Below are 115,343 nucleotides of genomic sequence, written 5' to 3'. Positions count from 1 at the left end.
AGGAGCCGGGCGACCCACCTGAGCCTCTTCGGCCTGGCGGATGAGCTTGTCGGCTTCCTCCTGGGTCATCTGGCCGCGACGGACCATGTACTGGACGAGGTCGCGCGCGCTCTCCAGAACGAAACCGGTGAGCCCCGCGGCCGCGTTTACAACATCTTTCATCGCGGCGGCCATCTTGCTGCCCGCCTCGAGACTAATTTCATGAGCCTTGGCGGTCATCTCCGCTACCGTATCCTTCACGTCTGCGCCGCGGTGACCCGGGCTACGCTTGGGAGGGGGAGGAACCGTTGGAGCCGCCGGGGTCGCCAGTTCTTCCGGCGTGACCTCAGGCGTCACTGACTTATCTGCCATGGGCGGCTAATTGAATGAAGATGGGTGTAAACCGCGCTAAGTATATGATTTTTCAACACTTTCGCAACCCATTGACGCTTCGGGGTGGCGTAGTATCGCCTATTAGTGGATATTATGGCCGGAATAGGCGTATTTCATGCCAATCAGGTAACCGCAGGTAACATCCGTGACCTCTGCGACCGGACAGGTCGACCAGGCTGACCTCGACCAGGAGGTCATCAAGCGCGTACTGAATGGGTCACGCGACTCGTTCGAGCTTCTGATTGTCCGATACAGCGATCCACTGTACCGGCACGCGCTCGGCATGACGGGTAGTCCGGATGTCGCAGAGGACATTCTGCAGCAGTCGTTCATCAAAGCATACGCACATCTTGGCGAAGTGCGTGGCAGGTTCGATGCGTGGGTGTTCCGCATCGTAGCCAATGCTTGCAAGGATTGGCTCAAGAACATTCGCCGCTCCCACGTCAGTTACGAAGAGGACGATCAACCGTCCTCATATTCGACGCCCGAAGAGGAGCTGGATCGCAACGAATTGCGGACGGATCTCGAAGTGGCGCTCGCTGCTCTTGCGCCTGCCCTTCGTGAAGCTTTTGTGATGAAGCACGTGGAAGGACGGTCGTACGAGGAAATGGCGGAACTGCTGCGCACAACGGTTGGAGCCCTCAAGATGCGTGTTCACAGGGCGCGCGAGGCACTCCAGCACCTGCTTGAGGGGAAATACGCGTGATGTACGATGACCTGCACACTCCAGACGAGCAGTCTGACCCGGAACTGGGCTATCAGCCGCCCAGGTCGAGGCCGAGCGACAACAATGGTGCGCTTACGCACCACACGCCGGATCGCGAAGTTCCGATCCCGAACAGCGGCGGGACTGCGTTGTTGCATCAATGGCTCGACGGCGATGTCAGCATCTCAATGGTCCGTGCAACGCCGGGCGGCAACGATGCTGTGGACCTCTGGACGAAGATCCACGACGAGGCGGAAACGCTGCGTAGCCGCACCACGCCGCTGTACGTCCATAAACGGATCATGGACTCGCTTCCGGACGATACCTACCGCAGTCATCGTCCCTGGTACAAGCGTTCGATAAGTATGAATCCGGCAGTGATGTTTGTCGCGGCTGCTGTACTTCTCACTCTCGGGGCGATCATCGCCCATGCGGTGCTCAAATAGCTTTTGGGCCCGTCGTTTGCCGGCTGGAGGAAATAGCGCGGTTTAGGCGCATGACACACTCCTCTGGAGGCTTACATGAAGTACAGTTTGCTTGGCGCCTGCGCGGTCGCCGTATGTTGCACCGCTCCGGCGTTTGCACAGGGGCTCCCACGCGTGGAGACGATCGCATTGCAGCAACAGCTGCGGGACGACGGCTGCGGTGTGACGCACGTTACCGGAAGGATGGACGCCACCACGCGCGCGGCGGTCCAAAAATGCGCGAGCAAGTACTCGGGTGCGACCGACGCCAAGTCGATGCTCGCCGCGATGAACATCGGGTTCGGGAATGGAATCCCGGATCCCACCCTCAGGATGGCTCGTTCGGGCGCCAGTGGCGGCAGCATGAGTGCCGGCGGAATCAGTGGATCGAGCACGACCACGGATACGACTGCCGGCAAGGTGGATCTGAACAAGGCCACGCCGATGACGCCGTCACATGCCGTGACGAACCCCATGGCGGTTCCGAAACACGACAGCACGACAGCGCCTGTCGATACGTCTAGCGGAGTCATGCCTGCGAAGCCACCGCTTGACACGACCGCGAAGCGCGATACGATATCAACAATGCCGATGATGCCGATGACGCCGCGTCGCGATACGATGCCGAAGAAGGACACCATGCCCAAGCGAGACACGATGCCGAATTCCAATTCCCCACGCATCTGAAATCACTGACTGTACTTGGGGCCGCGGTGATTGCCGCGGCCCTCGTTTTTCTCTCGACCAGCTCGCCGGGTCCCGGCCTGGACCCGGACTCGATGGCGTACATGGGTGCGGCGACGTCTCTGGTGCGTAGTGGCCGCATGCGCGTCCCGACAGCGGAGTGGGAACGGACCGATTCCACGTCCTCGCTTTCCCTGTGGCCACCCGGCTTTCCAGCGGCGATAGCGGTGCCGGTATTCCTCGGTGCGTCGCCGGTGCAGTCGGCACGCTGGATCAATGTCGCCGCCGCCGCTGTAACTGCAGCAACGATAGTTCTGCTCATCTCAGGTCCGCTCGGTATTTTCGCCGGCGTGGCAGGTGCTGTCGTGATCTTCGTGACGCAGGCTGTGTTCGATACGTACCTCTCGGTGTTGAGCGAGCCGCTGTTCATCGCGTTGATGCTGTTGCTGCTGTTCGTGATGGTCTACGCGCGCGACCGTCTCATCCTTCTGAGCGTGATCGCGACCGCAACCGTAATGGTGCGATACGCCGGTGCATCCGCGCCCGCGGCCGCAGTGATCTGGACACTCTTTGACTCGCAGCGCGATTTTCGCGCACGCGTGCGCCGCGCAACCACCGTCGCGTTCCTGCCGTTCATCGCACTCACGCTGTGGTTCGCGCGTACCGCCATGGTCCCGGATCGCCACGCGACGCCCAAGTTGCACGTGTATGGCGGCTGGAGTGACACCGTCGTTCAAGCCCGCGACACACTTGCGGAATGGCTTGCCCCGCTACTCTCGGACGGAACGCTCCAACGGGCGCTCGCGCTGGTTCTGACGGTCGCCCTGTCCGCGTTCGTCATCATGGCGGCGAGCGACACTTCTGGTAACCGTCTCAAGCAGCTTCGTGTCGGCGGAGTGTCCGCCCTGCTCGGCGCCACCTCATTGCTCGGCGCGTGCTACGTCGCTGTCATCGTCGCGTCTCGCGCGTTCGTCGGCGGCACGATCCCGTTCGACTGGCGCATTCTGGCACCGTTGATCGTGCTTATCGAGATAGAGGCCGTCGCCGCGATCGGATACTGGTGGCGCGCATATCATTTGCCAGTACGCGTCGCAATTGCAGCAGTCGCGCTCGTCTGGCTTGGTGCGACGGCAACAGCGACGGTGAATGACGCGGTGTACGCGACGACGGAAGGAAGCGACTTCGCCAACACGAGCTGGCGCAATTCGCCGCTCACCGCCTGGGTTCGCGCCAACGCAGCCGGCCGGCCGCTCTACTCCAACTGGCCGCCGGCGTTGTATTTCCACGCGAACCGGATTGCGCGTGAGCTTCCCGATAGCGCGGATCCGGGCGACATGTCAGGCTTCGCAGAGCGGATACGCGCCGATCACGGGTACGTCGTCGCATTCGATGAGCGCAGCCCTGACTTTGTCGCGCCCGAGACGCTCGCGCGCGACATCGGACTTCATCAGGTAGTACGGACGGCGGATGGCGCAGTGTGGGCTGCCGATACGACCGCGCGGCCCGATTCCACTGTTGCGCCCGCTGCTACTTCTCCTGCAACCGGTCGTCCGGGAGCAGCGCGACTCCAACATTGATTGCGCCGTTCGATGAAGGACGCAGGAAGAAGTTTGCGTAGTGTCCGTCGTGCGCGATGCGGATCGTCTGAATGGTCGCAAGGCCGGCGTATATGAGCGATGCAGTCGTCCGGCTCAGCGATGACGTGCTCGCCATGTAGGTGATGTCGCTGTTCGGCGCGTTGCGTCCGAATGTCGCGTAGAAGTAGGCCGTGGCAATTCCGCCGGCGAGAATACCGCGCTCGAACGCGCCACCGCGCTGGTGCGGGATGTCCAGGATCGCCTCATCCATTATCGCCTGCACGTCGAGGCCGGCGCTGGAGAAGAGGAATTGCTTGTGCGGGTCCCGGGTGGCGTCGATTCCGGAATAGACGGTCGGTTTGCCATCCAGGAAGCCGAAGGTGGGGTGCGCGCCGAGGGCGTAGGACATTCCGACGTGGCCCGCCTCGTGCGCGAGGATGCTGGCTGCAAAGCCGGCGGCGAGATTGCGCCAATAGTGTCTGGATGTAGTATGATTCGTCGAATCTGGCGCTAGCGGCGGTGACTGGCAGGCGAAGGTGCAGTGCGGCGTGAGCGTGAAGATCGATTCGCGCATCGTCTGCGCTGAAACCGGAGCGGCGGATGCGAGTACCAGCACGACTGAAACGAAGATCCCACTCAAACGTTTGGGGGCAAGGATCATGAAAAATATGGAGCGTCCTGAGCGGTTGTCGGACATCGCGGTTCAGCGGGGGCTTGGGTCGCTCCCAGGCTGGGCCCGGAAGGGTGATGTGCTTTCCAAAACGTTTCAGTTCGAGACCTTTCCGGATGCCATCGCCTTCGTGGCGCGCGTCGCGGAAGCGGCAGAAGCGGCGCAGCACCATCCCGACATCGACATTCGTTACACCAGGATCACCTGCCTGCTGACGACCCACGACGCAGGTGGCATCACGCAGAAGGATCTCAATATGGCGAACGAGATAGAGTTCGCGGCAACTCGGTAAAGGCTGGGCAGACACAAGGGTCTGCCCATACACAAAAGGCGCGTCCAGCTGGACGCGCCTTTTGTGTACGGAGCCGCCGGTCTAGCTGCGCCGGCCGCCGCCAAGCAGGCGGAGAACCGCCAGGAACATGTTGAGCAGATCGAGATAGATCTGCAGGGCTGCCATGACGTAATCCTCGGGTCCGTACACGTTGCGCAGGCGCCACGTATCGAACACGAGCAAGCCGCTGAAGACCAGCACGGTTCCGCCGGCGAGCCAGAGCTCACTCGTGGCGTTGCCGAAGAACATGCTCAGCAGCGACGTCGCGATCAGCACCCACAGGCCGACGACGAAGAAGCTGCCCCATGCGGAGAAGTCACGCCGGCTGACGAACGCGTAAAGCGTGAGTATCCCGAAGGCCCCCAGCGTGATCGTCGCGGCCTGCGTTACGAGCTCGGTGCCGCCGCGTGTGCTGAGGACTATCACCGGCCCGATCAGCGCGCCCATCGCGAACGAGAACAGCAGCACCATCGCGATGTTCAGGGGAAAGCGATTCCGGGCTCCCTGGGCAACGAGAAGCGGCACGAACACGGCCGCCATCGACAGCCACCGATGCTGGGTGATCTGATCCAGGATGTACTGGTTCGACATCGCGTAGGTTGCGCCGACAACCGTGACCAGCACGCTGACGAAAACCAGCGAGTACGTACGGCGGACGAGCTGCGCGCGCTCCTCGCCGGTCCGGACAAGGCCGGAAGTGACGGGAAGTGAGAAACCCATCAAAGGCTCCGATTGAAAGGAAGAGACTGCAACAATATTACACCGCGGAACGGTTCTGGATTCGTTCCACGAGCGCTGGGAGGTGGGCTATGTCCGTCAGGAAATGAGTCGGACTCGCGTTCTCGAGCTGGTCGCGGCGAAAAGGACCCCAGAGCGCGGCTATCGAAATCACACCTGCTGCATTGCCGGCGTTGACGTCGTGCGGTGAGTCACCGACGAAAACCGCCTCGCTCGCCTCGTAGCCCAGCTCGCCCAGGGCCATACGGACCGGGAATGGATCGGGCTTGTGGGTGGAGCAGGAGTCGCAGCCGATTTTCGACAGCATGTAGGGTGCGATGCCTGTGAGATCGAGAGCGCGGTCCATCATCTCATTGGACTTGCTCGTAACGATGCCCATTGGATGGCCTGCCGCGGCGAGGCTTCCGAGGGTTTCCAGCGTTCCGGGGAAGACCGTCGTCAGGCGATCGTGCGCGGCGCGCTGAAAGACCCGGTAACGCGTCGTTATGGCCTCCAGCTGGTCGTCCGTCTCGCAGTAGGCTTTGAGCTGGGTGGCGAGCGGGGTGCCGATTCCGGCGACCCATTCTTCCTGCGTCGGGGATCGTCCGGTAAAGCCCTCGAACGCGTGCTTGACGCTGGCAAGCAGGAGGCCGATGGAATCGATGAGGGTGCCGTCCAGGTCGAAAAGGACGGCGATCGGACGGGTACGATGCTGCACTCCGGGCGCAGCTGTGTTCGGTTGTGCCATATGGCGAATGTAATGGATCGCGACCTTCGATTGGGCGTATCTCGAACGATCGTTCGAAAGCATTATGACGACCGCTCTGGCGACATGAAGATGAGCGCGACCAGACGGATGCCCTTTTCACGGACCTGGTCGGGGAAACGCCGAGCGCTGTCGACGAGCTCGAGGATGGTGTCGACGGCGGCCTCGTCGGGGGAATCCGCGAGGCTTTCCAGCGACCACTCCACCGCTAGCGGCAGCGGCTTTCTGGCCGCACTCCGAAGGCGTGTGGCGATAGCGGCGAAATGGGCTCGTCGCGCAAAGTTCGCGTTGGCGCTGGCGGCATCTGCGACGCGCGCGAGGGCTCGTCTTGCGTCGTGGACCCCTGGAATGGTTGCGCTTCCGTCTGGTGCGCCGAGTGCGTGCCAGGCGCAGCGCTGTTGATACCAGGAATCGGCAGACTGAAGCACCGACGCCAGACGCGTCGCCAGCTCATGCCGGAACGCCGCGCCTTCAGTGTCTTCGGTGCCTTCCGCGGCTTCAGCACGGTCTGCGAGATCGGTCGCGGCTTCGACGGCGTGAGCGTCGTCGGTAATTCCGGAAACTTCGTCCCATGAGAGCAGCGTGGCGGTGCCATCGACGATCCACACTCCGAGTGTGGCAGCGCGGGCCGCGCGCGCCATGGCAACGACGCGCGAGCTGTTTGCCGGATCGATCACGTCGGCACCGCTGCGTCGCCATTTCTCGATCGTTGCGCGCACATGCTCGCCACGCTGGATCGTCGCTCGGTCGTTCGGCCGCGCGGACAGGTTGGTGATTGTCGAGTGGCCGAACATGCGCGCGGCGAAATCCGACTTGCGTGCGATTATCTCCAGCTCATGGAGAAACATCTCCGCTCGTGCTGAGGGACTCACAGTGTATGACATCACGCGATGGTGTCGCGAACCCATGCGCGCCAGACGGCCGATGCGTTGCTCCACGCGAGCAGCGGTCCACGGAAGGTCAAGGTGAATCACGACGGACGCTTCCTGAAGATTCACGCCCTCGCTCAACAGATCGGTCGCAACGAGCAAGTTGATGGTTGCGTGCTCGTCGAGATGATCGTGTCGACCCTCTGGCGCGAACTGGCCGAGCACCTCGGTGCGGCTGACTGGTCCGCTTGCGATCATCGCTCCGCGGGCGGTCAACAAGGCAGCGTGCCCATCCCGTTTGACAAGCCGATAAATCGCTTCAGCGGTCTCTGCATAGCACGAGAACGCGACGACCTTCTCGGCGGGATGCGTTCGCACGACGTCCCGGACGAATCGGGCGAGTAGCGCGTCGTCGAGAGTCCTGGCATGCGCCAGCAGCGCGTCGAGTGCCGACACGTGCTCGCGTAGTGCCGAGCCGAGCGCCGCGAGCGGAGCGGTCGCTGGAACCAGCAACTCTGCAAACGCGAGCTGCACCGCGTCGTCGCTGTACACCCACGCAGACAGCTCGGCCGCGGTGGGATAACGGCCCGTATCGAGAGACGCGAGCAATCCATGCGAGCGCGCTATCCTGCGTTTGAGCGCGCCAACGAGCGCCGCGTTGCTGGATACCCACTGTCGCACCAGTCCGTGCATGACGAGCCGTGTCGCGACGCCGCCGTCGCTCGGAGGCACCGGCGGCGGAACGGCGAGGATCATGTCGAGGATGGTTGTATCCGTCGCGATCACCACCGGAGCAGCGTGCTCGACAACGGGTATGGGGCCCTCTCCGGCGTGCGCTGCTGAATCGCGCCGCACCATGAGGGGCAGGAATTCCGCTCCGGTCATCGTGTATGCGCGCGACCCGATGAACAGAGCGGCAAGTGCCGCGACGTCGTCGTGCGAATTGTGCAGCGGAGTCGCAGTGAGCAGGAGAACACGGCTGAGAATGCAGAGACGCGCGAGCGCCGAGTAGCGACGCGTGCTGATATTCCGGAAGTTGTGAGCCTCGTCGACGATTATCAGGTCGCGTCTTCTCACTGGCGGGCCTGTGCGCCCAAGTGATTCGATCGTGACGAATTCAGCGCTGACGTGGGTCGCGGCGAGGGCATGCAGCCACATATCCGTGAGCGAGGCTGGGGCGATTACGGTCACTGCTTCGTAACGAGCCGCGACAGCTAGTGCGACGTACGTCTTGCCGAGCCCGACATCGTCACAGAGAAGCGCACCGCCGTGGTCCGATATCGTGCGCCTTATGCGTGCGACCGCGGACCGCTGATGTGCGTGGAGTGTGATGTCCCCAATGCGAAGTTGTTGCGGTTCGTCGCCAAGCATGCATGCAGCGATCGCCGTGCGTGCATCAGCGACAGAGACGACGCGGGGCTCGGCGTCCTGCTGCGTCGTGTCAATCGTTGTTGCGAGCATGGGTCCACTCGAGAAGCGGCAGGAGGGCAGATTCGTTCAAGCCATACGCGGACAGCACGAGAGCATCGAGGTCATCGTCGGCTGGCTCATTCCCGCCACGCGCGGCTTCCGCGACGGGCGCGAGCAGTCTCCCGGCGCGTGACCAGTCCGACGGGACGGGCAATCGTGCGATCGTCCAGCCGAGATACCGGTGATATCCGCCACGTGCCGGCTCCGCAATTGCGCCGAGCCATGCTGCGGCTATCCGTGAGTTGAGGATGGTCGCGAGTGCGAGAGCGTCGGTCATGCAATTGCACGTCACGGAGTAACAGGTGTTGAGAGGGACTGTCGGATCAGCTGCTTCGAGAACAGCTGCTCTGGGGGCGCGCCCGAAGTCCGCCCAGATTACGCGCGGCGATCTGGCGCACGCACTCTCGACCCGGAAGAGGGACCACCAGCGATCCGAGCGCGAGTCGCTCCGTCGCTCGAGCGCGCGCCGGGAGCGCGCAAGCCAGCGGTGCGCGTTCGGTGGCAGCGCGCGGAACGGCGTGCCGGCGTCATCGTGGGTCCATATGATTCGCTCATCGTCCGGAGCGAGCTGCCATCGCGTCAGCGTTTCTCCCCGGACGAGCGGCCGAAGCAAATGTGTCTCGATCTCGCCACGTTTTCCAGCCGCTGCGATGTCCGTCACCTCACCATGATTGTCGCCGGCCCGAACGACAAATGCGTCGTTGCAGCCTGTCTTGACGCCGAGGTGTGGTCGTCCCAGGGCTGTGGTAAACAACGGAACGCCGGCGGCTGTCAGCCGATCGAATGACTCGCGAGCCCGAGGGGCGAGCAACAGCCACGGACTCCCCGGGGAAGGATCGAGCGAAAGGTTCTCCGCAGCAACGTTCCAGTGCGAAATGTCGCTGCGATGCTGTACGCTGACCTGTACGGGACAGTTGTGTTCCGCTCCGTCTTCAGAAATGCGCGTTGCAACAAGCATCGAAGGGTACACGGCCGCCTCGAATGCGTCGGGCGCATTGGAGTAATCGCCGATGGCGATGATTCGGGTCCGTTCGAGCACGAGCTGGCGCGCGCCACCGCCCGCCAACGAGCTCCACAGCTTGGATGGCAGAAGCAGTCCCATGACGCCACCGGGCGCGAGCAGGTCCACCGATCGCTCCACGAACAGAGCCGCGAGATCAGTCTGTCCGGCGAAGCCCTGGCCGGCGCTTGCACTGCGCGCTCCCTCCAACCACGCGCCGCGACGGAACACGCTGAATTTCTCCCGATAGCGTGCGCGATCGTCGACGTGCATGTTGTGCACTCGAACCCAGGGCGGATTGCCGACGATTACATCGAATCCGCCCAACTCGGCGACATCCGCGAAGTGTATCGGATAGGCGAACGCCGGCGTCGCGCCGCGCTTGATTGCCGCGCGCTTTCGTCGCAACGCTCGCATGGTGGCGCGCAGCTGGAGCAGTCTGTCGCGCTGTTTCGGATCGGGCGGCGTTCGTACATCGAAGAGGTCACGTGACCGGACGGCACGTACAATCTCCTTTCGCTCGAATCGGGCCGCGGTGATGCGGACGTCGATCGCGTCAACTGCACGCATACGCTCCACGACGTCGAGCTGCCTCCCGAGGGAGAGCTTTCTCCGACCGCTGGATCGTGCGTATCGATCCCGTAGCGCCGATGCGCGTCGCGGTGTGGCAGCGCGCGAAGCCTGATCTGCGAATCCGTCGTCCGCGAGCGAGTTCCCTACGCGAATCTGGCGATCCAGGTTCGGCAGAGGAATGACACGCATCGGGTCCTGCTCGTCGCTGTCGATCACGGCAGACAACCACAGCCGCAACTCGCACAGCCATACTGCTGTAGGACTGGAATCCACGCCGAAAATCGATTGTCGCAGCACAGAGCGTCGCACATTGCTCGGGGAGTCCGCATCACCGAGCGCGATCCGAAGGCGTGCCACGCGTTCGAGTGCATAGACGAGGAATGCGCCGGAGCCGCAGGCGGGGTCGAGAATTCGCAGTCGCTTCACGTCTTCCAGAAGGCGGGGATTCGGGCCCGTTCTCGGTGTCTGGTCATCGAGCAGCAGCTCGGCCTGCCTGCGTGTCATGCCACCGCGTTCGAGCGCGGCTCCGAACGCGAGAGTGGTGAGCCTTTCCACGAAGCGCTGTGGAGTGTAGAACACTCCTCCGCGTTTGCGGTCGCCGGGTTCCATCAGCGATTCGAAGACCTTGCCGAGCATTTCGGGATCGATGGCGGCCTGGGACCATGTAGTTGCGTCCTCGCGCGCGGTGAAGCGAAATCGAATGAGGACGTCACCGAAGAGAGCGCCGAGTGCGTCGTCGGAGAAACGCGAGTGGCGGTGGATGCGCTCGACAGTCGTGCGCGAGAAGAGTCCGCCGTTGAGGAACGGGATGCGTCCGAACGCCCGGGATCGCGGTGCGCGTTCGGAGACCCGCGTGTTCAGCGTTCCAAAGAAAAGCGGCTCGAGTACGCGGCGCTGATACGCGCCTCCGTTCGCGATACACTCGGTGAATCCGTTGGCGAGAAAGCCGAAGTCGCTGTTGAGCCAACCCTTGGTTTCGAGAAACGAAAGGAAGAGAAGGCGGCTCGTCGTGAGGATCGCGATCTCTCGCGCATCTGCGGCGGGTAGCTGTGATGGGAGAGAATCGGCGAGCGAGTCGATGGTATGTGCAAGAGCATGAAAGAACCGGCGCGTAACCGCATCACGGCCGAGTATGTCGAGCCAGCGCATGTGACGCATCTCATCACCGTAAGCGGCGGCTGCCGCCGACAACGCGCACAACGTCTCGGCGTCACTGTCCACGACGTTACCGCGCTCGGAGATCAACGCGGCGATCTGTGGGGTGGAGCGAACGCGGCGCCACGTTGCAATGCCGAATGTCGATCCGTCGCGATGACCGACGACGACGAGCCACAGGAGATGCGGCGCCTGCATCGTGAGCTGGCGCGCGATGACCGTTATTACGTCCCGCACGCTCGCAGTCTGTTCGATCTCTGCGCTCAGGGCGCGCAACGATCCCTCGCCAGAGCTTATGCGGGCTGAGAGTATTGCGGTGGGAAGTCCGAGTCGATCTCGCGACGCAGCATCGAGCGGATGTGGGCGGTCGGTGAAGCCCAGAGTCGCGAGGAGCGCGTCCATGCCACCCTCGTGAGCGGTGGCGTCAATGATCCGTGCGGCGTGAGTGAGAGAGTCCACTCAGCCACAGTACGTGCCGCCGGTATGGCGGGGCCGAGCAGCTCCAGACGGGCGCGATCAAATATCTACCTGGTGCGCAGGCTGGCGCTGCTCTGATTGATCGCGTGACGCCAGGCGGCAACTTGCGGGGCGGCCGGGCTGCGAGAGCGGCCGCAACTCACGCCGGGAACTGGCGGCGGGAGTCATTGCATCCGACATTTAAATACGAGGTCCGCAAGCTCACGCATGCAAACGGAGAATTCGGCCCATGTCTGATGCAATCACGCTGAGCCAGTGTTTTTAGCACTCCTCGTGGTTACGTTCGCCGTAGCGCTCGTGGTGTCGGCCATCGTCGCCTTCATATTCAGCCGATCGATCCGGCGGATACTCGATCGCGTCGTGGCGCCGGACCTCGCGGGCGCATGGCACCGGTACATGATATTCGCGCTGTACGTTGTGGGAATATCTGGTGGAGTGAGGATCTTCTCGCTCGAGCAATATGTGAATCCGGCAGATCCGAAGGCAGCACCCCTGGTACTCACACCCGAGCGCTGGACGCTGGAAGTGTACCGCACCGTGATCGAAACGCTGCAGAGCACTGCATGGATGTTGCTCGTCGCGTTCGTGTTCCTACTGATTGCATACGTCATCGCGCGCGGAATGGAGCTGCGAGCGGCGAAACATGCCGGAAGCAACACGTAATCCACCAGTTCCGTATCATCATCACTCAATTGTGCGTCGTGAGCGCCATGAGCTACCCACGTGCGCGACGCCCGGAGAACCTCTTGCTCTTCCGTTTGCTCTTCCGCACGCTGACTGCCGCGATTTCACTCGCTCTCGTATCATCGCTTGCACTGGCGCAGGCTCCCCACATCACGTCAGCTGGCGACCCGTCGGTCAACGCCGACACGATCTACCGGCTTGCTGTCAAGCCGGAACAATTTCCTGAAGAATCAGGAGTTCTGCTTCTGGACGACGGAGTGCTGCGCGTCGAGCCCGACGGGCGCGAGGAATCGACATACCGGCAGATCATCCAGATATTGCGTCCGGAAGCCGTCGATCGGTATAGAGAGCAGCAGTTTTCGTATGCCCCCAAACATCAGCGATTCACGCTGAACTGGATTCGCGTGGTCAAGCCGGACGGCACGGTCGTGAGCGCGGCGCCGTCGCAGGTGCAGGAGTCGGACGTGCCAGCGCAGTTCGGTGATCCAACCTATTCGGATCAGAAAGTCGTACGGGTATCGCTTACGGGCGTAGCACCCGGCACGATCGTCGATCTGAGCTACACGACGACGGAGCTGAAGCCGTTTCTACCCGGCGACTTCTTCGACTCGTGGAACGTGAGCAGCGGAGCGCAGGTGATACGTTCGCGTTATGTGGTCGATGTTCCCGCCGGCTTCACACCACGCATCCGCGAGGACAATCTCAACTTCGCGCGTACGGAGAAGTCGGCGAACGGACGCCACGTCTATACGTGGGCGACCAGCAACATCAAGAGCATCAAGTCCGAAGCGTTCGAGTCGGATTCGAACGGCGTGTACATGTCCGTCATGGTATCATCGCCGATCACATGGGCGGCGATTGGTAAGTGGTACGCTGGAAATGCGCGCGACCGATACGTGACTTCGCCAGCGGTCGATTCCGCCATCACGCAGGCTGTCAAAGGCGCCCGGACGCTGGATGATTCCATCCGTGCGGTGCATCGCTGGGTGGCGCAGGACATTCGGTACGTCAGCATCGCGCTTGGATTGGGCGGCTATCAGCCGAGGTCGCCCGACGAGGTGGTACGCACCGGATTCGGGGATTGCAAGGACAAGGCTACGCTCTTCATTGTCGCTCTCAAGCGATTGGGGATCACAGCGTATCCTGTAATTCTGAATTCGAGTGGAGGCGTGCAGCGAAGCATGCCATCCATCGCGCAGCTCGACCACGTAATCGCGGCTTTCAAACTGCCTGGCGCGACGACGTACGAATTTGCCGATCTCACCGCATCGCTCACGCCGCTCGGTGAGCTGCCGTTCGATTATCAGGGAGCATTCGGGATGGTCGTTCATCCGGATGGGAACATCGAGGAGATAACGTTCCCGAAGGCGTCCATTGCAAATAATTCCGGTTCGCGTCGCATCGTCGGTACGCTTTCGGTCGACGGGCAGTTCACAGGGCGGTACGAAGAGAGCGGACTCGGCGCGCGTCAGTATTCGTTGCGGAACGCTTTCGAGAACCCGCTGGATTCCGTTCAACGGGCCAAGGCGGCCAACGCCATTGCGGGCAACATTTTCGATGGCGCACAGGGCGACAGTCTTACCGGATTCGTCGGGAAGGATCTTGCGGCGAAACCGAGGATGTCGGTGATCGTTCGAAATGGACGAGCTGCATCGATGGCAGGGACGAACGTGATTCTCACCAATCCGTTCGGCACGATGAGCGGATTTTCCTCCGCAGCGCAGGAAATAGAAACAGCCGGACCGAGGCTGTTTCCGATAGCGGCGGACAAGATCTTCGGGTACGGTGTGACGACGATGGAATTCCGCCTCACGATGCCGGAAGGATGGCGCGCTCAACTACCGGCCGATGTAGATGCGTCGAGCGAGTTCGGCAAGTACCACAGCGAGTACACACAGTCAGGCCGCGACCTGGTGCTGAAGCGAACGATCACCGGTGCAGGGGGTGACTATGCTCCGGATCAACTCAAGACCATGCTCGAGTGGATGCGCAAGATCGCGACGGACGATGCGAAGCTGATCGTGATCGACAAGGGAGCGCGCTGAGCGGCCCGCCGAGCGGTCCGCGGAGCGGCCATCGCTGCTTATCTTACATTCATGCAGAAAAAGCGGGCAGCGGCGATCAAACAGGAATGGGGCGACAGACCCTGTAAGCATCCTGCGCTGGCGAAGGAGTACGATCTGGGGAAGCGCACGGGAAGCTACGTCTGCACCCAGTGTGGCAAGACGTTTACGTTTCGGGAGAAGGCGGAGATGTTCGGCGTCCGGTCTCCGGAAGCCGAGCCATCACACTCTGGGGGCTATATGAAAAAGAAATCGACACGCGAGATTCCTGATTTCTCACGGAAGCCATCGCGCCCAAAGGCGGGAGGGGTTCCCAACGCAGCTCCGCAGGCCAAATCGCGGACGGTCAACGTTTCTGCTCCGCGTCCCAAGCCGCAGGCCACCTCGGCCAAGTCGGGTCAGCGCGGCAAGTAGACGGTACGCATCACGGGTTCGCTGGATGTACGCTCTGGTACTCGCGTCCCTTCCACTCTACGCGACTGCCGCGTAATACTGCAGAAAGCGTGATGTAAAGAGTCACTCCTGCGCCGAGGGGAAAGAGCAGCGCGTACAGCATCGGTACGCGGGCGACGCGATAGTAGGCGAGCCATGTGAGCAGCGTGACCGCTGTCGTAATGGCGCCCCATAGCTCGAGCGCAGGAATTCGGAACACGACGGCGACGACAAGCAGCAGCGGTGGCGCCAGCTGCATGAGGAATGGGAGCGGTAGCAACAGTGGCGCGAGCCAGGCAGCGCGGCCCCCGAACGGCATGGAATGACGGCCGCCGGCAAAGAGATTCTTGCGCCAACCGCCCATCAGCTCCGCGAGCGATGTGTACATGCGCGTCGATAGCTGATCGATACCCTCGACCAGCACCGTCTTTTTCCCCAGCTCGAAGTAGCGCTGGGCGAGCATCAGGTCCTCTGCGACGTATCCGCGCACGAGTCCATGTCCGCCAAATTCGTCGTAGGTTGCGCGGTGCACCATGAGATACTGGCCGTTCGCGATCTTCGCGGATGCGCTCCTGGAACGGTTGACGATCTCGGTCCCGCCGAACCGGGTTACCAGTACGGTGAAGACCTGCATCTGAAGCAGACGCTCCCAGAAGGTGATCATTTCCTGGCGCCCGAGCACGGAATAGAAATCGGCGTGGGTTCGGAGCATGCCGTTCACGGATCGTACGATCAGGTCAGGCGCGGCACGCGCGTCCGCGTCCATGAACACGAGTATCTCGCCTGACGCCGCGTCGGCGCCGGTCTGGCAGGCCCATTGCTTGCCGAACCAGTCCGCCGGCAGATCGGGGTTGTCCAGCACCGTAAGGCGTGGATCCGTCGACACGATGGCGCGAGCGATCACCGCAGTGTCGTCGGTCGAGTGATCGTTGACTGCAATCACTTTCAGCTTTGGGTATGACGAGGCGAGGATCGACTGGAGGCACGCCGCGATGTTTCGAGACTCGTTGCGTGCGGGAACTATCACGGAAACACGCGGCGGATCGGCTGGTGGTTGCACCGATTCGGCGTCGAGGGATGTGGAGCGCGCCATGCGCAGAGAAGCGATTATCGGCGTGAGGATCCACGGGGTCGTCGCGGCGATGGTGGCCGCGAAGGAAGGGTTCATTGCCGGCATGGGCGAAAGGTATTCGCATCCCGTCCCTGAACGCACGAGAGGCGCGCCGATGTCGGCGCGCCTCTCGTGGATTTCGACAGCCGGATAATCAGGTCCGGCCGCTGCCGGAGCCGCCAGTACCGCGACGTGACGCATCATTTCCGGAATCGCGCGTGCCTGAAGAGCTGCTGTCACTCGGCGACCGCGTGCCGGATGCATCATGTGAAGCACTGCTGGAAGGATTACTCGCCCGACGGGCGTTCTCGTCGTTCGGCCCCTGCCTGCCGGAGCTTCGTGATGATGCGTCGCTATATCCTGAATCGGCGCCGTATCCGCCCTCGTCACGGGAGCTACTGGAGGATGCGTTTCTCCCCGCCTGGTCACGAGCCTGGTCCCGCTCGCGAGCTTCGTCCATGGTTCCCTGCGAACCGCCCATGCTTGACTGCCTGTCCTGCGTCGAACCAGTCGAGGCGTTCATTCCGCCGTTCGAGCTGACCTTTGGTTTGGATTTGCGAGAACTGTTGTTCGACTCGCTCGGATTATTATCATGTTTATCTCTGCCGGCCATAAAAGATTCCTCCGTGATACCGAGAAGTTGTTTTTCCTTCGCTGTGAAAACCGGCAACGCATGTGCCAGATTAGTCTTGTAACGTCGGGTGTTCGCCAACTCGCACTCAAATATTCACATGCCAATTCGCGGCTTTTCACACGTTCAAACGACAGGCGCGGGCGCCAGGGTAGCGTTCGTTGCACCATCCGGCCCATTGAAGGATCGCGGCGATGTAGAGACAGCTCTCGCGACTGCTCGCTCGTTCGGCTGGGAAACGACAGTTGGTGAGCATGTTCTTGCGCGCTACAGCTATTTTGCTGCGAAGGACGCAGATCGCATTGCGGACATGAACGCTGCGTTGCGCGATGATTCCGTCGACGCAATCTGGTGTCTGCGCGGCGGTTACGGTGTGATGCGCATCCTGGAGCATCTCGACTATGACGCGGCGCGCAGACATCCCAAGCCAATCATGGGATACTCCGACATCTCCGGATTGCATGCGGCGATGGGCCGTGCGTGCGAGATCATTACTTATCATTCACCCAACGCGCGCACGCCGCTCACGCCGTTTGCGCGCACTTCATTCGAGCGTGCACTGGTTCAGGGTGAAGATCCGTGTGGCGCCGCGCCTGGCGCCCGGGCGATTCGCGCCGGCCGCGCACGCGGAAGACTTGCGGGGGGAAATCTTTCCCTGATCTCTTCTCTCGCAGGTACGCCATATTTCCCGGATCTCGACGGTGCGATTCTGGTAATCGAAGACACCAACGAAGGGCTGTACCGCATCGACCGCATGCTCACGCAGCTTTCGCTCGCGGGCGAGCTGTCCGGGCTTGCTGGAATCGCATTTGGATATTGCACATCCTGTGATGCGGACGAATCACCCGGTGACACGCGTCAGTCACGTACACTCGATGACGTGCTCGCGGAATTTGCAAGCACTTTGGACATTCCGTGCATCGCTGGAATACCGATGGGACATGTCGACGATCAGTGGACGATTCCGCTCGGCGCAATCGCGACGCTCGACACAGATGCACTAACCCTCAACGTGGAGCAGTCATGACGAAAAGCGGAAATGATCTCGTTGCAGAAGCAAAGGCGCGAATAAAGGAAATCGATGCGGCGAACGCGATCATGGAGAGGCAGAAGCCCGGCACTTTCTTCCTGGACGTACGCGAGCCGAACGAGTGGAATCTCGGGCACGTACCAGGCGCGATTCATGTTCCGCGCGGTCAGCTCGAAGGGAAGATCGAAGACGTTCTAGATCGCGACAAGAACATCGTCGTGTACTGCGCCGGCGGATCACGCTCGGCGCTCGCCGCCGATACGCTGCAGCAAATGGGATATCAGCATGTCACGTCGCTCAAGGGCGGATTCCGCGGATGGGCCGAGGGCGGCGGCGAGATAGAGGACTGACAGCGATTGTCATTCCCGCTTTCGCGGGAATGACGAATGTGCCTGGCCTTCGTATACTCCGCTCTAGAAGATGTTCATGTCGCCTGACTCTTCCAGGCGCCTGTCGGCTTCGTTCGCTGCGTTGTTTGCTTCGTCGCGAAGACGCTGCTGTTCGCTCGCGCTCGCGCTGCGATCGTACGCGTCCCTGACATAGCCGCGTACGGTATTCCATTCGCCGTACGTCTGTCTCGCACCACCGTCCCAGCCGCGGCGCAGCTCGTCCTCGATGTCGTCGAACGGACGGCCACGATAGTCCGGATTGCGCGCCGCGAGATGGCCCAACCGATAGGCGGGACTTACGGATTCGTAATCCCGATCTGCGAGCCGGTCTGGCGAGTTGTCGTAGTGGTTGCGATAAACTGCATCGTCGCCGACTGTGTATTCCTGGGCAGCTTCGGCCACTGCATGCCCCGCCCACCATCCGCCGACCGCGCCCGCAATACCGCCGATGAGCGTGCCAACCGGGCCACCGACCGACCCGATTGCCGCGCCCACCACGACGCCGGAGATGCCGCCAGCAGCTTCGCCAATTTCGTCACCTGCGATTCGGGACGGGCTCTTCGGAACGGAGCTGTGCTTATCCGGGTTGTCCTTTCTGGTATCCATACTGCCTCCAATGGGAATGGCGTCCGATCGTCTGCCACGCGGGACACCGATATGCAGACATGAGGGGCAAGGTGGATGCCACACGACGTGTGTTCATCTTGACAGCGATTCGATTACTCTACCGATTCAATGTATGGCGACAACGCTCCACATCGGAACACAGGGATGGAACTACTCTGCGTGGGCCGGTGTGTTCTATCCGGACGGAACGCGGCCGGCGGATTTTCTTCCGACCTACGCTCGTGCGTTCGCGACCGTCGAAGTCGATTCGACATTCTACGCAGTACCGCCGTCGACAACAGTGCGCGGCTGGTACGACCGCACGCCAGCGGATTTCATCTTCGCGCTCAAATTCCCGCAAACTGTAACGCATGAGGCGCGGCTGCGCGACGTCGATGGTACCATCGACATCTTCTTCGATCGAGCGCGCGAATTGCGCGAGAAACTCGGCCCTGTACTGGTGCAGCTCGGCCCTGACTTCGGACCGGAAGAGCTTCCCGCGCTGGTCGATTTCGTTCCGCGTGTGCCGCGCGACATTCGCGTTGCGATCGAATTCCGCGCGCGTGGCTGGATGACGCCCGGCGTGCTCGCATTTCTGCGCGACTACGGGATTGCGGTCGCGCTCGTGGATGGGTCGTGGATCCCACGCCGCTGGATGATCGAGCTGCTGGCACGGCCGACGGCCGCGTTCCACTATATCAGATGGATGGGGCCCAACAGATTTCTCGTCGATCACTCACGCATTCAGGTGGATCGCACGCCCGAATTGCGAAAGTGGGTCGACGCGATCGAATTCGTTCCCGACAGCGTTACCGACATTTACGGATACATGAGCAATTATTTCGCCGGTCACGCCCCTCGCTCTGCGCGCGATCTTCAGGAGATGCTGGGTCAGCAATCCATAGACCCGGACATGCTGGGCGAGCAGATGCGCCTCCTGTGAACGTAGTTCACGCCGGTCCGATTCAACCCACCGTGCGGGCGTCGTGCCGCGCTACTACCTTCGAAAGATGATGCATCGCCCAGTTCGCGATTATGTCCTGTCAGTGCTTGCCGTCGCGTTTGTGATACTCACCACATCGCTCGGCTTCTGGCAGCTTCGGCGACTGGCGCAACGGCGCGCCCAGAACGCCGAGGTAGTTGCGCGCCTGGCCAAGCCGCCGATTCCCGTTCGGCAGCTGACGCATGATTCGGCAGCGCTGCACTACCGTCGCGTAACACTGCATGGTGCGTACGACTACGCCCACGAGATCAAGATCGCGGATCGAACGCGGCTCGGCTCTCCCGGTATCAACATCGTCACGCCGCTCCACATTGCCGGAACCGACACGGCTGTACTCGTGAACAGAGGTTGGGTCTATGCGCCCGACGGTCTGACTGTAGATCTGTCGCGCTGGCGGGAGGGCGATTCGGTGAATTTCACGGGCTACGCGCGTCCGCTCTTCAGGGCGCTTCCAGGATCTCCGGTTTTGCCTGGACGACCCGATTCGTTCCGCTGGCTGGACCTGGGCGCGCTCAAGTCGCGTGTGCCGTATCCCCTTTACCCCTTTGTTATCGTGCTGGAGGGAAGCACCGCTGCGAACGGGAACATACCACCGCGCGTTCCGCCGCCACCGCTGGATGAGGGTCCGCACAGGAGCTACGCGATTCAGTGGTTCTCGTTCGCGATAATCGCGGTGGTGGGGATGTACTTCTTCCTGCGCGTTCCGCCGTCGCAGCGGTTTCCGAACGAACGCTAGATTCCGTGCGCTTCCAGTGACGGATCCATTACCGGCAGCACGCGACGCTCTTCGACAACGTCGGCGATGACATAGCCGGTGACTGAGATGGCGTCGCGCAATTCCTGCTCGGTCACCGTCCCGTCATGTTCGACGGTGATGCGGCCCAGCGCAACGTCGGCAGATCGAATTCCCGCGATCGGTGTCAGTGCGGTGAAGAGCGCGCGCTTGCAGTGATCTCCGCGCATCCCAGCGATGGTTACAACCGTTCTCATGCTGAACGCAACTTAGTCAAGCGGCGTCTTCGGTGGGAGTGGCAGCGGCGGCGACTTTTTGCGGGACTCGAACTTCTTCGCGAGCGCGGGAAGGAATTCGTCGTACTTGGAGCCCGGATTCCACAGCACCCATCCGTCGTAGCCCGCATCGTACACAGCCTGCTTCTCCGCCTCGAGCTCCGCCGGTCCGTAAGGTGGCGCACCAAGCGTGAAGGCCTGTAGCCACGGGCGTACATGTTCCGGAGTGGTGATGCCGAGCTTGGCGTCGCGCGTTCGCGCACTCGTGATAGCTATGAAGATTGTCCTGTGCGGCTCGGCATTCGGGATGCGGATTCCGAACGACCCGCGCGGGTAGAGTGACGGATACACCATCGGTAGTACGATGTCCACAACAGGAGATATTTTCTCCCAGTCCTGGCCCACTTCGAGCGGACCCTGCACCGTGGTGACGAGCCCGAATATGTCTGCCGTCATACGCACGCCCATCTTCCTGTACCGTGCTTGCGCGGTCTTGAGAAGATCGTTCAGCGCGTCGGCCTTGCTGCGGCCCGCAGCCTCGGGAAAGACCTGCGGTGGTAGCGACTTGTACGGCTCCGGGAAGCGTACGTAATCGAACTGTATCTCGCCGAAACCCATCTTCACGGCTTCATCGGCCACGCGAAAATTGTAATCCCATATCGCGCGCGAGTACGGATTCACCCATGTGACTCCCTTCTTGTCGCGCCATGGAGTGCCGTCGGCCTTCCGAATCACATGGTCCGGATTGTTGCGAGCAGCAACCGAATCCTTGAAGACCACCATCCGCGCGATCGGAAGAATCCCGTGCGCGCGGAGCGTATCTACCAGCGCCGGGAGATTCGCGACCTTGTTCATACTCCCTTCATTGCGTTGCAGCAACGGGTCGGATGAGTGCCAGTTGAGCCCGAACTCGTCCTTGATGTCGATGACGAATGCATTGATCTCCGTCGAATCCGCTATGGCGATCAGGTGCCGCATCTTCGCACTGCTCTGCGCCGCGAACCGGTTGATGTACAACGCGCGAATCGGACGCGGTTCTTTTTGCAGCGACATCGCTTCCGCGTATCCCGTGAGAGCGGGCGGCGCCGTGTCGGCCTCCACCCTTGCGACCGTCGCAGTCGTCGTCGCGGTGGTCGCGGCGTGACGCGAAGGAGCCGGCGTTCCCGATGCAGCCTGCTCGCAGGCAAGCGTCGGAATAAGGAGAAGAGCGAGAAGGCGCATGCGGTACAGTGTGGCGCGAGACAGGGGGGATCGGCTCGGGAAATCTACGGCGTGGACGGCGCTCAGAGTATATTCAGCGCGATGTTACGGCACGCACGCATTCGCTTCCTCCGGCCCGGATCGGCCCCGTTTCCCATGCTCGCGCTGGTGCTGGCCGCGGGATTCATGGGCTGCAAAGCGCACGCGCCAGATCCGCCAGATGCCGAATTTCTGGTTGCAACAGCCGATTCGGCCTTCTGGGTACACAGCGGTGCGACGGGAATCCATGTCAAGGCCGTGCCCATGACCCTCGCGCACTTCGGCGGGCGCTTCCACGAGGTGTTCATAACCGATGTCGACCGATCGTTCGACGACGCTGTGTTCACCGGTGAGCGCGTCTACGTGCGCGACCTCCAGTCGAACGACTCGACACTGGTGTACGACGATACGGCCATCGTGACGATGGCGGCCCATCACGCTCGCGCATATCCCGATGCTACTCCACTCGGGCCTCAGGATGAGACACCGCAGGACCCCTCCATCTCCGCTTCAGGCGAGACGGACGTGCTGGAAGTGCGCGGCCCGTACGCGCTCCTGGAGCACCGCACGTTCTACGAGATGCCCGCAGGTGATATGCATGACACCGTACATACCGCAGTCGATCTCCGGACCGGTGCCGCAGCAACCCCCAGCGACATGCAGCGCGATTCAGCGGCGGATGATTCCAACGTCGTTCGTTCGGTGCCGCACAGCTGGATTCGCAAGAACTACGCGCTTTACGCTCGTGGCGTCGCCGATGGATCGGTATCGATCTCCCTGCGCGACAAGTCACAGCGCTCCTGGCCGCTATTTACAGTCAGTGCGCATCCGCGCATCTACTGGCTGGACAATCCCCCGATCGACTCCGCCACCCGTCGCGCTCTCGTTCGCGCGTTCAACTCGGCGGCGGCTTACGACGAGACAGTGAAATACGTGCGGTATGTGCACCCCGCGCGTCCTGCGTCGCGAGCAAGGACTGCCCGTCATGTCTGATGGCTCGGGCGTGGCGATCCAGGCCGCACCACCAACAAACGGAAGACAGATGAAGGGGAAGACCCCGCGCGAATCCGAAGCGATCATCGCGGACCTGATGATGCCGAGCCAGGCGAACGGTCTGCGCACGCCGTCGATCTTTGGAGGAGTGGTGATGAGCATGGTCGACAAGTGCGCTGCGCTGTCGGCGATGAAACACTCCGGCGGCCAGGCGACGACGCTGTCGGTCGAGCGGATTCTGTTCAAGGAGCCGATTCTGGTCGGCGAGCTGGTCGAGATCCGGTCCCACGTCGCTCACGTCGGCCGAACGTCGATGTCAGTCGTGGCAGATGTGTACGCCGAGGATTTGAGAACCGGCGGCCGCCGCCACACCAACGAGTGCTGGCTGACCTTCGTCCATCTGGGCGATGACGGCAAGCCGGCGCCGGTTCCGCCGCTGATTCTGGAGACCGAGACCGATCATCACCTGCACGGCATCGCGGCAAGGCGCCGGGAGCAGATGCTGGCGGAACGGAACTAAGGCCGTCATCCTCGCCGAAGCCGGGGATCCAGGGCCGATGACCTTGGCCTCATAACCACATTTGTGACTTTGCCGGAGACATCACCGGCTTTATAATACCGAGAGAATTGTTCGGGTAAGTTTTCTCTCAGTCGAGGTCGATGATCCAGAGTTGGTCGCCGGAGTCCAGCCCAGCATTTGCCGCAGCAGGCGCCGAACTGGCGGCCGTGCTATTGCAGATTTCGGTCACACTCGGGCTCATGGTGGTCTGCGCATGGCAGTACCGCGAGTACCGCAAGCCGGTGTTCGCGTGGTGGTCCCTTGCGTGGGGACTGTATGTCGTGCGACTCGCGGCGATCGGCGCGTTCATTTTCACGCGCGAATCGGTACTGCTCTACTGGCATCAGGTCTTCACCGGGTGGACGGCGCTCGCCGTGCTCGCGACCGCGCTGGTATTCTCGGGCAGATTCCGGCGACGACGCTGGCACATAATCGCGGTTCTGTTCCCACCAGTCTGGTCCTACTTCGCAGTCTACCATCTCGGAGCGTATACACTCGCTTCGGTCCCGATGGTGCTGTTCCTGTCGTGCGCGACACTGTGGACCGGAGTCGTGTTCTATCGCTACGCACGCAGCACCCGCTCGACCGGCGCGACTGTACTCGCCGCGGCGTTCTTCGTGTGGGGCGTACATCATCTCGACTATCCCTTGCTGCGCGCGTACGGCGCGTGGCTACCGTGGGGATACTACGTCGATGTGCTCCTCACGATCACCGTCGGTGCGGGGATTCTTCTGCTCGTCACCGACGACCTGCGTCGCGGTGTCGGTACGCTCGGCACTCTCTCGTCCGATCTGATGTCGGCCGCATCGTCATCGCGTGAGCGCGTTGTCGCGACGGTTCTTCAGCGGATCGTTTCAGTGCCGGCGGTGAGCGGTGCAGCGGTATTCCGGCTCGACCCGGTACGTGCCGGGTATTTCGAGCTCGGCGTCGGTGCGTGCGAGGGTTGGAGTGGAACGACGCCAACGGGGTCGCAGGCCGAGCTGCTGTCGCGTGTCGCGGCTGGTTCTCAACGCGCGTTCATCGCGCCGGAGTGGAGCGCTGTCGCGGATGCAATCGGCGACGGGCTCGCCTTTCCGTTTGCAGCAGTGCTGCCCGTGGAGGAGCGCGGCTCGGAAGGCGGTGGCAGCGCGCTCGTGATTGTCGCGGAAGATCACGTTCCATTCGCAGCGCTCGACGCGAATTTTCTCACCGCGCTCGGCCGCCAGATGAGCGGCACTCTCGAAAATTCGCGCCTGTACGGCGCGCTGCAGCAACGCACAGCCGACCTCGAGCGCCTCTCGACACGCATGGTGTTGCAGCAGGAAGATGAACGGCGCAGGCTGTCGCGCGAGCTGCACGATGAAACTGCGCAGCTCCTGTCCGCCGTGAAGATGGAGCTCGCGATTCTCCGCGACGTCGTTCCCGCGTCCGACGCAGGCCGCGTGGACGAAGCACTCGCGCTGACCGATGCCGGCATACGCAGTATCCGCGCAGTGATTCACGATCTGCGGCCCTCTCTGCTCGACGATCTGGGACTGGTACCCGCGCTGCGATCCGTCGCGACGGCATTCGCGCAACGATCCGGCACGGAAGTGCGTCTCGATCTTCCACCAGCGCAGGAGTTTCCTGCACTCGAAGACGGTGCGGATCTCGCGTTCTATCGCGCCCTTCAGGAGGCGTTGTCGAACATCGGCCGTCATGCCGGCGCATCGGTCGTCCACATAGCGCTCCGTTGCAACGACGGCAGCGTCAGCTTGACCGTCATCGACGATGGACGCGGACTTCCATCCGAGCGCGGCGGTGCGGTACACTCCGGCATGGGACTCATCGGAATGCGGGAGCGATTCGCCTCACTGGGCGGCACCGTCGAGCTCTGCGACAATCCAGGCGGAGGCGCTCGGCTCGCCGCGAGTCTGCCGCTGGACGTGGGTGTCATCGCGTGACAGCAGTGACGCAGGAGATAACGGTTCTCGTAGCCGACGATCACGCGGTGGTGCGGGCGGGGATCAGGCACATTCTCGAATCGATGCCTGGTGTTGCGGTGGTCGCCGAGGCCACTGATGGACCGTCCGCGTTGCGGCTTGCACGAGAGCAACGTCCGGATGTGATAATACTCGACGTTTCCATGCCCGGTGGATCGGGGCTTGGCGTGCTCGCCGAACTACGGCGTGATCTGGAGAACACGCGCATTCTGATGTTGAGCATGCACGACGATGCGGAATACATTGCGGAGAGCGTGCGCGCCGGTACTCACGGCTACCTGTTGAAGGACAGCGCAGCGACGGATCTGCGCGCTGCAGTTCGCGCCGTGATGGCTGGTGAGACGTTCTTCAGTCCCGAGCTGGCGCGGCCGCGTGTTACAGCCATTAAACAAACCGAGTCGCCAATTACCAGGCGCGAGCGGCAGGTGCTCGTGCGTGTCGCCGCTGGCGGAACCAACAAGGAGATCGCGGCGGATCTCGGAATCAGTCACCGAACGGTCGAGACCCACCGTGAGAGCATCGCGCGCAAACTGGGCATCTCGTCGGTCGCTGGCCAGACACGTTACGTGATAGAGCACCATCTTACAGATGATTGAACGTTCAGAGGAATCCACCCTTCCGGCACGGCGCATCGGACCCCGCATTGCCTGGATCGCCGGCGCTCTTGCCGTCATTGCGTTGCTGATCTGGCAGGGCGTGAGTCGGGGAGGGAATCCCAACCCTGCGCTCGACCACAGCTCGACCGCGGCGTCGATCGACATTGCGGTGCTCGTCTTCCGCGAGGGTCTCGAATGCATTCTCGTGCTGTCCGCGATAACTGCGAGCATGGTGGGCGACAGCAAGTTGTATCGAAGGCCCATAACGCTCGGCGCCGCGGTCGCGTTCGTCGCGACGTTGGTGACGTGGCGAATCGTCGTCGGCATTCTCGACAGCATCGAGGATAGCGTGCCAGCGCTCGACCTGCAGGCGGCGACAGGACTGATCGCGATAATCGTGCTTCTCATCGTGATGAACTGGTTCTTTCACAAGTTCTACTGGTCCGGCTGGATCTCGCTGCATACCAAGAAGAAGCGCGCGTTGCTCAAGAGCGCCGATCGCGGCGAATCGCGCGCGCGTGTTGCGTGGGGCCTTGCGGCGCTTGGATTCACGTCGCTGTATCGCGAGGGCTTCGAGGTGGTTCTTTTCCTGCAGAACTACCGGCTCAAGCTGGGCGGTCACGCGGTGCTGAACGGTGTGATCGTCGGTCTCATCTTCGCCAGCATCGTGGCGGTGCTGACGTTCGTCGCGCATCGCAAGCTGCCGTACAAGCGCATGCTTGTACTCACTGGCGCGCTGCTTGGAGTCGTGCTGCTCGTCATGGTTGGCGAGCAGGCGCAGGAGATGCAAATGGCGCACTGGATCGGAACGACTCCGATTCCAGCTCTCGAGGGAATCATTCGCCCGTGGATGGGCCTGTGGTTCGCCATCTTCCCGACGGTCGAGACGCTTGTCGCGCAGGCGATTGCCGCGGTTCTGGTATTGGGGTCGTACGCGGTCGTCGAGGTCCAGCTCTCGCGGCAGCGCACCGCAGCGGTGCAACACGACGTCGGCCTCGGCTTGCTACAACCCCACAACACCGCCGATTAGATTCGGCAAATGGATTGGGGGCCACTGCTCGATGCGCGACATCCGTCGTTTCCCATGATTCGAGAGATCGTGGCTGACCTTCGCCGCGATTTATCGATCTGGCGGGACAAGGTGCGCGAGTTCGAGCTCGCATCGGTGAACAGCACGGCGGCAGATCCCGGTGAGGCGGCGGCGGAACTCGAAGCCGAGGTGCGCGCGCTGGCCGTGGACATCGAGAGCTACGTCGCCGAGATCAATTATCTTGGCGTCGAGCTGGACGTGCAGCAACTTTTCGAGGAGGGACCGTGAGCATCAAGAATATGAAGCCCTTTCAGACCGCGGACGGCACGCTTTGGGGTGTAGAGGTCCAGCTTCCGGGCCATAGCAGCGCGAACATCATTTTCCATCATCCGGACCCCAGCACATCGCGCAAGGACCGGTACGCCCGATTCGACTGGCGCGGGGTGGACGCCTCGGTGGTTACCGAGCGGGTCCCGGTCTCGAAGATCCAGGCTGCGCTGACCGATTCGGCGATCGCCGATCTGTTCAAGCGGTCGATGCCTGTAGGCTTTGGGGCGCCGGCCTTCGCGCCGGCATAGAGGCAAGCGCGCGGCACTGAGGGCAGGCACGGGCGCCTCTGCCCGTACAAGGTCTGCTCCCATTCGTAAGGGCAGACCCCTGTGCCTGCCCGAAGTAAAAAACCCCAGGAGTTATCCCGGGGTTAGGCTGCCACGCACGCCGTCATTGGAACTCTACGTCCTACCGATCGGCGGCGGGCAATACAATATCTATTTACAAGACGCAGGGCGAAGCCTGTCGTAACATTAAAGTGGAGCTGAGGGGAATCGAACCCCTGACCTCTGCAGTGCGATTGCAGCGCTCTACCAACTGAGCTACAGCCCCGCGACCGTGAATTCTGGTTGCGACAAAGGCGTAGCTACCCGTCGCACACGGGTGGTACTCCACCAATTATAGGCCGGAACGACCCAAAAGTCAACTTCGATATATTGGGCCATGGATCTGAGCGTTCGGTTTTTAGGAACATCTGCTTCTCGGCCCACCGTCGAGCGCAACGTCACCTCGCTGGCGATCCGCCGGGGGGGCGAGACGTTTCTTTTCGACTGCGGTGAAGGGACCCAGCGTCAAATGATGCGCTACGGCGTCTCATTCAACGTGGGTGACGTCTTTTTCACCCACATGCACGCTGACCACATTCTCGGGGTGACGGGACTCATACGCACCATGGCGCTGCAAGGGCGGGTCGAACCAATGAGGCTCTTCGGGCCGCCGAAATCAGAGCGGCTGCTGCGCCAGGCGGTGACGCTCGGAAGCGACAAACAGCACTTTCCCATCAGCTATACCGAGATGACCCCCGGTGAGTCGCTCCAGCGTGACGGCTACTCCATACTGCCGTTCGGCGTCGAGCACGGTGGTGCGCTGGCGCTGGGCCTGGCGATCGTCGAGAGCCCACGGCTGGGCCGATTCAACCCCGATGTTGCGCGGTCAATGGGAATTCCAGAGGGCCCGCTCTGGGGTCAGATCCATAAGGGGCACGAGATAACGCTGGCAGACGGGACGGTCGTGCATCCATCGGAGCTCGTGGGACCGACGCGTGCCGGTCGAAAAGTCGTCTTCACGGGCGACGCGCGTCCCTCGGACACGACGATCGAGATCGCCACTGGCGCCGATCTCCTGATTCACGAGGCGACGTTCGCCGACGAGGAAGCGGCGCTCGCGATCGAGACCGGTCACAGTACCGCTCGCGAGGCTGCAACGGTGGCGGAAAAGGCTGCGGTGAAGCGATTGGTGCTCACGCACATATCATCGCGATACTCCCGTGACGTGCAGCAGCTGGCCGCGGAAGCGAGGTCGGTGTTTCCATCAGCTGTCGTCGCGCGGGACGGGATGGAGGTAGTGATCCCGTTCGACGACGAGGAAGTTGCGATCTAGCGAAGCGCTGAATCCACGTCGGCTTTCAGTGCGCTGTACAAGACGACATTGAAGCGATTCTCCTCGGGTTCCGCCGTGTCCACGAAATCGCCCATCGCAGTACCGCCCAGCTTGCCCATGAAGCGAAGGATTGCACTCTCGCGGACGGTGGTGGAGCCGCGGCGGCTCATGAGCGTGGGTCCGCCGGGCTGGTCGTGGATGGTGAAGCGGAATTGCGTGCCGTTTCCCTCGAACGGACGGCGCAGCGGGGACTTGATGAGAAGCCCGACGATCGGCGGAAGCACCCAGCCTGGCTCCTTTGTGAAGCGGAGAGCCCAGCCGCGGTCGTGCTCGGTGTGGATGTTGACCCACTCCCCGCTCATGTGCTCCACGCCGATCGTGAAGAGCTTGATCTTCGCGGTCAGATCCACCCGCATCGCGAGCGTGTCGGGCATGGGGCGGATGGGGCCGTCGAGTGGAGCGAAATGTCCGTCACGCGACCGCAGATGGAGTGTGATGTAACCATCACGCGACGTCACGTCGAGCCACTTCGATCCGCGCGCGTCCTGCAGCGTGAAGTGAAGCTTCACCTTGTCTGCATACTTTGCCATGTAGGCCGCATACGCCGGATAAAGCTTGCGAATTCCCTCGGGCGTGATGTGTACTACTGCATAAAGACTGTTGGCGCCATCTGCATCGCGCGTTGAAGTCAGCGTGTCGAGCGAATAAAGTCTGCCCAGCGCGTCAGTGGTTCGGGGGAACTGCGTGCGATATGCGGCGCGCAGTTCTGCTCCGCTGTGCCCTTCGCTCGCCGCCAGCCACCGGGTAATGACGTTCCCGAAGTCGTTCGCAGTGATGGTTCCCGCGACGAAATCGACGCCGGTGAACCAGTCGTAATCGTCGTTGTTGAGCTTGTGAAGGCGCATGATGTGGCGCCCTTCGCCAAGCTCCTGTACCGGGTCATCCGTGACGGTATTGCTGAAGATGTAGCGACCATCCCGGAACGTGGCGTTGCCGAACAGCGTGCGATATCCGTCGGGCCCGGACGACGTCCAGAGGGACGTGTCGTCATACACCTGGGACGGTGTGAGCGCATAGTGCACCAGCATTTCCCTCGCGCGAGCGTAGCGCGGTGTACGCTCGACGTTCGTGAAACGCTTGACGAACGCTCCGAACAGTCCATCGGCATTTGCCTTCGCCTGGACGGGCGTCGGCCCGAACGCAGCTGGGACGTCGGCGCATGCCGCGATCGTCGTCGCGATCGTGACGAAGGTCGCCACGCGCGCGATGGCTTTGAGGGTCTGCGCTATTCTGGAACGCTTGATCAAGGTGTGTTATGAGGGTCAGTGCAGAAGCATACAAAGATATTCTCCGGAGAGCGCAACCCCAACATGTGTGTCTGATGAGTACAGAGGGTTTGAGCGCTACTCGGCATGCCGCTTGCCTCGTCTAGCAGTATCATCGTGCAAACACGGAGGTTGAGCACATGGCAGACATGAACAAGAAGGGTGCCGCAAACGAGGCAAAGGGAGCGATCAAGGAAACAGCCGGCAAGATCAAGGGCGACGTCGGCGACGCGCTCGACGATTCGAGCATGCACGCCGAGGGTCGTGGCGAGCAGCTGAAGGGCAAGATTCAGAAGAACTTCGGCAAGGCTGAGCGTGCGCTGGACCCGGATACGCATCGGGATTCGACGGATTCAGACAGGAATCGTCGGGACTGATCTTCTTGGATCACAGCGAATAAACTGAAACAGCGCGGGGCCGGCGTAAAGCCGGCCCCGCGCTGTTCATCTCAGTCAAGCGAGAATGACGGAGCGGCGCGGATCACACATCCGCGCTTCTCGTCAGAACGTGTAGCGCAGCGTCAGGTTTCCGTAGACCGTCGCCTTGTACGGTCCGGGGATGATGTATCCGTCACCGTGGCCGCCGTCTGGCGCCTGCGCCAGACCGGCGTAGTTCGGGCCGACGAACAGGAAGCTGTAGTACGTGCTGCCGAGCAGGTTGTCGCCGCCCAGGGACGCATCGAGCGACCAGTGCCTGTCCACCTTCGTTTTATAGCCGATCTTTGCGCCAAGCAGATCATATGACTTGACGTAGGTCGAGTTGTCGAACGTGACAGGGACCTTGTCGACGTACTGATACGTGCTGTTGAGGTAGACGCCAGTGTTGCTGGTCAGGTCGAGTCCGCCGCTGAACATGTTGCGCGGAACGCGAGGTACTGCCTTGTCCGAGAAATCGACCGTAGTCGCCGTGTTGTTGTTGTCGCTCTTGAAGTCGATGAATTTGGAATCAGTGTACGTGTACGACGCCCACGGACGAACCAGCGACACGATCTGCGTCGGATTGTCGATCACGAGGTAGCTGAGTGACGCTTCCGCACCGCGATCGCGCTGCTTGCCGGCGTTGGTGGTATACGTAATCGAATTCGCCGTCTGCGATACCAGCTTGTCAGTGTTCTCGATGTCGAACAGCGAGACCTGGCCGTTGAGACGATTCGCGAACAGGCTGCCCTGCGCTCCGACTTCATACTGCACGGCGCGCTCGGGCTTGAGAGAGAGATCCGCGGCACCGGTGTTGTCGATGGTATTGCTCAACAGCGGCGGTGTGTAACCGGAACTGACGCTCGCGTATACCGACGCGTTGCTCCCGAAACCCTTCGTGAGCGCGACGCGCGGCGTGATCACAGCGTCGAACGAGCGCACCGCCGTGGTCGTCGTGTCGTATATCACGTTATTCCTGAGCATGTTGCGGATGCCGAACTCGTTCTTGCTCAGTGCCGCGCCAACCGTGAGTGTCACCTGACTCGGCAACGCGAAATTCCACTCGGTGAACAGCGATGCGATGGTCGCGTAGTTCTCCTGGAGCGTCGGCCGCTGTGGGCCATTCGGCACCGGCACGATGAACAGGCCATTGGTCGAGATGTTGGTGCGCTCGAGCATTCCACCAAGCGTGCCGGTCACATCCACTCCGCCCCACTGACCTGAATAGCCGAACGCCGAGCGTGCGCCGAAGGTGAACTGATTGGCGTCCGTGAAGCCGTGTGCGAACGGCTGGCCGTAACTGCGACCCGTGCCGAAGACGGTCGTCTGGTTGGTGATGTCGTCCGTCAACCGATAGTTGTCGGTCAGACCGGTGATGAAGCTCGTGATCTGGATGTGCGAGTCATTGGCGAGGTAGGCCGCGTTGCTCACCGGCCGGCGCGCGTAGAAGTCGGCGCTGTCGATCTCGCCGGCCAGCTCCTCGTAGGAGCGGTTGTAGGCGAAGTACGCTGAGAGCGTCTGGTTGTCGCTGACGGTGTAGTCGCCGGTCGCGCTCAGGTAGTCCTTGAGCGATCCGCTGTGCGGACGGAACGAGTCATATGTCTGGTGGCCGTAATTCAGAACAAGGTCTGACGTGTTGTTGGCCGTCTCGAACATCGTGTTGGTGCGCAGCAGTCCATAGCTGCCGCTCGTAACCTGCTGGGCGAGACTGGTGGCGTTCGGTGCTGGCCGTTCGGTGGTGAACCGCACCGTACCGCCAATCTGGCTGCCATACTGGCTCGATGCTGGCCCCTTGATGACTTCGACGTTGCCAAGAGTCGAATAGTCGATGTCGTCGAGGATGGTCGCGCCCGTCGCGTCCGTGACCGGGATGTTGTTCAGAAAGACGTTGTATCCCAGGCCGTTGGAGTTGGGACTGTTGCCGCTGGTGCTTGGATAGTATCCGCGGATCGTGATGCGGGCACCGCCCCAGGGTGTGCGCGACTGCATGAAGACGCCGGGAACGGTATTGATCGAGTTCTCGAGGCTGAGCCCGCTCGCGCGATCGAGATCCTGCTGCGTGAGGATCGCGGTGGATGGCGTCGGCTTGTTGGCGACGATCTGTACACCGGGAAGCTTGGTCTGTGATGGCGTGAGTCTGATGCGTAGCGGCGCAGTCGCATCGGTCACGGGGATTTCCGCAGCCGCATAGCCTGCGCTCGTCACCGTAAGACTCGTGACGCTGCGGTCGGTGATGATGTTGAAGCCGCCAGCGTCGTTGGTGATGGCGCCGACAGTCGTACCTGTGATCACGACCGACGCACCGACGATGGGCGTCCCGGTCTGTTGATCGACAACTGTTCCGTGCACGGATGCCTGTGCGTGAACCATCGCAGGCATGACCAGTAGCAGAAGGATGGAGAACAACCTGTTCATCAAAATGTTTCCAAACGGTGGAGTGCGGGAAGGAATCAGGTGGCTGCTGGCCCCCTCAACCTTACAGGAAGATGACAAAACGACAACTATACTGGTACGCTCACATGTGCGGCCACGTTGCGGCAGGCTGCAGGGCGAAGCGCACCATCTCAATAAAAGAAGGCGCGAACGAGAGTTCCGTTCGCGCCTTCTTTTATCAGAAAGCCTGCAGGGAGGCTACTGCTTGCAGCTTCCGTGCGGGTCCATGTGCGGGCCGTCGACGACTGGACGGTGGTCCATGTTCGCGACGTGCATGGCAAGGTCTTCGATGAAGTTATCGATGCGCGCCATGTGGTTGTAGTCGATGTACTGCGGCTCATCCGTCACCTGGTGGTAATCGGAGTGCAGGCCGGTCGTGAAGAAGATGATCGGAATGTTGTACCGTGCGTACTCGTAGTGATCGCTGCGGCAGTAGATGTTGTCCGGGTGACCGTTGGCATCCATCGAGTAGTCGAACACCAGGCCGTGCTTGCCATCCTTGTTTACCGACTCGGCCATGTTACCGAGCTCGGTCGACAGGCGATGAGAGCCGACGAGCTGCAGGTAGTTCGGGCTGCCGCGCAGGATGGCGCCGTCCTTCGACTTGCCAGTGATGTCGTACGCGTCGCCGCGGCCGACCATGTCCATGTTGAGCTGTGCGACAATGGAGTCGCGAGGGACGGTCGGGTGATCGGTGAAGTACGTCGAGCCGAGCAGACCCTTCTCCTCGCCGACGTGCCAGACGAAGATGATGGAGCGCTTGGGTCTGGCCGACACCATCTTCTGAGCGATCTCGAGAACGCTCACGGAGCCTGAGCCGTCGTCGTCGGCGCCGTTTGAGATCGAATCGGGGCGAGCCGAGTTCGGATGTCCCGCGCGATATGCGGCGAGCACCTTGTTCACCTCAGCCTGCTGCTCCGGAGTCGCCTGGTTCGCGCCATCCTCGGCGCCACCCGGACGGACGATGTGGTTGAAGAAGCGCAGCGAATCGTGATCCACCGGGCGGTTGTTGAAGCCGATGTGGTCGTTATGCGCACCCATCGCGACGTACTCTCCCGCGAGCTTGGGATCGCTGCCGCGGATGATTCCGACGACGTTACGCGCGGGATAGGGTACCGGCTCGACGGAAAGCTTGAGGTCGAGCTTGGCCGGAGCGCCTCCCAGAGTTGCGCCGGGAGCGGGGCTGCCCTGGATCAGTTTGCCGGCAGCAGCGTGCGAGATGAGCAGGGTGGGCGGCGGCGTCTCGGCCGGCTCGTTGCTCGGATCATCGACAAAGGTCTGCGGACGAGTGAAGAACGGCATGAACTGGTCGAGCCCGACGATGCCGACCGCGACGGCGCCTTCGACTGCCCGAGCAGCGCTGCGCATCGCGCGTGGCGATGTGCCTGGAGGCATGGTGAAGACGACGATCTTTCCGGCGCCCTCGCCGGCCTTGATCATCTGCGTTGTGTCGCCGAGGATGCCGCCGTAGATGATCTGTACGTTGCTGCCGTCGACCGACTTGGAGCCTGTCGCAACCCAGTCGCTTCCGTAAGCGAGGTTGGCGTCGCCGACGGTGAAGGTCGAGCCATTGTCGATCGAGCGAACCTTGAGCGGAATCGTCTGGAAGTAGCCGCCGTTATCGCCGGCGGGAATGAGGCCCATCTTCTTCGCCTCTGCGGCGATGTAATCGGTGCCCTTGAAGTTGCCGATCGTTCCGGCTTCGCGGCCCTGCATGGAGTCGTCGGCGAAGATGTAGAGCCGCGTCATCAGGTCCTGCGCTGTGATCGCCGAGGTCGTCGGCTGCGCAGCGTGCTTGAGCGGGAGCGTCGTCGGCGGGTACGGGACGATGGTCGGCGGTGCTTCCGTTGCTGCCTGTTGGGCTCCAAGGAGCGCAGGCGCGAGCATGGAAGCCGCGATAATGGAGAAGCGTTTCATGGCTGGTAGCGATGGGTAATCGGCCGGGAAACGCAGGCGCGGGATGGACCCATGCCCAGTCGGTCGTTTCCGGTTGCACAGTATATAGATACGCGCGACGGGGCGCGAGGGTTGTTTGTGCCCGAGGGGGCGGGCTGATTGGGGTTGATGGGGGTGTGGCGTGGGTTTAGCTTTGGTGGATCTGCCGGGGAAGGAATCCGGCCGATGCCCCTTGGTGTAACTGGCAACACGTCCGCCTCTGGAGCGGAAGAGTCCTGGTTCGACCCCAGGAGGGGCAATTGAAGGGTCCTCGCCTGACCAGGCGGGGATTTTTTCGTTTCTGGTGGTGCGATGATGCCTATCCGACCCTGAACTTGGGGCTCGGTGCTCGGACGGCTTTGGGAGAAAATCACCTGCCGATACTCCTACCCACAGGCTTCAGCCGGAGGGTACGCGCAATGGTCAAACCCAATGTTCGCGCTTCACTCACGAGGGATGATGCTCAGCTCGCGCTTCACGTAATTGCTTCGGGTCGCATCGCCGATCTGGAGGAAGGCGAGCGGCGGCTCGCGCACGATGGTGTCGATGTCCTGCTCGACGACCCGCGCTTGCTCATTGGCTTACTGAGGACGGATCGCGGTGTCATCGCATCCTATGCGCTTCTGACGTATGTGGTGATGCGCCATGCGCTCACTCGCATCGGCGAGCGCGACCGCGTTCTGGCGGACTTCCTCGCATCGCTCTTCATGGAGTTCGGCGTACGGGATCGCGCACAACGCATCAGCCGATTCGATGACGATACCTACGACACGCTCGGCGCAATCCTCGCCGCAGCTGACAGTTCGGATCCCAAGCGGAGCTTTCTGGCGCGCGAACATCTTGGCAATTACGCGCTCTGGCTCAGTGGTGTGTTCCCCGATCACATCGAGGAGCGACGCTGGCGGAAGGGCGGGCCCGATCTCGAATATTATGAATCGATGGGCAGGCGAGGCTACGAGCTCGCCGCGAATCACAGGCTCGCGCAGGAAGCCGGGATAAGCGAGTTCTACTCGCTCGCTGCCGACCGCTTTCGCGTGATGCGCATCGCGCTGACTTCGGTGAGCGATGCGCTGCTGTTTCCAAACTCCAACTCGCCGACGAGCATCATCAGGCGTGTCGAGGACGATTTTCGCCTGATGTCGTAGCGAGTCTCAGGACATACGATGCAGTCGGGGATAAACGGGGCTCGATTGCATCTGGAATGACAGGCACGGACACGTCCGTGCCCCACATTCGCGGAACATCGTTGCGGCGGAACGTGTCAGCCGCCGAGCGTCGTTGTGGTGGCCGGTGTCATTGGGGATAGGGTGGTTTGGGTCCTATCCGACGGGTTTTACGCGTATCATGACGACGGCGTGGGCGGCGACGGTTGTTGCGTATTCGTTCTTGAATGTGCCGAGATCCGAGTGGGCCCACAGATCGCGCACGCTTGCTGATCCAACGTGAAGTCCTGCTCGCCAGAAGTTTGCGGAGATCTTCGCGGGGGCCGTCGAGCGGTTGAGCAGCGCAACGGCGATCGAGCCGTCGTGCAGACGTTTGGACCACACCTGAAGCTCGGGCGTCGGCTCCCACACTATCACGCCCTGTGCGCCGAGGGAGTCCTGGTCGACGGCGATGACTTCGGGGTTGAGAAGAATTAACTTTGTCGCGGCTGACATCGTGCGTACGTCGTTCCCAGCCAGCAACGGTGCAGCCATGATTGCCCACATGCTGAAGTGCGCGCGATACTCGCCGTCGGTCATTCCGCCGTTGCCGACTTCGAGCATGTCGGGGTCGTTCCACGCACCGGGGCCGGCGATCTTGGAGTGCTGCGCAGAGATGTCGAGATTCGTGAGCATCGACGGCCACTTGTCCTCGATGTCCTCGGTCGTGCGCCAGAGATTGCCGGTTTTCGGTGCCCAGTCCCACGGCTGGTTGTGTCCCCACTCGCAGATGCTGAAAACGATCTTGCGGCCGGAATGCGCCAGTGCGTCACGGAACTTTGCATACTGTGTCGGTGCATCGAGTCCGGTTGCGTTGCACCAGTCTTCCTTGACGTAATCGACGTGCCACGCGGCATACGTGCGTGCATCCTGCACTTCATGTCCGTAAGTGCCCGGTCGTCCCTGACAGGTTTTTGTTCCTGCGTCCGTGTAGATGCCGAATTTGAGTCCCTTGCTGTGGACGTAGTCGGCGAGCGCGGCGATGCCATGCGGGAAGCGCGTGGAGTCCGCAATGATGGTTCCGTCCGCGGCGCGTGCCACCTGCCAGCAGTCGTCGATCACAACGTACTTGTATCCGGCATCACGCATCCCGTTCGCTGCCATCGAATCAGCGGTCTCCCGGATCAACGACTCGCTCACGTTGCAACCGAAATGGTTCCAGCTGTTCCATCCCATCGGTGGCGTCAGCGCGAGTCCATTGTCGACATACACACTGCGAGACTGGGGGGCGCTCGCACCGACCAGTGCGAGCGACAGTGCGGCAATACCGATGCGTATTTTCATGTGGACCTGAGCCAGTGCGAGAACCACTGGCGGATGCGGCCGAGTCTGTCTACCAGGAGCCAGGGCTCGCCTGAACGCGACAGCTCGTGCGTCGACCGTGGATATCGCACGAACTCAGCCGGAACTCCCTGCTTCTTGAGAGCAAGATACCACAACTCGGCGTCGCCCATCGGTGCGCGGAAGTCGTTCTCGCTCTGCACCAGCAGCGTCGGTGTTCGGACCCTGGTCACGTGGCGGATGGGCGAGAGTGAATCGTACATCGCGAAATTATCCCACGGCTTTCCGTAGAATTCGAATTCGGTGAGACCCTGGGCGTCGCTCGCTCCGTACCAGTAGGTCCAGTCGCTGATCATGCGATCCGTCTGCGCGGCCTTGAAGCGATCGGTTTTCGTTTCGATCCATGCAGTCATGTATCCGCCGTAGGAGCCGCCGGTGACGCCCATCCGCGTGGAGTCGACGTCGGGTCGCGCGGCTGCAATGTCGACTGCCTTCATCAGATCGGTGTAATCTTCCGCGCCCCAGCGGCCGCGCGTGGAATACGTGAAGTCCGCGCCGTAGCCGGACGATCCGCGCGGGTTGGTGAACAACACCATCATTCCGGCGCCGGCGAGATTCTGAAATTCGTCGAACCATCCTTCGTCGTACTGCGAGTGCGGACCACCGTGGATGTAGAGAACGAGTGGATACTTCTTTCCGGCCTGGTATCCGTACGGCTTCATCAGCCAACCTTCGATCTCGAGTCCGCCGACGGAATTGTAGGTAAATCGCTCGCCGTCGGCGAATGCGATCTCGGAGTTCATCCGGTCATTGAAGCCGGTGAGCTTCCGCTCGTGCGCGCCGGTGGCGTCCGCGATGAACAGCTCGGTGGGATGCGTCATGTCGGTTGCGATGAACGCAATCTGGCCGTGCTGCACGTTGATATCCCAGCCGCGCAGTGCACGACGTCCACCGAGTATCTCCTTCACCGCTTTGGCCTTCGGATTCACGGTGAAGAGCGCCGCCCGCCCGCCGACTGACGCACTCATCACTATCTCGCCCTTGGGAGTCCACTGGTACTGCTGTGGCTCGTACTTGAAGTCGCCCAGCACGTTCTGCGGGTTGCCATCGGTGATGCCCGCAACATAGATGCGCTGTGACTTCACGCGCGACGGTGCACTCGTAAACGATATCGACCTGGAATCGGGCGACCACTGGAGCGACCGCTTGGTTCCGGCGAAGCGCGTTACGCGACGCGGTGCACCGCTGCCGTCACTGGGGATGACGAACACGTCGACGTCGTCACGCGTGCGCTCGTCACGCACGGAGTCGTACGGCAGCTTCGCGAGCGAATCGCGCTCCGCTTCGACAACCGAGTCGGGACGCAGCTCAGCATCAGCGATGAACGCGATCGATCTGCCATCCGGCGATATGACGACGTCGCGATGCGAGTACGCCGTGTTCGTCAACATCTTCTTCGGTGTGCCGTCGTAGGACTGGATCCAGATCTGCGACGCGGAATAACGACGCGGCTCGCTGCGACTGGCGACGAAGCCAGCATCGTTGCTCTTGAATCGCATGTCGGTGAACTGCATTCCATCGAAGCGTTTTGCGTCGATTGGCTTTGTGATCGCATCGAATGGCGGACGGGACAACTTGCCCATCGCTGCGTACGGACCCGCTGCGTGCTTGCTCGTGTCGCGCGCCGGTGCGTCGACCGTGTCGGCCCAGACGCCGATGCGATGATCTGCCGAGACGGAGGTCGAGTTGGGGTAGTCATCCATCTGGAATGCCTCGCCGCCGGGGACATCCATTCGAAGAGCCCAGCGTGCACCCTTTCCTTCGGGGCGGCGAGAGGTGAAAAAGAGATACTTGCCATCGGGCGAGAAGTGCGGGTTGCTGCTCTCGAAGCCGGACGACGTATAGCGCGTTGGCGCGCCGCTCGTGGTTGGCACCACCCAGACTTCGGAATGACGCTTGTTGTCCTTCTCCTTGACCGTGGTCACGGTGAACGCGACCAGCTTGCCGTCCGGCGAGATTTCCGGCGCCGCGAGGTTGGTGATCTTATAGTAGTCTGTCGGTGTAAACGCCCGTTTACTACTCGGGGCCTGCTGGGCAGCGGAGGATCCGGCGAGGGCGGCGAGGAGGAAGGCAGTCGCGAGTGGGGCGGAACGATGCATGGTCGTCTCGTTGGGGGCGGAAAGCGGGCGAACTCTGCTCCGGAGCTATACGTCCGAAATCGCACGGACGCTAGACCCCGAGTAATTGGCGGCGTGCGTGCCGAGCGACGTCGTCAGCCTTTCCGGCTCGCCGGCGCGGCGTTATGCTGTTCAGTTGTCCATGTTCTCCCCTGCCCAAGCTGGCGCCGCCGCGCCGGCCCAACCCACAGACGCACCCGTCCCCGGGGACGTGGTCCTTACTGGGGACCGTCCAACCGGCCCGCTCCACCTGGGCCACTACGCCGGGTCGCTCTCCACGCGCATCGCACTCCAGGGCCGCTGTGTCCAGACGTTGCTCATCGCCGATCTTCAGGCCCTGACGGACGCGAGCAACAAGCCGGCAGGCGGCGGACCGGCGTACGTCGCCACGCAGGTGGAGGAAGTCGCGCTCGACTATCTCGCCGTGGGCATCGACCCGGCGCTCACTACCATCGCCGTGCAGTCGCGGCTGCCGGCGCTGGCCGAGCTCACGGTGTTGTACCTCAACCTGGTCACGGTCGCGCGCCTGGAGCGGAACCCGACCGTGAAGGCCGAAATCGAGCTGCGCGGTTTCGCTCGCGACATTCCGGCCGGTTTTCTGTGCTATCCGGTGAGCCAGGCTGCGGACATCACCGGGTTCCGGGCCACGCTCGTTCCCGTGGGCGACGATCAGCTACCGATGATCGAACAGACGAACGAGATCGTGCGCCGGGTGAATCGGCTGGCCGAAGCGCCAATTGTTCCGGAGTGCCGCGCACTCCTCTCTGCGACGCCACGATTGCCGGGCGTAGATGGCCGCAAGGCGAGCAAGTCGCTCGGCAACGCGGTCCCGATCAGCGCCACGGCGGACGAGATTCGCCAGCTCGTGCGGGCGATGTACACGGACCCGGGGCACCTCCGGGCGAGCGATCCGGGCTGCGTCGAGGGCAACGTCGTCTTTGCGTACCTCGACGCCTTCGACCCGGACGCGGCGGCGGTCGCGGAGCTGAAGGTCCGCTATCGCCACGGCGGACTGGGCGACGCAGCGCTCAAGCGACGTCTCGTGGACCTGCTGGAGCAGGTGGTCGCGCCGATACGCGCTCGGCGAGCGGCGCTCGCGGGCGACCGTTCCTTCCTGCGCGACGTTGTGCGCGATGGCACGGAGCGCGCCGATGAGGTCACGCGGGGGGTGCTCCGCGCCGTTCGGCAGGCGTTTGCCCTCAGCGTGTGAGCGGCTAGGGCAAATCCGGGGGTAGCGGATAGCGGTCAGCTGCCGATACTCGGGGCATGTCGCCCATTCCCCGCCTTCACGCGATGGGGGCCGCTGCGTTGTGCCTGTTGCTTGGTGCCGTTGCGATCCCCGCATTCGCGCGTGGATCCGGCCCGAAGGCCACCGCGGCGAAGAGTAAGAGCACTGCAGTTGCGGCGCGACTTCCACGCGACGACTCGCGAGCCGAGACGCCGGCCGTGCCAGACGGGTTGTCCGTTGTGCCGCTCGCGGAGCGCGGCGACACCAGCACCGGCGCGAGTGGGCGCCTCCGCATTCATCTCCTTGCAGCGGGGAGTGCACCGAGCGGAGTGTACGCGATCCCGAAGGGGGTTGGCGGACATCCGTTTGCGTTCATCGGCGTCATCCCTTTCGCGGCGAAGCGCGGTGAGTTCATCGACGACTATCGTGTGGGTTTCTGGCCCGCGGAAATACACGCGGTGCAATCGGATGCGTATGAGAATCCCGCCGGCTTCGTCGAAGTAACGGCGGAGAATGCCAGCACCCCGGTCTCGGATCACTTCACACTCGGCGATTTCGTGACGCACGATGCTGCGCCCTTTCCGAAGTACATCGTGCTGCGTGAGGCGTTGCTCGACAAGGTGGAGCTGGTGCTCGCAGATCTAGAGATGCACGGCGTTTCCACCGAGCACGTGCGAGTGCTGTCCGGATTCCGCACACCGTCATACAATTTTGCGCTCGGCGATGCGAGCGGCCGCGCACGCGAGAGCCGGCATCAGTATGGCGATGCTGTCGACATGATAATCGATTCCGACGGGGACGGCCGTATGGACGACCTCAATCATGACGGCCGTGTGGATGCGGGCGACGTACGCGTGATCGAAGCAGCGGTCGATCGCGTGGAGCTTGCTCACCCCGAGCTCGCAGGCGGCCTCGGGCTGTATCGAGAGATGGGACCCAGTGGGCCATTTGCGCACATCGACGTGCGCGGAACGCGTGCCAGATGGGGGACCGCGGACCAGCACGTGTACGCGAGCGGAGCGTCATTGTACTCTGGCTCGTACGGAAGGCGTGAGACATCCGCACCCAGCAGTCACTGTCAGGCCGAAGGTGCGTCGGCGGTGTTGTGCCAGGGGTTTCGACACACGCGCTGACGCGAAGTTGTCAGCTACACCCGAAGTCGCGGCCGATTTCGGAACCTGAGACCAAACGTCGCGCGGAATTCCCTGATGCGACATGGAACGCTCCCGGCAATTATTCGTCCAGTTCGGGAAGCGAATAGTCGAAGCCGTAGGAGTGATTCCCGGCATCGATGTCGATCGTCATTGTGCCGGTGAGGCCGGTCAGCTGACCGGCGCCTGAGTCGGGTACTACCCTGATCGATAGTTGCGGTTTACCGCGGTCCATCGTGCCGATGTGGTAGAGCGCAAAGGCGCCCTGGCGGCCCGCGAGAGTGCCCGTCACGCGTTCGATGGCAACGTATGCGCCGGAGCCAACAACACGGTCCATGGAACTGAGCATCTCTCCCTTGCTGGTCGCCTCGAGATCTCCGTGAAATTGCTTGTCGATGGACATTCGCCCCATGGACGTGTCATCGGCGTTGTAACTCGTGAGTGGGGCAAGTTTTACGTCGAACTTCCCGGTTGCTCGATCGGCTCGCATGACAGCTCCTGTTGAATTCGCGGATACTGAATTTCATCACTCGGCCCCTCCACCGCGTATTTTCGGCAGGGCGCCTCGCGCGCTCTCGTCACCTTCCCATCCCGCCTACCTGATGATGAAGATATCCAGGCAGTCCCTGCGCCGAGCATTGCTGGGCGCCGCAATCGTACTGGCGCCGGCCGGTACAGTCGTGATTCCGTCGCTCGCGCGAGCGCAACAATCCGCGGACACGTCGATAAATGCATCGATCACGACGCCAAAACAGCAGTTTGGCCATAACATCGGTGACGATTACTGGCTCGCGAATTACGATCAGTTCTCGGCGTACTGGCACAAGCTGGCTGGCGAATCCGATCGGATGAAGCTGGTTGATATCGGGAAGACGGAAGAGGGACGCACTCAGCTCATGGCGATCATATCGTCGCCGGAGAACATGAAGCATCTGGATCGCTACAAGGAAATCTCCGCGCGGCTCGCGCACGCAGAGGGGCTGACGGACGCGCAGGCACGCGCGCTGGCGGAGGAAGGGAAGGCTGTAGTCTGGATCGACGGCGGATTGCACGCGAGCGAGGTGCTCGGTGCGCACCAGCTGATGCAGACGGTGTACGACCTGTTGAGTCGCAACGATCCGGAGACGAAGCGCATCCTCAACGACTGCATAATTCTCGCGGTGCACGCCAATCCCGACGGCATGCAGCTGGTGTCGAACTGGTACATGAAGGATGCCGACACGCTGAAGCGCAACGAGGATGTACCGCGTCTATGGCAGAAGTACACGGGACACGACAACAATCGTGACTTCTACATGTCGAATCAGGCCGAGACGAAGAACATCAATCACGTGCTGTACTGGGAGTGGTTTCCGCAGATCGTTTACAACCATCACCAGACCGGCCCTGCTGGCGCCGTGATGTTCTCGCCACCGTTCAGAGATCCGTTCAACTACAACTACGATCCGATGATCGCGACCGACCTGGACCTCATCGGCGCGGCGATGCACGACAGGTTCAATCGAGAGCACAAGCCAGGAGTCGTAACGCGCTCCGCGGCGAACTATTCGACGTGGTGGAACGGCGGGCTGCGTACGACGCCGTACTTCCACAACATGATCGGTTTGCTCACCGAAGCGATCGGCAATCCGACGCCGGAGAAGATTCCGTTCGTACCGGAGATGCAACTTCCGCGTGGCGACGTGCCGTATCCGATTGCGCCACAGGAATGGCACTTCAAGCAGTCGATCGACTACGAAGTCACTGCGAACTATGCGGTGCTGGACCTCGCGTCGCGGCAGAAGGATGAGTTTCTGTACGACCTGTACGCGATGGGACGCAACTCGATCGACAAGGGGAATCGCGACACCTGGACCATTTCTGGTGACCGGATCGCCGCAGTGGATTCCGCCGTTGCGGCAGATCAGAGCGGAGCACACGGCGCGCGGGCGGCGGCCGGGCGTTCGCGCGGCGTGGATGACAAGTATTACGCCAGTGTGCTGCACGATCCGGCAAAGCGTGATCCACGCGGCTACATAATCAGTACTGATCAGCCCGACTTTCTCACGGCTGTGAAGTTCGTCAACACGCTGCGGCACAATGGCATTACGGTTCAGCGGGCGACGGCGGCGTTCACCGTGAATGGCAAGCAGTATCCCGCTGGATCGTTCGTCGTGAAGACGGCGCAGGCATTCCGTCCGTACGTGATGGACATGTTCGAGCCGCAGGATTATCCGAACGACTTTCCGTATCCTGGCGGTCCGCCGACGCGGCCATACGACAACACCGGCTACACGCTCGCGTACATGATGGGCGTGCACTTCGATCGTATCCTGGATGCGTTCAATGGACCGTTCGAGACGGTGAACGGACTTGCAAGTCCACCGACTGGCACTGTGGCGGATGCAGGTGGAGCAGCGGGATTCCTGTTCTCGCACGCAGAGAATGACGCATTCACCGTAGTGAATCGTCTGCTCAGGAATCACGCTGACGTGTACTGGCTCAAGGAGCCAGTGAGTGCTCACGGGAAGACGTATCCGGCCGGAACGTTCTACGTCTCTGCGGGATCGGCGGCGATGCCTGTGATCACGAAAGCCGCGAAGGAACTCGGAGTGAGCTTCCAGGGAACGAGCACGCGCGCGACGCCAAACGACACCAAGCTCAAGCAGGAGCGGCTTGCGCTGTGGGATACGTACGGTGGATCGATGCCGTCGGGTCAGATTCGCTGGATGCTGGAGCAGTTCGAGTTCCCGTACACGCTGGTGTATCCGCAGGACATCGACGGTGGCAAGCTCGATGGGAAGTTCGACGCGGTCATTCTTCCATCCGGCGCACTCAGTGATGCAGCTGCCCGCGGATTCGGTGGCGCGTCGCGCGAAAGCGACGTTCCGCAGGAGTATCAACACATGACTGGGCGACTCTCTGCCGAGAAGAGCGCGCCGATGCTCAAGAAGTTCATGGAGCAGGGCGGTAACGTGCTCACGATCGGCGGATCGACGTCTCTGGCGTCGATGATTGGCCTCCCGGTGGGCAACGCGCTCGTCGAGCAATCGCCGAACGGGAAGACGCGTCCGCTGCCGGGCGACAAGTTCTACGTGCCGGGCTCGGTTCTGAGCGTGGCGGTGAACAACAACCTTGGCATTGCCGCGGGTGCTCCATCGCGCATGGATGTCTTTTTCGACAACAGTCCCGCGTTCCGTCTGGCCCCCGATGCCGCTCTCAAGGGCGTTCATCCGGTGGCGTGGTTCGATTCGGATCACCCGCTTCGCAGCGGTTGGGCATGGGGCCAGAATTATCTCGATGGAGCAGTCGCGATTGCGGAAGCGAAGGTTGGACAGGGACAGCTCTTCATGTTCGGTCCGGAGATCACCTTCCGTGCGCAGCCGCACGGGACGTTCCGCTTTCTCTTCAACGGGATCTACGGAGGCGGGGCGAAGTAGGTCTCACAAACTGAAACTGGGTTTTTAGGGCGACATCCGGCGGCGAGACCGAAACATCGATCTCGCCGCCGTTTGCATCTTGCAGAGTGCACGAAGCGACGTCTATGTTTTGCGCGTCATTCTTCGGGGTGTGAAATGCACAAAATTCGGTGTGGCGCCGGGTGGCTGGCGACGATCCTTCTCCTTGGCGGTTGTACCCGGGCTGGTACGGGCAGCACTTCTACACCGACCGATCTCTCGGGCCCGTTCGACGTCATAATAGCAAACGGCCGAGTAGTGGATGGGACCGGTAATCCGTGGTATTACGCCGATGTAGCAATTCGCGGTGACCGGATCGCCGCCGTGGCGCCGCCACACGCGCTCGACTCCGCGAAGGCGACGCGTCGCATCGACGCGAAGGGTCTCGTGGTCACGCCCGGCTTCATCGACATGCAGGGCCAGTCTGCCGACGCATTCGTGAACGGGGACGGACGTGCGATCAGCAAGATCACGCAGGGCGTCACATCCGAAATACTCGGGGAAGGCAGCACGCCGGCGCCGGCGAACGAAAAGATACTGGCGTTGGATTCCGCAGCGGCGTCGCCATCGGATACCGCGATGATACGCGCGATGCACGGATTCACCGGCGAGCACGGGTTCAGCGCGTGGCTGGATGCGATGGAGCATCACGGCGTTGCGGTGAACGTAGGTTCTTATCTCGGTGCGGCGACCGTGCGCACGTACGCGATGGGAGCGGCGCCTGGAGCGCCGTCCGCGGCTCAACTCGATACGATGCGCAGAGTCGTTCGCGACGCGATGCGCGACGGCGCGTTCGGGGTTGCGAGCGCGCTGATCTATCCGCCGGGCTCATACGCGGGCACGCCTGAGCTGATAGAGATCGCGCGCGCAATGTCGCCGTTTCATGGGACCTACATCACGCACATGCGCTCGGAGGATGACTCGCTTCTTGAAGCGACCGATGAAGCGATGCGGATCGGGCGTGAGGGTGGAGTACCAGTGATTCTCTATCATCTGAAGGCGGCAGGGCCCCGGAACTGGTTCAAGGAGCCGGCGCTGCTCGCGAAGATCGATTCGGCGCGCGCGGCGGGACAGGACGTGACAGCGACGATGTATCCGTATCCTGCATCGTCCAACGGATTGGCTTCCTGCATTCCGCCGTATGTATCAGCAAATGGAAAGCTGCTGGAGAATCTGCGTGATTCGACGAAGAGTGCGCGCATCGAGCGCGAGATGGCCGACGCGTCGCTCGGCGTCACCGCCGATTGCCAAGGGATCGCGCCGGCTCAGATAATGGTGGTCGGCTTCACGAAGCCGCAATTCAAGAAGTACGAGGGCAAGCGACTGTCGGAGATCGCGAAGTCGATGGGCACGACCTGGCAGCACGCAGTGGTCGAGATAACGCTCGCGGGAGATACGCCAGGTCGCGTGACCTTCTCGATGAACGAATCCAACGTTGCGATGGAGATGCAGAAGCCGTGGATGATGTTCGGTACCGATGCCGAAGCATGGAATCCTGCGGACTCGCTCAAGGGGCTCACGCATCCGCGTGCGTACGGAAGCTTTCCGCGCATACTCGGGCGATACGTTCGCGAGCAGAAGCTGCTCACGCTGGAGGATGCGGTTCGGAAGATGACGTCGTTGCCGGCTGACAGGCTTGGACTGCGCGAGCGCGGACAGCTTCGCGCTGGCTTCTTCGCGGATGTCGTGGTGCTCGATCCGAAGACGGTAATCGACCGTGCGACGTACGACAGGCCGCACCAGTTGTCTGCGGGGATACAGGATGTATTCGTGAACGGGACCGCCGTCGTGAGCAATGGCGCAGTGACGAACGCGAAGCCGGGAAGGGCGGTGAGAGGGGCGGGATGGAAGCAATGAGAATCGAGTGTGAGTAGCGCCGGTGGGGCGCGCATTCACGCGCGGCCGGATTCAGCGCGTCGTGGTCGTCACGACTTCCCACGCGGCTATCCCTCCGTCGATCACATCGAACATGGGATGCGGGCGCGGGTTCTGCACGTTGCCGAGCTCCTGGCGCCAGGCGGGAGCGCGTGTCGCGAGCTTGCGGCACAGGTGCAACCACTCGTAGTCCAGCTGACCGCGCGTCACCAGCAACTGTTTGGCTCCCTCGGGCGCGCCGAGCTTGCATGAGTCGAAGTTGTAGTTCCTGTGTGTGGCTTCGGCGTGCACGGCGCGCAGATATGCAGCGATCTGCGCGCCCGGATTCTCCGATTCGAGGAAACGGCTCAGCTGGGGATGCCTGGTGTAGCCTCGCGTTCTTCCATTGATCACAGCCTGCGCAAGCAGTCCCTCGCGCCACAGCGCAACAAGTCCCTTCTGATCGAGATATTTCGGATGAAGAGACCAGATTCGCATGACTAGCGGATGGCCGGTACGCCGGGTGCGCCGAGGAGTTTCGCGATGGCATGTGCGCGGAACGCGAAGATTTGATTCAGTTGCATCGCGACGAGCGGGTGCGCGAGTTCACCGAACGGGTAGAGCGGTAGGCGATAGCGGACAACGTCCGTCATCTCCGTGCCTCCGTCCACCTCACGAAACGAGTGGGTGTGGATCCACTCGGCGTACGGGCCCGCGAGCTGTTCATCGATGAAACTGCTGTCAGGGGTCCACTCCACGATTCGCGTTTTCCAGTAGATGGGAACTGCGAACAGCCGCAGGTGATACTCGATGATCGCGCCGGCGCGCATCCGTATCGGCGTGGGAGTGATCATCGCGAACCGGAGTTGCGGTGGGGTGATCTGTTCGAGGTTTTCGGCGTTGGAGAAGAACGCGAATACCTCGCTGCGCGGTCTGGAGACGAATGTCCGGGTCGATAGAACGTGCTGTCCGTGCGCCATAACGGAAGCTAGCACGGGGTTGGCGGATTCATCAGACCGGTCGAGACGTAACCGGAGCGACAGTTTCGCAGTACATTGGCGGCATGGACGAATCTCCGGTAAGCACGAACGCGATGAAGCCACGACGAGGAGAGTTGCAGGAATCGACGTTGCTGCGATCGCTGCGACTGGAGACCGAAGCATATCCGTACGAACCCAAGCGGCTGATCGGGCCGGACGTGTATTACGGGCGGGAGCTGCTCGCCGCACTCGCACAACGGACCGGTGGCTGGATCGGATGGACGGCGACGAGCCTGCGACGGCTCGCCGACGAGGTTGCGTTCGTGCCTCTTCACGCGGCTGGGATCCGCATCGGCAGCGACATCAGCATTCGTGTCCTCGTGAATCGGGCGCTGGATGGTGTGATCGAGCGTGATCTGGTCAGCCGGGAATTCGCGCGGCTCGGCCGGAGCGTCGGATTCCGGCAGGCGCTGCTGGACTCGGTGCTGGAATTGCGCGTCGGCGGCATCACACCGGATGCGTTGCACGCTGTGACGGCGACGGGATCACCCGCCCGAGGGGTCGCGGCGGTTCTCGCGGAGTACGAGGCGCTGCTTCAGAAACATCGCACCGCCGATCCTGCCGGCGTATTCGAAGCAGCGCTCGCGAATTTCGACGACCAGGCGCCGTACTGCCTGGGCGGACGGCTGCTGCTCGCGCCGTCGATCGTGGAGCGCGGGCTGCCAGGCGCGTTTCTCGAGCGCCTGGTGTCGTTCGGAGCGCAGCGCCTGGATTGCGATAGGGAAGGCGTGAATGCCACACATGCAGACATGTTCGTGGCCACGTCGCCAGCCGATGAATTACGCGAGGTGTTCCGCAGGGTGGTCGCGGAAGGGCTGCGCTGGGACGACGTCGAGATCGTATCAACAAATGTTGATACGTACGGAGTGTCGCTGGATGTGCTGTGCCAGCAGACCGGCGTTGGCGGAACGATGACGCGCGGTATCCCGCTGGCGCGTACTCGTTTCGGGCGCATACTGGAACGTTGTTTCACGTGGCTTGGCGACGGTCTGCCAGCGGACGTGCTGCGCGAGGCGCTGGAAGCCGGTGAGATCGGAGCGAACGTCGAGGTGCAGCCGGTGCTGCTTGCGCGCAAGCTTCGCAAACTCCACATCGGATGGGGACGCGGGCGCTACACGGACGCCGTGGATCACCTGAACGAGCCCGATGCGGAGTCGCATCTCCGCCGTTACGACGACGAGTCGGAGGATGAATTCCGCGTGCGCGCGGCATTCGAAGCCACGTGTGCCGATGCACTGCGAACCGTGCTGCAGGAACTGCTCGCATCGACACCTCCCGTTCCGGAGCGCGGCGATGACACGGTAATCAGGTCATCGGTATCGAAGCTCGCGACGGCCACTCTCGGATGGATCTCTCTCGCGTACGTACACGGGCCAGCCGAGTCTCAGACGCGTGAGCGTGTCTGCAATCGCTTGCGCGATCTCGTCGAGGTCGATGACGCGGAGACGACGTTCGGCGCTGCACTAGCGACACTGCGCGACGCGTTGAGCGACATGCGCGCGTGGCCGCTCGTGACGAGCGAAGCGAAGCCGTGGACCGCAAGCGGTGGCATGGTGCACCTGACCGACGTGGCACACGCTGGAACGACGGGTCGCGCTCGGACATTTCTGGTAGGATTGGATGCCGATGCGACCGCCGGTCCGTCGCGCCAGGATCCGTTGATCGCCGACTCGGTACGCGCGGCGCTCCAGCACGACGCGCTGTCGACGAGCGCTCAGCGGCGCCAGGATCGTGCCGAGCAGATCGCGAGCGCACTGGCGTCTGCACGTGGACGCATCACGCTGTCGTACGCCGCCGCGCGATCAGCCGATGCCGGCGAGGCGAGGCCTGCACCCCAGCTGCTGCAACTCAGGCGTGCGCTCGACTGTGAAAGCAATCTGTCGTACGCAGAGTTGCGGGCGCGACTGGGAGCGCCAGCCTGCGCGATACGTTCAGATACAAGCGGCGGCTCCGAGTCGCTCGATGCGAGAGATGTATGGTTCGGAGCTCTGAGTGACGGAACGATGCTGCTGGATGGCGAGTCGCTGGTGCGAGCGTACTTCAAGGGTCTCGACAGCGGAATGCGCGCGGCGGTCGAGATGAGACGCGCGGAGCTGACGCAGTTCAACGGATTGGTGAGGCGTGCCGCGGGAGAACTGGATCCGCGAGATCGTCTCGACAGGCCGATCTCGCCTTCGTCGCTCGAGCTGCTCGCAAAGTGTCCGCTGGCGTGGTTCTATCGTTACGGACTGTGGCTGCGTGCTCCGGAAGATCCGGAGTACGATCCGGAAGCGTGGCTCGATTCGAGGCAGCGAGGTGCGCTGCTGCACCAGATCTTCGAGCAATTCGGCGTCCGCTTCGCCGATCGCATGGAGGCCATCGCAACGCCTGCGGCATCCAGAGAGCTGGACGCGATCGTTGATGAGATCATCGCACAATGGCAAATCGACGTACCGCCGCCCGGCGAGCTGGTTCTGGCGCAGGAGATCGATGAGCTGAGGCGCGCCGCGGCTTCGTTCCATCGGATGGAGAACGACGCGCGTGCGGATGGAGATAGCGCCACGTGGCGGCATCTGGAATTTGCATTCGGAGACAACGGGCAGAGTGTGCACTACACGCTCACCGACGGAAGCTCACTTCCCATGCGCGGCCGCGTCGATCGAATCGACGCGCTGACGGAAGGCTCGTTCCGCGTGATCGATTACAAGGCCGGAAAGCCGGATCGCTTCAGGAGTGTGTCGAAGATGGGTCCGTTCAACGGCGGCAGGCAGTTGCAGCCGGCGATCTACGCGGGTGCATTGGAGGCTCTGCTCGGCGGCGACGTGTCACGGTTCGAGTACCGGTTTCCCACCGCGAGAGGGCACAACGAGATCATAGCATATGACGCCGCGGAGCTCGCCGACGCGCGGCCGGTCGTGACGCAGTTGCTGGAGCATGTTCGCGACGGAGAGTTCGTTCCGACTACGGACATGCACGATTGCAGATACTGCGACGCGCGAACGATCTGCAGAACGCACGAGGACGACCACGGTATGGTAAAGAAGTCACCACGTGCAGAATGGGCGAAAGCCAATTCGGGGCTTGACGCGTTCCGCGGAATGCGGGAACGGCGTGGTATCGAGGATACGGAATGAGCACCCCAGCGGATGCTGGAAGTGACAATGCGGCGTGGGAGAGCGATGCAGCCGCGCGCGATCGGATTCGCTCCGATCTCGACTGCAACATGCTCGTGGAGGCTGGTGCCGGCTCAGGGAAGACGACGTCGCTGGTAGGCCGGATGTGCTCGCTGATCATGCAGGGCGAACCCGTCGAGAGAATCGCGGCGGTGACATTCACGAGGAAGGCAGCCAACGAGCTGAGGGAGCGATTTCAGAACGAGCTGGAGAAGCGGCTCGCGGAATCGGAAGCCGACAGTGAAGCGCGGCTGCGTTGCGAGCGCGCGCTGCGTGATATCGATCGTGCATTTCTGGGCACGATCCATTCGTTCTGCGCGCGAATTCTCCGGGAGCATCCGCTCGAGATTTCTCTCGATCCCAACTTTGCCGAGGTGAGCGAGAACGGTTGGGAGGAGCTGTGCAGAAGGTTCTGGAACCGGTGGCTGGAGCGCTGCAAGGCCAGGGGCGACGCGATGCTGGTCGGTCTTGCCAGCGTGGGCGTCGATCCACAGGCGCTGTACAGGAGTTTCGCGCGCGTGCTGCAGTACATGGACGTGGACTTTCCACTCGTGGAAACGGTATTGCCCGAGACGACGGCATGCCGAGGCAAGCTCGAGGCGCTGCTCGCGCGCGCGCGTGAGATGATGCCGAAGATGGAGCCGGAAGGCGGGCGCGACGAGCTGATGAAGCTGGTCAATCGCCTCGAATACGCCCGTCGAAGCGATGACTGGAGCGACGCCGCAACATTTTGCGCAACACTGGAGCAGATCACAGCGACTTCCTGCGCCGTCACGCAGAACCGCTGGGGCAGCGACAAGGCGGTGAAAAACGCGGCGAGGGATCTGGGGGCCGAGTTCGTCGCGCTGCTCGAAGGTGAGATAGCGGAAGTTCTCGGTTGCTGGTACGAGTTCCGCTATCCACTTGTGATGCGCTTCCTCAAGCGTGCGTCGGAGGACTTCGCGCGTGAGCGGCACGAGACGGGCCAGCTTGGCTTCGAGGACCTGCTGATGCTCTCGGCAACGCTGCTGCGCGAGCATCCTCGCGTACGTGATGCGCTTGGCATGCGCTACAGGCGGTTGCTCGTTGATGAATTTCAGGATACTGATCGTGTGCAGGCCGAAGTGTGCTTTCTCCTCGCATCGGAGTCGTCGGAGGGGAACGACTGGCACAACGTGAAGCCGCGTGCAGGTGCGATATTTCTTGTCGGCGACCCCAAGCAGAGCATCTATCGGTTCCGCCGCGCGGATATCCAGGTGTACGAATTCGCGAAGGAGCGCATGGCGGTGCACGGGGTCGTGCTCGCGCTGACGCGCAATTTCCGTTCGGTGACACCGATCGCCGAGTTCGTCGATCGCTACTTTCAGGAGGTGTTCGGCGCGACCGCATCGGACGTGCAGGCCGCGTTCACGCCGATGCACGCGACGCATGGCGCCAGCGCGACGGACGGGGTGAAGGCGTACACCGTCACGCCGGAGAAGCGCAACATCGGCTCGATCGTCGACGCGGACTGTGCTCTGGTGGCATCGTGGATCGCGCAGCGGGTGGCGAGTGGTGAGTGTGAGCCCGGAGACTTTCTCATACTGACCGCGAAACGCGATCCTGTCGCCAGCTATGCGCGTGCGCTCGCCGAACGCAATATCCCGGTCACGACTGCCGGAGCGAAGATCCCGCGCGAGCTGGAGTTATCCGAGCTGCTGCTGGTGTTGCACGCGATCGCCGATCCCGACAATGCCATTGCCGTGGTCGCCGCGCTGGAGGGATTGTTCTTCGGCTGCGGACCGGCGGATCTCTACGACGCCCACGCCGATGGAATTCGCTTCCGGGTAACGAGCTCCCCGGGCACAGGCGAAGGTATCGTGATGCGAGCGCTGCGCCAGTTGCACGAGTGGTGGATGGTATCCCAGCAGCAATCGGCGGACGTGCTGCTCGAAAGGCTACTGGACGACACGGGTCTTCTGTACTTCGCCGCGAGCCAGACGCTGGGTGATGTTCGCGCCGGTGCGCTGATGCGTGTCGTCGAAACACTTCGCGAAGCATCTTTGACCGGTGCGTCGGGAACTGTGGACGCCATCGATCGCATTGAGCTGCTGCTGAGCCAGGATTCCGACGACGCGACGCTGATAGGGGGCGGATCCGATGCGGTTCGCGTGATGAACCTGCACAAGGCGAAAGGTCTGGAAGCAAAAGTGGTGATACTTGCAGCTCCGACTCCGGACGGGGAGCATCCGCCGAAGGTGCACGTCACACGTGGTACGTCCGGTCCCGTTACCAGCGGGATCGTTCTGGACAACGAGAGGAAGATCATTGCGCGGCCCACGGGTTGGGCAGCGATGGCGGCTGAGGAGTGTGGTTTCGCCGAGGCAGAGAAGGAGCGGCTTCGCTACGTTGCCGCCACGCGCGCGGCCAGGGAGCTGGTGATTGCGTGCTGCAAGTACCCGCCAACGAAAGGCTCTACCGGCGACAGGCAGGATACGTCGGCTTGGGCGCCATTCGCAACGGTGCTTAGTGACGTCGGTGGACAGGTGGAGATGCAGGTAACACCGGCGCCAGGGCGGCGCACGTCGGAACAGCCGCTGTCCGAGCTGCTGGATGCGGTCGCTGCTGCGAACGGGCGCGTAATGACGGCAGCCACGCCGTCACTCACACGTCGTACGGTTACGGAATCAGCTCGCGATGAACGCGAGACGGCGCGTGCGTACGATCTGCTGCGCGCCTCCGGACGCGGAGTGGCGTGGGGCCGCGCGGTTCACCGTTGCATCGAGGCGGCGGGGCGCGGGAGAACTGGTGCGGTGCTGAGTGCATTCGCCGCCGCAGTAGTCGCGGACGAAGAGCTGAACGATGAGTGCGCCGCCGAGCTGTGCACGCTTGTTGGGGAATTGCAACAGTCGGACGTCTGGAAGCAATTGATGCGCGGCGAGAATGCACGGTTCGAACTCCCGCTCATGCACGTCAGCGACCATGATGGTCGTGCGCTGCTGACCGAAGGCGTCATCGATGCCGCCGCATTGACGGATGGTGAGTGGCTGGTCGTGGACTGGAAGACCGATTCAGCGAGCGGCGATGAATGGGCAGCGCGCAAGTCCAGGTATGACAAGCAGGTTGGTGCGTACGAAGCGATACTTACAGCGCTATCGCAGCATGGCGCGACTGGCGAAATTCATCGCATCCGCTCGAACGGGGCGGAGTAACAGAGCGTCGTCGGTGCGGCGAACGCAACAAGCGCCGAGGTTATAGCGCCGTAGCTGCGGGGCCGGCGCGTGTGCTGAAGAAATCCGATCGGTCTGCGCGTTCCGGGAACGCCATGTGATAGCGCTGCATCCATTCGCGCCGAAAATCCTCGGCGGACGATGAATCGACCAGTGCCCACACACTGCCGCCGAAACCTGCCCCAAACGCCGACGCGGCGACGGCGCCTATCGTGCGAGCACGACGCACCAGCGCGACCGTCTCCGGAATCTGATTCTCCAGCGCGCGCTCCGCACCGCGCTGAGATTCAGCCACCTGACTGCCAAACGCGGCGACGTCTCCACGAGCGAGCGAGTCCGCCGCTGCGGGAATGATCTCGTTCGCTTCGGTATCGAACTGGTCGAATCTTCGTAATAGCGACTCCGGCGGATAAGCCGCGTCGACAGTGGCGCGAAGTACTTCCCGGATCTGCATCCTGGCATCCGGCGACGACGCGATGGCCGCGCCCATCGACACGTCAGTCCGGCCAGTGGCTCGGTTCCACGATTCGAGTCCTACGCTCAGGCGGCGTGATACGCGATTGTAAAGCTCCAGCGCGGAACCGGTTTTCTCTGCGAGAACGCCGCTCGCCGCGATCACGAATGTAAGATCGTTCGGAACAGCGATCGCTCGCTCGAATCTCACCGGACAGAACGAGTACTGTACCAGAGCGTTCGGTCGTGCGCAGAGAATCGCCGTCTGGTCCTCGCTTCCACCGAACGTTCCGACCCCTGCACGACCGTGCAGTGACTTGAAATCGAGTCCATTCTCGACGCACCCAAGGTAGCCGGCCAGGTCTTCGGGCGTCTGAATGCTGTCGCGATACTCCTGCCGCGCAGGCAGATCATTGATTGCGGAGAGAGCCAGGAAGAACGCGACAACGAGAGCGCTCGAGCTGCTCACGCCGGCAGCGGGCGGAAGATCGCTCGTGAATGCGATGTCCGCGCCACGCATCTCGCCGGGAAAGTTCATCGCGATACGGCGCGCAACGGTGATCGCGTAGTTGGACCAGTGCCGCGGCGTCGACTCGACATCGGGCGAAAGTTCCAACTCCGCGACGTCGCCAGAACGTGCATCGAGTATGCGCACAGTACTCGCAGTGCTCGTTGACGCTGCATGTCCCGGCCGTGCGCTGGCTACGATACAGATTCCGCGTTCCACGGCACACAACAAACTGCGGCCGCCGCCGTAATCGGTGTGCTTGCCCAGAACCTCGATTCGTCCCGGCACCCAGAAGGACACCGGATTGTCGGCAGCGGCTGGCACGTCACCGCGGAGCCGTGCGAGGTCACGCGCGAGCTGCGCGATGCGTCGGGCCTTGACCTCTGATTCCGCGATACTCATTCCCGCCGCGTTGAGACGGGCCGCTACATCGGTCAGAGTGATACCTCAGTCCCTGAAAGCAGCGCCGCGACGCGCGGAATATCCGCTCGTCTGGAGAGGTCGAGCACAGCTTCGTTCACAGGAATGACCTTGAAGCGCATCCCGAGAATATCGATTGCATACTGCACCGCGAGCGGAAGCTCCAGCTCGCCGCGCGGAGACGGTTGCACGTCTCTGCATGCACGGAAGAACTGGGACGTGAGGCGCCAGCAATTCATGCTCACGTCGACGTCGTCGCCCAGCGCAGCGAGCGATGCTGCGTCGGGCTTCTCGGATATCCGGCGTAGCGTGCCATCCGGCGCGACGTCGAGCAAGGCAAATGCTGCGACGCGCTCAGCGGGAATGTTGCCGCGCAACAGCCCCGCGCGGGAGAACCCGAGCGTTGCGGGTCCGTCAGCAAGGCGGAGACGCGTGAGCGGAGCAGACGGGTAGTAGTTATCCGAATTGAGTACGACAAATGGCTCGCCCGCGGTGAACTCCTCAGCGGCCAGCACAGCGTCAGCGGTGCCGATCGCCGCGGACTGAACGGCGAACGAGATGCGCAGTCGTTTCGGGACGGCGCGGCTGGTGTAGTAGCTCTCCATCTCCGCATGATCCGGCGCGACGACAATGCAAACGTCGGTGAACCCGGCGTCGGCGAGCGAGCTCAGCACGTAATCAAGGAAGGGCCGGCCGATGGGAATCATCCCCTTGACGCCAGACTCGGCGGCTGCCGCCTGGGCCGGATCGAGGGTGGCGCTGGCGTCGGCTTCGCGCATGCGCTTGCCAAGGCCGCGGGCCAGGATCACAGCCTTGGTGCACGGCCGGTTGGCCGCAATCGCAGATGTGTCGTCGCTGCGCACTGGCTCGTCTGCCGACCAGATGCGTCGCACGACCTGCATGAGAACAACACCGCTTACGATGAACGCCACGAACCATATCGATGCCTGGAACGTACGCCCGTAGATGACGCTGCCGGTTCCGAACAGGCCTGCGTAAACGAACATGACACCGGAAGTCCAGCCGAGCAGCATCTGGGGCAGACTGTCAGGTGAGGCGGCTATTTTAGACTCCGCGCGAATCGCCTTCCATCCCGGGCCGGCGGGGCGCGTGAGCTCGTAGAAGCGAAGCAGCGTCGCGTGATCGGCAGGGCTCGTGAACATGGTGACGGAAACCCAGACCACGGTAGTTACCGCAACAGTGACGAGAAGCGGCATCGGCTCGGGTGCCGCGTGACCCATCTTCTCAGCCACGAAGAATCCAATCGCAACGATGAACGACGATGCCATCGCCGATATCTCGCTCCACGCATTTATGCGCCACCAGAACCAGCGGAGCAGATAGATGAGTCCCGTTCCGGCGCCGACGGACAGCAGCAACTGAAATGCGTCACTGGCGGTCGATAGAAACAGGGTGAACGCACCCGCGGCTATCATCAGGACAGCAGTGAGTGAACGCGAGATCCATAGGTAGTGACGCTCGCTCTTTCCAGGCGCGAGAAAGCGCTGGTAGAAATCGATCACCAGATACGATGATCCCCAGTTGAGATGCGTTTCCATGGTCGATCTGTACGCTGCGAAGAGCGCAGCGATGATCAGTCCCTTCATTCCAACCGGCAGCAACGTGAGCATCGCGGGATAGGCGAGATCGTTGCCGATCAGCTTCGGATCGACGTTTGGCAATGCACGGTGAATGTCGCCAAGCGTCGGGAAAACCAGCATGGAACAGAGCGCGACGATTATCCACGGCCACGGACGCAAAGCGTAGTTCGCAACGTTGAACCAGAGTGTCGCGCCGAGAGCGTGACGCTCGTTCTTGGATGCGAGGATGCGCTGCGCGACGTAGCTACCGCCGCCGGGTTCCGAACCCGGGTACCAGACCGACCACCATTGAATTGTGAGCGGGATGACGAGAACGGTGAGAGTGAGCGAAGTGTCGTTGAAATCGGGAAGGAGCGACAGCGTCTTGGGGTCGATCTTGGAGAGCATTCCGGCGAGGCCGCCGACGGCCGGCTGATCCAGCGAGACATACGCGGCAGCGATCACGCCGATCATCGCGAGCGCGAACTGAACCATGTCAGTCGCGAGTACACCCCACAGGCCCGATATCGAGGCGAACAGAACGCACGCCGTTCCGGCGATCACGATCGTTTCGAGACGGCCCCAGCCGAGCATCACGTTCGCGATCTTGACGGCGGCGAGCGTTACCGTCGACATGATCATGATGTTGAAGAAAAAGCCGAGGTACACAGCCCGGAATCCGCGCACGAGCGCAGCGGGGCGACCGGAGTAGCGCAGCTCGTAGAACTCGAGATCGGTGAGAACGCCCGACCGGCGCCACAGCTGAGCGTAAAAGAAGACCGTGGCCATTCCCGTGAGCAGGAAGGCCCACCAAACCCAGTTGTAGGAGACACCGTGGGAGCGCACGAAGTCCGTGACCAGATTCGGCGTGTCCGTGCTGAATGTTGTCGCCACCATCGATGTGCCGACCAGCCACCATGGCGCCGACTGACCGGATGTAAAGAACTCCGCCACGCTCGACTGAGAGCGCCGGATGTAGAACAGTGCCGGCAGATAGCAGAGAAAGAGGCTTACCGCGACGATCACCCAATCAAGCGACGTCAGCTGCATTCGGTTGTACCCTGTTGGCTGTGTAGATGTAGGTGCGGTAACGTCACGGGCGCGTGGGCGTAGGCAATGCGTGGTGCGGGTGGATGCGCGGATGCATCCTCGGTAGCGATATAAATAACTGCGTGGTGCCGGAGAAGGCGCGGATGCATCCGCGCCCTACGCCGGTATCATTTCAAGCGTCAGTACCTCGAACGGCTCCAGTCGTACCTTGTGCTCCTCGCCGGCGCGGAATCCGATCGGCGGGACTCCACGGACTGGGGCCCACGGACTCCGCGCGAAATACTTCCGCGGTGCCGAGTCCGGAAGCTCGAACGCACGCTCGACGTCGATCGCGATGTTCTGCGCAACGTTGCTGGGGTTTCGAAGCGTGAGAATTCCCTTGCGGGGCGACCACGACGCCCATCCGTACGGCTCCAGTCGTTGCGGATCGCCTCCCACCCAGTGCGTGTCGACCAGGGTCTGAGCGTTGTTGCGGGACCACTTTGCGCATTCAGCGATCGTATCCCAGTTCGCCTGTGAGAGCAGCGAAGGGGTGATGTACATCTCCTGCAGCTGAGTCCCCGTGCCAAAGTAGTCGCGAACTTCGGATGTGAAGTCGTTGCCGGGATCGGTCATCAGATTGTGCGCCTGCCTGGCATAGATCATTCCATGCAGCATCAACGAATTGATCGGGAAGAGTGCCCCTGCACGGACGACGTGCTCGTACGTATCGGCGTCGCGATACGTGATCCAGCGCTGTCTGCTCGTGCCGATTCCCGCGAAGTCGTGGTCGTCCCCGCCGCGCCAGATCGAATCGGCGTAACGCAGCCAGAACGGCGACGGATACGTGCCGGTCGTGAGGTTCACATACAGATCCGGCTTCTCCGTGCGCAGTTCGCCGATGAGATGGATCGCTGCGTCAAAGTCGCTGTCGAATGGACTTCCGGGATAGGTGCTCGCATAGTTTCCCGTTCCGTCGAACTTGAACTGATTCACGCCGTACTTGCGGATCATGTCGATGCATGTATCGCGGAAGTGCTTGTAGTAGATCGGCCCGGAAAGCGCGAACCCGTCCTTGTTGGTCTCGTAGCCCTGCGCCTTGCCGTACTCGATGCGTTCCTTGTGCGGTTCACCGTATCCGCCCCACGGCGACATCCACACTCCGGGCGCGGCGCCGTACTTGTGAGTTGCAGCTTCTACGTTGGTGAATCCGTTGGGGAATCCCGAATTGAAGTGCCACAATGTCTTCGAGTCGTCCCATCCGTCGTCGAAGAGAAACGAATCGAGCGTCACGCCACGCTTCTCGTGAAGCTCCGTTCCGAATGCCGCTATGGCGCCGAGTGCATCGGCCTCGGTGTACTTGTTGAAGTACCCGATGTCGTACCATGAGTTGTAGTGCAGAAAGGTGCGATACGGATGGGCACGCTCGCGCTCGACGTACTTGAGAAAGTCGCGTCGCAGCTGACCCGGGTGCGTGACGCCGACGACAGAGCTGAAGTCGATGGCCGTGCCGGGTCGGAGCGGCAACGTGCGCGACATCCGGCAACGCACGCGGTCGCCATCCACTGCGTTGTTGGCGAGAGGATGCTCGAATGCGAAGTACGCGTCTCCAACGACGATCGGCGTGCCTCGTACGGTTCCGGGCGTCATCGCGTTGCGCGCGTTGAAATCGAGCAGGGCGATCTCGTGCACCGGTACCTCGCCACCCAGCGCGCGCAGCGTGATTTCCTGACGAACGTAGCTCGATCCATCGCGCAGTATTCCACGCCACACCGCTTCGATACGCCCTGCCTGATCCTGCAGTGTCATCGTCACTTGATGTCCCGCAAGTCGCTCGGCCATTCGCGATGCATTGGCACTGGCGGACAACACTTCAGTGCGCGGCGCTGAGGTAATGCGCATCTCGCTCGCCTGGATCGTGGACTTGTCCGCGAGCGTCAGGGTGAATGCCTGTGCGGATACGGGGAGCGCCGCGTTATTGAGCACGTCGGTCAGCCGAACCGGACGAAACGAGCCACCTGCGGTGGTCCAGATCGCAGTAATGGCATCATTACCGAGCGTGAAATCATCTGCCGACACAGCGGCGCGACTCGCGAGCGGCGTGACGGATCCGCCGAGCAGGCTGAGTCCTTCTGCGAAGCCACTGCGGCCCAAGCCGAGCTGCAGCGCGCCGAGTCCGACGGCGATCCGGCCCGTCCGGTCGAGGAAGTCGCGCCGACTGAGCCCGGAACGGGACGTGGGGGGCGATGAATTGGAACGATCCCGGCTATCCGCCACAGGTCCGTGCTCCTTATATATGCGTGTTGCGAGCGGATCGGAATCGATCGCCGTGGTGGCGAGATTATCGCCTGGGTGGGCGGCGGTCAAGGAGAGGCAGCACCTTATTCGCGCCTCTGGCCAGTCGCAGACGGCAGCGCAAATTCTTCAGGATGAATCACATGCGACTATCTGACGCCTTTGGACGTTTCTGGGTCGTGATGGCGTGCCTCGTCGGCATGGCCCAGCCGTCCGCAGCTCAGAAACCAGCCACGCATTCCTTCCAGATCGCGAAGGGCGCGTTTCTGCTCGACGGAAAGCCGCTCCAGATCATATCGGGCGAGCTGCACTATGCACGCATCCCTCGCGAGTACTGGCGCCATCGCCTCAGGATGGCCAGGGCGATGGGTCTCAACACCATCGCCACCTACGTGTTCTGGAATTATCACGAAGTGCGGCCCGGCGTATTCGACTTCCACACCGGGAATCGTGATCTCGGCGCGTTCATCAGGATCGCGCAGGAGGAAGGCCTGTGGGTGATTCTGCGTCCGGGACCGTACGTCTGCGCCGAATGGGACTTCGGAGGATTGCCATCGTATCTGCTCAAGACGCCGGCGGTGGCTGTACGCAGCAACGATCCGCGCTACATGAAAGCCGCGCAACGGTACATCGACGCGATGGCGAAGGAGATACGGCCATTACTCGTTACGCACGGCGGCCCGATTCTCATGGTGCAGGTGGAGAACGAGTACGGCTCGTTCGGCTCAGACGCCAGCTACAAGGAAGCGACTCGCAGAATGCTGGTCGACGCCGGCATCGATGTGCCACTGTTCACAGCCGATGGCGATTGGCTGTTGCAGAAGGGCGGAATTCCCGGCGTGTTCGCGGCTGCGAACGGCGAGATGAATTACGACAGTCTCACCAAGCGAGTCGACGCGTTCAACGGTGGCGCCGGTCCGTACATGGTCGCGGAGCTTTACCCGGGCTGGCTCACTCACTGGGGGGAGCCGTTTCCCGTCACACCTGTCGACAGTTTTCTTCCCGCGTACGACAGTCTGCTGAAGCGGGGGGTGAGCATCAATCTGTACATGTTTCACGGCGGCACCAACTTCGGTTTTACGTCCGGCGCCAACTACACAAAGGCGATGCCGATCGAGCCGAGTATGACGAGTTATGATTACGACGCACCGCTGTCCGAGGCTGGATGGGCGACTCCCAAGTATTACGCGTTGCGGGACGTGATACGGCGGAACGTGTCGTACGCCATTCCGGATGTGCCGGATTCATTGCCAGTGATAGCAGTGCCGCCAGTTCATCTCACGGCTGTGAGTGATCTCTTCGGCATCGTCGATCATGTCACACCGGTGAATTCGAGTCAGCCGATGTCGTTCGAGGATCTCGATCAGTCCAGTGGATACGTGCTGTATCGCCACCGATCCGCGAGTGCAATGCATGGCGTTCTGAACGTGCCGGGTCTGCGCGATTACGCAGCAGTATTCGTGGATGGGCGTCGCGTTGCGACACTCGATCGCCGCACGAAGAACTTCTCCTGTGCAGTGGATGTTCCTGCGGGTGGCCGGCTGGACATTCTGGTCGAGAACATGGGGCGAATCAACTATGGGTCGGCACTCGTGAGTGACCGGAAGGGAATAGTTCAGCCCGTGACGATTGAGAGTGCGGCGATCACCGGCTGGTCGATGTATCGACTACCGTTCGCCAGCGTACCAAGTCGGCGAAATGCCAAACGAGCGGTGGGTGCAACAGCGGGAATGCCGACTCTGTATCGGGGCAGCTTCACCCTCGATCGCACTGGCGACACGTTTCTCGACATGCGGGAATGGAACAAGGGAATCGTTTTTGTGAACGGCATCAACGTCGGCAGATACTGGAATTCCGGTCCGCAGCAGACTTTGTACCTTCCGGGTGCATGGCTACGGCGCGGGCGAAATGACGTGGTTGTGTTCGAGCTGAGCGGTCACGGTGGCGCGTCTGAAATCTCCGGGCTGACACGGCCGATTCTGACACAACTAAACACGGAATCACATCCTCAATAGTCTGCGACGCCGGAAAAGGCGTGCTTGCGCAATCCAAAATGGGATACTATATCCTGCCTGTCCTCGGCGGAGGGCGCCGGAGTCCCGGGTGGGCGGCGTCCGTCTGCTTTCACATTTCTGCCGCACTTTGCTGCGTGCGGTCGGAGAGGAGTCATGAGAGCTACGGTATGGTTGGTGTTGCCGCTCTGTATTGGCGCGGAGATCGCGCCCCAGCGCGCAGCCGCGCAGCAAACTGGAACCACGATCGTCGGCGTGGTCACAACAGACAAGGGCGTGCCGCTTCAGGCTGCGGAAGTCGTGGTGCAGACGATGGGACTCGGCGCGGCGACGCGCGCTGACGGTCACTACACCATAACCGTGTCTGCCGCTCGATCGCTCGGGCAGAAGGTCACGCTCACCGCGCGACTCATCGGTTTCGCACCGAAATCAGTCCAGATCACACTCAGCCCCGGGACTGTAACGCAGAACTTCAGTCTTGCGAGCAATCCACTGCGTCTTGGCGAGGTGGTCGTCACCGGCGCCGGCACGAGCAGCACGCGCGAGAAGCTGGGTAACGTGATCAACTCCGTCGACTCGACAGCCATTGCCAAGAGCAACGAGTCGAATGTGGTCAACGCACTTGCAGCCAAGGCGCCCGGTGTGTCGGTCGTATCCGAATCGGGCGTGCCCGGATCGTCGGCGTACATCCGCATTCGCGGCATCAAGTCGCTATCGGGTGACGGACAGCCACTGTTCGTGGTCGATGGAGTGCCGATCGACAACACGACCAACGTCAATGGCAGCAACCTCACTGGCTCGAACACGCCGAACCGTGCGTCGGATATCAACCCCGACGACATCGCATCGGTCGACATACTCAAAGGCGCCGCAGCGGCCGCCATCTACGGCGCGCGCGCATCCAACGGTGTCGTGCTCATCACAACGAAATCGGGACAGGCGGGCCCGACGCGTTACTCGTTGAATTCGAGCTATTCCGTGGACGACGTCAACCACAGCATCCCGTTGCAGACCAAGTATGGCCAGGGCAGCCTTGGCAAACCTGGCGCATGCTCGACACCAGACTGCTCCGCGGCGAGCGGCTCGTGGGGACCGGCGCTCTCGGGAGTTCCGACGTACGATCACTTCAGCGAGCTGTTCCACACCGGTCATACGACGAACAACCACATCACGATATCGGGTGGAAACGAGCGCACCACGTTCTTCGCATCCGGCGGGCGCGATGCGCAGAACGGCGTGATCATCGGCCCGAACAATTACTACGACAGAACCGACGTGCGTCTCAAGGCGACGCACCAGGTCTTCGACAATTTCAAGCTTGGCGGCAACATCTCGTTCGCGGATGACCGCGGTGCATCGATCCTTCGTGGCGGGTCGGTGTCCGGTCTGATGCTGGGCGCACTGCGGACGCCGCCGGACTTCAATCAGTTCCCGTATCTCTCGACGACGACGGGGCTGCAACGTTCATATCGTTTTCCCGACCCATCGCCGGCATCGCTCACGCGGTCGCGTGGTTATGACAACCCGCTGTTCGCCGTATACGAGAATCCGAGCACGGAAGAGACGAACCGCACGATCGCCAATCTCACCGCCGACTGGCAGCCAAAGAGCTGGCTGCGCCTGGCGGAGAATCTGGGCGGCGACTACTTCGGCGACACGCAGCTCACGGGCGAGTCGTTCACCGCGAGCGAATCGCCACTCGGTCTCGTCAGACGCGCAGATCTGATGCACCTCCAGATCGACCAGAATCTCATCGCAACCGCAACGCACACCTTCAATTCCAACGTGAGCGGCACGTTGACGGTTGGGAACAACGTCAACAGCCGGCGGGGTCGCGAAGTGGATGCGACCGGCAACGGACTCATCGCACCGTCGCCGTTCTCTCTGAACAACACGGTGACGCAGCTCGCGACGGAATACGACTACGTGATCCATGCACTGTCGTATTTCGGCGAGGCGACTGTCGATCTCTACAACCAGTTGTATCTCACTGGCGCCGTTCGAAACGACGGGTTCTCGACGTTCGGCGCGAGCAATCCGCGTGCGTCGTACCCCAAGGCGAGCCTCGCCTGGACGTTCACGAATGCACTGGGCAATACCGACCATCGCGGACTGCTCAGCTACGGCAAGGTGCGCGCGTCGTACGGCGAGACGGGCAAGGAGCCGAACGTCTACTCCACTCTTTCGACACTCGGTCGTGCGACCTTCGCCAGCGGCTACACCGATCAGCTGTCATCGACGCAGGGTGGCTACGGCGGTCTGGTTACCTCTGGCACACAGGGCAACAACAACCTCAGGCCCGAGCGCCAGAAGGAGTTCGAGACAGGTCTCGACGTTGGTCTGTTCAATCAGATGGCGGACGCAGGCATCACGTATTATCGCGACAACTCGACGGACGTCATCCTGAGTGTGCCGCGTCCATCCACGACGGGCTTCTCGGCGCAGCTTCTCAATGGAGCGGCGATCCTCAACCGCGGTTGGGAGGCTACACTGAACGTGCGGCCGATAACGACGCAGAAGCTGACGTGGGAAATTGGTGGTCAGTGGGCACAGAATGAAACTCGCGTTCTCAGCCTCAACGGTGCCACGTACATTGGCGCTGGTGGCGGAACGTTCTCCGAAGCACAGCCTTCAGCAACAGTCGGTGGAACATTCGCGTTCCGCGGACTGGGCTACGTTCGCTGCGGCGTCACCACGAGCACCAATCTGAAGGATCCCGCCGGTCATCCGGTCGACCTTGCGTCAGCGTGCGCGGGTGCGCCGCGAGGCGCGTTGTACATCGGAGCGTCGGGCTTCCCGGTGAACGATCCTGTGAATCGTGTAATCGGCGATCCCAATCCGCACTGGACCGGCAACATGCACACGACCGTCCACTTCGGAAGCTGGGCGCTGTCGGCGCTGCTCGACCACAAGCAGGGTGGTATGGTCGCTAACATGACCAAGGGTGCACTCAACAACTTCGGGACGTCCATTGAAACAGAGCAGCGCGACGTCACCCGCACCTTCGGAGTGGACTTCATGCCGGGAGCAACGGTGGGACCGGGCAAGGGCACTCCTGTTCAGATCGGGCAGTCATGGTACACGGGGCTTGGAAGCATCTACTCCGGAATTGGCGAGCCGTTCATGGAGGATGGCACATACACCAAGCTGCGCGAGTTGTCGGTGACATACTCGCTCACCGGCGCATTCGTGCGCCATGCCGGGTTCAGCAGCGCCGACCTTCGGATTTCGGGGCGCAATCTGCACACGTGGACGAAGTACTCGGGCATCGATCCCGAAACCAATCTCGCTGGAGCAGACGCGCTGGTGCAGGGCTATGACTTCTTCAACATGCCGCAGACGCGATCGTTCGTGTTTTCAGTCGCTCTGAACCGCTGATCCCAAAGGAGATCCATCCGTGAAGCGATACATCAGAAGTGCGGCACTGGCGGCGGCGATTCCAGTCGTCGTTGCGAGCTGCGGCGATAACTATCTCAAGTGCGCCGACTGCATCACCAGTCCAAACGCACCGACAGCAGCAACTTCCACGCAGCGTCTCGTCGCTGTGCAGGCGAAGCTCACACAGTTTCTCAACGGCAACCTGCCACGCGTGGTATCCATGTGGATGCAGCAGATGGCAGGGACGCAGCTGCAGTATCAGGTGCAGGATCTGTACGTTCTGGACGGCGGTAGTGGCGACTTCAGCATGCCGTACACCGGCGGCGGGCTGATCGACATCCGCTCGATCGAGGCAAACTCGGCCGCGTCTGGGGACAAGATATTTCTTGGCATAGCGCAGACGCTCAAGGCATGGGAGATTGGGACGCTCGCCGACGTATGGGGCGACGTGCCGTACAGCCAGGCGGCCAAGGCCGATTCGTTCCCGACGCCAAAGTACGATCCGCAGCAGGTCGTGTACGACAGTGTGCTGGCAACGCTGGATCAGGCGATTGCGAATCTGAGTGGCGCTACGGGAGTCGGGCCAGGCGCCGCGGAGATTGTCTACAAGGGGAATCCAGCTCTCTGGTTGCAGCTTGCGCACACGCTCAAGGCCCGCTTCTATCTGCATCTGGCCGAGCGGGATCCCACGAACTATGCAAAGGCGCTGACCGAGGCCAATCTGGGCATCTCGAGCAACGCGGCTGACTACATCACCTACCAGACGAGCAACGCGAACGAGCAGAATGACTGGTATCAGTTCATGCTCACCGGAACGCGTACCGGCTTCATGCGCGCCGGCAAGTATCAGGTAGACCTGCTCAAGAGCCTCGGTGATCCACGGCTTGCCGAGTATTACCAGATTGCGGCTGGCGCGACAGATTACATCGGCGCGTCGCCGGGACAGGGGCTCGCGGGAAACATGTCCACGATCAGCGCGAAGCGACTTGCGCCTGATTATCGCCAACCGCTCGTCACATACAACGAGAATCTGTTGATCAAGGCGGAGGCGTTGTTCCAGCTGGGTAACACTCAGGCAGCGCTCGATACGCTCAACCGTGAGCGTGCCGCATGGGCCACCGCGACACCGTGGCACTCGGCGTTGACGCTTCCGGCAATAGCGGGGCCCGTATCGCTCGCCAGCATCATGCAGGAGAAGTACATCACTCTGTTCCAGAACGTCGAGGCGTGGAACGACTACAAGCGCACGTGCCTGCCCGCGCTCGTACCGGCGAATGGTGCGGCGTCGCTGCCTGGCCGAATGCTCTACACGAATTCAGAGCGTCAGACGAATCCGAACGTCCCTGCGGATCCGACGCTCAACTGGAACGATCCGCACGCGTGCGGCGCCTGATAACAACACACCGGGATTTCAATGCACAATCGCTCGATTTTCCTGATCGCCGCAACTATCGGAATAGCGACAACGCTTGGCCCTGCGTCCGCAGTGGCGCAGCGTACGGGTCCGCCAAATCGCGGGCTTGAAACGGAACCGTTTGCTTTCGAGTACATGGGGCCGGCGAACGGTGGCCGCATCGCTTCGGTGTCGGGCGTCGCGGGTGATCCGCGTACGTGGTACATGGGCTCGGCGTCGGGCGGTGTGTGGAAGTCGAGCGATAGCGGGCGCACCTTCGTGCCAGTGTTTGACAGTATGGATGTTCAGGCGATCGGTGCGCTCGCCACTGCTCCGTCGGAACCCGGCACCGTATGGGCCGGGACCGGCGAGGCGTGGGCGATTCGTGATGCGGACGTCATGGGTGATGGGATTTACAAGTCCACGGATGCGGGCAAGACGTGGAAGAACATGGGCTTGCGCGAGACGGGGCGAATTGGCCGGATCATAGTCAATCCGACCAATGCGAACATCGTATTCGTCTGCGCGCTCGGACGCACGACCGGCCCGCAGCAGGAGCGCGGAGTGTATCGCACGACTGATGGGGGCAAGTCGTGGACACGCGTGCTGTTTGTCGACGATGGCACGGGATGCTCCGGGTTGTCGATGGATGCGCACGATCCGAACGTTGTATTTGCAGGAATGTGGCAGGTCGTGATGCACACCTGGGTAATGTTGGGCGGTGGTCCATCGAGCGGACTCTACGTCACGCGCGATGGCGGCAACACGTGGAGCAAGCTCACCGATCCGGGTCTTCCGAAGTCACCGCTTGGCAAGATCGATGTCGCTGTTGCGCCGACCAATTCGAATCGCGTCTATGCACTGATACAGACCGCTGATCAGGGATCCGTCTGGCGATCCGATGATGCCGGACGCACGTGGAAGAACGTGAACTGGCAGCGAACACTCATAGGCCGCGCCGGCTACTACATCAACATCAAGGTGTCCAGCGGGAACGCGGATGAAATACTCATTGCCAACAGCAGCTTCTGGCAATCGAAGGATGGCGGGAAGACGTTCAAGGCAGTGCCGTGGGGCGGCGATACGCACGACATCTGGATCGATCCAAAGGACCCGGACAGCTTTGCGCTGACGGATGACGCTGGCGCGCACATCACGCTCAATCACGGGAAGAGCTTCACGCAGGTATCGCTTCCCAACGGGCAGATGTACCACGTCGCCGTCGATGCCAGGGTGCCGTACTGGATCTATTCCAACCGGCAGGACAACAGCTTTCCGATGCGCGGCGCGAGCGACGCACCAATTCGCAATTTCGAGCGCCGCCGTCCGGAGCCGCCAGCCGACACGATCCACGCCGACAGCATGCGAAGGGATTCGACGATCCGGCGCGGAGCGGCTCGTGACACGACAGCGGGCGAGGGACGCCGTCGCGCTCCGGCTACGAGTGAGAATCCGGAATTTCCGCCGCAGAGCTTTGGCAATGTGTACAGCCGCACGCCATGGGAGAATGGACTTGGCGGATGCGAGTCGGGCTTCACGCTGCCGGACAAGGCAAACACCGACATAGTGTGGGCGAGCTGCTACGGAAACGAGGTCACTCGTTACGATGCACGCACCAAGCTTGCGCACTCGGTAAGTCCCTGGGTTCACACACTCGATTCTCCGCCCGACAAGACGAAGTATCGCTGTCACTGGACGCCGCCGCTCGCCATCGATCCATTCGATACCAAGACCGTGTATTACGGCTGCCAGGTGATCTTCCGCACTTCGGATGCGGGACAGCACTGGACCGTGATCAGTCCGGATCTCTCGACGCGCGATCCTTCGCGCATCGTGTCGTCCGGCGGAATCGTTGCCGACAACCTCGGACAGTTCTACGGCGAGGTTGTATTCGCGATTGCTCCATCGGAGATCAAGCGTGGCCTGATCTGGGCTGGTACGAACGACGGGCAGGTATGGTACACTTCGGACGCTGGCGGTCACTGGAACAACGTCACGGCCAACATGAAGGGATTGCCGCCGTGGGGAACGATCCGGAGGATCGAGCCGTCGCACTTCGATCCCGCGACGGCATACGTGGCGATCGATTTCCACATCATGGATAACCGCAAGCCGTACATCTACAAGACGACCGACTACGGACACACGTGGACCAACATCACGTCGGATCTCCCGAACGATCACCCGCTCGCGTACGTGATGACGATCGCGGAGAATCCGGACAGGAAGGGGATGTTGTTTGCGGGAACGGGGAACGCGTTCTACTACTCGGTGAACGACGGCGCGCACTGGACGAAGTTCAACGCCGGTCTCCCGGCGGCGCCGGTGACGTGGATAGCCGTTCCGAAGAAATGGAACGACGTCGTCGTGTCGACGTATGGACGTGGGCTGTACATTCTGCGCGACGTTACTGCGCTGGAGCAGGGAGCGTCCGCGACGCCGGCGGCGCCACGTCTCTTCGCGCCGCATCTGGCATTTCGCCAGTCACGGTCCGGCCGCGCCGACTTCACCTTCGAGCTACCACAGGCGCAGGACAGCGTGGGCGTCGAAGTGCTGGATGCATCAGGCACCCCGATTCGCACGTTCCATCTCAGAGCTCGTGCAGGACTCAATCGCGTGCCGTGGGATCTGCGCTACGAAGCAGCGCCGCAGGTCGTGCTGCGCACGGTCGCTCCTGACAACCCGCACATCTTTGCCGATCCGCGATTCGCCGGAAGCTCGACTCGGCCCGTGTTGCACTGGGGAATCGAAGCTCCTGTGCGGACTGGCCCGATCGCATCACCGGGCAAGTATTCAGTGCGGCTCACGGCGTCGGGAAAGAGCTGGACTCAGCCGTTCGAAGTGATTCGCGACCCGGACATGCCATCGCCGACAGCGGACCTCGTTGCATCGACCCAGACCCAGCTGCGGATTCGCAACGACATGACCGAGGCGGTGAACATGATCAACCACATCGAGTCGATGCGGAAGACCATCGCCGACGAGCGCGCCGCCAATACGGGCAAATCGGACGTCGTTGCGGACCTGGATCGTCTGAACAACCAGATGCTCGGCGTCGAGCTGCAATTATTGACGCGCTCGGACATGCAGAGCGATGACAAGTATTACGTCGAGCAATTCAAGGTATACATGAACCTGGTCTGGCTCTCGGGCGAGGTGGGTAGCGGTGCTGGCGACGTTGCCGGCGGGGCGGATTATCGGCCCACATCGCAGTCGCTCGAAGTGCTGAGCGGGATCGAGCGGGATCTGGCCGCGGCACGGGCCAGCTATACGACCCTGGTCGATCGCGACGTACCGGCGTTCAACAGCCGGATGCAGGGAAAGGTGGGGGCGATCCCCACGTCGTTCGGCAGCGGCGGCCGCCGGTAGGTGTCGATGGACTGGTGCCGCGGCGGCACTCCGCACTTGCCGCGCGTCGAAAAATAGGATATTGTATCCAATCCACCAGCGCTGCTGGCGAGTCGCGGCAAGTCGGCTTATCTCTACGGATTGCTTGGCCCAACAGGCCACATCCCAACTCCGGAGAACATAGCAAATGGGTCGCACCCTCGGTTCATCCAACAAGGCCGTCAAGGCCGTCGGCAAGAGTTCGAACGAGACGAAGATGATGGTAGTGCCGATCACGCGCCAAACCGTCACGCACCAGGCGACGGAGGCGTTGCGCGAGAGGATCCTGCGCGGGGTTTACGCCGACGACACGCCGCTTCGACAGGATGCGCTTGCCGCCGAACTGGGCGTGAGTCGAATCCCGATTCGCGAAGCACTTCGTCAGCTGGAAGCGGAAGGACTCGTCGTATTCAATCCGCATCGCGGCGCGGTGGTTTCGTCGCTCTCCGTGGATGAGATCAACGAGTTGTTCGAGCTGCGCGCGCAGATCGAGGGTGACCTGGTCCGCCGCGCGATCATGCAGACCACGGTGGAAAGCATCTCCCGCGCCAAGGACATACTCAAGGCCTACGAGGCGGCATTCCGAGCTGGTGAGGTCGCCGAGTGGGGCAAGTTGAACTGGGAATTTCACTCGACCCTCTATGCTGCCGCCGATCGCCCATTCACCATGGCGATCATTCAGCGGTTGCACCAGCAGAGCGATCGGTATCTACGCATGCAGCTGGTGCTCACGCACGGTGAATCGCGCGCGATCGACGAGCATCGCGCCATTCTTGCGGCCGTCGCGGCACAGGATGTCAAGCAGGCTTGTTCGCTCATGCGGCAACACATACTCGGCGCCGGCCGTCAGCTCGTCAGGTTCGTCAGCGCGGAGCGAGAGGCTGAAGAAGGGCGACCAACAAAGGAACGAAGATCATGACAGGTAGTACTGCCAGACGACTGCAGCACTTCATCGATAATGGCTGGCGTGACAGCGAGACAGATGGATGGATAGATGATGTAAACCCTTCCGACGTGCGCGACGTCATCGCACTCGTGCCGAAGGGTTCGACGAACGACGCGCATGCTGCGGCAAGTGCCGCTGCGCGGGCGTTCCCGGCGTGGCGCGCGCTCACGGGTCCCGCACGCGCCGAGCATCTTTACAAATGGGCCGCGGCGATCGGCGACCGGGCCGAAGAGCTGGCGCAGGTCATGGCGCGCGAGGTCGGAAAGCCGATCGGCGAGGCGCGGGGCGAAGTATCCCGCTGCGTTGTGATTCTGCGGTACTACGCCGGTGACGCGGTGCGCCAGATCGGCGACGTGATTCCAGCACAATCTCCAGGCGCGCTTCAATTCAGTTTGCGCGAGCCGCTCGGTGTGGTGGCGATGATCACGCCGTGGAATTTTCCACTGGCGATTCCGCTATGGAAAGTCGCGCCTGCGCTCGCATTCGGTAATACCGTCGTACTCAAGCCCGCGGAGTCGTCGTCGTACCTCGCGGCGTTGCTTGCCGAAACTGCTTCTGCAGCGGGCATTCCTGCCGGCGTGTTCAATGTACTGTTCGGTGCCGGAGCCACAGTTGGCGCGGCAATACTCGAGGCCCCGGAAGTTCGCGCTGTCAGCTTCACCGGATCCGGCGCCGTGGGGGCACGTGTCGCTGCGACCGCGGCGGCGCGCAATATACGGTATCAGACCGAGATGGGCGGCAAGAACGTCGTCATCGTCATGCCGGATGCCGACATTGCAAAGGCTGCATCACTCACCGCGGCGGGCGCAATGCGCTACGCGGGCCAGAAGTGCACCGCGACGAGCAGAGTGGTCGTCGCCCGCAGCGTCGAGAATGAGTTTCTGAGCCAGCTTCGCTCGCAGGTCGAATCGCTTCCCATCGGCCCGGTCACGGACGCGAAGGCCGCAGTGGGTCCGCTGATCAGTCGAGTGTCGCACGATTCGATAACGCAGGCGCTCAGGGATGCGAACGCCGAGGCGCTGTTTTCGGTCCCCATACCGGGGTCCGCCGAGTTCAGCAACGGCAACTTCTTTCCACCGACAGTCGTGCGTGGAGGCGATCCGGATGGATTGCTCGCGCAGCGCGAACTGTTCGGTCCAGTGCTGGCCGCATTCACCGCAGACGACGCAGATCACGCAATCGAGCTGGCGAATCGCACGTCCTATGGTCTGAGCGCATCGATTTTCACGCGCGACCTGACGACGGCGCTGGATTACATCAATCGCATTCACGTCGGCCTGGTGCGCGTGAATGGAGACACCACTGGTGTCGACCCGCATGCGCCCTTTGGCGGAATGAAGGGCTCGAGTTCCGGTAGTCGCGAGCAGGGACCTGCTGCGCGTGAGTTCTACACCGAGATCAAGACTGTACAGGTGAATCCGTGACCGACGGCACCGCCACCATGGAGTCGGGTGTGATTGCAGAAGAACCGACTGCGACCTTTCCCGCGAAGATTCACGTTGTCGATTCGCACACCGAGGGCGAGCCCACGCGCGTGGTGCTGGATGGGTGGCCACAGCCGCGCGGCGCTACGATGGCGGAGCGGAGCGACGATATGCGCACGCACTTCGATCATCTGCGACGTGCAGTGGTGTGCGAGCCGCGCGGCAACGACGCGATCGTCGGCGCGCTGTTGACGCCACCCGTGAATCCGGATTCGACGACCGGTGTGATCTTCTTCAACAACGGAACGTATCTGGGGATGTGCGGACACGGCGCGATCGGTGTCGTGCGCACGCTGCAGCACCTCGGCCGCGTGCAACCAGGCACAATCCGTCTGGACACGCCAGTCGGGACGGTTTCGGCTGAGTTCAGTGTCGATGGCAGCGTGACGATCGAGAACGTCCCGTCATTCTGTCACGCGCGCAACGTCGAGGTTCAGGTGCCAGGCATTGGTCTCGTAGTGGGCGACGTCGCGTGGGGCGGCAACTGGTTCTTCATCACGCACGACACGCCGATCCCGGTAACCGCCTCGAACGCGAAGGAATTGACCCGCGTGACGCAGGCGATTCAGGATGCGATCAACGCCGCCGGCATCACCGGCGCGAACGGGGAGCCGATCGATCACATCGAGATCTCGGCGGCACCGACGCGCGCGGATGCGGATTGCAGAAACTTCGTGCTGTGCTCTGGTGGTGAATACGACCGCTCTCCGTGTGGCACCGGAACGTCGGCCAAGCTTGCCGTGCTCTATGCCAAGGGTGAGATCACGCTCGGGACTCGGTGGCGCCAGGAGAGCATCAGCGGAAGCCTTTTCACGGGTTGGCTCACGACGAACGAGCGCGGTGAGCTGATTCCGCACATTCGCGGTACGGCTTACGTGACCGCTGAGGCTACGCTGCTATTCGATCCGACGGACCCGTTCCGCGGTGGAATCCCTTCGGCGTGATCCGCACTGCACTGGTGCTGCACGTGGACGGGACGCGGTGACTGCGCACCACGACGCTGTGGTTGTCGGCGCGGGGATCGTCGGTGCAGCGTGCGCCGAGGCGCTGTCCCGGTCGGGGATGAGCGTGCTCGTGCTCGACGCGAGCTTCGCCGGAAGCGGTACGACAGCGGCTGGCATGGGTCATCTGGTTGTGATGGATGACTCGCCTGCGCAGCTCGCTCTCACCGCGTATTCAGGACGGCTGTGGGCGGCGCTGGCGCCAGAGCTGCCGCGTAACGTCGAGCACGAGGCGTGCGGCACCCTCTGGGTTGCGGAAGATGATGAGCAGCTCGAAGCAGTGCGCGCAAAGCAAAGTGTGTATGCCGATAGCGGCGTCGCGACTGAGATACTGTCCCCAGCGCAGCTTGCCGAAGCCGAACCGCATCTGCGACCCGGTCTGGCTGGCGCCCTGCTCGTGCGCGGCGATGCGGTCATCTATCCGCCGAATGGTGCGCGGGCGCTGCTGCAGCGCGCGATCGCCAACGGGGCCAGCGTGCGGGAGGGCGTTCGTGTAAACGCGATCGGCGCGCGTGAAGTGATTGCCGGCAACGAACGGATCTCATGCGACTGCGTGATCAACGCAGCCGGTGCGCTGGCGCCGGAGCTTACTCCCGGCATTCCGATCGTACCACGCAAGGGACATCTCGTCATCACAGACCGGTATCCGGGATTCTGCCGGCACCAGCTGGTCGAGCTTGGATATCTGACCAGCGCTCACACGATGACGACTGAATCGGTCGCGTTCAACGTTCAGCCGCGGGCTACCGGGCAGATGTTGATCGGTTCATCGCGCGAGCTCGTCGGATGGGACGGATCGATCAATCGGTCCATCGTGCGCAGGATGCTCGATCGCGCGCTCGACTTCATGCCGGGACTGGCGCTCGCATCGGCGATCCGGACGTGGACCGGCTTTCGTCCTACGACCCCGGACAAGCTGCCCCTCATCGGCTCATGGGACGAGATGCCGGGACTATGGATCGCGGCCGGTCACGAGGGACTCGGTATTACGACATCGGTTGGAACGGGACAGCTGCTCGCCGATCTCATCACTGGGCGCGCCCCCGCGATCGATCCAGCGCCATTCGCTCCGTCGCGGGTGCTCGCCGGCGTTGGAGCGCATTGATGGCAATCAACGGTGCCGCGGCGGAGCTGAACATCGTTGTTGACGACCAGCGCATTCGTGTAGCTGCCGGGACGACTGTGGCGGCCGCGCTGTTCAATCTTGGAACTGCGGCTTTTCGCAGATCGGTTTCAGGCGAGCCGCGCGGCCCCGTCTGTGGCATGGGTGTCTGCTTCGAATGCAGAGTGACGATCGACAGCAGACCACATCAGCGTGCGTGTCTCATCGCTGTCGCTGACGGAATGCACATTCGCACGGCCACCGAAGCATGATGGCGCCGCTAGCTGGCACGGATGCGACGCTCATCGTAGCTGACGTCGCGGTCATCGGTGCGGGACCGGCCGGAATCGCCGCCGCCACCCGCGCGGCGGAGTCGGGTTTGCGTGTTGTCGTGCTCGATCGCGGACTGGAGACCGGCGGACAGATCTGGCGTCACATGAGTGGCGGCCCGGTTCCGCGCATCGCGCAGCACTGGATTGCACAGCTCTCGCGTTCCGGTGCGCAGGTGATTCACGGTACATCCGTAGTAGATGTGCAGCATGAAGACGCAGAATTCGAGATTCTGGCGGATTCGTCCGGCAGCGCGCTGCGCGTGCGTGCTGGCAGGATCATACTCGCGACGGGGGCGCGCGAACTGTTCATCCCATTCGACGGATGGACCCTTCCCGGTGTAATGGGCATCGGCGGCGCCCAGGCATTGCTCAAGTCCGGTGCATCATTCGCCGGCAAGCGCGTGATTATTGCCGGATCGGGGCCGCTCATGCTCCCCGTCGCGGCATCGCTCGCGAACTCGGGCGCGAAGCTGATACTCGTCGCCGAGCAGGCCCGGCGCAGCGCGGTGATGCGCTTTGCAGCCGGCTTGTGGCGAGCACCTGCGCTGGTCGCGCAGGCGGCTCGCTATCGCGCACGCTTTCTATCGACATCATACTCGACCGGCACGTGGGTGACTGCGGCACACGGAGCCGATCGGTTGGAGAGCGTGACGGTAACCAATGGTCGCCGGACCTGGCGTGAGGCAGTCGACGTGCTCTGCACCGGCTACGGCCTCATACCGAACGTCGAGCTCGCACGACTGCTTGGTTGCGAGACGCGAGACGGGGCCATTGCAGTGGATGCGCAACAGCGCACCACCGTTGCCAACGTGCTCGCGGTAGGCGAGGCGACGGGGATTGGCGGAGCGCCGTTGTCGTTGATCGAAGGCGAGATCGCAGGGTCGGCCGTCTCGCCGCGGGCCCGTGTCTCCGATGCATTGCTACGAAAGCGAGCTGCGCTCGAGATCGCCGCTCGACGCATGCTCGACGCCTTCGCACTTCGGCAGGAACTGCGGTCGCTTCCTTCCGCCGAAACGATCGTGTGCCGGTGCGAGGATGTGTCGTACGGCGCTGTGAAGGATTCGGTCTGCGCGCGCCAGGCCAAGTTGTACACACGTGTCGGCATGGGTCCTTGCCAGGGCCGCACGTGCATGCCAGGGCTGGATTTTCTTCTCGCCTGGCAGCCGGACACGGTTCGACCGCCAATCGAACCGGCGCTGGTGTCAGTTCTGTCGTCGGAGCTCGCGGATGACGCGGCTGCTTCGATCCTTTTCAATTCCTCTGTCGGAGATGCGTACCAATGAAGAAGGCGCAATGGACGGGTGTGTTCCCCGCGATCACAACGCCGTTCAAGCAGGATCTGACTGTCGATCACGAATTCGTGGCACGCCATGTTTCGTGGCTCGTAGATCACGGCTGCACCGGTATCGTTGCGCTCGGGTCGCTTGGTGAAAGTGCAACACTCGACTTCGACGAAAAGGTCGAGGTACTTCGAACCTGCGTGAGCTCGGTCGGCAAGCGTGTTCCGGTCGTCGCCGGCATCGCGGGCCTTCAGACCGCTGAATGTGTCATGCTCGCCAAACGAGCGGCGCAGGCGGGATGCGAAGGCCTCATGGTGCTTCCTCCCTACGTGTACAAGGGCACGTGGCCCGAAATGCGCGCACACTTCAGCGCCGTGATCGAGGCGACGGATCTTTCGTGCATGCTCTACAACAACCCGATCGCGTACGGTACGGACGTCACTCCGGAACAGGTGGCTGAGCTGACGAAGCATCCGAATCTCCACGCAGTGAAGGAATCCAGTGGCGACGTACGCCGGGTGACGGCGGTCGTTGCGCGAGTGGGCGACAGACTCAACGTATTCGCCGGCCTGGACGACATGATCGTCGAATCCATCGTCATGGGCGCCAGCGGATGGGTCGCCGGCCTGGTCAACGCGTTTCCTGCCGAATCCGTGGAGCTGGTGCGGCTGGCCAGCGCGGGCAAGATCAAGGAAGCGCGAGCGATCTACGACTGGTTCCTGCCGCTGCTACGCCTCGATACCGTGCCGGAATTCGTTCAGTACATCAAGTTCGTGCAGCAGGAGATGGGTTGCGGGACGGCGTCCGTCCGTGCGCCGCGTCTCGAGCTGCCGCCTGCCGCAGCCGCAGAAACCAGAGCGCTGCTTCGGGATCACCTGGCGCGTCGTCCCGCCATCAAATCCACACCGATGACGACCACGGCGTCTGCTGCCTGATCGGTTACCCTCTTCACGGCAACTGTCATGAATCTTCATTCGAGCTGCGCCGTACGGTCAGAAATGCTTCACCGCCTGGCGTACGTCGCGGCAGCAGCGACCATCGTGTCGGGTGTTCCGGTACGGCTGCACGCGCAGCTACCCGCGCATGTCGATTCATCGCTACACCGGATCTTCGATTCAAGAGCCTACGTCGGCGATCGGGCCGCCCCCGCACGCTGGCGTGATGACGGGATTCACTACACCACACTCGAGCCATCGAAGGATGTCGCGGACGGCACCGACATCGTGCAGTATGCAGCGGGGACCGGCGCGCGAGAGGTTCTGGTCTCGGCACGACTGCTCCGTCCATCGACTTCGGCGAAGCCGCTCGAAGTGGATAACTACGCGTGGTCGCCGGACGGAAGCCATCTGCTCATATTCACGAACACCCAGAAGGTGTGGCGCCAGAACACACGCGGTGATTACTGGGTGCTCGATACGCGTTCCGGTGTGCTGCATCGCGTGGGTGCCAGCACTGAGCCGAGCACGCTCATGTTTGCCAAGTTCTCCCCGGACGGGTCGCACGTTGCGTACGTCTACAAGGGCGACCTGTACGTCGAGCCGACTGCCGGTGGTGCCGTAACGAGACTGACGAGCGATGCGACACGCACGCTCGTCAACGGCATGAGTGACTGGGTATACGAAGAGGAATTCGATCTGCGCGATGGGTTCAGATGGAGCCCCGACTCGCGACACATTGCGTTCTGGCAATTCGACATGTCCGGGGTCCGTGACTTCACGCTCATCAACGATACGGACTCGTTGTATCCCGTAACGAAGGAAATTCAGTACCCCAAGGCAGGAACAACCAATTCAGCCGTTCGGGTCGGCGTCGTCGATGCCACCGGTGGCCCCGTGGTCTGGGCCAAGCTCACCGGCGACCCGCGCAACAACTACGTCCCCTGGATGGAATGGGCCGACTCGAACAACGTAGTCATCCAGCGGATGAACCGGCTCCAGAACACGGATAATCTCGTGCTCGCGAGCGTGAGTACCGGTGACGTTCATCATCTGCTCACGGAACAGGATACCACCTGGGTCGACATGCGTGAGCAGGACTTCCAGTGGTTGAACGGCGGCAAGGAATTTCTCTGGCCGAGCGAGCGCGACGGATGGCGCCATATATATGTAGGCAGTCGTGCGACAAGCGAATTGCGGCTTGTCACACCCGGTGCGTACGACGTGATCTCCGTCGCTGGCATCGATCAGAAGCGTGGCTGGCTCTACGTCGTCGCGTCGCCGACGAACGCTACGCAACGGTATCTCTACCGCGTATCGTACCGGTCGCCAGGTCCGCCCGAGCGCGTGACTCCCGCAAATCTCACTGGCACCAACAACTATTCGATTTCGCCGAACGCACAGTGGGCAGTCCACGCGTATTCGACGTTCGACACGCCGCCCGTTACCGACATCGTCGAGCTGCCGGCGCACCGCTCCGCGCGCACGCTCGTCAGCAACGCGGCGCTCAAGACCGCGGTCGCGCCACTCATGCAGCCTCCCGTCGAGTTCTTCCAGGTTCACATCAGCGACGGTGCTACACTCGATGGCTGGATGCTGCGCCCGCGCAATTTCGATCCGAAGAAGAAATATCCAGTGCTCGTCCAGGTATATGGCGAGCCGGCCGCACAGACGGTGGTGGACCGCTGGGGCGGCCCCGGAATGTTGTGGCATCGTATGCTGGCCGACCTGGGCTATATCGTTGTCAGCTTCGACACCCGCGGTACGCCAGCGCCAAAGGGTCGGGCATGGCGTCACGTCATCTACGGCGCGATCGGTCCGCTTTCGAGTCAGGAAGAGGCGGATGCGGTACGCACCTTCGCGCGCACCAGATCGTACGCCGATAGCAATCGCGTCGCGATATGGGGCTGGAGCGGCGGCGGATCGAGCACGCTAAACGCGATGTTCCGTTATCCCGATGTGTACAAGCTCGGCATGGCCGTGGCACCAGTCGCGGATCAACGGTTGTACGACACGATTTACGAGGAGCGCTACGTCGGCCTGCCGTCCACCAATGCGCACGGCTACGATGTCGGATCGCCGATCAACTTCGCAGAGGGGTTGCGCGGCAAGTTGCTGGTGGTGCACGGCTCGGGTGATGACAACGTTCACTATCAGGGCACCGAGCGTCTCGTCAATCGCCTCGTGTCACTCGGCAAGGAGTTCGACATGATGGTATATCCCAATCGCACTCACTGCATTTGTGAGGGCGCGGGAACCACGCTTCACGTCTACTCGTTGTTGACGCGGTATCTGCTGACCAACCTGCCGCCGGCGAAACCCTGACGTTCGATCACGCGTAAATGGGCCAGGCGCGGATACATCCCACGGACATCCGATTCCGATCGCACGTAAATGGGCCAGGCGCGGAAGAATCCGCGCCCTACGCGAGACCGCCAATTCGGCGCGTGGACAGTGTCGTCAATTATGCAACTCTTACCGGCGCGTTGTGTTTTCCCGCCTGATCCGCCGGCAGCCATAGCGTGAACACGGATCCGCCCTCGAACCAGTCAGTCACCGTGATGTCGCCGCCCAGGAGGCGCGCGAAGCGACGACTGATTGCGAGTCCTACACCCGATCCGGCGATCCCTTCGTTCTCCGGCAACCGGAAGAACTCTTCGAAGATGCGCTCCTGAAACGGCGCCGGGATGCCGGGGCCCGTATCCCGCACGTCGATCGCGATTCGCGGATCGCTCTTGCTCGGTCCGCGCACCGACAGTCGCACGCGGCCGCCGGCCGGCGTGTACTTGATCGCATTCGAAACGAGATTGCCAAGAATCTGGCGTACGCGCGCCGGATCGGTGCTCGCAAGAATGGACGAATTGCCAGCGGCGCGCGGTTCATCCGATTCCATCAGGGTGTCGGTGTCGAACGCGAGGTCCAGATCGGAGTGCTGCGCTTCAGCCATGAAATCCGCTACCACGATTCGCGCAAGACTCTCCACTTCGGTCGGCACTCGCTGCAGTTGCAGACCGTCGGAGCCATCGCGATACAGTTCCAGCAGGTCATTCACGGTAGTCACGGATAATGTGACGAGTCCCTTGATCCTGCCGAGCATTTCGCGCTGCTCCGTGGAAACAGGCCCCACCATGTTGTCTTCGAGCAGCTCCGCATAGCCGTACGCTGCGCCGAGTGGATTCTTGAGGTCGTGCGTAAGGCCGCGAACGAGCGTGGCCTTGGATAGCATCGCACGTGCGAGCGCTGCTCTGTCGCGCTCCGCGGCGTGCGCGAAGAACAGCGTGCGCCGCCCTGTCCAGAAGAGCACCAGCGCCGCGGCAAGTGCCAGCGGTGCGAGTATGACGGCCGATATCAGGTTGACACGCTCGAGGCGTCGAATGCGCCCGCGTTGCTGCAGTCCCAGCGCCTGGAAATAGCTGTCCAGCGACTCGGCGGAGTTGAGAACCTGTTGCCCGGTTATGCTCAGACCTTTCGTGAGTCTCGCCGCCGCAACTCCAGACGTGGCCACCTCCGAATCCATCCGGTCGTGCCACGATTTTGCAAGCGTGCGCAGCTCCACGAATTGCTCGACGGCATCCGGCCCCACACGTCGTGCAACCGAATCGAGCGCCAATTCGTCGACCCGCTCACGCAACTTGGCGACCGAGTCACCCGACGCACTCGCCGCCGGCGTGCCGGCGGCATTCTCACCTTCGTGGATCAGTAGTTGTGTCGCGAACGCCACTTCGAGATCGTTGACGATCACTCGTCCCGCGCCGCTGCCATCGGTAAGTTGATCGCGCAACCGGCGCACGCGATAACTCACCAGCACCGGAGTCGCGGTCAGAACCGCGAGTACGACGGCGACGAATGCGAGAGGCGCCCACCATGCCGTTCGTCGCGTCGCCGAAGCGGAATGATCAATACTTCCGGCGCTATATCCTCGCGCCGGCGTCGCCCAACGCGTCAGGCTGGATTGAGTTGGCCCGCCTGTCATGCCGAGTTCCTCGATCGTTGACGTCGCGAAAGGGGGCGCATCGTGGCTCGGATCAGCATCCGGTCACGTCACCAGAAGCGATATCATACCCAGCGATCGGCAGCATGGTCCCGGGTCGCCCCGGAGACAAACGAGTATTTCTGCTACGAAATGAGAGTTCCGCGATTCAACGCACCGGCGGCTGGGTCGCCACGAGGACAGCCGTCGCCGCGATCACGAGCACTCCAGCTGTGAGCTCGATCCACACCGAGCGTCGGAAGCCGCCGACTGCAGATCCACCGGTCTCCCGATGAGCGAGTGCTCCCCGCATCCGCAGCCAGTTGAACGCACCGCCCGCGAGTACCAGCATCACGAACCCAAGCTTTATTAGGAGCACCGTCCCGTACGTCGAATGGAACAGCGCCGCAAAAGATCCGACACGCATCCACGCGGCAAGCCCTCCGCTGGCGACGACGAATCCCGCAGACACCAGCGCCAGCGGACTGAACGCATTCACCAGTCTTGCAACCAATGGCAGCCCTCCGGGCGCGCGCGCATCCGTGTCGATGGAATTCCCAATCGAGAGCGCCGCGGGCACGCCAACCACTGTGAGGGTCAGCAGGCCACCCAGCCACGCGCCTGCCGCAACCACGTGAATCACGTCGATGGCAATGGAGAGGCTTCTGTTTCCGGGCGCCGCCATGGCGTGTCCGGAGAATGCAGGCGTTGCAGCAAGCGCCACTGAAACAAACGCCACCACGAGCCAAGGTGTTCCTTGTCGACGCGAGCCACGAGCCGATGCAAAGGCGATGCACACGATCACCGTGATGACAAACTGCGTGATCCAGACTCTCCCCCAGAACATGCCCAGGAGCGACCCCATCGCCAGGTTTCCTCCGACGACGGCGTGCTCCGCGTACAGCCGGCATACCGAGGCTATGAGAAAGACGATTCCGGCGGCAAGCCCGAGCCTGGCCGCCTGCCTCGTCGCGCGATCGTCGAACGCCCCGACAGTGTCTGCATCGCCCTCCGAGCTCACCCTCGACAGTACCAGCAGTACGAACGCTGCCACGCCCACTACCGTTATAAGGGCGACGAAGGTCAGCCAGCGCGCCAGGACGTAGGCCGGCGCTTCCACATCCATTCCCTGCACGGGAGCGGGAGATGTCCTGGCGCTTGCTGCCCCGACGCTATCGTGCTGTATTGCGCCGGTGGATGTACTGCCGGCGCCTGTCGTTTCCCCGGCTGCGCTGTCGACCACGAAGGTGAAGCTGCCTCTGGAGGGGTGCCCATCATCCTTCGCGACCGTGCGCCAGGCTACCGTGTACTTTCCCGGCCGAAGAGGGGCATCGATCGTCGCAAGCAGGTGCAGCGGATTGGTGGGGTCGACCTTCACCGGCCCGACCGCTGTGCGGCTGGCACCCGGCCCGGTTATGGAGATCGTGGTCAGCGTGGCTTCGGCAGCTTCACTGTACCACAGTTCGATCCCGGTCGGCGCGACGGTCATGTGAGATCCCGCCGACGGTGTGCTCCTGACCAGGTGTGCGTGGGCCCACGCCGTTCGGGGGGCGGCGACCGTCAGTGCTGCCACGACGATCGCTATCAGCCATCGGGCAGTACGTGTCGCAATCACTGGCGAGCGGGCCGCCGTCGGCCGCCGTCCAAATGGTGCGGCTGGTACGTCGCCGTTGTCTCTATAGGGAGTCAAACGCCTTGCTTCGATCCCGGTCGGAGCGGGGATTCTCTGACCAGCCAAAATTTCCCTGTTCCCCGATCCAGCGCTCCGCCGGGGTGCCTCCAGTCCAATTTCTTGCGCTATCAAAGTCGAAAATATGGGGTCGTGATTCAACGCGTCTCACGGGGCTGTTTCATAGGAGAAACATACCGTCTTGCGCGCGCGCCGCTGGACCATATCCGAGCTCAACGGCATGATAAACATATGATTATTAGTCTGGCGCGATACTGGCAGACATTCACTCGAACAGCAGTCCGGAATATGCCCTCTGCGGATGCAGCGGCGCATGTAACCACTATGGGAGATCAGCATATATGAGTCGTGCCGCAAGATGGATATCACCAGCTGTCCTGCTGGCGATTACGCTCGCCGCTTGCCAGAAGGGTGAAAAGGGCACGAGTGCGGGCGCGACAACGTCAGCCAGCAACGCCACGGCGCCGGCCACCGATTCAACAACCGTGTCCCAGACGGCGGAGCTACAGGCACAGAAGGACTCGCTCATGGGCGTTACGCGCAGCCTTCTGGCGGCGATGGCGTCAATCGACTCGGCAACCTCCTCCGCTGGCATCAAGGCGAAGAACAAGGGAGAGCCGATTACTTCTTATGAAGAAGGCGTTCGCGCACGGACGGTCCAGGCTCTCGCGCGGCTCAAAAGCACTCAGGCCCGTCTTCGCACCATCGACGAACGGGTTTCCAGGTTGGGTGGCCAGAACTCCCAGCTCAAGGCGCAGGTTACAGAGTTCCAGACGACGGTCGCGGCATTGCAGACCCAGCTCGCGTCGTCGCAGACGCGGGCCGATTCACTGGTCCGGCAGCTCTACGCGGCGAACATTCGTGGCGATTCGCTGCAGTACCGTACGCAGCAGCTGGGCTACACCATCGATTCCACAGCCTATGAGAATCGCAGGGTGTTCGTCGTAAGCGGCACGGCCGACTATCTCGTGAAGCACCACATCGCGCAGGTGGTTGGCGGATCGCGCTTCCCGTTCATCGTGAAGATCGGCCAGACCATCCGACCGGCGAATGGCCATCCGGATTCCACGCTGTTCCGTGCGTTCGACATGTCTGCGATGACGACGGTTCCAGTAGATACGACGCGCACGTACGAGATCATCTCGTCGCAGGACCTCACCGGTGCAGATCGGTCCAATGCAAAGGGCCGGGTGTTCCACGGGGCGATTCACATTACTGACCCGAAGACCTTTTGGCGCCCCTCGCCGTACCTGATTCTGCTCGTGCCGTAGGCACGTTACGATAGGGCTCTTGATGAAGGGGTCCGGCGGCGTGATGCTGCCGGGCCCCTTTTTTTGTGTTACAATTTCCGACCAATCGATCCAGGAATTTCTCATGCCGGTCCATTTCCCGTTCGACGCGTCGATCGCGAGCGCATCGACGATTCCGTCGCGTCTCTATACGGATGCGGTGTATCTCGAGCTGGAGCAGGAGCGGATATTCGGCCGAACGTGGCAGCTCGTGGGGCGTGCGGAGCAGGTCGCCGAGTCGGGACAGTTCTTCACTGCCGACGTCGCGGGCGAGGGAATCGTGATACTGCGCGACGGTCCAACGCTGCGCGGCTTTCACAACGTCTGTCTGCACAGGGCCGGGATGGTCGCCGTGGGGTGCGGCAAGCGCAAGACATTGCAGTGCCACTATCACGGATGGACGTACAATCTTCAGGGCGACCTGATTCGCGCGCCGGAGATGGAAGGTGTCGAGCGATTCTCCATGGAGGACATGCACCTCAAGCCTGTCCAGGTGGCGCAGTGGGGGCCGCTCGTCTTCGCGAACCTCGATCTCAAGGCGCCACCGTTGAGCGAATTTCTGGAGGACATTCCGGATCGTGCGCGGCACTTTCGCATCGACGAGATGCGCTACGTGATGCGGCGTGAGTACACCCTCAACTGCAACTGGAAGGTGTACATCGACAACTATCTCGAAGGCTATCACATTCCGGTGGTGCATCCCGGCCTTCACAAGGAGATAGCGTACGACCAGTATCGCGTCGAGCCGCACCGGTACTACTCGCTGCAACATGCCCCGCTGCGCCCTGTCGCCGGGAACCGGGAGGAGCGCAACTATCTTCCTCCGGAGCAGAGCGGCACCGCCGACGACCAGGCACAATACTACTGGCTGTTCCCGAATGTCATGCTCAATGTCTACCTTGGTCAGATGCAGACGAACGTGATCCTGCCACTCGGCGTCGATCGCACGCTGACGATATTCGAGTGGTATTCCGCCAGCCCTCCGGCGGACGTGGAGGCCGACGAGACATGGACTCGACTGTTGAAGTTCAGCGATGAGATACAGGTCGAGGATATCGAGATCTGCGAGGCGGTTCAGAAGAATCTGAGATCCAGGATCTACGATCGTGGACGCTACTCGGTCAAGCGAGAGAATGGCGTGCACCATTTTCATTCGTTGCTGCACGAATTTCTGACGTGACCGAGAGTGCCTGAGCTTCCCGACATCACTGTCTACATCGAGGCGCTGAACGCACGAATTCTGCATCAGCGCCTCATCGCGCTTTCTGTATTGAATCCGTTCGTGCTCCGGACTTTCGATCCGCCAATCGCCGAAGCGAGCGGGCGTGAAGTCGTGGAGGTTGGGAGGATCGGTAAGCGAATCGTGATTGGACTGGAAGGCGAGTTGTTCATCGTCATCCATCTCATGATCGCCGGCCGGTTGCGCTGGTTGCCGGCTGGCAAGGCTGCCCCGAAAAAGCTGAGTCTCGCGACGTTCGCGTTTGAAACTGGCACGCTCGTTCTCACCGAAGCCGGAACCACGCGACGTGCCTCGCTGTCACTGATCCGCGGCAGGGAAGCGCTGTCGCAGCTGGATCGGGGCGGGCTCGATGTCTTCGCGTCGGATTTCAGCGAGTTCGCGACGCGACTGCGGAGCGAGAATCACACGCTCAAGCGGTCACTCACCGATCCGCGTCTGTTCGATGGAATAGGGAACGCATATTCCGACGAGATACTGCATCGCGCGCGTCTCTCGCCGGTCGCACTGAGCGGACGCATCAGCGACGATGACGCACTCAGATTGTACGACGCAACACGCGTGGTGCTGCGCGAGTGGACCGATCGTCTGCGCGCGGAGACCGGCGACAAGTTTCCGGAGCGTGTCACGGCGTTCCGTCCTGAGATGGCGGTGCACGGCAAGTACAGGCAGCCGTGCCCGGTATGCGGTACGCCAGTGCAACGTATCAGGTATGCAAGCAACGAGACTGATTACTGCGCCCGGTGCCAGACAAATGGGAAGTTGCTGGCGGATCGCGGACTGTCGCGATTACTCAAACACGACTGGCCCAAGTCGGTGGATGACCTGTGATGCGGAAGCATCGTCCGATCGGATTCAACACCGTCACGTAGCAGGCGTAACCGGCGGCAGGCGAATGTGGGGCACGGATGCATCCGTGCCTGTCACTGTAAATGCTATCGAACCCGCTTTCGCAGGGCTGACGTTCCTTCGACGGTTCCCGTCAGCTTGCTCCATCCTGCGCGAGTCGCTCACGGATCTGACGAATGCGTTCATCCCACCAGGAGAAATCATGATATTCGCTGATCTGTGCGGCGAGCTCGATCTCATTCAGCGCCGTGATTGCGGGGTCCTCGGGCGGCGTTGACGTCTCCGCGCTCAGGATGGCAGCGGGGGGAAGTGCGTGAATTTCGTAATCCGGCGCTGGCAGCATGCGAACGGCCGGCTCGCCAACCCGTATCTCGATCGGCGATATGATGGGGATGCTCATCAGCATTTTGTGTGACCTCCAAGACTGAGGGCGAATGCTGCGCCTGCGAGCACTTGCAGTGTGCACAGCATCAGCAGTGTGGCGTATGTCCAACCGTGATTTCTTACCGACTTCGGAAGCGTACGACGATACAGCAGCCATCCCGCGAGAATCGTCGCCGACTCCAGCGCGAAGTCGACCAACGGCCGCGCATAGAGATTCATACCCACGGTCGGTCCGCCCGGCCACGTCGGCTTGATCCCGGTAAAATAGTCCAGACCCCAGTGCGACACGACCACCAGTGCCACGATCAACATGCCGGTCACGTCGCGAGTGATTGCATATGCAAGCAACCCAAAGACGATCGCAGCAGCTCCAACGGGAATGAATCCGTGTGTGTACATGCCGTTGGGACCGCGACTGATGTCCGCGACACAGTATCCGGCGTCGAGCCAATCCGGGATCTGCGCCGCGACGAGCACGAGCCACAGAGGGAGCGTCTTCCGGAACGAGTACGCACCAAGCCCAAAGCCGATGTGACCAGCGTACACTATTGCACCTGACCCTGTCGCCGGGCTGCAGCAAGTGATCGTCTGTGAAAGAAGAGTGTGGTGACAACGGGCGCGAGCAACGCCAGTGCGAGGGTGAGGCCTTTTGCCAGATGGATCGGCATTCCGGAGGTAGTGTGTTGTACGCTCCCTAAACTTAGCGGGCGATCACTTCTTCTCTGGAGCCTTGTTTGGCTTGCTGACGTTCTCGCCTACGCCGGCCGCTATGGATGGCCGCGCGAACAGGAAACCCTGGCCCATGACGCAGCCCAGATCCTCGAGCGTCACGCGCTGCGACGCATGCTCGATTCCCTCGGCGATGGTCGAAAGGCCGAGCGTCCCGCCGAGTCCGATGATCGTGCGGGTGAGGGCAGCGCCGGCCGCGTCACGCTCCATCCCTTCGATGAAGGCCTTGTCGATCTTGATGATGTCGATCGGGAACTGCTGCAGATAGCTGAGCGATGAATAGCCCGTGCCGAAGTCATCGATTGCGAGATGAACTCCGAGCTCCTTCAGCTCCTGCAGCCGCTGGACCATCATCTCGGTACGGTGCATGATGACGGTTTCCGTGATCTCGAGGACCAGTCGCTCCGGCGGAAGTCCGGAGTCGGCGAGAGCAGCCGCGACGTCGGAAACGAAGGTCGCGTCCTGGATCTGCTTCCCGGAGACGTTTACGGCGACGCTCATGCGATGTTCATCCGGCAAGCCGTGCCACCAGGCGAAGGCCTGAGTGCAGGCTTCATGAAGCACCCATCGGCCAAGCGGAACGATGAGACCAGTTTCCTCGGCTACCGTGATGAAATCAGCGGGCTGCAATTCGCCGCGGCGAGGGTGATTCCAGCGCACGAGAGCTTCGACGCCGACGACGGTGTCGGTATCGAGCTGGACGAGCGGCTGATAGTGCAGCACGAATTCCGACGCTGGTACCGCCACTGCGTGGCGCAGGTCGGTCTCGAGACCGATCCTGTCGACCACGGCCGTGTGCATCGAAGGCTCGAAGAACTGGTAGCGGTTCTTGCCCGATCCCTTGGCGGAGTACATCGCCACGTCGGCATTGCGGAGCACCTCATCGGCGCCGTCGCTGTCCGAGTGTGGCCGCGCGATGCCTGTGCTGATTCCGACGGTCACCATCTCGTTTCCGATCGGGATCGGCTGTCGCATGGCGCGTGTGATGCGATCGGCAACGATCCTCGCCTCCTCGTCGTCGCGCACATTCTCGAGGAGGATAGCGAACTCGTCGCCTCCGAAGCGCGCGACGGTATCCGAGCCGCGCGTCGCGTTGAGCAAGCGGGCTGCTGCGACGACGAGCAGCTGGTCGCCCGCACTGTGCCCAGCGCTGTCGTTCACCGCCTTGAAGTTGTCGACATCGAGAAACATCACCACCACGCGATCACGGCGAGCTGCGCGTTGCAGTGCCATCTCGACTCGCTGCCTGAACAGCGTGCGATTCGGGAGGTCCGTGAGTGGATCGTGTGATGCCTGATGTGTGAGTCGTTCTTCGAGCGATTTGCGTGTGCGTATGTCCTGCACCATGGCGATGACGCCGAGCGACTTGCCGCTGGTTGCGCTGTGTGCGCGCGACATCGTCAACGCGGCCCATACGATCTCGCCATCGCGGCGAGTATAGCGCTGCTCGGTCGCGAGCTCCGGACTTGCGCCGCTCGAGATCGCCGCCATCGCTGCGGCGAGACCGTTGGCGTCATCGTCGGGAACGAGCTGGTACAGGTGACGGTTCAGCAGCTCTTCGCTGGAGTAGCCAAGGAACTGCTGCATGGCAGCATTCGTGGCGATGATCCGGCCATCGGTATCGATGAGTGCGATGCCGACGGCGGAGTGCTCAAAGACGGCTCGGAAGCGCGCCTCGCTGGCCAGCACGGCTTCGTAGGTCCGATCCTGTCCCGCGACATCCCGGCCGTCGCCGTGAATCGCGTTCCATTCATCGGACAAGCGTCAGCCCGCGTCTGGTGTGGTAGCCATCGTCGTGCTCATCGACTTTACGACGCATATGACAGCCCCTCCGCAACAGCGGGTGCAAAGCCGATACGGTCGCAATGTCAGCGGATTCCGGCCACCTTGTGCGTCTGCACCGATAGCCGCCACTTCGGATGATCGAGGCAATACTGGATTGCTGCTCGGGTTGCCTGTTCAAGCGCCGGTCCATCCATGGGCTGAAGGTAGAAGTGCGTGAACTGGAGATTTGCGAAATGCTCCGGAAGTGCGCGCTCCTGCGGATAGACCAGCTTGAGCTCGTCACCAGTCGTGATCGCGAGCGCTGCGTCTGATTTGGGGCTCACAGAGATCCAGTCGAGGCCGGCTATTGCAGGCTGCGTTCCATTCGTTTCGACAGCAACGCGAAAGCCACGGCGATGCAGTGCCTCCACCGCCGGCCCGTCGAGCTGCAATAACGGCTCACCACCCGTGCACACCACGAACCGTTCAGCACCGTCGTCCGTGGTCGGTCTCCAGGCCGACTCCACCGCACTCGCGAGTGCTTCAGCATCCGCGAACTTCCCGCCGTCAGGGCCAACACCGACGAAATCAGTGTCACAGAACGTACAGACGGCACTCGCGCGGTCGCTCTCGCGACCCGTCCACAGGTTGCACCCTGAAAAACGGCAGAACACTGCCGCGCGGCCGGTGTTTGCTCCTTCCCCTTGCAGCGTGTAGAAGATTTCCTTGACTGTGTACGCCATCGCGCTAAGCGCGCCCTGCGCGTGCGTATGCTATGGGATCGGTGGCTCCTGCCGCACTGAATCCAGCCAGGCGGAGCTGGCACGCATCACACTGGCCGCATGCCTCGCCGGTGGCGGATGGATCGTAGCAGCTCGTGGTCATCGAGTAATCCACGCCGAGCGACACGCCGAGCGCGATGATCTGCGCCTTGGTCAGATCGATGAGCGGTGTGCGGATGGCGATCGTGTTGCCTTCGGCACCGGCGCGGGTCGCGAGATTGGCCATGCACTCGAATGCATGGATGTACTCGGGCCGGCAATCCGGGTAGCCGGAATAGTCGACCGCATTGACACCGATGAATATGTCTCGCGCGTGGGTGACTTCAGCGAACGCGAGCGCGTACGAGAGAAAAATCGTATTGCGAGCCGGTACATACGTGATCGGCACGTCCGTCGCATCGCTCACGTCGCGTCCCTTGGGTACTGCGATGTCCGATGTGAGCGCAGAGCCGCCGAACACGCGGAGATCGATGGTCACGACCTCGTGACGTGCAACGCCATAGCTGTTCGCTATCCGGCGTGCAGCGTCGATCTCGCGGTCGTGTCTCTGCCCGTAGCTGAACGAGAGCGCGTTGACCTCATAGCCGTCGCGCCTGGCAATGGCGAGCACGGTTGTGGAGTCGAGGCCACCACTCAAAAGCACGACGGCGGGACGTGTGTGGGACATGGTGAAATCTACAACAGGCAGTGTCCCGCAGGCCCGCGCCGCGGTGCGCTTTCGGCGGCCATCGTCGTCGCCGAGACCGCCGATAACGAGTATCTTGCACCGCATGACAGCCGTTCTTCCATCGCTGAGCGATCTCGAGGCCGCGACGGAGATCGTCCGCGGGCTCATGCCGCCGACGCCGCAATATGAGTGGCCCTTGCTTGCCGAGCGCACAGGGACACGCGTGATCGTCAAGCACGAGAACCACACTCCCGTCGGAGCTTTCAAGGTTCGTGGCGGAATCGTGTACATGGATCATCTGCAGCGCGGTGCGCAACGGGTTCCGGGCATCGTGACGGCGACGCGTGGCAACCATGGCCAGTCCGTGCCCTTCGCCGCGCGGCGCTACGACATTCCGGTTCTAGTCGTGGTCCCGCACGGGAACAGCGTGGAGAAGAACAGTGCGATGCGAGCGCTGGGCGCCGATCTCGTCGAGGAGGGGCACGACTTCCAGGCGGCAGTCGAGGCGGCTGATCGGATCGCCGTGGAACGCGGCTGGCACAGATTGCCATCGTACCATCCGCATCTGGTGAGTGGCGTCGGTACCTACGCGCTCGAATTCCTGCGGGCTGCACCGGACATGGATACGGTCTACGTGCCGATCGGGCTCGGCTCCGGGATCTGCGGAATGATAGCGGCGCGGGATGGGCTCGGGCTGTCCACCAGAATCGTCGGAGTGGTTTCGACAGGTGCACCGGCCTACGCGCTGTCGGTCTCCGCTGGCGAGGTGGTCTCGCACCCAGTCACCACTGAAATCGCCGATGGAATGGCGTGTCGCACTCCACTCGCGGAGCCGCTCGCAATCATTACGCGCGGCGCCGAGCGCGTGGTGCAGGTGAGCGACGCCGAGGTGGAGGAGGCGATGCGCGCGTACTTCACCGATACGCACAATGTTGCAGAAGGTGCAGGTGCTGCAGCGCTGGCGGCACTGATGCAGGAGCGCGAGGCGATGCGTGGACGTAAAGTTGGTGTGGTGTTATCGGGGGGCAACGTGGATCGCGACGTCTTTGCTCGCGTGCTTGCCCATTAGGCGAGTCACCGGTATTCCTGGTGTGAAATGATGCTCTTACGCAGATCGCTCTGGCTGGTTGCGCTCGTCGCAACGCATCCGCTTGCTGCACAGCGAACAGCCCTGCCTTCCGGCTGGGATGCGTTCACGCAGCTGTTCGACCGCTGTTCCGCTCGCGACAGCATAGTTGGGGGAAGTCTGGTGGTGATGCGCGATGGGAACGTGGTGGCGCGGCACGAGTACGGCTATGCCGACAGGGTGGCGAAGAAGCGCATCGACGACAATACGATCTTCCACTATGGATCGATTACCAAGACGCTCACCGCGATCTCGATCATGCAGCTGCGTGATCGCGGCAAGCTGTCGCTCGACGATCGTGTCACCAGCTACATACCGGAACTGCGGCAGGTTCACGATCCATTTGGGTCGATGGACAGCGTGACGATCAGGATGCTGATGTCGCACTCGGCGGGATTCCAGAATCCGACCTGGCCGTACAAGCAGGGAAAGTCGTGGGAGCCGTTCGAGCCGACGACATGGAATCAGCTGGTTGCGATGATGCCATATCAGGAGCTGTTGTTCAAGCCGGGCGCGCGGTTCAGCTATTCCAATCCCGGCTTCATCTACCTCGCGCGGATTATCGAGCATGTCACCGGTGATCCGTGGGAGAACTACGTTCAGAAGAATATTCTCTCACCGCTGGGGCTCACACACAGTTATTTCGGAATCACACCGTACTATCTGGCGCCGGATCGTTCGCACAATTACACACTGCTGCGTGATTCGACCGGCCGTGAGCTGGTGCAGGACAACGGTACTGATTTCGATCCCGGGATCACGATTCCCAATGGCGGTTGGAATGCGCCCCTTGCCGATCTCGTCGCATACATGGGATTCCTGACCAACGCGACACACGGTGACTCCGCGAAACAGCGCCTCTACGACATCGTCCTCGCGCACTCGAGTCTCGAAGAAATGTGGCGGCCGATCCATCCAACCAAGCCTGCGACTGCCGACGAGACCGAAGCGATGGGGATGTCGTTCTTCGTGGTTCACAAGGGCGGTGCGACTTTCATCGGTCATACGGGCGAACAGGCGGGATTCGTGTCGTTCATGTACCTGAATCCCGCAAATCGCTCAGCCGTGATCGCCGTGTTCAATACGGACACGGATCTCGCGCCGGGAACGGGGCCGGCGGGAAAGGGGCCGTCGGCGTTCGATGCGATACGTGAGGCGGCGTTCGGACTGATCCGGTAATCATCCGGTTCCGGTGCGGTGCAGATGGATCGGGCGCGGTGTACGGCCGATGCCGCATCGTCGGAACGGCGTACGATTTTCGCCCGCGGCGTTTATGCGGTGCGCAATTCTCCGACCAGGTTTCGCAGGTGCGTGCTTCCGCGCAGCAACAGGGCCGATGCTGTCGTCATCTGTTCGCATGCGGCGCTCTGTTCCTCGGTCGACGCGCTGACCTGCATTGCTGTTGCGGCATGACCCTCGGCGGTGCGTGCGACGGCGGCAAGGCCGTCGGTTGCGCGCTGAACCACGCGAACGTTGTCGTCCGCGGTGCGCGCGACTCCTTCTGCCGCACGCGTAGTGCGCTCGGCCGCAGCCGCGATCGATGCGAGCGCGTCGTCGATGTCGCGAGAGACTCGCTCCAATTCGCCGACCTGATTTTCACCGCGCTCCATCGTGCTGTAGGTACGGCTGACGCGGCTCGTAACGGAAGTGGTGAGGTCGACGACATCGTCGGCGGCTGCACGTGACTGATCGGCAAGCTTGCGAATCTCGTCCGCCACGACGCCGAACCCGCGGCCGGCTGCGCCGGCACGCGCGGCTTCGATCGCGGCGTTCAGTGACAGCAAATTCGTCTGATCGGCGATACGTCCGACAGAGATGACGAATTTGTTGATGTCGCCTACTGTCGCATTGAGTGCGCGCACTTCCTCGGCGGCCTGCCGGACTATCGTGCGAACGTCCACGAGTATCGAGAGAGTCCGCTCCAGCTCCGTGCGCTTGTCGGCTGCCTGACCGTGAATCGACGCGGCGAGCGCCTGTACTTCCTCGGCGCCGGCTGCGACGCTGTCAGCCGCGTCGCGAATCGTGTCGAGCGAGTGGGTCACTACCTTGATTTGCCGCACCTGCGCCTCGGCGCCAGCTGAAACCTGCGTCACGGCTTCCGACACCTGGTTGGCGGTGTCCGAAATCTGCTGCGACGCGCTGGCGAGGTCACCCGCCGAGTGGGTCACATCGTCGGCAGTCTGCGTCGCGACGTCGATGACGCGCGACAGCGAATCTGCCGCGTGATTCATCGCGATTGCGACCGTCGCAAATTCACCCGGGAGGCCGGCGGTCTCGGTGCGGGCCGTGAGATCGCCTTCGCTGAAGCTGCGAGCGTGTCTGGACAACTCACGAAGTGGCGTCGCGATTGCGCGGATGGTGCGAATCGCGATCATGATGGCGAGCAACACGGCGATGGCGACGGCACCCAGTACCGCTGTCGCGCGCCACTTCGCCAGATAATCGATATGGCTCGTCGCGTTCGAGACATCGGTGGCCTTGGTGTCCTCGAAACGCGTGAGATCCCCGAGAAGACCGGCAACCACGACGCGCGCCTGCTCGGCCTGCGCGCGGGCTTCCTGTGTGCGTCCCATATCGCGAAGGCGATGCGCGAGCGCGTAGGCGTTCTCGAAGTCCGCAAGTCTGTTATCGACCGCGGCGATCGCTGCAACTTCGGTCGGCGTTGCACGTTGCGTGCTGCCGAATCGACGCTGCAGGCCGTGCGCCGAGTGTCCAAGCTGGCGAAATTCACGCAGCGATACGGAATCTCCATTGGCGAGATAGGCGGACGCGGCCTGGATCTCTCGCGTCACGATGTTCGAATAATCCGAGGTCTGCTGCGCCGTGGCGAGTACGCTCTGCAGCTCACCTGTAACGTCGCCCGCTCCGGCCCGCACCGCCATCCATCCGACAGTCCCGGCGATTACCAGGCAGAATACAAGCGCCGCAAATCCCACGAGCAGGGTATCCCTGATCGTCGTGAGACGCAGATGTTCGCGGATACTCATCGGCGCTCCACAGGAAGCATGAGCCCGTCGTGTATGCGGGTCATACGGAAGGTATCTCCAACTGGATCGGTGCCATTAAACCAGGTGGGGCCGGACAGGCTCGCGAATGCGGTCGATTGCTTCAGCGATGAGAGATAATCGCGAATTTCGGTTCTGGTGGTAGCGCCGCTCCTGAGCGCGCTCGCGATCAGCCGTGTCGCGTCGTACGCCAGCGCGGCATGTGCGTCCGGCACCATCCCGTACCTGGCGCGAAATGCGGACGCGAACCTCTGCGTTGCTTCGCTGCTGTTCTGCGCGGTGAATGGTGTTCCGACAAAGGCTCCCTCCGACGCAGGGTCACTCACCACACCCTGCCATCCGTCGCCACCCAGGAACGTGGCCGACAGGTGTTGCCTGCGCGCCTCGCGCAGCACCTTGATTCCAAGATCCTCATCGCTTGCGACGAATACGATGTCGGGAGCGTGTGTCTTGAAGTACGTGATGTACGGCTCGAGGTTCGTGTCGGTGCCGATCGGATCTGTGCTCAGAACCTGGCCCTTGAAGCTGTGCAGGAACGCGTCGGACAGCCCGCGTCCATACGAGTCGTTGTGATACAGAACGGCGACCCTTGCGGGACGGTGCAGCGAGTCGCTCAGCGACGATGCGAAGCGCGCGAGCGTTATTCCGTTCACAGAATCGCTGGTGCTCATGCGAAACACCCACGGCGAGATCCCGGTTATGTCGGGCGACGACGGCGTCGTGGCCACAGCTGGAAGATGACCGCCGTCGTATACGCGCGCAGCAGATACCTCGGCACCGGATCCCGCGTGGCCAATCACCGCAAGAATCTTCCGGTTCGCCACGAACTCACCAGCGACGCGAGCTGCGTCGGCTCCGCTTGCACGATCGTCACTTGCGACGACGCGTAGCGGCACACCGTCTATCCCGCCGGCGCGGTTGATCTCATCCACAGCGAGATCGATCCCGTGCTGGTTCTGGATTCCGTAGGCCACAGTCTGGGGACCGGCCGCGCCAAGCAGGTACTCCCGAGGCTGACGGGAGCAGGCGACCAAGGTGCTCAAGGTGCTTATGGACGCGGCAAGAGCCGCGACGACGATACGACGATCCAACAAAACCTCCAATGCCACCAATGCAACCGAGACAGCCAGGCAGGCCATCGGCTCGACGCCGCTCCACTCGATGCCGCCCTACAAGGACGACATGGACGAGCACTGTGTCACCATCTCACCAGACGGGGACGCAGCTCTAGAGAGAGTTTCGGCAGGCGACGGCGTCGATTGAAGCCAGCGGCCTCCGCCCACGGTCCTGTATGTAGCGGGATTCGGTTAATTTTCGCCTATGCGCAGAGAGCCCTTCACGGTCGGAATCATCCAGGAAGCGGTCGCCGCAACGCCCGCCGAGACGCTGGACCGGGCAGTGACCCGGATCCGGGAAGCCGCGGGCCGCGGGGCCCAGATCATCTGCCTGCAGGAGATGTTCAACTCTCACTACTTCTGCACCAGCCAGAGCTGCGAGCGGTTCGACATCGCGGAGCCCATTCCCGGGCCGGTAACGGATCGGATGCAGGAGCTGGCCCGGGAGCTCGAGGTCGTGATAATCGTCCCCATCTTCGAGCGTCAGGCCGCTGGACTCTATCGCAACTCGGCTGCGGTGATCGACGCCGACGGCTCGCTGCTGGGTGTGTATCACAAAATGCACATCCCCGACGACCCGCTGTACTACGAGAAGTATTACTTCACGCCTGGCGACGCGAACCGCACATACGAGAAGGAAGAACACCCGGGGGCTAGCGGCTTTCGAGTCTGGAAGACGCGCTATGCCGATGTCGGCGTCCTGATCTGCTGGGATCAGTGGTATCCGGAGGCCGCACGTATCACCGCACTACTCGGTGCCGACGTCATCTTCTATCCTACGGCGATTGGCTGGCATCCCGCGGAGAAGGCGGAGTTCGGGCCGGCGCAGCTGGATGCATGGCGTACGGCGCAGCGCGCGCACGCGATTGCGAATGGCGTGTATGTCGCCTCGCCCAACCGCGTGGGATTCGAGGAGGAGTCGGGCACCGATGGAATCGAATTCTTCGGCCACTCTTTCGTGTCGGATCCGTTCGGAAGAGTGATCGCCGAGGCGGGGCTCGAGCCGAGCGTGCTCGTCGCGAAATGCGATCCTGCCCTGATCGAGTACACGCGCCGCAACTGGCCATTCCTGCGTGACAGGCGTATCGACGCATACTCACCCATTCTGAATCGGTACCTGGGGTGACGCGCTGGCGCATGCCGGCCGAATGGGAGCGCCACGACGCGACCTGGATAGCATGGCCACACCACGAGCCCGATTGGCCTGCAAAACTCGAGGCTGTACGCTGGGCGTATGCCGAAATTGCACGGGTGCTCGCCATGCATGAACGCGTCGAGATCCTGTGCCACGACGAGCGCGTTCGCGATTCTGCCGTGGCGATGCTGCGTTCGCACGACGTTGCGATGCAGCGCGTCAATCTGCGGCTCGTTCCGACAGATCGCGTGTGGCTGCGCGATTCCGGACCGTCGTTCGTTTGGAACGAGAACGGCGAAGTCGAGATGATCGCGTGGGATTTCAACGCCTGGGCCAAGTACGACAACTTCACGCGTGACCGCCGAGTTCCCGACGCGATCCAGAACGCGACTGGGTTGCCCATGACGTCTGCGATGCGTCCGGACGACGCAAGTCGGAGATTGGTGCTCGAAGGGGGTGGGATCGAGGTGAATGGACAGGGAAGAATCCTCGTCACCGAGGAATGGTTGCTGAGCGACGTGCAGGTCCGCAATCCAGGTGTCACGCGCGCTGGATACGAAAAAGCATTCGCTACCTACCTTGGCTGTCATGACACCATCTGGCTCGGCAACGGATGCGCCGGTGATGACACGCACGGACACATTGACGACATGGCGCGTTTCGTCAACTTCGATACCGTCGCGTTGGCGTACGAAGCCGATCCGTCGGATGCGAATCACGCGTCGTCCGTGGACAATCTGGAACGGTTGCGTCTCGCGGCGGAGCGGCAGCCGTTGAACGTCGTGCTGCTGCCGTATCCGCGTCCGGTCATGATGGATGGACAGAGACTTCCGGGGAGTTACGCGAATTTCTACATCGCGAACGAAGTCGTTCTCGTGCCCACGTTCAATGATGCGAACGACCGCGTTGCGCTCGAAACCATCGCCACACTATTCCCGGATCGCACGGTGATCGGAATACATGCCGTGGATCTCGTGTGGGGGATGGGAACGCTGCACTGCCTCACGCAGCAGCAGCCGGCGATGGCGATCGATTACCGCGGCACCTGACCACGACGGGGAATGGCGGCACATGAGCGACGCGATGGGAACGCAGCTCACCGTTATCTACGACGGCCATTGCAGTGTCTGCACGCGGCTCGCGGAGCGGGTCGCCAAACTTGATACGCACCACGTTCTGGAGATCGTGCCGTCGCAGTCAGCGGGAGTTCGGGCCCGGTTTCCATGGATTCCCGCAAGCGCGTACGACGAATCGCTTCAGGTAGTGCGTGCTTCCGACGGCTGGACCTGGGAAGGGGCGGCGGCGGTCGAGGAGATCATAAAGGCGTTGCGCGCCGGATGGGTTGTATCGTGGTTGTTCCGGCTACCGTTCGCGCGGCAAGTCGCTCAGCGCGGATACCGATGGTTTGCCGATCACCGCGGCCAGCCTGGCTGCGGCGACCATTGTCGGATTCACGCAATTCCGCCCGCGGCGGGAACGAAAAACTCATAATTCCCGCGTCCCCGTGCCTTCGCTGCGTACATCGCGGAGTCGGCGTTGCGCAGCAGGACATCGGGATCTATCGCAGATTCGCGTTCGCGGGTTGTGTCGCCGAGTGCGGCGCAAACGATTCCGATGCTGGCGCCGACCACGACCTCCCGGTGGTCGATCCTGATCGGACCGCGCACGAGATGTAACACGCGCTTCGCAACCATGCGAACTTCATCCGCGTCTCGGAGACGCTCCAGCAAGATGGCGAATTCATCGCCACCCAGTCGTGCGGCGGTATCGGAGCCGCGTGTGGCGTCGCGCAGGCGGTCGGCCACCGTTGCGAGGACCAGATCGCCGGCATCGTGCCCGAAGATGTCGTTCACAGCCTTGAAGCCGTCGAGATCGATGTAGAGGATTGCGAGTCCGCTCCGTCCATCATCGGGTCTCTTGCCGGATCTGGTACGACCGATTGCGTCGACGACTTTCGCACGGAATCGTGTTCGATTCACGAGGCCGGTGAGGGTATCGTGATATGCGCGATGTGTGAGCTCGACTTCCAGTTGCTTGCGCTCGCTGACGTCACGCCCGTTGATGACGAGACCCATCACGACGGGATCGTCGAGCAGGTTCGTGCAGATGGCTTCAACCCATCGCTCGCTGCCGTTGGCGGCGCGGATGCGCCACTCGCACGGGCCGCTCGCGGTGACTTCTCCGTCTCCCGCAGCGATGGCCTGCGCGATGTCGGCCTGAACGACCGCCATGTCGTCGGAGACGAAGAACTCCCAGAATGTGCGTCCGATAACTTTTTGAGGGGCGTGACCGAGAACGCGAGCGACCGCGGGGCTGGCCTCGCGTACCGTTCCATCTGCTTCGAGCACCAGCACCATGTCGGACGAATGCTGGACGAGCGCACGGAAGTGTGCCTCGCGCGCGAGCCGCTCGCGGACGAGCTCGGCGTTTCTCCGCTGCGCCGCGACCTGACGCGCGATCACGATCGCTGTCACCACCATCGCTCCGACGACAATCGTGGTGACAGGGAAGTCCGCGGCGATGGACAGCCGGTGGCCAACTGGCAACACGCCTGCGGCGTGCGCCTCGGTTCGAAATGCCTCGACTATCAGCGTTGCGTAAATTGCCGCTATCGCCAGGTACGGAATGAGGCTCTGCGGATGATTGCGCCGTTCATGCGACGTGAGATGTACCGACCCGAAATCCTGCTGCACGTTCTGGTACTGGGCGAACACTGCCGCCGTGGCCATCCATGCGACCACAGCCCACACCACGTAGAAGAACCGGCCGCTCTGTGAGTCATGGGCGATGTATGCCCACATGTAGAGCAGATCGGCCGCTGTATTCAGAAGAATGCTGACGGCAAGGATGCGAATGGACCGCAGACTTCCCGGCATCGGACGCCGGAGCAACAACACCACGGCTGCGAACAGAAGCACCACGTCGGCAACCGGGTAGGCCAACGCGTACATGGCCGTGCGCCAGTCCGATCCGGCCGCGACGAGGGCAGCTCGTAGCAGCAGATGCCACGTCAGCAGGGTTGCCACGCCAGCGACGATTGCACCATCGAACCAGAACGTCGACCGGTCCCCACTGGCCATGCGCCGGACAGGGAAGGTAACGAGGGCCGCCAGCAGGAACACGTCGTACGTGGCGGCGATCAGTTGGAGAGCCAGCGGGCCTGCGACGTTGCTGCCGGATGCGAGCCGGTAAACCCATGACAGGCTGACGATTCCGGTCGCAATCTGGGCTATGGCGAAGAAGCGCCAGGCGCGCCGCGTGGCCCGGTCGAGGCCGTGGCCGGACACGATGGTGCAGAGGACCGCGGTCAGCATCGAGAGGACGAACAGCAGCGACTGGGTGACGATCGGAACGCGGGAGGCGGTGCCACCGGCGCCCATACTGTCGAAGCCGACCCAGACGAGATATCCCGCGAAGCACGCGGTCGCCAGCAGGAAGAGGCCGATCTCCCAGACTGAGGTTGTCTCGCGAGTTGCTTCCGCCGGAGTCGACGGGTTGGCCTGCGCTGGCGAGTTGCGCGAAGGGGTCACAGAGTCGCTGTGACGCAGTTGTGCCCGCCCTGCCGAGTGGCAGGGTGGCTATCAAGGCGCCGAAGTGGGGCTGACTTCATTGCAGATTTGCGCCAGCTGGCATGCCGCCAGTCGCCGCGAGGGTTTTGGAGTGGCTCCGAATTCATGAATACGACTCGAGCGTTGATTTCGTAACCGTGTATCTCAAGCTGGGGCGGCGGGATTCGAACCTGCAACTTCCCGAGTAACAGTCGGGCGGTCTGCCAATTGACCTACACCCCATCGGGATTGCCATGAGTTTCGGCAATGAGCGACGAGTTCTAAACGAAAAACCCTTCTGAGCGACGGCTCCGAAGGGCGAATGTGCAACCGGTATGTCTGGTGCTGTCAGATCATCCGCGCAACACGATCACCCTCTCCAAGCAGTTTCGCTCGAGATTGCATGGGACCACATTGTTTGCGTGTTTGAATGACGGCATTGAACCACGATACAGCTCCGTACTCGCGCCCGCAAGGAGGAACTTGCAGGCGGATGTGTCATGCCGCCGTGATTTACGACAGTCGTGTCAGATGCAGCTGTCTGGCGAGCTCTGCCGCGTCGGCTGGAAGAATTGCAGGAGCAAACGATTCAGGCACTGCGCGATCGGGATCTTTCAGTCCGTTGCCTGTAAGCACGCACACCGAGCGCATTCCTGGCGCGACGCGTCCGTTGCGAACAGCGATTCTGAGTGCGGCGATCCCCGCGGCAGAGGCGGGCTCGCAGAACACGCCTTCGAGCTCGGCGACCTTGTGATACGATTCAAGAATTTCATCGTCGGTGACTGCGCTGAATTCACCGCCCGATGACGTTACCGCATTCACCGCCGACTTCCAGCTAGCCGGATTGCCGATGCGTATTGCGGTCGCTACGGTTTCGGGATTCGCGACCGGTGCGCCGTGTACCAGCGGCGCGGCGCCGGCGGCCTGTGCGCCGATGAACATGGGCATGCGTGTACTGCGGTTCGCGTCCCGATAGATGCGGAAACCTTCCGAATACGCGGTGACGTTACCGCCATTGCCGACGGGTAGCGCGACAACTTCCGGTGCATCGCCGAGTACGTCGCACACTTCGAATGCAGCAGTCGTCTGGCCAGCTATGCGATGTGGGTTGACCGAGTTCACGAGCGCGACGCGGTAATCACGTGCGAGATCGCGCGCGACCGACAGTGCCTGGTCGAAGTTTCCATCGAGCGTGATCACAGTCGCACCGGCCATGATGGCCTGCGCAAGCTTGCCGCGCGCAACCTTTCCAGCGGGCAGCAACACTACAGCCTCAATGCCAGCGCGCGCCGCGTAAGCAGCAGCACTTGCCGAGGTGTTGCCGGTGGACGCACAGATTATCGTCGTCGAGCCAGCCTCGATCGCCTTGGCGACGGCGACCACCATCCCGCGATCCTTGAACGATCCGCTCGGATTGGCCCCTTCGTACTTGAGGTGCAGATCGTCCACGCCAACCCACTTCGCAAGGCGCGGAGCTGCAAGCAGAGGGGTGTCGCCCTCTGCGAGAGACAGGGCAGGGGTCGCTGCCGTCAGCGGAAGAAATTCTGCATAGCGCGCCAACACGCCCCGTGCTGTGGGTGGTCTGGTACTGGAGTGCGTTACTTCGGATGTCGCTGATTGCATTACGAGTGGATATATCAACTCCGAGCCATTCCCGCCAGTTCCGGCTCCCGCTGAGATGCGGCCGGCAGATCGGGTCTGAGTGATGCGGCGTCGCGGAGGTAGATCGGCACGAGCGGCGCTTGCGAGGCGCGCCGGTCGACGTGCAGGAGCACTCGAAGACAGCGCGGCTGGGCATCGGGAACGTCGATCTCGGACGCGCACAGCATCGGAACGTCGTTCCAGCCGAGGTCGCGTGCGGCGGTGGCGGGGAAGGCGGAACGCAGGTCCGTCGTGGCGGTGAACACTGCGCTGACGATATCGCTCTTTCTGATATCGTTGTGCGCCATGAGGGTGGTCAGCAGCTCGCGTATGGCGTCGTGGACGAGCAGCTGATTGTCTCCCGCGACGGTGGTTGCGCCGCGGACTGCCCGGACGCGCCACGCGTCCAGATCGGGTGTGATCACCATCGTACGACCTCGCTCGCGCGCGGCATGCGCGATGCACCGCTGTTACGCACCGGACGCGCCAGTATGAGAAAGTGTGTCACGTTGTCGGGGACATCCTGGATGTCCGCTTCGAGTACGACGAGACCATAGCGTTCGGCAGCGAAGCGCCCTGCGATTGCCGCGGCGTTACGCGTGCCGTGCATTGCGAGGTCACGGGCGGCGCCGGCGGTGTCATAGCCCGATATCGGCCTGATTTTCGGATGCGCTGCGAGGAACTTGCCGCACTGCGCGAGCGCGACGGGATGGCTGGTCACGGATTCGATGTCCTCGATTCGATGACCTGGAAGGGCGAGCAGATGGTGTCGCACGACGACGTGGGTATCCCCGATCACGATGAGCCCATATGGCGAGCTCCTGGCAAGCCTGACGGCTGCACATCCACCGGCGATGTCGCCCACCACGGAGTTCCACACGGGCAGTATCCCGAAATCGGCCATCTCCCACGCCACGTCGGTGACTACGTGCTCGAACGATGCCGATGGCGCTGGCACCGCATCACCGTGCCAGCGTTGCGCGATTGCCTGATGTCCGTATGCGCCGAGCTCGCCCTGAAATGCAACGTGGATACCGTCGTCGGGGTGTTCGTGTGTGGAAGAGAGTCGCGCGGTCGAGCGGTGTGTCGCGATCATGCGGCCACCACTGTCAGAGTCTCTTCCGCGAGAGTCTCCTCCGCAAGCCGTCGCGTGTCGTGCGACCTGGTAGCGACGTCGCTCGCAGCGATGTTAGGCACGACCGGAGATGGAATCGGCTTGCGGACCGCGCGGTTGGTCGCAGCGGCGATCAGTGAGATGCCATGCATGAGATCGGTGAACTGCGCGAACGTCAGCTGCTGATCTGCGTCGGAGCGCGCAGCCGATGGATCGGGGTGTACCTCGACGATCAATCCATCGGCGCCGGCGGCGATCGCCGCGAGGGCGAGCGGCAGCACGAGATCCGCACGACCGCCGGCATGACTCGGGTCGACGATCACGGGAAGATGCGTCTCTGCTTTCAACACGGGGATCGCCGATATGTCCAGTGTGTTGCGGGTGATCGTCTCGAACGTTCGGATGCCGCGTTCGCACAGTATCACGCGCTCGTTCCCGTTGGCCATCACATATTCGGCGGCAAGCAGAAGCTCCGAAATTCGCGCCGATGCACCGCGTTTGAGGAGTACCGGTTTTCCCGCCCGTCCCAGCTCGGCGAGCAGTGGAAAGTTCTGCATGTTGCGTGCACCGACCTGAAGCACGTCGGCGATCTGTGCGACGCGCGCGACCTGGCGCGTATCCATCACTTCGGTGACGATCGGCATCCCAGTCTGCTCGCGGACCGATGCGAGCAGCAGAAGTCCTTCCTCGCCGAGCCCCTGAAATGCGTAGGGGGATGTACGCGGCTTGAATGCGCCGCCGCGCAGCAGCGTGCCACCGGCCGACTGCACGTGCCGCGCGCTGGCGAGGAGCATGTCGTATCCCTCGACGGAGCACGGGCCAGCCGCGACGACCACATCATGTCCGCCGATGATCAGTGTGGGAGTCACGCGGACGGGCTTGGTCGATGATCTGGCGTCACCAACAGTTGTCGGGTGCGCGGCTAATGTGTATTCAGGAGCTGACTGGGACATCTGGAGCCTCGGTGGATCGGTCGGAAAAACAAAAAAGCCCTGAGGATTGAATCCCCAGGGCGTGATATCGAGAGCGCTGCTTCTGTACTTCTAGCCTTGCTGTCCTTGTCTGGCCAGGTACCCGCGTGCGACGATTACACCCTGGGGAAGTCCCCAGTAGCTGGCGTAGTAATAAAATCGCGTGGCGGGAGAAGAGTGGCGCATCGGAAATAAAATTGTGGTGATGGCCGCGATCGCGCAAGCCGGGATTTCATCTCGCGGCCGATTTCCGAGCGACCAGAGTCCCATGCGAGTCACGGCAATTGACGGTCACGGCACCGGCGCGAGCTGCTGATACACGATCGTTATCGTATTCCCTGTAGTTGCCGCGGTCATCTTGGTGGGCCACGCACCGGAGAGACGCGTGCGCGAATTGGCGCCGCCGCCGATGCGGTCGATCTCGACTGTCTTGCGCTGTACAGTGTCCTTGTAGCCGGAGTTGTCGGCCTTCATCCATGCCTGGATCGCTGAAACGAGCGCGGGATCGGCGGTCGTCAGCATGACGGTGCCCTGGTCTGCGGACACTATCTGTTTGGAGGGAAGGTTCGGAGTCGAATCCTGATGCAGAACGACGGCATTGCCTGGAAGATTCACCACGGCTGTCGCAGTACCGGCCGGCGCTCCGTCGATCGACACGCGGTAATCGCTGGAGGTCGTGTCCTGCGCTGAAGCACATAGCGGTGCGATCATGAATGCGGTCGCGATTACAGCGATCGCAGCAAGGCGGAGATTCAAACGCGTGTTCGAGGTCAGCGAATGCATAGCCTTCTCCCGGAGAGAGTTGGAAGCCGTAAGGGCAAACGTCGGACCAATGCGATCTGAAAGTCACGCATTCCAGCGCCCGGACGACAAGGGCACCGCGATTCGGAATGAATCGCGGTGCCCTTGTCCAACGGAACGCGTCAGGAGCAGCCTACCGTCGCATCAGCGAGCGGAGGACGTAGGGTAGAATGCCGCCATGCCGGTAATACTGCATCTCTTCAGGTGTGTCGATCCGTGACTGCGCCTTGAACGTGCGCACGGTGCCGTCTCTGGCTGTGGCCCGGACGGTGACCAGCGCGTGCGGACGCATCTCGTCGTTCATTCCGTCGATGTCGAAGGTCTCGAAGCCGGTGAGGCCGAGCGACTGACGCGTCTCGCCGTTCATGAACTCGAGCGGAATCACTCCCATTCCGACGAGATTGGAGCGGTGAATGCGCTCGAACGATTCTGCGATGACTGCGCTCACTCCGAGCAGCAGCGTTCCCTTCGCGGCCCAGTCGCGCGACGATCCGGTGCCGTATTCCTTTCCGGCGATGATGATCAGTGGAATGTTGTTCTTCTGATACTCCATCGACGCATCAAAAATTGTTGATGCTTCTCCACCGGGCTCCGTCGCGGTCCATCCGCCCTCGGTGCCGGGGGCCAGCTCGTTGCGGAGGCGGATGTTGGCGAACGTTCCGCGCATCATCACCTCGTGATTGCCGCGCCGCGAGCCGTACGAATTGAAATCCTTGGTCGCGACGCCGTGCGCGATGAGCCACTTGCCCGCGGGACTTGCGGCGGGAATCGATCCGGCCGGAGAGATGTGATCGGTGGTGATCGAGTCGCCGAGCATCGCGAGTGCGCGTGCGCCCTTCACCGGCTTGACGCCGGGCGGGGTCATCGTCATTCCTTCGAAGTACGGCGGATTCTTCACGTAGGTGGAGTTCTCATCCCACGCGTAGAGATCGCCTTCGGGGATGGGCAGCGAACGCCACGTCTCGTCTCCCTCGAACACGTTCGCGTACTGCTTGCGGAACATGTCTGCACGTACACTGCGAAGTATCTCGTCCGCGACTTCCTTGGGCGCGGGCCATATGTCACGCAGGAACACGGGGCCGTCCTTGCCGATTGCAAGCGGCTCCGTCTCGAAGTCGATGTCCATGCGGCCGGCGATCGCGTAGGCAACCACGAGCGGGGGCGACATGAGATAGTTGAAGCGCGTCATCGGATTGATGCGCCCCTCGAAGTTGCGATTGCCGGACAGGACCGCCGCGACTACGAGCTTGCCGGATTCCACGGCTTCCGCGATCGGCTGCGGCAGCGGACCGGAATTGCCGATGCATGTCGTGCATCCGTAACCAACGGTGTTGAAGCGAAGCTTGTTCAAGGCTTCTGTCACGCCTGCGGCGTTGAAGTAGTCCGTCACGACCTTGGAGCCGGGAGCGAGACTGGTCTTGACCCACGGCCGCGTGCTCAATCCCTTGGCGACCGCATTGCGTGCGAGCAGTCCGGCGGCGAGCATCACGCTGGGGTTGCTGGTATTGGTGCAGCTGGTGATCGCCGCGATTACCACCGATCCGTGACGGAGAGAGAACTGCTCGCCGTTCATCGTGACGCTCACGGATTCATCCGAGGGCAGTTGCTCGGTTGCAACGGTTGCGGGATCGAGCTGGTTCGGCGCGCTCACCGCTGTCGCGCGACGAAGAATTGCAGCTGCGCCGGCCGGCGTCGCGCGCTCGAGATCGACGGTCAAGGCCTCGCGGAACATGGTCTTGGCCTGGCGCAGCGGAATGCGGTCCTGCGGCCGCTTGGGACCGGCGATGCTCGGCGTAACGGTGCTCAGATCCAGCTCTACCGTATCGGTAAATTCAGGCTCGGGCATGTCGTCGGTGCGGAACATCCCCTGTGCCTTGCAATACGCTTCGGCGAGATCGGCGCGCTCCTCGCGTCCGGTGAAGCGGAGGTAGCGAATCGTCTCGTCGTCCACGGGGAAGAAGCCCATGGTTGCACCGTACTCCGGAGCCATGTTTCCAAGTGTCGCGCGATCGGCGAGCGACAGAGACGAGAGCCCGTTGCCGTAGAACTCGACGAACTTGCCGACGACTTTCTTCTTGCGAAGCATCTCGGTGACAGTGAGCACCAGATCCGTCGCGGTCGCGCCAGGTGGAAGCTTACCGTGCACCTTGAATCCGATGACTTCCGGAATGAGCATCGACACGGGTTGGCCGAGCATGGCCGCCTCCGCTTCGATTCCACCAACGCCCCAACCCAGCACGCCGAGCCCGTTGATCATCGTGGTGTGCGAGTCCGTGCCGACGAGCGAATCGGGGTATGCGATTGTCTCGCCATTGTCGTCGCGCGTGAATACGCAGCTCGCCAGATATTCGAGATTCACCTGGTGCACGATGCCGGTGTCTGGCGGAACGACGCGGAAGTTTCTGAACGCCGTCTGGCCCCATCGCAGGAACGCATAGCGCTGTCTGTTGCGCTGCAATTCCATGTCTGCATTGATGAGGAACGCGGCTTCGGAGCCGTACTCATCGACCTGAACCGAGTGATCGATCACGAGATCGACCGGCTGGAGCGGGTTGATGAGCGTGGCATCACCGCCCAGCTTCGAAAGCGCATCCCGCATCGCGGCGAGATCGACGACGGCCGGTACCCCGGTGAAGTCCTGCAGCAGCACGCGTGCGGTCTTGAAGGCGATTTCCTTTTCCGCCCTGTCCTTCACGCGCCAGTTTGCGAGTGCGAGGACGTCGTCGCGCTTGACGAAAGCGCCGTCCTCGTTTCGCAACAGGTTCTCGAGCAGGATCTTGAGGCTGACGGGAAGTCGGTCCGAGTTTCCGCCAGAAGGCGACGTGAGGGCGTCGAGGCGGAAAATTGTGTAGTCGCGTCCGGCGACAGATAGTGTCGCGCGGGATCCGAACGAATTCGGGTGCGTCATTTGTGTGGTTCTCGGTGCGGTCGCGCACGGCCGCGCGGGACTGCGCCGGCGTGCGGCGGTGCGCGGTGAAAGGCGGAGCCACTGCATGGCGCGAGCTTCCGAGCCATGCAGGCTGTTACAAATCTATACTAATTCGCCGTTGTCTGGCGCCTGTAAAGCGGGGTGCTTGCGAAGTTTCAGCCGCCGCAATGTCGCAGGACGCTCCGTGGCGCGCCCGCGGCGGGGAACATTGCCTGCGCGCGGAGTGCATGTGGGCGCGCCAGCGCACAGCCCTGTCGGTTGAGAGCGAGCAAGGCCAGCCGCATCTGGATCCGGTAGCTGCCGGGATCCAGGATGGCGGCCTGCTCCACTCTCCCGAGCCGGTCACCGGTGCCGAACGCCTGCATCGCGAATGTCATACCCGTGCTCTGCAGGGCGAAAAGGAATAGTGGTACGACGAGGACGAGCGACCAGCGCGCTCGTGAACCTGTGCTCGGAGTCCACTCGGAACGCGTTCGTCCCGTCGCGCCGAGCGCGCCGAGCGACGCCCAGACAATGAAGGCGGGGGCCGCGAGTATCAGGACCGCGTCGAAGAATCCGACTGCGATCGCGATCAACACAGTCGCCGTAACAGCGACGGGCAGAAATGGATCGCGCGCATCCGGATTGTTGGCAGTGCTTCCGCGTGTCAGTTGAAATGCATTGATGATGATTCCAGCGAAGGCCAACAGCAGCGCAACGACGGTAATCACTCCGCGCTCCGCAACGAGAGCGACCCAATCGCTACTCGGCCACGGGTTTGCGGTCACGTTGTCGTCGCGCGTCAGCGAGGGATCGTTACGGGAAGCGAATCTCGGGTAGTGCACCGGCCAGTTGCCCGGACCGACACCGAGGATTGGATATGCCTCGACCATGTGGAGCGTGTTGCGGTACTGTATGATCCTTCCGCGTCCACTGCCGCTGTTGTACGCGACCACACCGCGCACGGAGTCGAGATATGGAGAGTCGCTCTTCCAGTTGAGTCTGTTGGGAAGAACCAGTGAGAGCACGACGCCGACGACGGCGAGGATCCCGAGAAGGACCAGTCGTCGTCCGGCGTCCGCGTGCGGCACCCGGAGAGCGGCGCGCCACACTGGCATCGCGAGGAGAATCGCGACCACGAGGAGCGCCAGCCATGCGGCGCGCGAGCGCGATAGCACCAGCGCGGCGGCCAGAATCGCGCCGCCCAGCGCGCAGAGAAGCACTGCTATCGCTCGTCGTGCCGTTACTGCGTACCACACGAGGAGCGGCACACCGATCGCGGACACGTGCGCGACGAAGTTCCGATTTCCGAACGTACCGCCGGGTGCGCGGCTCAGCGTGAAGTAATCGCTTTCGAGTCCGTAAGCCTGCGCGAGCGAGCTGGCCGCGCCGAGGACCGTCGCCAGTACTATCACTGCCATGAGCGGGCGCTTTAGGCCGCTTGCCGCCAGTGATCGCGCGCACCAGAAAACGGCGAGTCCGGAGATCGTGATGGCCACGGAGCGCATCGAGAGCCACCGATTCGATGCGAAAATTGCGGAGACGACCGACAGCACACCGAACGCGACGAGGAAGAAGTCCACGCGGTCGAGCGCCAGTGTGCGCAGACGGCCCAGGCAGAACAGCACGCAGACGAAGGCCGCCACGTGAAGCGCAAGCTCTTTCGGTACGAAGAACCGGTCCAGCTCGAACGGCTTGAACGGCGTCGAGGCGAGAACGACAGCCAGCGCTCCGATCTGGAGCGCGCCCAGAGCCACGAAGCGCTTCGGTCCGATTGAGTTTGATCGCCCCTGTGAAACCATGTCCCTCAGTGTGACAGACTACGCGAATGCCGGCGTGATCGAGGTATAACTCGGGACGCGGATACATCTGCGCCCTCTGGCGGGTAATTTATCTGTAGAAGAATACAGTGTTCCCACCAATCAGAGGACACACAATAGTGCCCATCTCCCGTCATGCGTCCATCGCCGGCCTGGCGTTGATTCTTGTTTCCGCCGCCGCGGCTGCCCAGCAACCTGCAACTGCCGTGATGCCGGTTCGCGAGATAGACGCCAATCTCCGATTCCTCTCGTCCGATCTCCTTGAGGGCCGCGCACCTGCAACGCGCGGCGGCGCGCTCGCCGAGCAATTCATCGCCGCGCAGCTCGAATCGTATGGCGTGAAGCCAGGCATGAACGGCTCCTATTTTCAGAAGGTGCCCATCGACATCGTGACGGCGGAACCTGCGACGATCAAGGTAACGGCGTCCGGCAAGGCGACTGCAAATCTTCATTCAACCGGTGATGTGGTGGTCTGGGCCGGCTCTGCGACGCCCGCGAGCGAAGCACGGGGCGAGCTCGTCTTTGTTGGATATGGTGTGAAGGCACCGGAATATCGTTGGGACGATTTCAAGGGAATGAATCTCAAGGGGAAGATCCTGCTCGTTCTCGTGAACGATCCGCCGGCGACTTCGGCGGAGCCGGCGTTGTTCGGCGGCAAGGCGATGACCTACTACGGCCGATGGACCTACAAGTACGAAGAGGCGGAGCGTCAGGGCGCGGCGGGAATGCTGATCGTGCACACGACGTACGAAGCGGGTTATCCGTGGCAGGTGGTGGTCTCCTCGAACTCTACAGAGCACAGGACGCTTCCCCGTCCCGAAAACGGCCCTGCTCCGATCGGGGTGCGTGGCTGGATACAGCATGACGTCGCGGCCAATCTTCTGAAGCAGGCTGGGCTGAATCTCGCGGATCTCGTAAAACAGGCTGACACGCGCGCCTTTCGTCCTGTCCCGACCGGCATAACGATCGACATGTCGTTCAGAAATCGTGTAGCTCACATGTCGGCGAACAACGTGGTGGGATTGGTACCGGGCTCGGACGCGAAGCTCGCTTCGCAGTACGTGGTCTACAGCGCGCATCACGATCACTTCGGAATCGGACCGGCGATCAACGGCGATTCCATATACAATGGTGCGTACGACAATGCGTCAGGCGTCGCCGCGATCCTCGCTGTTGCGCACGCTGCGGCGAAGGCACCGGTAAAACCAAAGCGCTCGCAGGTGTTCGCATTCGTCACCGCCGAAGAAGCAGGGTTGCTTGGCTCGCAATACTTCGGCGAGCATCCGCCCGTGCCTGCGCGCGACATCATCGCGGATCTGAATGTGGATGAAGCGAATCCCGAAGGTCCGGTCCGCGATGTCACCGTAATGGGCGACAACAAGAGCTCGCTCGGTCCCGCGCTCGCGGCGATGCTCAAGCCCGAAGGCGTTCGCATATCTCCGGACGAGCATCCGGAAGCCGGTTATTTCTATCGCTCCGACCACTTCTCGTTCGCGCGCGTTGGAATTCCGTCGACCACCATCGCAGCCGGTGTGGACTTTGTCGGCAAGCCGGCGGGGTGGGGCAAGGCACAGGCGGACGAGTACGTCGCGAAGCGATACCATCAGCCATCGGACGAGTACAATCCAAAGTGGCCACTCACGGGAACCGCACAGATCGCCGACATCGCCTACCGCTTTGGAACCGAGCTCGCCAACTCGGCGACGATCCCGACGTGGAACAAGGACGCCGAGTTCCGTGCGATTCGTGAAAAGTCTCTCAGCTCACGGTAGAGTGGACGATACAGTGGCTGACGAACTGCTTGCATTCCGCGACGAATTTCCCATTCTCGCACGGACGAATTATCTGGTCTCCAACTCGCTTGGCGCGATGCCGCGTGAGGTGCCGGACCAGCTTGCGGAATACTCGCGCGAGTGGGCCGAGCGTGGCGTGCGTGCGTGGGCGCAGGGCTGGTGGGACATGCCGGTGCGCGTTGGCGATACGATCGCGCCATTGATTGGTGCCGATGCACGCTCGGTGTCCATGCAGCCGAGCGTCTCGATCGCGCAGTCGATCGTTCTGTCAGCGATGGACTTCACCGGCGAGCGCGACACCATCGTGATGACCGAGCTGGACTTCCCTTCCGTGCGATATGCCTACGAGCAGCTGGCCCGACGATTCGGCGCGCGCGTCGTCGTCGTTCCGTCTGATGACGGACTCAGCATCGATCAGAATCGCCTGATGGAGGCGATCGACGAGCGTGTGCGACTCGTCTCCGTGTCGCACGTTCTGTTCAAGTCGGCATTCATCATGGACGCCGATGCGATCTGTGCGCACGCGCACAATGTCGGAGCCCTGGTCTCACTGGATGCGTATCATTCGGTGGGAGTGATTCCGGTGGACGTGAAGCGATCCGGCGTGGATTTTCTCACCGGCGGCGTGCTGAAGTGGCTGTGCGGCGGCCCTGGCGCCGCCTTTCTGTACGTCTCGCCCGAGGTGCGAACGACTCTGGCGCCGGCGCTGACCGGCTGGCAGGCGCACGCGCATCCGTTCGCATTCGAACAGGATATGGACTACGCGGGCGGAATCGAGCGCTGGCTTACCGGCACGCCGGCGATTCCGGCGTTGTTCGCAGCCGTCGCCGGCCCCCGGATCGTACTCGACGCCGGCATCGACGCCATTCGCGCCAAGTCAGTACGGCAGACCGAGTGGCTGATCGCCGCTGCGGATGCGCGCGGCTACCGTGTACATGCGCCACGTGAGTCCGGGCAACGCGGCGGCACCGTGGCGTTCGACGTTCCGCACGGACGTGAGGTCGCGCAATTCCTTCTGTCGCGAGACATCATCGTTGATTATCGTGTCGGAGCGGGCATCAGAGTCGGACCCCATTTCTACACGCGAGATGAGGAGCTTGACACATGCATAGGTGCGATCGACGAGTGTCTCGCCAACGGCGATTGGCGTCGCTTTTCCGAAGCCGCGAGCGCTGCCGTCGTCACCTGACGCAGCAACCGAAGCGGCAACCAAAACGGCCACGGAAGCGACAACGGCCTGGCCGCTATTATTACCTGAGCGGTCAAGCCGAGACTTTAATGATAACTAGCCGCGGGAGTGGCAGGCGACTTGCCATTTGACCGGCTTGAGCACGAATCTGGTGACTGTCGAAGTAGCGGACCGCGTTGAATATTAGTTGTGTCGGTTCTTGAACAAACCGTGTGTCGCCGAGTAGAATACGACAGCAATGTATCCGATCGAGGGAGGTGTGCCGGATGCCCAGCCCATTCCTTTCGTCCGAAGAATATGACGAACGCGCGCACCAACTTTATAACGAGGGAGAATACGATCAAGCACTAGCAGTACTCCGCGAAGGTCTGACACTCTATCCGAGCGCCGTGGAGCTTCACATCGGCGTGGGATACGCACACCACGCGCGCGAGGAATACGCGTGGGCCCGTCGCGCCTTCGAGGAGGCGCTCATCCTGGATCCCGATCACGAAGATGCCCTTGCAGGCATCGGTGAAACCCTGCTCAAATTCGGCCTGCGGGACGCCTCGCTTCACTGCTTCAGGCGAACGCTCGAGCTTGGCTATGCCGACGATCTCGATCTGATGCTTCAGATCGGCCGCGCGCTCTTCAGGGAAGGGATGATCGGCAACGCGCGGGAGTTCTTCGAGATAGCCGTCCAGAATGCGCCTGAAAATGCCGAAGCCGTGTCGTGCGTCGGTTACGCGCAGCATCGGCTGGGCGAGGACGAGGCGGCGATAGTCACGCTCCGCTCCGCATTGCGACTGGACCCGGATCACGTCGAGGCCAGGGTCTATCTCGCCAACATCCTGTACGACCGCGGCGACTACGAGGCTGCGCTGTTCCATCTGGACAAGTCCAATCCGGACGACCACTGGGACGAGCTCGGCATCTGGCGCCTCATCGAACTCAAGAAAACGATCTTCAAGCTGACGGACGGAGATCCGGAGCTGAAGCCGTGGGAGGACCGTGTCCAGGAGCTGGCGGGCGAGCCGGACGAGATCGACGACATGCTGGCCGAGATAGAGGCCAGAGCCATGGAGCGGGATCAGCAGAAGACCCGGGGCCAGATCGAGATGTTCGGGGCGCTGCTGAATTCGCTGGTCGATGGCGGTACGCCAGCGGACGAAGCGATCGGAGAGGTCCAGGAGTTGCCAGTGACCCACCACAGTATCGAGAGTGGCGGACACACGTACCAGGGCACCTGGGAGGAGATCGTGCAGCAGATGCGAGACCAGAAGGCAGCGGGCCTGCCAATCGACCAGTACATGGCGAAGGAAGCCAGACGCGGATATGGAAAGACGGGCGTGGAAATTCCCTGGCGCGACCCGGAAAGCTTCATCAAG

91 protein-coding genes and 3 tRNA genes (2 of these 94 only partly in view) are annotated in these 115,343 nt (G+C 62.1%); 54 read left to right on the top strand and 40 right to left on the bottom strand.

From position 1 onward, the window contains the following. Positions 1 to 351 carry the 5' portion of a hypothetical protein gene (locus V4529_07165; protein MES2358109.1) on the bottom strand. 342 nt of this gene lie to the left of the window's left edge, so the window shows 351 of its 693 coding nt (coding positions 1-351); it begins with the start codon at positions 349 to 351; its stop codon lies off the left edge, out of view. Between the two features lie 166 nt (positions 352 to 517). Between V4529_07165 and V4529_07160 the strand changes: the two genes are divergently transcribed. The 4 genes from V4529_07160 to V4529_07145 all read left to right on the top strand — a co-directional run bounded on the left by V4529_07160 (position 518) and on the right by V4529_07145 (position 3,803). Further along, positions 518 to 1,078, top strand: a complete 561-nt coding sequence (locus V4529_07160) for a sigma-70 family RNA polymerase sigma factor (GenBank protein ID MES2358108.1) — start codon at positions 518 to 520, stop codon at positions 1,076 to 1,078. After that, a complete protein-coding gene (locus V4529_07155) occupies positions 1,078 to 1,524 on the top strand; it encodes a hypothetical protein (GenBank protein MES2358107.1) in 447 nt (148 codons plus the stop codon). The genes V4529_07160 and V4529_07155 overlap by 1 nt, the downstream gene beginning before the upstream one ends. A 75-nt stretch (positions 1,525 to 1,599) precedes the next feature. Then, positions 1,600 to 2,229: a hypothetical protein gene (locus V4529_07150; protein ID MES2358106.1), complete on the top strand. Its 630-nt coding sequence runs from the start codon at positions 1,600 to 1,602 to the stop codon at positions 2,227 to 2,229. Positions 2,230 to 2,255: 26 nt separating this feature from the next. After that, a complete protein-coding gene (locus V4529_07145) occupies positions 2,256 to 3,803 on the top strand; it encodes a hypothetical protein (GenBank protein ID MES2358105.1) in 1,548 nt (515 codons plus the stop codon). Here the strand turns inward: V4529_07145 and V4529_07140 are convergent. Then, positions 3,754 to 4,464, bottom strand: a complete 711-nt coding sequence (locus V4529_07140; protein MES2358104.1) for a hypothetical protein — start codon at positions 4,462 to 4,464, stop codon at positions 3,754 to 3,756. The genes V4529_07145 and V4529_07140 overlap by 50 nt on opposite strands. A 7-nt stretch (positions 4,465 to 4,471) precedes the next feature. Here V4529_07140 and V4529_07135 point away from each other — a divergent pair, with 7 nt between their 5' ends. Continuing rightward, entirely contained in the window at positions 4,472 to 4,765 is a 294-nt protein-coding gene (locus V4529_07135; GenBank protein ID MES2358103.1) for a 4a-hydroxytetrahydrobiopterin dehydratase, read from the top strand. A gap of 81 nt (positions 4,766 to 4,846) precedes the next feature. Here the strand turns inward: V4529_07135 and V4529_07130 are convergent, their stop codons facing one another. The 4 genes from V4529_07130 to V4529_07115 all read right to left on the bottom strand — a co-directional run bounded on the left by V4529_07130 (position 4,847) and on the right by V4529_07115 (position 11,756). After that, on the bottom strand, positions 4,847 to 5,524 hold the full coding sequence (locus tag V4529_07130; GenBank protein MES2358102.1) for a Bax inhibitor-1/YccA family protein: 678 nt from the start codon (positions 5,522 to 5,524) through the stop codon (positions 4,847 to 4,849). Between the two features lie 37 nt (positions 5,525 to 5,561). Beyond that, positions 5,562 to 6,269 (bottom strand): HAD-IA family hydrolase, encoded by a 708-nt coding sequence (locus V4529_07125; protein MES2358101.1) that lies wholly within the window; start codon positions 6,267 to 6,269, stop codon positions 5,562 to 5,564. A 62-nt stretch (positions 6,270 to 6,331) separates the two neighbouring features. Continuing rightward, complete coding sequence (locus V4529_07120) at positions 6,332 to 8,617, bottom strand: DEAD/DEAH box helicase (protein MES2358100.1); 2,286 nt, start codon at positions 8,615 to 8,617, stop codon at positions 6,332 to 6,334. Beyond that, positions 8,598 to 11,756 (bottom strand): N-6 DNA methylase, encoded by a 3,159-nt coding sequence (locus tag V4529_07115; protein ID MES2358099.1) that lies wholly within the window; start codon positions 11,754 to 11,756, stop codon positions 8,598 to 8,600. Before V4529_07115 ends, V4529_07120 begins: the two co-directional genes overlap by 20 nt. 330 nt (positions 11,757 to 12,086) lie before the next feature. Here V4529_07115 and V4529_07110 point away from each other — a divergent pair, with 330 nt between their 5' ends. From V4529_07110 to V4529_07100, 3 genes are read left to right on the top strand one after another with little or no spacing between them, the layout of a single operon-like run. Continuing rightward, on the top strand, positions 12,087 to 12,494 hold the full coding sequence (locus V4529_07110; GenBank protein MES2358098.1) for a hypothetical protein: 408 nt from the start codon (positions 12,087 to 12,089) through the stop codon (positions 12,492 to 12,494). 47 nt (positions 12,495 to 12,541) lie between these two features. Beyond that, on the top strand, positions 12,542 to 14,560 hold the full coding sequence (locus V4529_07105; protein MES2358097.1) for a DUF3857 domain-containing transglutaminase family protein: 2,019 nt from the start codon (positions 12,542 to 12,544) through the stop codon (positions 14,558 to 14,560). Positions 14,561 to 14,611: 51 nt separating this feature from the next. Further along, positions 14,612 to 14,992, top strand: a complete 381-nt coding sequence (locus tag V4529_07100) for a hypothetical protein (protein ID MES2358096.1) — start codon at positions 14,612 to 14,614, stop codon at positions 14,990 to 14,992. A gap of 10 nt (positions 14,993 to 15,002) precedes the next feature. On the opposite strand, the gene V4529_07095 is transcribed toward V4529_07100, so the two are convergent. After that, complete coding sequence (locus V4529_07095; protein MES2358095.1) at positions 15,003 to 16,361, bottom strand: glycosyltransferase family 2 protein; 1,359 nt, start codon at positions 16,359 to 16,361, stop codon at positions 15,003 to 15,005. On the opposite strand from V4529_07095, the gene V4529_07090 reads away from it, so the two are divergent. Genes V4529_07090 through V4529_07080 form a run of 3 tightly spaced genes read left to right on the top strand, consistent with a single transcriptional unit; the run spans position 16,340 to position 18,132 of the window. After that, positions 16,340 to 16,816 (top strand): hypothetical protein, encoded by a 477-nt coding sequence (locus V4529_07090; protein MES2358094.1) that lies wholly within the window; start codon positions 16,340 to 16,342, stop codon positions 16,814 to 16,816. The two genes, V4529_07095 and V4529_07090, sit on opposite strands and share 22 nt — an antisense overlap. A 36-nt stretch (positions 16,817 to 16,852) precedes the next feature. After that, positions 16,853 to 17,779, top strand: a complete 927-nt coding sequence (locus V4529_07085; protein MES2358093.1) for an LD-carboxypeptidase — start codon at positions 16,853 to 16,855, stop codon at positions 17,777 to 17,779. Continuing rightward, on the top strand, positions 17,776 to 18,132 hold the full coding sequence (locus tag V4529_07080; GenBank protein MES2358092.1) for a rhodanese-like domain-containing protein: 357 nt from the start codon (positions 17,776 to 17,778) through the stop codon (positions 18,130 to 18,132). The genes V4529_07085 and V4529_07080 overlap by 4 nt, the downstream gene beginning before the upstream one ends. Before the next feature lie 63 nt (positions 18,133 to 18,195). Here V4529_07080 and V4529_07075 read toward each other — a convergent pair whose 3' ends face one another. Continuing rightward, positions 18,196 to 18,777, bottom strand: coding sequence for a hypothetical protein (locus tag V4529_07075; GenBank protein MES2358091.1), 582 nt, complete (start codon positions 18,775 to 18,777; stop codon positions 18,196 to 18,198). 133 nt (positions 18,778 to 18,910) lie between these two features. Between V4529_07075 and V4529_07070 the strand changes: the two genes are divergently transcribed. Next, the gene (locus V4529_07070) at positions 18,911 to 19,720 is read left to right on the top strand and encodes a DUF72 domain-containing protein (GenBank protein ID MES2358090.1); all 810 of its coding nucleotides are present in this window, start codon (positions 18,911 to 18,913) and stop codon (positions 19,718 to 19,720) included. Between the two features lie 67 nt (positions 19,721 to 19,787). Further along, on the top strand, positions 19,788 to 20,516 hold the full coding sequence (locus V4529_07065) for an SURF1 family protein (GenBank protein MES2358089.1): 729 nt from the start codon (positions 19,788 to 19,790) through the stop codon (positions 20,514 to 20,516). Here the strand turns inward: V4529_07065 and V4529_07060 are convergent. Both V4529_07060 and V4529_07055 read right to left on the bottom strand, forming a co-directional pair. Continuing rightward, positions 20,513 to 20,770, bottom strand: a complete 258-nt coding sequence (locus V4529_07060) for a heavy-metal-associated domain-containing protein (protein MES2358088.1) — start codon at positions 20,768 to 20,770, stop codon at positions 20,513 to 20,515. The two genes, V4529_07065 and V4529_07060, sit on opposite strands and share 4 nt — an antisense overlap. 12 nt (positions 20,771 to 20,782) lie before the next feature. Next, complete coding sequence (locus tag V4529_07055; GenBank protein MES2358087.1) at positions 20,783 to 22,009, bottom strand: putative glycoside hydrolase; 1,227 nt, start codon at positions 22,007 to 22,009, stop codon at positions 20,783 to 20,785. Between the two features lie 81 nt (positions 22,010 to 22,090). On the opposite strand from V4529_07055, the gene V4529_07050 reads away from it, so the two are divergent. From V4529_07050 to V4529_07020, 7 genes are all read left to right on the top strand, one after another. Further along, positions 22,091 to 23,020 (top strand): hypothetical protein, encoded by a 930-nt coding sequence (locus tag V4529_07050; GenBank protein MES2358086.1) that lies wholly within the window; start codon positions 22,091 to 22,093, stop codon positions 23,018 to 23,020. Beyond that, a complete protein-coding gene (locus V4529_07045) occupies positions 23,013 to 23,540 on the top strand; it encodes an acyl-CoA thioesterase (GenBank protein MES2358085.1) in 528 nt (175 codons plus the stop codon). The genes V4529_07050 and V4529_07045 overlap by 8 nt, the downstream gene beginning before the upstream one ends. 140 nt (positions 23,541 to 23,680) lie before the next feature. After that, entirely contained in the window at positions 23,681 to 25,501 is a 1,821-nt protein-coding gene (locus tag V4529_07040) for a sensor histidine kinase (GenBank protein MES2358084.1), read from the top strand. Further along, positions 25,498 to 26,136: a response regulator transcription factor gene (locus tag V4529_07035; GenBank protein ID MES2358083.1), complete on the top strand. Its 639-nt coding sequence runs from the start codon at positions 25,498 to 25,500 to the stop codon at positions 26,134 to 26,136. Before V4529_07040 ends, V4529_07035 begins: the two co-directional genes overlap by 4 nt. Continuing rightward, a complete protein-coding gene (locus tag V4529_07030) occupies positions 26,129 to 27,166 on the top strand; it encodes an FTR1 family protein (protein MES2358082.1) in 1,038 nt (345 codons plus the stop codon). Before V4529_07035 ends, V4529_07030 begins: the two co-directional genes overlap by 8 nt. Positions 27,167 to 27,175: 9 nt before the next feature. Beyond that, positions 27,176 to 27,454, top strand: coding sequence for a hypothetical protein (locus V4529_07025; GenBank protein MES2358081.1), 279 nt, complete (start codon positions 27,176 to 27,178; stop codon positions 27,452 to 27,454). Then, the gene (locus V4529_07020; protein ID MES2358080.1) at positions 27,451 to 27,744 is read left to right on the top strand and encodes a hypothetical protein; all 294 of its coding nucleotides are present in this window, start codon (positions 27,451 to 27,453) and stop codon (positions 27,742 to 27,744) included. The genes V4529_07025 and V4529_07020 overlap by 4 nt, the downstream gene beginning before the upstream one ends. A 231-nt stretch (positions 27,745 to 27,975) precedes the next feature. Here V4529_07020 and V4529_07015 read toward each other — a convergent pair. Continuing rightward, positions 27,976 to 28,048: transfer RNA gene (locus tag V4529_07015), tRNA-Ala, on the bottom strand. Between the two features lie 111 nt (positions 28,049 to 28,159). On the opposite strand from V4529_07015, the gene rnz reads away from it, so the two are divergent. After that, positions 28,160 to 29,095, top strand: a complete 936-nt coding sequence (rnz, locus tag V4529_07010; protein MES2358079.1) for a ribonuclease Z — start codon at positions 28,160 to 28,162, stop codon at positions 29,093 to 29,095. Here the strand turns inward: rnz and V4529_07005 are convergent. Next, entirely contained in the window at positions 29,092 to 30,402 is a 1,311-nt protein-coding gene (locus V4529_07005; GenBank protein MES2358078.1) for a hypothetical protein, read from the bottom strand. The genes rnz and V4529_07005 overlap by 4 nt on opposite strands. A gap of 158 nt (positions 30,403 to 30,560) precedes the next feature. Here V4529_07005 and V4529_07000 point away from each other — a divergent pair, with 158 nt between their 5' ends. Beyond that, the gene (locus V4529_07000; protein MES2358077.1) at positions 30,561 to 30,797 is read left to right on the top strand and encodes a CsbD family protein; all 237 of its coding nucleotides are present in this window, start codon (positions 30,561 to 30,563) and stop codon (positions 30,795 to 30,797) included. Positions 30,798 to 30,920: 123 nt separating this feature from the next. Here V4529_07000 and V4529_06995 read toward each other — a convergent pair whose 3' ends face one another. After that, the gene (locus V4529_06995; GenBank protein MES2358076.1) at positions 30,921 to 33,251 is read right to left on the bottom strand and encodes a TonB-dependent receptor plug domain-containing protein; all 2,331 of its coding nucleotides are present in this window, start codon (positions 33,249 to 33,251) and stop codon (positions 30,921 to 30,923) included. A 216-nt stretch (positions 33,252 to 33,467) separates the two neighbouring features. Further along, entirely contained in the window at positions 33,468 to 35,186 is a 1,719-nt protein-coding gene (locus V4529_06990) for a M28 family peptidase (protein MES2358075.1), read from the bottom strand. A 205-nt stretch (positions 35,187 to 35,391) separates the two neighbouring features. On the opposite strand from V4529_06990, the gene V4529_06985 reads away from it, so the two are divergent. After that, positions 35,392 to 35,464 (top strand) — tRNA-Gln (locus V4529_06985). Positions 35,465 to 35,623: 159 nt separating this feature from the next. Further along, positions 35,624 to 36,349, top strand: coding sequence for a hypothetical protein (locus tag V4529_06980; protein MES2358074.1), 726 nt, complete (start codon positions 35,624 to 35,626; stop codon positions 36,347 to 36,349). Positions 36,350 to 36,523: 174 nt separating this feature from the next. Here V4529_06980 and V4529_06975 read toward each other — a convergent pair whose 3' ends face one another. Next, positions 36,524 to 37,690, bottom strand: coding sequence for a glycoside hydrolase family 27 protein (locus tag V4529_06975; protein MES2358073.1), 1,167 nt, complete (start codon positions 37,688 to 37,690; stop codon positions 36,524 to 36,526). Then, a complete protein-coding gene (locus V4529_06970) occupies positions 37,687 to 39,846 on the bottom strand; it encodes a S9 family peptidase (GenBank protein MES2358072.1) in 2,160 nt (719 codons plus the stop codon). Before V4529_06970 ends, V4529_06975 begins: the two co-directional genes overlap by 4 nt. Positions 39,847 to 40,006: 160 nt before the next feature. Here V4529_06970 and trpS point away from each other — a divergent pair, with 160 nt between their 5' ends. After that, a complete protein-coding gene (gene trpS, locus V4529_06965) occupies positions 40,007 to 41,074 on the top strand; it encodes a tryptophan--tRNA ligase (protein ID MES2358071.1) in 1,068 nt (355 codons plus the stop codon). 56 nt (positions 41,075 to 41,130) lie between these two features. Continuing rightward, entirely contained in the window at positions 41,131 to 42,225 is a 1,095-nt protein-coding gene (locus V4529_06960; GenBank protein ID MES2358070.1) for a hypothetical protein, read from the top strand. A gap of 100 nt (positions 42,226 to 42,325) precedes the next feature. On the opposite strand, the gene V4529_06955 is transcribed toward V4529_06960, so the two are convergent. After that, entirely contained in the window at positions 42,326 to 42,733 is a 408-nt protein-coding gene (locus V4529_06955) for a DUF3224 domain-containing protein (GenBank protein ID MES2358069.1), read from the bottom strand. Positions 42,734 to 42,848: 115 nt separating this feature from the next. On the opposite strand from V4529_06955, the gene V4529_06950 reads away from it, so the two are divergent. Next, positions 42,849 to 45,662 (top strand): M14 metallopeptidase family protein, encoded by a 2,814-nt coding sequence (locus V4529_06950; GenBank protein ID MES2358068.1) that lies wholly within the window; start codon positions 42,849 to 42,851, stop codon positions 45,660 to 45,662. Between the two features lie 135 nt (positions 45,663 to 45,797). Then, the gene (locus V4529_06945) at positions 45,798 to 47,537 is read left to right on the top strand and encodes a D-aminoacylase (protein ID MES2358067.1); all 1,740 of its coding nucleotides are present in this window, start codon (positions 45,798 to 45,800) and stop codon (positions 47,535 to 47,537) included. 51 nt (positions 47,538 to 47,588) lie between these two features. On the opposite strand, the gene V4529_06940 is transcribed toward V4529_06945, so the two are convergent. Together V4529_06940 and V4529_06935 are read right to left on the bottom strand one after the other, a co-directional pair. Then, on the bottom strand, positions 47,589 to 48,032 hold the full coding sequence (locus tag V4529_06940) for a pyrimidine dimer DNA glycosylase/endonuclease V (GenBank protein MES2358066.1): 444 nt from the start codon (positions 48,030 to 48,032) through the stop codon (positions 47,589 to 47,591). A 2-nt stretch (positions 48,033 to 48,034) separates the two neighbouring features. After that, complete coding sequence (locus V4529_06935; GenBank protein ID MES2358065.1) at positions 48,035 to 48,529, bottom strand: SRPBCC family protein; 495 nt, start codon at positions 48,527 to 48,529, stop codon at positions 48,035 to 48,037. A 68-nt stretch (positions 48,530 to 48,597) separates the two neighbouring features. Between V4529_06935 and V4529_06930 the strand changes: the two genes are divergently transcribed. Both V4529_06930 and V4529_06925 read left to right on the top strand, forming a co-directional pair. After that, on the top strand, positions 48,598 to 51,687 hold the full coding sequence (locus V4529_06930) for a PD-(D/E)XK nuclease family protein (GenBank protein MES2358064.1): 3,090 nt from the start codon (positions 48,598 to 48,600) through the stop codon (positions 51,685 to 51,687). Continuing rightward, entirely contained in the window at positions 51,684 to 54,896 is a 3,213-nt protein-coding gene (locus V4529_06925; protein MES2358063.1) for a UvrD-helicase domain-containing protein, read from the top strand. The genes V4529_06930 and V4529_06925 overlap by 4 nt, the downstream gene beginning before the upstream one ends. Before the next feature lie 40 nt (positions 54,897 to 54,936). Here V4529_06925 and V4529_06920 read toward each other — a convergent pair whose 3' ends face one another. From V4529_06920 to V4529_06910, 3 genes are all read right to left on the bottom strand, one after another. Continuing rightward, complete coding sequence (locus V4529_06920; GenBank protein ID MES2358062.1) at positions 54,937 to 56,277, bottom strand: galactokinase family protein; 1,341 nt, start codon at positions 56,275 to 56,277, stop codon at positions 54,937 to 54,939. A gap of 32 nt (positions 56,278 to 56,309) precedes the next feature. After that, positions 56,310 to 58,925 (bottom strand): sugar phosphate nucleotidyltransferase, encoded by a 2,616-nt coding sequence (locus V4529_06915; GenBank protein ID MES2358061.1) that lies wholly within the window; start codon positions 58,923 to 58,925, stop codon positions 56,310 to 56,312. Positions 58,926 to 59,081: 156 nt separating this feature from the next. Further along, positions 59,082 to 61,271: an enterotoxin gene (locus V4529_06910; GenBank protein MES2358060.1), complete on the bottom strand. Its 2,190-nt coding sequence runs from the start codon at positions 61,269 to 61,271 to the stop codon at positions 59,082 to 59,084. Positions 61,272 to 61,342: 71 nt separating this feature from the next. On the opposite strand from V4529_06910, the gene V4529_06905 reads away from it, so the two are divergent. The 12 genes from V4529_06905 to V4529_06850 all read left to right on the top strand — a co-directional run bounded on the left by V4529_06905 (position 61,343) and on the right by V4529_06850 (position 80,774). Further along, positions 61,343 to 63,214 carry a beta-galactosidase family protein gene (locus tag V4529_06905; GenBank protein MES2358059.1) on the top strand — a complete coding sequence of 624 codons (1,872 nt, stop codon included), beginning with the start codon at positions 61,343 to 61,345 and terminating at the stop codon, positions 63,212 to 63,214. 153 nt (positions 63,215 to 63,367) lie between these two features. Beyond that, on the top strand, positions 63,368 to 66,589 hold the full coding sequence (locus V4529_06900) for a SusC/RagA family TonB-linked outer membrane protein (GenBank protein MES2358058.1): 3,222 nt from the start codon (positions 63,368 to 63,370) through the stop codon (positions 66,587 to 66,589). A 19-nt stretch (positions 66,590 to 66,608) separates the two neighbouring features. Beyond that, positions 66,609 to 67,982: a SusD/RagB family nutrient-binding outer membrane lipoprotein gene (locus V4529_06895; GenBank protein ID MES2358057.1), complete on the top strand. Its 1,374-nt coding sequence runs from the start codon at positions 66,609 to 66,611 to the stop codon at positions 67,980 to 67,982. Between the two features lie 21 nt (positions 67,983 to 68,003). Next, positions 68,004 to 71,351 carry a sialidase gene (locus V4529_06890; protein MES2358056.1) on the top strand — a complete coding sequence of 1,116 codons (3,348 nt, stop codon included), beginning with the start codon at positions 68,004 to 68,006 and terminating at the stop codon, positions 71,349 to 71,351. Positions 71,352 to 71,517: 166 nt separating this feature from the next. Beyond that, the gene (locus V4529_06885; protein ID MES2358055.1) at positions 71,518 to 72,288 is read left to right on the top strand and encodes a GntR family transcriptional regulator; all 771 of its coding nucleotides are present in this window, start codon (positions 71,518 to 71,520) and stop codon (positions 72,286 to 72,288) included. Continuing rightward, positions 72,285 to 73,739: an aldehyde dehydrogenase family protein gene (locus tag V4529_06880; GenBank protein MES2358054.1), complete on the top strand. Its 1,455-nt coding sequence runs from the start codon at positions 72,285 to 72,287 to the stop codon at positions 73,737 to 73,739. The genes V4529_06885 and V4529_06880 overlap by 4 nt, the downstream gene beginning before the upstream one ends. 17 nt (positions 73,740 to 73,756) lie before the next feature. Continuing rightward, positions 73,757 to 74,743 (top strand): proline racemase family protein, encoded by a 987-nt coding sequence (locus V4529_06875; GenBank protein MES2358053.1) that lies wholly within the window; start codon positions 73,757 to 73,759, stop codon positions 74,741 to 74,743. Then, positions 74,724 to 75,905, top strand: coding sequence for an FAD-dependent oxidoreductase (locus tag V4529_06870; GenBank protein MES2358052.1), 1,182 nt, complete (start codon positions 74,724 to 74,726; stop codon positions 75,903 to 75,905). The genes V4529_06875 and V4529_06870 overlap by 20 nt, the downstream gene beginning before the upstream one ends. Continuing rightward, positions 75,905 to 76,174: a 2Fe-2S iron-sulfur cluster-binding protein gene (locus tag V4529_06865; protein MES2358051.1), complete on the top strand. Its 270-nt coding sequence runs from the start codon at positions 75,905 to 75,907 to the stop codon at positions 76,172 to 76,174. Before V4529_06870 ends, V4529_06865 begins: the two co-directional genes overlap by 1 nt. After that, positions 76,174 to 77,517: an FAD/NAD(P)-binding oxidoreductase gene (locus tag V4529_06860; GenBank protein MES2358050.1), complete on the top strand. Its 1,344-nt coding sequence runs from the start codon at positions 76,174 to 76,176 to the stop codon at positions 77,515 to 77,517. The genes V4529_06865 and V4529_06860 overlap by 1 nt, the downstream gene beginning before the upstream one ends. Further along, positions 77,514 to 78,449: a dihydrodipicolinate synthase family protein gene (locus V4529_06855; GenBank protein MES2358049.1), complete on the top strand. Its 936-nt coding sequence runs from the start codon at positions 77,514 to 77,516 to the stop codon at positions 78,447 to 78,449. The genes V4529_06860 and V4529_06855 overlap by 4 nt, the downstream gene beginning before the upstream one ends. 27 nt (positions 78,450 to 78,476) lie before the next feature. After that, positions 78,477 to 80,774: a DPP IV N-terminal domain-containing protein gene (locus V4529_06850; GenBank protein ID MES2358048.1), complete on the top strand. Its 2,298-nt coding sequence runs from the start codon at positions 78,477 to 78,479 to the stop codon at positions 80,772 to 80,774. Between the two features lie 139 nt (positions 80,775 to 80,913). Here the strand turns inward: V4529_06850 and V4529_06845 are convergent, their stop codons facing one another. Beyond that, positions 80,914 to 82,422 carry a HAMP domain-containing sensor histidine kinase gene (locus V4529_06845; protein ID MES2358047.1) on the bottom strand — a complete coding sequence of 503 codons (1,509 nt, stop codon included), beginning with the start codon at positions 82,420 to 82,422 and terminating at the stop codon, positions 80,914 to 80,916. 166 nt (positions 82,423 to 82,588) lie between these two features. Further along, positions 82,589 to 84,109 carry a copper resistance protein CopC gene (locus tag V4529_06840; GenBank protein MES2358046.1) on the bottom strand — a complete coding sequence of 507 codons (1,521 nt, stop codon included), beginning with the start codon at positions 84,107 to 84,109 and terminating at the stop codon, positions 82,589 to 82,591. A gap of 341 nt (positions 84,110 to 84,450) precedes the next feature. On the opposite strand from V4529_06840, the gene V4529_06835 reads away from it, so the two are divergent. From V4529_06835 to V4529_06825, 3 genes are read left to right on the top strand one after another with little or no spacing between them, the layout of a single operon-like run. Next, complete coding sequence (locus V4529_06835; GenBank protein MES2358045.1) at positions 84,451 to 85,380, top strand: hypothetical protein; 930 nt, start codon at positions 84,451 to 84,453, stop codon at positions 85,378 to 85,380. A gap of 22 nt (positions 85,381 to 85,402) precedes the next feature. Further along, complete coding sequence (locus tag V4529_06830) at positions 85,403 to 86,578, top strand: SRPBCC family protein (protein ID MES2358044.1); 1,176 nt, start codon at positions 85,403 to 85,405, stop codon at positions 86,576 to 86,578. A gap of 6 nt (positions 86,579 to 86,584) precedes the next feature. Further along, positions 86,585 to 87,466: a DNA-formamidopyrimidine glycosylase family protein gene (locus V4529_06825; GenBank protein MES2358043.1), complete on the top strand. Its 882-nt coding sequence runs from the start codon at positions 86,585 to 86,587 to the stop codon at positions 87,464 to 87,466. Between the two features lie 151 nt (positions 87,467 to 87,617). On the opposite strand, the gene V4529_06820 is transcribed toward V4529_06825, so the two are convergent. The 5 genes from V4529_06820 to queC form a co-directional block, all read right to left on the bottom strand. Continuing rightward, the gene (locus tag V4529_06820) at positions 87,618 to 87,884 is read right to left on the bottom strand and encodes a hypothetical protein (GenBank protein ID MES2358042.1); all 267 of its coding nucleotides are present in this window, start codon (positions 87,882 to 87,884) and stop codon (positions 87,618 to 87,620) included. After that, a complete protein-coding gene (locus tag V4529_06815) occupies positions 87,884 to 88,414 on the bottom strand; it encodes a hypothetical protein (protein ID MES2358041.1) in 531 nt (176 codons plus the stop codon). The genes V4529_06820 and V4529_06815 overlap by 1 nt, the downstream gene beginning before the upstream one ends. Before the next feature lie 165 nt (positions 88,415 to 88,579). Continuing rightward, positions 88,580 to 90,358, bottom strand: coding sequence for an EAL domain-containing protein (locus V4529_06810; GenBank protein ID MES2358040.1), 1,779 nt, complete (start codon positions 90,356 to 90,358; stop codon positions 88,580 to 88,582). A gap of 107 nt (positions 90,359 to 90,465) precedes the next feature. After that, a complete protein-coding gene (queE, locus tag V4529_06805; protein ID MES2358039.1) occupies positions 90,466 to 91,104 on the bottom strand; it encodes a 7-carboxy-7-deazaguanine synthase in 639 nt (212 codons plus the stop codon). Positions 91,105 to 91,108: 4 nt separating this feature from the next. Continuing rightward, positions 91,109 to 91,810 carry a 7-cyano-7-deazaguanine synthase QueC gene (gene queC / locus V4529_06800; GenBank protein ID MES2358038.1) on the bottom strand — a complete coding sequence of 234 codons (702 nt, stop codon included), beginning with the start codon at positions 91,808 to 91,810 and terminating at the stop codon, positions 91,109 to 91,111. A gap of 103 nt (positions 91,811 to 91,913) precedes the next feature. On the opposite strand from queC, the gene V4529_06795 reads away from it, so the two are divergent. Together V4529_06795 and V4529_06790 are read left to right on the top strand one after the other, a co-directional pair. Then, complete coding sequence (locus V4529_06795; protein ID MES2358037.1) at positions 91,914 to 92,879, top strand: threonine dehydratase; 966 nt, start codon at positions 91,914 to 91,916, stop codon at positions 92,877 to 92,879. 30 nt (positions 92,880 to 92,909) lie between these two features. Continuing rightward, positions 92,910 to 94,115: a serine hydrolase domain-containing protein gene (locus V4529_06790; protein ID MES2358036.1), complete on the top strand. Its 1,206-nt coding sequence runs from the start codon at positions 92,910 to 92,912 to the stop codon at positions 94,113 to 94,115. A gap of 92 nt (positions 94,116 to 94,207) precedes the next feature. On the opposite strand, the gene V4529_06785 is transcribed toward V4529_06790, so the two are convergent. After that, positions 94,208 to 95,923 (bottom strand): methyl-accepting chemotaxis protein, encoded by a 1,716-nt coding sequence (locus V4529_06785; GenBank protein ID MES2358035.1) that lies wholly within the window; start codon positions 95,921 to 95,923, stop codon positions 94,208 to 94,210. Then, positions 95,920 to 97,080, bottom strand: a complete 1,161-nt coding sequence (locus V4529_06780) for an ABC transporter substrate-binding protein (GenBank protein ID MES2358034.1) — start codon at positions 97,078 to 97,080, stop codon at positions 95,920 to 95,922. The genes V4529_06785 and V4529_06780 overlap by 4 nt, the downstream gene beginning before the upstream one ends. Between V4529_06780 and V4529_06775 the strand changes: the two genes are divergently transcribed. Genes V4529_06775 through V4529_06760 form a run of 4 tightly spaced genes read left to right on the top strand, consistent with a single transcriptional unit; the run spans position 96,977 to position 99,682 of the window. After that, a complete protein-coding gene (locus V4529_06775) occupies positions 96,977 to 97,204 on the top strand; it encodes a hypothetical protein (protein MES2358033.1) in 228 nt (75 codons plus the stop codon). The genes V4529_06780 and V4529_06775 overlap by 104 nt on opposite strands. 57 nt (positions 97,205 to 97,261) lie before the next feature. Then, the gene (locus V4529_06770; GenBank protein ID MES2358032.1) at positions 97,262 to 98,182 is read left to right on the top strand and encodes a carbon-nitrogen hydrolase; all 921 of its coding nucleotides are present in this window, start codon (positions 97,262 to 97,264) and stop codon (positions 98,180 to 98,182) included. Continuing rightward, complete coding sequence (locus V4529_06765; GenBank protein MES2358031.1) at positions 98,179 to 99,240, top strand: agmatine deiminase family protein; 1,062 nt, start codon at positions 98,179 to 98,181, stop codon at positions 99,238 to 99,240. Before V4529_06770 ends, V4529_06765 begins: the two co-directional genes overlap by 4 nt. 22 nt (positions 99,241 to 99,262) lie before the next feature. Then, positions 99,263 to 99,682, top strand: a complete 420-nt coding sequence (locus V4529_06760; protein MES2358030.1) for a DUF393 domain-containing protein — start codon at positions 99,263 to 99,265, stop codon at positions 99,680 to 99,682. Here the strand turns inward: V4529_06760 and V4529_06755 are convergent. The 9 genes from V4529_06755 to V4529_06715 all read right to left on the bottom strand — a co-directional run bounded on the left by V4529_06755 (position 99,643) and on the right by V4529_06715 (position 110,931). Then, on the bottom strand, positions 99,643 to 101,721 hold the full coding sequence (locus V4529_06755) for a sensor domain-containing diguanylate cyclase (GenBank protein MES2358029.1): 2,079 nt from the start codon (positions 101,719 to 101,721) through the stop codon (positions 99,643 to 99,645). The genes V4529_06760 and V4529_06755 overlap by 40 nt on opposite strands. A 188-nt stretch (positions 101,722 to 101,909) precedes the next feature. Continuing rightward, positions 101,910 to 101,982: transfer RNA gene (locus V4529_06750), tRNA-Asn, on the bottom strand. 270 nt (positions 101,983 to 102,252) lie between these two features. Continuing rightward, positions 102,253 to 103,362 carry a threonine synthase gene (gene thrC / locus V4529_06745; GenBank protein MES2358028.1) on the bottom strand — a complete coding sequence of 370 codons (1,110 nt, stop codon included), beginning with the start codon at positions 103,360 to 103,362 and terminating at the stop codon, positions 102,253 to 102,255. A 14-nt stretch (positions 103,363 to 103,376) separates the two neighbouring features. After that, positions 103,377 to 103,808 carry a chorismate mutase gene (aroH, locus tag V4529_06740; GenBank protein MES2358027.1) on the bottom strand — a complete coding sequence of 144 codons (432 nt, stop codon included), beginning with the start codon at positions 103,806 to 103,808 and terminating at the stop codon, positions 103,377 to 103,379. Then, a complete protein-coding gene (locus V4529_06735; protein ID MES2358026.1) occupies positions 103,802 to 104,476 on the bottom strand; it encodes a prephenate dehydratase domain-containing protein in 675 nt (224 codons plus the stop codon). The genes aroH and V4529_06735 overlap by 7 nt, the downstream gene beginning before the upstream one ends. After that, the gene (gene aroF / locus V4529_06730; protein MES2358025.1) at positions 104,473 to 105,447 is read right to left on the bottom strand and encodes a 3-deoxy-7-phosphoheptulonate synthase; all 975 of its coding nucleotides are present in this window, start codon (positions 105,445 to 105,447) and stop codon (positions 104,473 to 104,475) included. The genes V4529_06735 and aroF overlap by 4 nt, the downstream gene beginning before the upstream one ends. Positions 105,448 to 105,756: 309 nt before the next feature. Then, positions 105,757 to 106,248, bottom strand: coding sequence for a hypothetical protein (locus V4529_06725; GenBank protein ID MES2358024.1), 492 nt, complete (start codon positions 106,246 to 106,248; stop codon positions 105,757 to 105,759). Between the two features lie 151 nt (positions 106,249 to 106,399). Further along, positions 106,400 to 109,174 (bottom strand): aconitate hydratase AcnA, encoded by a 2,775-nt coding sequence (gene acnA, locus V4529_06720; GenBank protein MES2358023.1) that lies wholly within the window; start codon positions 109,172 to 109,174, stop codon positions 106,400 to 106,402. A gap of 176 nt (positions 109,175 to 109,350) precedes the next feature. Further along, the gene (locus V4529_06715) at positions 109,351 to 110,931 is read right to left on the bottom strand and encodes an O-antigen ligase family protein (protein ID MES2358022.1); all 1,581 of its coding nucleotides are present in this window, start codon (positions 110,929 to 110,931) and stop codon (positions 109,351 to 109,353) included. Positions 110,932 to 111,113: 182 nt separating this feature from the next. Between V4529_06715 and V4529_06710 the strand changes: the two genes are divergently transcribed. From V4529_06710 to V4529_06700, 3 genes are all read left to right on the top strand, one after another. After that, positions 111,114 to 112,766, top strand: a complete 1,653-nt coding sequence (locus V4529_06710; GenBank protein MES2358021.1) for a M28 family peptidase — start codon at positions 111,114 to 111,116, stop codon at positions 112,764 to 112,766. Between the two features lie 13 nt (positions 112,767 to 112,779). Beyond that, the gene (locus tag V4529_06705; GenBank protein ID MES2358020.1) at positions 112,780 to 113,976 is read left to right on the top strand and encodes an aminotransferase class V-fold PLP-dependent enzyme; all 1,197 of its coding nucleotides are present in this window, start codon (positions 112,780 to 112,782) and stop codon (positions 113,974 to 113,976) included. A gap of 266 nt (positions 113,977 to 114,242) precedes the next feature. Next, a protein-coding gene (locus V4529_06700) for a tetratricopeptide repeat protein (GenBank protein MES2358019.1) crosses the window boundary here: on the top strand, positions 114,243 to 115,343 show its 5' portion. 39 nt of this gene lie beyond the right edge of the window; the window shows 1,101 of its 1,140 coding nt (coding positions 1-1,101); its start codon is at positions 114,243 to 114,245; its stop codon lies beyond the right edge, outside the window.

Source organism: Gemmatimonadota bacterium (assembly GCA_040388625.1).
Taxonomy (GTDB): domain Bacteria; phylum Gemmatimonadota; class Gemmatimonadetes; order Gemmatimonadales; family Gemmatimonadaceae; genus Fen-1247.
The sequence above is the reverse complement of the archived record's forward strand: the minus strand, read 5'-3'. Positions and strand labels throughout refer to the sequence as shown.

Excerpts from the sequence above, each read along its gene's own strand:
- V4529_07155 (MES2358107.1), top strand. The coding sequence starts at position 1,078 with ATGTACGATGACCTGCACACTCCAGACGAGCAGTCTGACCCGGAACTG.
- V4529_07150 (MES2358106.1), top strand. The coding sequence starts at position 1,600 with ATGAAGTACAGTTTGCTTGGCGCCTGCGCGGTCGCCGTATGTTGCACC.
- V4529_07140 (MES2358104.1), bottom strand. The coding sequence starts at position 4,464 with ATGATCCTTGCCCCCAAACGTTTGAGTGGGATCTTCGTTTCAGTCGTG.
- V4529_07135 (MES2358103.1), top strand. The coding sequence starts at position 4,472 with ATGGAGCGTCCTGAGCGGTTGTCGGACATCGCGGTTCAGCGGGGGCTT.
- V4529_07130 (MES2358102.1), bottom strand. The coding sequence starts at position 5,524 with ATGGGTTTCTCACTTCCCGTCACTTCCGGCCTTGTCCGGACCGGCGAG.
- V4529_07125 (MES2358101.1), bottom strand. The coding sequence starts at position 6,269 with ATGGCACAACCGAACACAGCTGCGCCCGGAGTGCAGCATCGTACCCGT.
- V4529_07120 (MES2358100.1), bottom strand. The coding sequence starts at position 8,617 with ATGCTCGCAACAACGATTGACACGACGCAGCAGGACGCCGAGCCCCGC.
- V4529_07115 (MES2358099.1), bottom strand. The coding sequence starts at position 11,756 with ATGGACGCGCTCCTCGCGACTCTGGGCTTCACCGACCGCCCACATCCG.
- V4529_07105 (MES2358097.1), top strand. The coding sequence starts at position 12,542 with ATGAGCTACCCACGTGCGCGACGCCCGGAGAACCTCTTGCTCTTCCGT.
- V4529_07100 (MES2358096.1), top strand. The coding sequence starts at position 14,612 with ATGCAGAAAAAGCGGGCAGCGGCGATCAAACAGGAATGGGGCGACAGA.
- V4529_07085 (MES2358093.1), top strand. The coding sequence starts at position 16,853 with ATGCCAATTCGCGGCTTTTCACACGTTCAAACGACAGGCGCGGGCGCC.
- V4529_07080 (MES2358092.1), top strand. The coding sequence starts at position 17,776 with ATGACGAAAAGCGGAAATGATCTCGTTGCAGAAGCAAAGGCGCGAATA.
- V4529_07075 (MES2358091.1), bottom strand. The coding sequence starts at position 18,777 with ATGGATACCAGAAAGGACAACCCGGATAAGCACAGCTCCGTTCCGAAG.
- V4529_07070 (MES2358090.1), top strand. The coding sequence starts at position 18,911 with ATGGCGACAACGCTCCACATCGGAACACAGGGATGGAACTACTCTGCG.
- V4529_07065 (MES2358089.1), top strand. The coding sequence starts at position 19,788 with ATGATGCATCGCCCAGTTCGCGATTATGTCCTGTCAGTGCTTGCCGTC.
- V4529_07060 (MES2358088.1), bottom strand. The coding sequence starts at position 20,770 with ATGAGAACGGTTGTAACCATCGCTGGGATGCGCGGAGATCACTGCAAG.
- V4529_07055 (MES2358087.1), bottom strand. The coding sequence starts at position 22,009 with ATGCGCCTTCTCGCTCTTCTCCTTATTCCGACGCTTGCCTGCGAGCAG.
- V4529_07050 (MES2358086.1), top strand. The coding sequence starts at position 22,091 with ATGTTACGGCACGCACGCATTCGCTTCCTCCGGCCCGGATCGGCCCCG.
- V4529_07045 (MES2358085.1), top strand. The coding sequence starts at position 23,013 with ATGTCTGATGGCTCGGGCGTGGCGATCCAGGCCGCACCACCAACAAAC.
- V4529_07040 (MES2358084.1), top strand. The coding sequence starts at position 23,681 with ATGATCCAGAGTTGGTCGCCGGAGTCCAGCCCAGCATTTGCCGCAGCA.
- V4529_07030 (MES2358082.1), top strand. The coding sequence starts at position 26,129 with ATGATTGAACGTTCAGAGGAATCCACCCTTCCGGCACGGCGCATCGGA.
- V4529_07025 (MES2358081.1), top strand. The coding sequence starts at position 27,176 with ATGGATTGGGGGCCACTGCTCGATGCGCGACATCCGTCGTTTCCCATG.
- rnz (MES2358079.1), top strand. The coding sequence starts at position 28,160 with ATGGATCTGAGCGTTCGGTTTTTAGGAACATCTGCTTCTCGGCCCACC.
- V4529_07000 (MES2358077.1), top strand. The coding sequence starts at position 30,561 with ATGGCAGACATGAACAAGAAGGGTGCCGCAAACGAGGCAAAGGGAGCG.
- V4529_06995 (MES2358076.1), bottom strand. The coding sequence starts at position 33,251 with ATGAACAGGTTGTTCTCCATCCTTCTGCTACTGGTCATGCCTGCGATG.
- V4529_06990 (MES2358075.1), bottom strand. The coding sequence starts at position 35,186 with ATGAAACGCTTCTCCATTATCGCGGCTTCCATGCTCGCGCCTGCGCTC.
- V4529_06980 (MES2358074.1), top strand. The coding sequence starts at position 35,624 with ATGGTCAAACCCAATGTTCGCGCTTCACTCACGAGGGATGATGCTCAG.
- V4529_06975 (MES2358073.1), bottom strand. The coding sequence starts at position 37,690 with ATGAAAATACGCATCGGTATTGCCGCACTGTCGCTCGCACTGGTCGGT.
- V4529_06970 (MES2358072.1), bottom strand. The coding sequence starts at position 39,846 with ATGCATCGTTCCGCCCCACTCGCGACTGCCTTCCTCCTCGCCGCCCTC.
- trpS (MES2358071.1), top strand. The coding sequence starts at position 40,007 with ATGTTCTCCCCTGCCCAAGCTGGCGCCGCCGCGCCGGCCCAACCCACA.
- V4529_06960 (MES2358070.1), top strand. The coding sequence starts at position 41,131 with ATGTCGCCCATTCCCCGCCTTCACGCGATGGGGGCCGCTGCGTTGTGC.
- V4529_06955 (MES2358069.1), bottom strand. The coding sequence starts at position 42,733 with ATGCGAGCCGATCGAGCAACCGGGAAGTTCGACGTAAAACTTGCCCCA.
- V4529_06950 (MES2358068.1), top strand. The coding sequence starts at position 42,849 with ATGAAGATATCCAGGCAGTCCCTGCGCCGAGCATTGCTGGGCGCCGCA.
- V4529_06945 (MES2358067.1), top strand. The coding sequence starts at position 45,798 with ATGCACAAAATTCGGTGTGGCGCCGGGTGGCTGGCGACGATCCTTCTC.
- V4529_06940 (MES2358066.1), bottom strand. The coding sequence starts at position 48,032 with ATGCGAATCTGGTCTCTTCATCCGAAATATCTCGATCAGAAGGGACTT.
- V4529_06930 (MES2358064.1), top strand. The coding sequence starts at position 48,598 with ATGGACGAATCTCCGGTAAGCACGAACGCGATGAAGCCACGACGAGGA.
- V4529_06925 (MES2358063.1), top strand. The coding sequence starts at position 51,684 with ATGAGCACCCCAGCGGATGCTGGAAGTGACAATGCGGCGTGGGAGAGC.
- V4529_06920 (MES2358062.1), bottom strand. The coding sequence starts at position 56,277 with ATGAGTATCGCGGAATCAGAGGTCAAGGCCCGACGCATCGCGCAGCTC.
- V4529_06915 (MES2358061.1), bottom strand. The coding sequence starts at position 58,925 with ATGCAGCTGACGTCGCTTGATTGGGTGATCGTCGCGGTAAGCCTCTTT.
- V4529_06905 (MES2358059.1), top strand. The coding sequence starts at position 61,343 with ATGCGACTATCTGACGCCTTTGGACGTTTCTGGGTCGTGATGGCGTGC.
- V4529_06900 (MES2358058.1), top strand. The coding sequence starts at position 63,368 with ATGAGAGCTACGGTATGGTTGGTGTTGCCGCTCTGTATTGGCGCGGAG.
- V4529_06890 (MES2358056.1), top strand. The coding sequence starts at position 68,004 with ATGCACAATCGCTCGATTTTCCTGATCGCCGCAACTATCGGAATAGCG.
- V4529_06885 (MES2358055.1), top strand. The coding sequence starts at position 71,518 with ATGGGTCGCACCCTCGGTTCATCCAACAAGGCCGTCAAGGCCGTCGGC.
- V4529_06880 (MES2358054.1), top strand. The coding sequence starts at position 72,285 with ATGACAGGTAGTACTGCCAGACGACTGCAGCACTTCATCGATAATGGC.
- V4529_06875 (MES2358053.1), top strand. The coding sequence starts at position 73,757 with ATGGAGTCGGGTGTGATTGCAGAAGAACCGACTGCGACCTTTCCCGCG.
- V4529_06865 (MES2358051.1), top strand. The coding sequence starts at position 75,905 with ATGGCAATCAACGGTGCCGCGGCGGAGCTGAACATCGTTGTTGACGAC.
- V4529_06860 (MES2358050.1), top strand. The coding sequence starts at position 76,174 with ATGGCGCCGCTAGCTGGCACGGATGCGACGCTCATCGTAGCTGACGTC.
- V4529_06855 (MES2358049.1), top strand. The coding sequence starts at position 77,514 with ATGAAGAAGGCGCAATGGACGGGTGTGTTCCCCGCGATCACAACGCCG.
- V4529_06850 (MES2358048.1), top strand. The coding sequence starts at position 78,477 with ATGAATCTTCATTCGAGCTGCGCCGTACGGTCAGAAATGCTTCACCGC.
- V4529_06845 (MES2358047.1), bottom strand. The coding sequence starts at position 82,422 with ATGACAGGCGGGCCAACTCAATCCAGCCTGACGCGTTGGGCGACGCCG.
- V4529_06835 (MES2358045.1), top strand. The coding sequence starts at position 84,451 with ATGAGTCGTGCCGCAAGATGGATATCACCAGCTGTCCTGCTGGCGATT.
- V4529_06830 (MES2358044.1), top strand. The coding sequence starts at position 85,403 with ATGAAGGGGTCCGGCGGCGTGATGCTGCCGGGCCCCTTTTTTTGTGTT.
- V4529_06820 (MES2358042.1), bottom strand. The coding sequence starts at position 87,884 with ATGAGCATCCCCATCATATCGCCGATCGAGATACGGGTTGGCGAGCCG.
- queE (MES2358039.1), bottom strand. The coding sequence starts at position 91,104 with ATGGCGTACACAGTCAAGGAAATCTTCTACACGCTGCAAGGGGAAGGA.
- queC (MES2358038.1), bottom strand. The coding sequence starts at position 91,810 with ATGTCCCACACACGTCCCGCCGTCGTGCTTTTGAGTGGTGGCCTCGAC.
- V4529_06795 (MES2358037.1), top strand. The coding sequence starts at position 91,914 with ATGACAGCCGTTCTTCCATCGCTGAGCGATCTCGAGGCCGCGACGGAG.
- V4529_06790 (MES2358036.1), top strand. The coding sequence starts at position 92,910 with ATGCTCTTACGCAGATCGCTCTGGCTGGTTGCGCTCGTCGCAACGCAT.
- V4529_06785 (MES2358035.1), bottom strand. The coding sequence starts at position 95,923 with ATGAGTATCCGCGAACATCTGCGTCTCACGACGATCAGGGATACCCTG.
- V4529_06780 (MES2358034.1), bottom strand. The coding sequence starts at position 97,080 with ATGGCCTGCCTGGCTGTCTCGGTTGCATTGGTGGCATTGGAGGTTTTG.
- V4529_06770 (MES2358032.1), top strand. The coding sequence starts at position 97,262 with ATGCGCAGAGAGCCCTTCACGGTCGGAATCATCCAGGAAGCGGTCGCC.
- V4529_06760 (MES2358030.1), top strand. The coding sequence starts at position 99,263 with ATGAGCGACGCGATGGGAACGCAGCTCACCGTTATCTACGACGGCCAT.
- thrC (MES2358028.1), bottom strand. The coding sequence starts at position 103,362 with ATGCAATCAGCGACATCCGAAGTAACGCACTCCAGTACCAGACCACCC.
- aroH (MES2358027.1), bottom strand. The coding sequence starts at position 103,808 with ATGGTGATCACACCCGATCTGGACGCGTGGCGCGTCCGGGCAGTCCGC.
- V4529_06735 (MES2358026.1), bottom strand. The coding sequence starts at position 104,476 with ATGATCGCGACACACCGCTCGACCGCGCGACTCTCTTCCACACACGAA.
- aroF (MES2358025.1), bottom strand. The coding sequence starts at position 105,447 with ATGTCCCAGTCAGCTCCTGAATACACATTAGCCGCGCACCCGACAACT.
- V4529_06725 (MES2358024.1), bottom strand. The coding sequence starts at position 106,248 with ATGCATTCGCTGACCTCGAACACGCGTTTGAATCTCCGCCTTGCTGCG.
- acnA (MES2358023.1), bottom strand. The coding sequence starts at position 109,174 with ATGACGCACCCGAATTCGTTCGGATCCCGCGCGACACTATCTGTCGCC.